General features: G+C 64.2%; 101 protein-coding genes and 1 tRNA gene (1 of these 102 cut by a window edge). 42 read left to right on the forward strand and 60 right to left on the reverse strand.

The features are described from left to right. Positions 1–30: 30 nt before the first annotated feature. The 17 genes from C8C94_RS13480 to C8C94_RS13565 form a co-directional block, all read right to left on the reverse strand. The gene (locus C8C94_RS13480) at positions 31–732 is read right to left on the reverse strand and encodes a hypothetical protein (RefSeq protein ID WP_121421071.1); all 702 of its coding nucleotides are present in this window, start codon (positions 730–732) and stop codon (positions 31–33) included. Between the two features lie 411 nt (positions 733–1143). After that, positions 1144–1944, reverse strand: a complete 801-nt coding sequence (gene sctT / locus C8C94_RS13490; protein ID WP_121421073.1) for a type III secretion system export apparatus subunit SctT — start codon at positions 1942–1944, stop codon at positions 1144–1146. 12 nt (positions 1945–1956) lie between these two features. Further along, positions 1957–2229: a type III secretion system export apparatus subunit SctS gene (sctS, locus tag C8C94_RS13495; RefSeq protein WP_121421074.1), complete on the reverse strand. Its 273-nt coding sequence runs from the start codon at positions 2227–2229 to the stop codon at positions 1957–1959. Between the two features lie 50 nt (positions 2230–2279). Further along, on the reverse strand, positions 2280–2933 hold the full coding sequence (gene sctR, locus C8C94_RS13500) for a type III secretion system export apparatus subunit SctR (protein ID WP_121421075.1): 654 nt from the start codon (positions 2931–2933) through the stop codon (positions 2280–2282). Beyond that, a complete protein-coding gene (locus C8C94_RS13505) occupies positions 2924–3790 on the reverse strand; it encodes a hypothetical protein (RefSeq protein ID WP_121421076.1) in 867 nt (288 codons plus the stop codon). Before C8C94_RS13505 ends, sctR begins: the two co-directional genes overlap by 10 nt. Before the next feature lie 274 nt (positions 3791–4064). Next, positions 4065–4664, reverse strand: a complete 600-nt coding sequence (locus C8C94_RS25465) for a hypothetical protein (RefSeq protein ID WP_147433261.1) — start codon at positions 4662–4664, stop codon at positions 4065–4067. Positions 4665–4674: 10 nt separating this feature from the next. Next, on the reverse strand, positions 4675–5157 hold the full coding sequence (locus tag C8C94_RS13515) for a hypothetical protein (RefSeq protein WP_121421078.1): 483 nt from the start codon (positions 5155–5157) through the stop codon (positions 4675–4677). Positions 5158–5194: 37 nt separating this feature from the next. Continuing rightward, on the reverse strand, positions 5195–6532 hold the full coding sequence (locus tag C8C94_RS13520) for a FliI/YscN family ATPase (RefSeq protein WP_199731260.1): 1338 nt from the start codon (positions 6530–6532) through the stop codon (positions 5195–5197). A gap of 20 nt (positions 6533–6552) precedes the next feature. Beyond that, positions 6553–7212 carry a FliH/SctL family protein gene (locus C8C94_RS13525; protein WP_121421079.1) on the reverse strand — a complete coding sequence of 220 codons (660 nt, stop codon included), beginning with the start codon at positions 7210–7212 and terminating at the stop codon, positions 6553–6555. After that, entirely contained in the window at positions 7209–7805 is a 597-nt protein-coding gene (locus C8C94_RS13530) for a hypothetical protein (protein WP_121421080.1), read from the reverse strand. The genes C8C94_RS13525 and C8C94_RS13530 overlap by 4 nt, the downstream gene beginning before the upstream one ends. Before the next feature lies 1 nt (position 7806). Then, positions 7807–8727, reverse strand: a complete 921-nt coding sequence (sctJ, locus tag C8C94_RS13535) for a type III secretion system inner membrane ring lipoprotein SctJ (RefSeq protein WP_121421081.1) — start codon at positions 8725–8727, stop codon at positions 7807–7809. A 25-nt stretch (positions 8728–8752) separates the two neighbouring features. Continuing rightward, on the reverse strand, positions 8753–9172 hold the full coding sequence (locus C8C94_RS13540) for a hypothetical protein (RefSeq protein ID WP_233573465.1): 420 nt from the start codon (positions 9170–9172) through the stop codon (positions 8753–8755). 15 nt (positions 9173–9187) lie between these two features. Continuing rightward, positions 9188–9490: a hypothetical protein gene (locus tag C8C94_RS13545; RefSeq protein WP_121421082.1), complete on the reverse strand. Its 303-nt coding sequence runs from the start codon at positions 9488–9490 to the stop codon at positions 9188–9190. Positions 9491–9668: 178 nt separating this feature from the next. Next, positions 9669–10874 carry a hypothetical protein gene (locus C8C94_RS13550; protein ID WP_121421083.1) on the reverse strand — a complete coding sequence of 402 codons (1206 nt, stop codon included), beginning with the start codon at positions 10872–10874 and terminating at the stop codon, positions 9669–9671. A gap of 50 nt (positions 10875–10924) precedes the next feature. Continuing rightward, on the reverse strand, positions 10925–12691 hold the full coding sequence (gene sctC, locus C8C94_RS13555; protein WP_158603824.1) for a type III secretion system outer membrane ring subunit SctC: 1767 nt from the start codon (positions 12689–12691) through the stop codon (positions 10925–10927). A gap of 266 nt (positions 12692–12957) precedes the next feature. Continuing rightward, positions 12958–15000 carry an FHIPEP family type III secretion protein gene (locus C8C94_RS13560; RefSeq protein WP_121421085.1) on the reverse strand — a complete coding sequence of 681 codons (2043 nt, stop codon included), beginning with the start codon at positions 14998–15000 and terminating at the stop codon, positions 12958–12960. Next, the gene (locus C8C94_RS13565; RefSeq protein WP_121422850.1) at positions 14997–15518 is read right to left on the reverse strand and encodes a lytic transglycosylase domain-containing protein; all 522 of its coding nucleotides are present in this window, start codon (positions 15516–15518) and stop codon (positions 14997–14999) included. Before C8C94_RS13565 ends, C8C94_RS13560 begins: the two co-directional genes overlap by 4 nt. Positions 15519–16203: 685 nt before the next feature. Here C8C94_RS13565 and sctU point away from each other — a divergent pair. Further along, a complete protein-coding gene (gene sctU, locus C8C94_RS13570; protein ID WP_121421086.1) occupies positions 16204–17484 on the forward strand; it encodes a type III secretion system export apparatus subunit SctU in 1281 nt (426 codons plus the stop codon). Further along, on the forward strand, positions 17481–17906 hold the full coding sequence (gene fliO, locus C8C94_RS13575; protein WP_121421087.1) for a flagellar biosynthetic protein FliO: 426 nt from the start codon (positions 17481–17483) through the stop codon (positions 17904–17906). Before sctU ends, fliO begins: the two co-directional genes overlap by 4 nt. A 209-nt stretch (positions 17907–18115) precedes the next feature. On the opposite strand, the gene C8C94_RS13580 is transcribed toward fliO, so the two are convergent. Then, a complete protein-coding gene (locus C8C94_RS13580; RefSeq protein WP_121421088.1) occupies positions 18116–19744 on the reverse strand; it encodes an iron ABC transporter permease in 1629 nt (542 codons plus the stop codon). A gap of 118 nt (positions 19745–19862) precedes the next feature. Between C8C94_RS13580 and C8C94_RS13585 the strand changes: the two genes are divergently transcribed. Beyond that, entirely contained in the window at positions 19863–20942 is a 1080-nt protein-coding gene (locus tag C8C94_RS13585; RefSeq protein ID WP_055402047.1) for an ABC transporter ATP-binding protein, read from the forward strand. An 85-nt stretch (positions 20943–21027) separates the two neighbouring features. Here C8C94_RS13585 and C8C94_RS13590 read toward each other — a convergent pair whose 3' ends face one another. From C8C94_RS13590 to C8C94_RS13620, 7 genes are all read right to left on the reverse strand, one after another. Further along, positions 21028–22260: a Yip1 family protein gene (locus C8C94_RS13590; RefSeq protein ID WP_121421089.1), complete on the reverse strand. Its 1233-nt coding sequence runs from the start codon at positions 22258–22260 to the stop codon at positions 21028–21030. 182 nt (positions 22261–22442) lie between these two features. Further along, positions 22443–23180, reverse strand: coding sequence for a 1-acyl-sn-glycerol-3-phosphate acyltransferase (locus C8C94_RS13595; RefSeq protein ID WP_121421090.1), 738 nt, complete (start codon positions 23178–23180; stop codon positions 22443–22445). Positions 23181–23207: 27 nt separating this feature from the next. Beyond that, positions 23208–24503 carry a dihydroorotase gene (locus C8C94_RS13600; protein ID WP_121421091.1) on the reverse strand — a complete coding sequence of 432 codons (1296 nt, stop codon included), beginning with the start codon at positions 24501–24503 and terminating at the stop codon, positions 23208–23210. Positions 24504–24702: 199 nt separating this feature from the next. Next, positions 24703–25665, reverse strand: coding sequence for an aspartate carbamoyltransferase catalytic subunit (locus C8C94_RS13605; RefSeq protein ID WP_008903259.1), 963 nt, complete (start codon positions 25663–25665; stop codon positions 24703–24705). Positions 25666–25667: 2 nt separating this feature from the next. Continuing rightward, positions 25668–26189: a bifunctional pyr operon transcriptional regulator/uracil phosphoribosyltransferase PyrR gene (gene pyrR / locus C8C94_RS13610; protein ID WP_055393349.1), complete on the reverse strand. Its 522-nt coding sequence runs from the start codon at positions 26187–26189 to the stop codon at positions 25668–25670. Continuing rightward, positions 26186–26605, reverse strand: coding sequence for a Holliday junction resolvase RuvX (ruvX, locus tag C8C94_RS13615; protein WP_121421092.1), 420 nt, complete (start codon positions 26603–26605; stop codon positions 26186–26188). The genes pyrR and ruvX overlap by 4 nt, the downstream gene beginning before the upstream one ends. Then, complete coding sequence (locus tag C8C94_RS13620) at positions 26602–27201, reverse strand: YqgE/AlgH family protein (protein ID WP_055393353.1); 600 nt, start codon at positions 27199–27201, stop codon at positions 26602–26604. Before C8C94_RS13620 ends, ruvX begins: the two co-directional genes overlap by 4 nt. Before the next feature lie 21 nt (positions 27202–27222). Between C8C94_RS13620 and C8C94_RS13625 the strand changes: the two genes are divergently transcribed. Then, positions 27223–28707, forward strand: coding sequence for a deoxyribodipyrimidine photo-lyase (locus C8C94_RS13625; protein ID WP_199731262.1), 1485 nt, complete (start codon positions 27223–27225; stop codon positions 28705–28707). Between the two features lie 9 nt (positions 28708–28716). Here the strand turns inward: C8C94_RS13625 and C8C94_RS13630 are convergent, their stop codons facing one another. The 7 genes from C8C94_RS13630 to C8C94_RS13660 form a co-directional block, all read right to left on the reverse strand. Next, on the reverse strand, positions 28717–29895 hold the full coding sequence (locus C8C94_RS13630) for a PilT/PilU family type 4a pilus ATPase (protein WP_121422851.1): 1179 nt from the start codon (positions 29893–29895) through the stop codon (positions 28717–28719). Positions 29896–30007: 112 nt separating this feature from the next. Next, positions 30008–36184 carry an Hpt domain-containing protein gene (locus C8C94_RS13635; RefSeq protein WP_121421094.1) on the reverse strand — a complete coding sequence of 2059 codons (6177 nt, stop codon included), beginning with the start codon at positions 36182–36184 and terminating at the stop codon, positions 30008–30010. A 47-nt stretch (positions 36185–36231) separates the two neighbouring features. Continuing rightward, the gene (locus tag C8C94_RS13640; RefSeq protein WP_055393361.1) at positions 36232–38520 is read right to left on the reverse strand and encodes a methyl-accepting chemotaxis protein; all 2289 of its coding nucleotides are present in this window, start codon (positions 38518–38520) and stop codon (positions 36232–36234) included. A 21-nt stretch (positions 38521–38541) separates the two neighbouring features. Next, complete coding sequence (locus tag C8C94_RS13645) at positions 38542–39069, reverse strand: chemotaxis protein CheW (RefSeq protein ID WP_055393363.1); 528 nt, start codon at positions 39067–39069, stop codon at positions 38542–38544. A gap of 15 nt (positions 39070–39084) precedes the next feature. Then, positions 39085–39450, reverse strand: coding sequence for a PleD family two-component system response regulator (locus C8C94_RS13650; protein WP_010459520.1), 366 nt, complete (start codon positions 39448–39450; stop codon positions 39085–39087). After that, complete coding sequence (locus tag C8C94_RS13655; protein WP_034692846.1) at positions 39450–39848, reverse strand: PleD family two-component system response regulator; 399 nt, start codon at positions 39846–39848, stop codon at positions 39450–39452. The genes C8C94_RS13650 and C8C94_RS13655 overlap by 1 nt, the downstream gene beginning before the upstream one ends. Before the next feature lie 58 nt (positions 39849–39906). Then, positions 39907–40080, reverse strand: coding sequence for a rubredoxin (locus C8C94_RS13660; RefSeq protein WP_008903269.1), 174 nt, complete (start codon positions 40078–40080; stop codon positions 39907–39909). A 108-nt stretch (positions 40081–40188) separates the two neighbouring features. On the opposite strand from C8C94_RS13660, the gene C8C94_RS13665 reads away from it, so the two are divergent. From C8C94_RS13665 to C8C94_RS13675, 3 genes are all read left to right on the forward strand, one after another. Next, a complete protein-coding gene (locus tag C8C94_RS13665; RefSeq protein WP_121422852.1) occupies positions 40189–41133 on the forward strand; it encodes a bifunctional hydroxymethylpyrimidine kinase/phosphomethylpyrimidine kinase in 945 nt (314 codons plus the stop codon). After that, positions 41117–42427 carry a glutamate-1-semialdehyde 2,1-aminomutase gene (hemL, locus tag C8C94_RS13670; RefSeq protein WP_121421095.1) on the forward strand — a complete coding sequence of 437 codons (1311 nt, stop codon included), beginning with the start codon at positions 41117–41119 and terminating at the stop codon, positions 42425–42427. The genes C8C94_RS13665 and hemL overlap by 17 nt, the downstream gene beginning before the upstream one ends. 141 nt (positions 42428–42568) lie before the next feature. Further along, the gene (locus tag C8C94_RS13675) at positions 42569–44320 is read left to right on the forward strand and encodes an alkaline phosphatase (protein WP_121421096.1); all 1752 of its coding nucleotides are present in this window, start codon (positions 42569–42571) and stop codon (positions 44318–44320) included. Between the two features lie 8 nt (positions 44321–44328). Here the strand turns inward: C8C94_RS13675 and C8C94_RS13680 are convergent, their stop codons facing one another. Beyond that, positions 44329–45108 carry an IclR family transcriptional regulator C-terminal domain-containing protein gene (locus tag C8C94_RS13680; RefSeq protein ID WP_121421097.1) on the reverse strand — a complete coding sequence of 260 codons (780 nt, stop codon included), beginning with the start codon at positions 45106–45108 and terminating at the stop codon, positions 44329–44331. Positions 45109–45309: 201 nt separating this feature from the next. Between C8C94_RS13680 and pobA the strand changes: the two genes are divergently transcribed. Then, positions 45310–46494 (forward strand): 4-hydroxybenzoate 3-monooxygenase, encoded by a 1185-nt coding sequence (gene pobA, locus C8C94_RS13685; protein WP_121421098.1) that lies wholly within the window; start codon positions 45310–45312, stop codon positions 46492–46494. A gap of 82 nt (positions 46495–46576) precedes the next feature. On the opposite strand, the gene purH is transcribed toward pobA, so the two are convergent. The 4 genes from purH to C8C94_RS13705 all read right to left on the reverse strand — a co-directional run bounded on the left by purH (position 46577) and on the right by C8C94_RS13705 (position 50290). After that, a complete protein-coding gene (purH, locus tag C8C94_RS13690) occupies positions 46577–48193 on the reverse strand; it encodes a bifunctional phosphoribosylaminoimidazolecarboxamide formyltransferase/IMP cyclohydrolase (RefSeq protein ID WP_121421099.1) in 1617 nt (538 codons plus the stop codon). Between the two features lie 95 nt (positions 48194–48288). After that, complete coding sequence (locus C8C94_RS13695) at positions 48289–48522, reverse strand: Fis family transcriptional regulator (RefSeq protein WP_015015597.1); 234 nt, start codon at positions 48520–48522, stop codon at positions 48289–48291. Next, positions 48519–49565 (reverse strand): tRNA dihydrouridine synthase DusB, encoded by a 1047-nt coding sequence (dusB, locus tag C8C94_RS13700; RefSeq protein WP_121421100.1) that lies wholly within the window; start codon positions 49563–49565, stop codon positions 48519–48521. Before dusB ends, C8C94_RS13695 begins: the two co-directional genes overlap by 4 nt. A gap of 161 nt (positions 49566–49726) precedes the next feature. Next, positions 49727–50290, reverse strand: coding sequence for a M15 family metallopeptidase (locus C8C94_RS13705; RefSeq protein ID WP_121421101.1), 564 nt, complete (start codon positions 50288–50290; stop codon positions 49727–49729). A gap of 153 nt (positions 50291–50443) precedes the next feature. Between C8C94_RS13705 and C8C94_RS13710 the strand changes: the two genes are divergently transcribed. Then, positions 50444–50926, forward strand: a complete 483-nt coding sequence (locus tag C8C94_RS13710; protein WP_055393381.1) for a YqaA family protein — start codon at positions 50444–50446, stop codon at positions 50924–50926. A gap of 22 nt (positions 50927–50948) precedes the next feature. Here C8C94_RS13710 and C8C94_RS13715 read toward each other — a convergent pair whose 3' ends face one another. The 5 genes from C8C94_RS13715 to C8C94_RS13735 all read right to left on the reverse strand — a co-directional run bounded on the left by C8C94_RS13715 (position 50949) and on the right by C8C94_RS13735 (position 57269). Further along, positions 50949–52586 carry a bifunctional aminoglycoside phosphotransferase/ATP-binding protein gene (locus C8C94_RS13715; RefSeq protein WP_121421102.1) on the reverse strand — a complete coding sequence of 546 codons (1638 nt, stop codon included), beginning with the start codon at positions 52584–52586 and terminating at the stop codon, positions 50949–50951. 140 nt (positions 52587–52726) lie between these two features. Continuing rightward, positions 52727–53968, reverse strand: coding sequence for a diguanylate cyclase (locus tag C8C94_RS13720; protein ID WP_121421103.1), 1242 nt, complete (start codon positions 53966–53968; stop codon positions 52727–52729). Between the two features lie 245 nt (positions 53969–54213). Beyond that, positions 54214–55092, reverse strand: a complete 879-nt coding sequence (rarD, locus tag C8C94_RS13725) for an EamA family transporter RarD (RefSeq protein WP_121421104.1) — start codon at positions 55090–55092, stop codon at positions 54214–54216. Between the two features lie 129 nt (positions 55093–55221). Continuing rightward, positions 55222–56316, reverse strand: a complete 1095-nt coding sequence (gene ychF / locus C8C94_RS13730; protein ID WP_121421105.1) for a redox-regulated ATPase YchF — start codon at positions 56314–56316, stop codon at positions 55222–55224. An 83-nt stretch (positions 56317–56399) separates the two neighbouring features. Next, on the reverse strand, positions 56400–57269 hold the full coding sequence (locus C8C94_RS13735) for an MOSC domain-containing protein (protein ID WP_121421106.1): 870 nt from the start codon (positions 57267–57269) through the stop codon (positions 56400–56402). A 90-nt stretch (positions 57270–57359) separates the two neighbouring features. Between C8C94_RS13735 and C8C94_RS13740 the strand changes: the two genes are divergently transcribed. The 13 genes from C8C94_RS13740 to C8C94_RS13805 all read left to right on the forward strand — a co-directional run bounded on the left by C8C94_RS13740 (position 57360) and on the right by C8C94_RS13805 (position 72722). Beyond that, positions 57360–58493 (forward strand): FAD-dependent monooxygenase, encoded by a 1134-nt coding sequence (locus tag C8C94_RS13740; protein WP_121422853.1) that lies wholly within the window; start codon positions 57360–57362, stop codon positions 58491–58493. Between the two features lie 53 nt (positions 58494–58546). Then, complete coding sequence (locus tag C8C94_RS13745) at positions 58547–59275, forward strand: DsbC family protein (protein WP_121421107.1); 729 nt, start codon at positions 58547–58549, stop codon at positions 59273–59275. Between the two features lie 78 nt (positions 59276–59353). Beyond that, positions 59354–61159: a M61 family metallopeptidase gene (locus tag C8C94_RS13750; RefSeq protein ID WP_121421108.1), complete on the forward strand. Its 1806-nt coding sequence runs from the start codon at positions 59354–59356 to the stop codon at positions 61157–61159. Positions 61160–61274: 115 nt separating this feature from the next. Beyond that, positions 61275–62054, forward strand: a complete 780-nt coding sequence (locus tag C8C94_RS13755) for an enoyl-CoA hydratase (RefSeq protein WP_121421109.1) — start codon at positions 61275–61277, stop codon at positions 62052–62054. A 25-nt stretch (positions 62055–62079) separates the two neighbouring features. Then, a tRNA-Met gene (locus tag C8C94_RS13760) sits at positions 62080–62156 on the forward strand. 207 nt (positions 62157–62363) lie between these two features. Then, the gene (locus C8C94_RS13765; protein ID WP_233573467.1) at positions 62364–62816 is read left to right on the forward strand and encodes a hypothetical protein; all 453 of its coding nucleotides are present in this window, start codon (positions 62364–62366) and stop codon (positions 62814–62816) included. A 106-nt stretch (positions 62817–62922) separates the two neighbouring features. Further along, a complete protein-coding gene (miaB, locus tag C8C94_RS13770; RefSeq protein WP_121422855.1) occupies positions 62923–64266 on the forward strand; it encodes a tRNA (N6-isopentenyl adenosine(37)-C2)-methylthiotransferase MiaB in 1344 nt (447 codons plus the stop codon). A gap of 22 nt (positions 64267–64288) precedes the next feature. Beyond that, a complete protein-coding gene (locus C8C94_RS13775) occupies positions 64289–65752 on the forward strand; it encodes an ATP-binding protein (RefSeq protein WP_121421110.1) in 1464 nt (487 codons plus the stop codon). 55 nt (positions 65753–65807) lie between these two features. Further along, positions 65808–66428, forward strand: a complete 621-nt coding sequence (locus C8C94_RS13780; protein WP_121422856.1) for a hypothetical protein — start codon at positions 65808–65810, stop codon at positions 66426–66428. Positions 66429–66458: 30 nt separating this feature from the next. Then, positions 66459–67874 carry a sigma 54-interacting transcriptional regulator gene (locus tag C8C94_RS13785; protein ID WP_055395011.1) on the forward strand — a complete coding sequence of 472 codons (1416 nt, stop codon included), beginning with the start codon at positions 66459–66461 and terminating at the stop codon, positions 67872–67874. A gap of 181 nt (positions 67875–68055) precedes the next feature. Next, complete coding sequence (locus C8C94_RS13790) at positions 68056–69627, forward strand: glucan biosynthesis protein G (protein WP_233573468.1); 1572 nt, start codon at positions 68056–68058, stop codon at positions 69625–69627. Next, on the forward strand, positions 69600–71609 hold the full coding sequence (mdoH, locus tag C8C94_RS13795) for a glucans biosynthesis glucosyltransferase MdoH (RefSeq protein WP_121421111.1): 2010 nt from the start codon (positions 69600–69602) through the stop codon (positions 71607–71609). Before C8C94_RS13790 ends, mdoH begins: the two co-directional genes overlap by 28 nt. Positions 71610–72059: 450 nt before the next feature. After that, positions 72060–72722: a C13 family peptidase gene (locus C8C94_RS13805; protein WP_121421113.1), complete on the forward strand. Its 663-nt coding sequence runs from the start codon at positions 72060–72062 to the stop codon at positions 72720–72722. A 90-nt stretch (positions 72723–72812) separates the two neighbouring features. Here the strand turns inward: C8C94_RS13805 and ffh are convergent, their stop codons facing one another. Further along, positions 72813–74192 carry a signal recognition particle protein gene (gene ffh, locus C8C94_RS13810; protein WP_121421114.1) on the reverse strand — a complete coding sequence of 460 codons (1380 nt, stop codon included), beginning with the start codon at positions 74190–74192 and terminating at the stop codon, positions 72813–72815. A gap of 69 nt (positions 74193–74261) precedes the next feature. Between ffh and C8C94_RS13815 the strand changes: the two genes are divergently transcribed. The 9 genes from C8C94_RS13815 (at position 74262) to C8C94_RS25885 (ending at position 84552) form a co-directional block, all read left to right on the forward strand. Continuing rightward, positions 74262–75059, forward strand: coding sequence for an inner membrane protein YpjD (locus C8C94_RS13815; protein WP_121421115.1), 798 nt, complete (start codon positions 74262–74264; stop codon positions 75057–75059). Further along, complete coding sequence (locus tag C8C94_RS13820) at positions 75056–75283, forward strand: PP0621 family protein (protein WP_121421116.1); 228 nt, start codon at positions 75056–75058, stop codon at positions 75281–75283. The genes C8C94_RS13815 and C8C94_RS13820 overlap by 4 nt, the downstream gene beginning before the upstream one ends. A gap of 8 nt (positions 75284–75291) precedes the next feature. Further along, complete coding sequence (locus C8C94_RS13825) at positions 75292–76995, forward strand: nitrogen regulation protein NR(II) (protein WP_121422858.1); 1704 nt, start codon at positions 75292–75294, stop codon at positions 76993–76995. An 11-nt stretch (positions 76996–77006) separates the two neighbouring features. Beyond that, positions 77007–78524, forward strand: coding sequence for a sigma-54 dependent transcriptional regulator (locus C8C94_RS13830; protein ID WP_121421117.1), 1518 nt, complete (start codon positions 77007–77009; stop codon positions 78522–78524). Further along, a complete protein-coding gene (gene ampD, locus C8C94_RS13835; RefSeq protein ID WP_121421118.1) occupies positions 78508–79137 on the forward strand; it encodes a 1,6-anhydro-N-acetylmuramyl-L-alanine amidase AmpD in 630 nt (209 codons plus the stop codon). The genes C8C94_RS13830 and ampD overlap by 17 nt, the downstream gene beginning before the upstream one ends. A 369-nt stretch (positions 79138–79506) precedes the next feature. After that, entirely contained in the window at positions 79507–82446 is a 2940-nt protein-coding gene (locus tag C8C94_RS13840; protein ID WP_121421119.1) for a ribonucleoside-diphosphate reductase subunit alpha, read from the forward strand. 135 nt (positions 82447–82581) lie between these two features. Then, positions 82582–83778, forward strand: a complete 1197-nt coding sequence (locus tag C8C94_RS13845; protein WP_121421120.1) for a ribonucleotide-diphosphate reductase subunit beta — start codon at positions 82582–82584, stop codon at positions 83776–83778. A gap of 22 nt (positions 83779–83800) precedes the next feature. Beyond that, a complete protein-coding gene (locus C8C94_RS25880; protein ID WP_158603296.1) occupies positions 83801–83965 on the forward strand; it encodes a hypothetical protein in 165 nt (54 codons plus the stop codon). Further along, positions 83965–84552, forward strand: coding sequence for a hypothetical protein (locus C8C94_RS25885; protein WP_055395059.1), 588 nt, complete (start codon positions 83965–83967; stop codon positions 84550–84552). The genes C8C94_RS25880 and C8C94_RS25885 overlap by 1 nt, the downstream gene beginning before the upstream one ends. Before the next feature lie 139 nt (positions 84553–84691). Here the strand turns inward: C8C94_RS25885 and C8C94_RS13855 are convergent, their stop codons facing one another. The 8 genes from C8C94_RS13855 to C8C94_RS13890 all read right to left on the reverse strand — a co-directional run bounded on the left by C8C94_RS13855 (position 84692) and on the right by C8C94_RS13890 (position 92855). After that, positions 84692–85588, reverse strand: a complete 897-nt coding sequence (locus C8C94_RS13855) for a carbohydrate kinase family protein (RefSeq protein ID WP_121421121.1) — start codon at positions 85586–85588, stop codon at positions 84692–84694. A 25-nt stretch (positions 85589–85613) separates the two neighbouring features. Then, positions 85614–87152, reverse strand: a complete 1539-nt coding sequence (locus tag C8C94_RS13860; protein ID WP_121421122.1) for a zinc-ribbon and DUF3426 domain-containing protein — start codon at positions 87150–87152, stop codon at positions 85614–85616. A 56-nt stretch (positions 87153–87208) separates the two neighbouring features. Next, positions 87209–88111: a 50S ribosomal protein L11 methyltransferase gene (gene prmA / locus C8C94_RS13865; RefSeq protein ID WP_121421123.1), complete on the reverse strand. Its 903-nt coding sequence runs from the start codon at positions 88109–88111 to the stop codon at positions 87209–87211. 76 nt (positions 88112–88187) lie between these two features. Further along, a complete protein-coding gene (gene accC, locus C8C94_RS13870) occupies positions 88188–89537 on the reverse strand; it encodes an acetyl-CoA carboxylase biotin carboxylase subunit (RefSeq protein ID WP_055395037.1) in 1350 nt (449 codons plus the stop codon). A gap of 7 nt (positions 89538–89544) precedes the next feature. Then, on the reverse strand, positions 89545–90000 hold the full coding sequence (gene accB / locus C8C94_RS13875) for an acetyl-CoA carboxylase biotin carboxyl carrier protein (RefSeq protein WP_121421124.1): 456 nt from the start codon (positions 89998–90000) through the stop codon (positions 89545–89547). A gap of 234 nt (positions 90001–90234) precedes the next feature. Then, entirely contained in the window at positions 90235–90816 is a 582-nt protein-coding gene (locus tag C8C94_RS13880; RefSeq protein ID WP_121421125.1) for a TlpA disulfide reductase family protein, read from the reverse strand. Next, positions 90813–91412, reverse strand: coding sequence for a hypothetical protein (locus C8C94_RS13885; RefSeq protein ID WP_121421126.1), 600 nt, complete (start codon positions 91410–91412; stop codon positions 90813–90815). The genes C8C94_RS13880 and C8C94_RS13885 overlap by 4 nt, the downstream gene beginning before the upstream one ends. Before the next feature lie 201 nt (positions 91413–91613). After that, entirely contained in the window at positions 91614–92855 is a 1242-nt protein-coding gene (locus C8C94_RS13890) for an ISL3 family transposase (RefSeq protein WP_121419550.1), read from the reverse strand. A gap of 106 nt (positions 92856–92961) precedes the next feature. On the opposite strand from C8C94_RS13890, the gene mpl reads away from it, so the two are divergent. Continuing rightward, positions 92962–94386: a UDP-N-acetylmuramate:L-alanyl-gamma-D-glutamyl-meso-diaminopimelate ligase gene (mpl, locus tag C8C94_RS13895; protein ID WP_121421127.1), complete on the forward strand. Its 1425-nt coding sequence runs from the start codon at positions 92962–92964 to the stop codon at positions 94384–94386. Between the two features lie 48 nt (positions 94387–94434). On the opposite strand, the gene C8C94_RS13900 is transcribed toward mpl, so the two are convergent. From C8C94_RS13900 to C8C94_RS13930, 7 genes are all read right to left on the reverse strand, one after another. Then, a complete protein-coding gene (locus C8C94_RS13900) occupies positions 94435–94746 on the reverse strand; it encodes a hypothetical protein (RefSeq protein WP_055395047.1) in 312 nt (103 codons plus the stop codon). A 105-nt stretch (positions 94747–94851) separates the two neighbouring features. Then, positions 94852–95973, reverse strand: coding sequence for a 3-deoxy-7-phosphoheptulonate synthase (locus C8C94_RS13905; protein ID WP_121421128.1), 1122 nt, complete (start codon positions 95971–95973; stop codon positions 94852–94854). Positions 95974–96271: 298 nt separating this feature from the next. After that, on the reverse strand, positions 96272–96811 hold the full coding sequence (locus C8C94_RS13910) for a hypothetical protein (protein ID WP_121421129.1): 540 nt from the start codon (positions 96809–96811) through the stop codon (positions 96272–96274). Positions 96812–96931: 120 nt separating this feature from the next. Continuing rightward, a complete protein-coding gene (gene tldD, locus C8C94_RS13915; RefSeq protein WP_121421130.1) occupies positions 96932–98416 on the reverse strand; it encodes a metalloprotease TldD in 1485 nt (494 codons plus the stop codon). A gap of 81 nt (positions 98417–98497) precedes the next feature. After that, positions 98498–98836, reverse strand: a complete 339-nt coding sequence (locus tag C8C94_RS13920) for a YegP family protein (protein ID WP_055394907.1) — start codon at positions 98834–98836, stop codon at positions 98498–98500. Between the two features lie 129 nt (positions 98837–98965). Continuing rightward, positions 98966–100138, reverse strand: a complete 1173-nt coding sequence (gene rodA, locus C8C94_RS13925) for a rod shape-determining protein RodA (RefSeq protein ID WP_055394909.1) — start codon at positions 100136–100138, stop codon at positions 98966–98968. A gap of 36 nt (positions 100139–100174) precedes the next feature. Next, positions 100175–102613: a serine/threonine protein kinase gene (locus tag C8C94_RS13930; RefSeq protein WP_199731266.1), complete on the reverse strand. Its 2439-nt coding sequence runs from the start codon at positions 102611–102613 to the stop codon at positions 100175–100177. Positions 102614–102723: 110 nt separating this feature from the next. On the opposite strand from C8C94_RS13930, the gene C8C94_RS13935 reads away from it, so the two are divergent. Next, a complete protein-coding gene (locus tag C8C94_RS13935) occupies positions 102724–103308 on the forward strand; it encodes a YqiA/YcfP family alpha/beta fold hydrolase (RefSeq protein ID WP_121421132.1) in 585 nt (194 codons plus the stop codon). A 41-nt stretch (positions 103309–103349) separates the two neighbouring features. On the opposite strand, the gene C8C94_RS13940 is transcribed toward C8C94_RS13935, so the two are convergent. Continuing rightward, positions 103350–104927, reverse strand: a complete 1578-nt coding sequence (locus tag C8C94_RS13940; protein ID WP_121422859.1) for a Wzy polymerase domain-containing protein — start codon at positions 104925–104927, stop codon at positions 103350–103352. A 94-nt stretch (positions 104928–105021) separates the two neighbouring features. Here C8C94_RS13940 and C8C94_RS13945 point away from each other — a divergent pair, with 94 nt between their 5' ends. From C8C94_RS13945 to C8C94_RS13965, 5 genes are all read left to right on the forward strand, one after another. After that, positions 105022–107097, forward strand: coding sequence for a ribonuclease catalytic domain-containing protein (locus C8C94_RS13945; protein ID WP_121421133.1), 2076 nt, complete (start codon positions 105022–105024; stop codon positions 107095–107097). Positions 107098–107129: 32 nt separating this feature from the next. After that, on the forward strand, positions 107130–107990 hold the full coding sequence (locus tag C8C94_RS13950) for an energy transducer TonB (RefSeq protein WP_055394913.1): 861 nt from the start codon (positions 107130–107132) through the stop codon (positions 107988–107990). A 69-nt stretch (positions 107991–108059) separates the two neighbouring features. After that, complete coding sequence (gene aroE / locus C8C94_RS13955; RefSeq protein WP_121421134.1) at positions 108060–108908, forward strand: shikimate dehydrogenase; 849 nt, start codon at positions 108060–108062, stop codon at positions 108906–108908. 29 nt (positions 108909–108937) lie between these two features. Continuing rightward, on the forward strand, positions 108938–109672 hold the full coding sequence (gene mtgA, locus C8C94_RS13960) for a monofunctional biosynthetic peptidoglycan transglycosylase (RefSeq protein ID WP_055394917.1): 735 nt from the start codon (positions 108938–108940) through the stop codon (positions 109670–109672). A gap of 67 nt (positions 109673–109739) precedes the next feature. Beyond that, positions 109740–110693: an MBOAT family O-acyltransferase gene (locus C8C94_RS13965; RefSeq protein WP_121421135.1), complete on the forward strand. Its 954-nt coding sequence runs from the start codon at positions 109740–109742 to the stop codon at positions 110691–110693. A 4-nt stretch (positions 110694–110697) separates the two neighbouring features. Here the strand turns inward: C8C94_RS13965 and C8C94_RS13970 are convergent, their stop codons facing one another. Next, positions 110698–112194 (reverse strand): cytochrome P450, encoded by a 1497-nt coding sequence (locus C8C94_RS13970; protein ID WP_233573469.1) that lies wholly within the window; start codon positions 112192–112194, stop codon positions 110698–110700. A 25-nt stretch (positions 112195–112219) separates the two neighbouring features. Between C8C94_RS13970 and C8C94_RS13975 the strand changes: the two genes are divergently transcribed. The 4 genes from C8C94_RS13975 to ruvC form a co-directional block, all read left to right on the forward strand. Then, positions 112220–113131 (forward strand): helix-turn-helix domain-containing protein, encoded by a 912-nt coding sequence (locus C8C94_RS13975; RefSeq protein ID WP_233573470.1) that lies wholly within the window; start codon positions 112220–112222, stop codon positions 113129–113131. Between the two features lie 84 nt (positions 113132–113215). Then, positions 113216–113989 carry a 1-acyl-sn-glycerol-3-phosphate acyltransferase gene (locus C8C94_RS13980; RefSeq protein ID WP_121421136.1) on the forward strand — a complete coding sequence of 258 codons (774 nt, stop codon included), beginning with the start codon at positions 113216–113218 and terminating at the stop codon, positions 113987–113989. Positions 113990–113991: 2 nt separating this feature from the next. Beyond that, complete coding sequence (locus C8C94_RS13985) at positions 113992–114984, forward strand: phosphatidate cytidylyltransferase (RefSeq protein WP_055395967.1); 993 nt, start codon at positions 113992–113994, stop codon at positions 114982–114984. Positions 114985–115066: 82 nt separating this feature from the next. After that, positions 115067–115343, forward strand: the 5' portion of a protein-coding gene (gene ruvC, locus C8C94_RS13990; RefSeq protein WP_055395965.1) for a crossover junction endodeoxyribonuclease RuvC. The gene runs 272 nt beyond the window's last position; only the first 277 of its 549 coding nucleotides appear in the window; its start codon is at positions 115067–115069; its stop codon lies beyond the right edge, outside the window.

Here is a 115343-nt window from a genome sequence, read left to right on the forward strand (position 1 = left end):
CGGGCCGCACGGGAGCGGCGTATCGGTGCCTCAACGCCAGGAGGCCGGAGGAATCCAGCCCTGCGCCAGCGCGCCAACCGTTGCAGCCGGCGCGGATTGTTCACCGTGGCGGGACGCAGCCATGAAGGCTTCTACCGCCTGGGTGGCCGCACGGTAGGGTTCGGGGTCCGCCTGAGACCAACTCAGGGCCATGGCTTGCAGTGCGTGGCGGCTGCTGCGGGTCCAAGCCCCGTCGAGGGGGTCGTCGGCCACGCTGTGGAGCTTGGCGCAATAGAGGCGCCGGGCCGCTTCACTGTGCGATACCAAGCCCACCAGTGCGCGTGCGGCCTGGTCAAAAGCCACGGCCCCGAGGGTGCCGCGCCCGTCGGGCTGCGCGAACCAGGCGCACAGGTACTCAATGGGGCCCATGGTGCGGGTGGCGCGCACGGACGCGTCCCACTGCGCCCCCCATGCGGCGTGCCGCCCCGAGGGCAAGCGGCCGCTTTGCAGAGCAAGCACCAGGGTATCGGCGACCGCAGCCTGGGCCTGGGGGTTGCCATGCTCGCCAATGCGGCAAAGCACCTGCAGGAAGGCGGGGTACAGCGCATCGCCGAGCGAGTGGCACAGGCGCTCCATCCAGCGCACGCGGTCTTCACGTGAGGGCAGATGGGCGCAGCCTTCGATGAGGACCTCTGCTGCACCGGCCCAGTCGGGCTGATCGCGCAGGGTCAGATCGGGGATGGGTTGGGCCATGGGTGCTGTCGCAAAGGAGCGGCGCGCGGGGGGCGGGGGGCGGAGATCAACCCCGGGTAAAGAGACAGTCAATGAACCGGGATTGCAGCTGGGCCGGGGTGTCGCCGCTGAAGGGGGGGACGGACAAGGTGCGGGCGACGGCGTCGCTGCCGGTATAGCCAAACAGGCGCGCGGTGTCGCCGTTGTCCAAGGCTGGCCGGAGCGCGTCAGTCCGGGGCGCTAGGCCAGCGAGGCCTGTCAGCGACGAGAGAGAGGACGAGGTCACCATGTGTGGACGCGGATGAAAGATGGGATGTCTCCATCGTAAAAACTTGCGCCCGCTCGCGCTATTGGGAAGCCTCCTAGTGGAGGGGGTGCATTTGCAACAAAACGCTTCAAACCCCAAGCCCGAGGCCGGCGCTCGCTGGGTGTTCAGGTGGGCAGCAGGGTCTGCATCTTGTGCAGCAGTGTCGGGAAAAGGGCAGCCAGGTAGTTCAGCAGTGTCTTGGCCAAGGTGGTGAGCATGACCAACCACAGCAGGATGGCAGCCACGCTTTTGAGGGAGCTGGACAACGAGTACAGATTGAGTTGGGGCGCGAAACGATTCATGAGGCCCAGCGCCAGGTCAATGGCGTACATGACTACCAGGGTGGGCGCAGCGAGCAGGAAGCTCAGGCCCGCAAACTGCGCGAAGGCGCTCTCAAACAAGGTGACACCGGCTGGGCGCGGAGCAAGGCCGGGCTGGGCCAGGGGCCACAGCACAAAGCTTTCCATGAGGACGCCGATCCAGAGCATGAGGCCACCCGAGGCCATAAAAAGGTACACAGCCAAGCGCCCCAGGAAGGCCCCTGATAGCGAGGTCTGACGCCCGGAGAGAGGGTCTGTGACCTGCGCCTGCGACAGTCCGATCGCGCCGTCAATGATCTCGCCGGCGGCGTCGAACGCCCAGAGTACAGCGGCCAGCAGCATGCCCAGAGCCAGGCCGATGAAGGCTTCTTTGGAGAACAACCCGATCCATTGGGAAACGCTCCAGCCGGTGACGTTGACCGCAGGCTGAAGGGCCAGTGTGATGACTCCGAACGCAAGAAAAATGGCGCCCCGCACGAGCTGGGACACGGTTTCCTGGGCCAGCAGGGGCAACAGCACGAAGGCGGTAGCAAAGCGCACGCTGGCAAGCGCGGCCAGCAACGCCAGTTCGCTGACGTTATTCACCGCAGCAAAAGTTTCTCCCATGGGTGGGTGGCCTCAGCGTTTGACCAAGGCGGGGAAGTCGGTCATGACTCGGTCGGTATAGCGGAACAGCGTGCCGCCCAGCAGCGATGCGGTGATGAAGATGGTGAGCACGATGGCGAAGAACTTGAGCGCGTACTGCAGGGTCTGCTCCTGAATCTGGGTGGCGGCCTGCACCAGGGCAACCAGTAGCCCGACCAGCGCGGCCACGATGACCGGTGGCGCGGACAGGAGCAACACCAGCCACAGGGCTTGGTACAGCAGTTGGATGGTCTGGCTTTCAAACATGGCGTACGGAGGGCATGGACAGAGTGGGAAGGCGATGCACGGCGGCAAGGTCAGTGGCCGTAGGAGAGCACCAGGCCGTGGGTGAGCTTGACCCACCCATCGACCAGCACGAAAAGCAGCAGCTTGAACGGCAGCGAGATGGTGGTGGGCGAGAGCATCATCATGCCCATGGCAGTGAGGATATTGGCGATGACCAGGTCGATGATGAGAAAGGGCAGGAAGATAAGGAACCCGATCTGGAACGCTGCAGACAGCTCGCTAACGGTGAAGGCGGGCACAACCACCACAAAGTCGCGTTCGCTGATCTGGGAAGCACGTTCGGGACTGAGGGTTTTCTGGGCGGTCTTGAGGAAGAAAGCGCGCTCGTGGGCGGATGAGTGGCGAACCAGAAAGTCGCGCAGGGGCTCTTTGGCCGCATCGGCCACCGCCAGCATGCCAGAGGTGCTGCCGACGTTGGAGACGCTGCGGGCACGTTCGGCCATATCCAACCCCACGGGCAGCATGACGTAGATGGTGAGTACCAGGGCCATGCCGTTGAGCACCACGTTTGGTGGCACCTGCTGCAGGCCCAGGGCGTTGCGCAGCAGGCTGAGCACCACAATGATCTTGGTGAAGGAAGTGACCATGACGCCCACAAACGGCGCCAGGGAGACAACGATCACGGTGACCAGTGCCGAGGAAGGGGTAAATTGATTCAGGTCCATGGTGTCTGCGAATGGGCTGCGCCGCACGCGCGCCCGGTGGATGATTCAGCGGAAAACAAGGGGGCTTCAGGCCCAACGGCTGGTGTGGCACCGAGGGCGCTGCGGATTCGAAGGGCGTAGCCACCGGCCAGAGGAACCAGATCACCGTGGGCGCGCAACGCACCACCCTGCTGCAAGTGCAGCTCCCCCGGCAGCATGGGTGGTAGCCGAAGGCGAAGCGGTGCTGTCGATGCGGGAGGTGCGGCCGGCACCGATAGCACCGCTGGGCGAGCCTGCCAGCACAGCCATTGCTCCAGCCCCATGGCAGGTATGCCGTGCCAGACGATCTCGGCATCGGCATCCGTGTTGGCATGGGTGTCTGTGGCGAGCGGCTCGGTGGCCGTGGGCTGCGGCGCGTGCAGGTCCAGCCCCAGGGGCTCGGCCATGGGCGGGGCACCAGTGCGAACAGCGGGGCTGCGTACCAGCACACCCGCGCGCACCGGAAGGTGGCCGCCGATGGGCCGCACGGTGACGGGCCACTCGCCCCCCAGAGAGGGTGTGAGCCAGACCAGGGAGCCTTCAGCGAGGTCTGCGACTGCGGCGGCAGGCGCTGTATCCAGGCACAGTTCCGTGCGTACGCTGGGCCAGGCGACATGCGGGGATTGCAGCCAGTCGGCCGGCGGACCCGACAATGCCGCCCAAGGCAGGCGCAGGCGCGTGCCCACAGGGGCCAGTGCAGCGGTCTGCACCACGGCTTCGCACGTGCCGGATTCCAGGGCGACTGCTGGCGCGGCTTCATCGGGCTGCAACAGCCAGGGGTAGCGCAGCCATTGCTCGACAGCACTGATGAGCGGTTCTGCCTTGGCCAGCTGCAGCATCAGGCGCGGTCCGGTCCACTCCTTTGCGGTATCCCCAGAGGTGCGCGCAGGCGGGGTGGCATCCCGACCAGTGGTGCCTGAGGAGGCTGTTGGTGCATCCGGGTTTAGGGCTGGGGGCTGAGGTTCACACAGGCAAGGGGCTGGCTCTGGCAGCAGCGGCAGCCAGAGCTCGGCCCGGTGTGCGCCCACCGGACCACAAAAAACGAGCCACGCCGGCCCAGGCACTGGTGGAGCGTGCGGGGCAGGTGCCGCCACTGCGGCGGGGTTGGCGGTATCAGGCCACGGTGTCATCGTCAAATCCGAGGTCATCCATTCGACCGTGGCTGTGTTCGCGCAGGCGGTCGCGCAGTCGCTCCAGGTGCGGGGTCAGTTGCTGGCGGGTGGTGGCATTGGTGCCCATGCGCAGCTGCCACTGGCCGTTGCCGCTTTGGGCTAAGCGCAGGGCCAGGGTGGCGGCCTCGGCACCGCCCAGCGGCACTTGCAAGCGCAACGGGGTACCCACCCCGGGCGCGGCCGCATGTGGGGCCATGGGCAGAGAATCTGGCAGGAGGCCAGTGGGTTGGGCGGGTGCGGTGAGGGCTGCACTGCCCCCCATAAGGGCACTGCCCTCCCCTGCCGACCCGGTGTGCCCGGTCAGTGGCGGCAGCTGCCCCCAAAGGCCTGGGGGCGGAGCCTCGGTGTGAAAGAGGTCGTTGGGTTCGGGGTCGTCGTGGTCCTTGAGCCGACTGTCACTGCGTTCGCCGGCCCGCCGGATGGCGGCATCAAAGTCCCGCCGCGCCTGCGGGGGCACCCAGCCGCCGGCCTGTGAGGCCCGGGCGGTAGTGTCGGAGGTATGGGTTTTTCGTTCAGGGGTCGATGGACTGATGTCACTCACGGGGCATTCCTCAGGGGGCTGACCGGAGCGGGGGGTCTTCCCGCTCCAGCGTGGTTTCACGTTCGCGCCGCAGGCTCTGGCGGGCGTCATCGCGTAGCGTGGAGCTGGCCTGGTGCTGGGCCACGGCCTGGAGCCATGTGGTGCGGGCTGAGGCGGCGCGGGTGCGCGCGTTGATCAGCTCTTCTTCCTCATCGATCAGTGCGTATTCAGCGCGTTCGAGCTGGTCGTCCAGCGCCTCCTGTGCAGCACTGGCGTAGCTGGCCACGACCCCTATGCGGGCGGCGTAGGGGCCGATCAGGCTGTGCTGCAGCTCCAGCCTGCGGGCCTGCAGCTTGCGAATTTGGGCTTCGCGGTCGCGCACCACTTGCTGGGCAGCTTGCAACTCGCGCTCGGCCTGCTGGCTGGCTTGCAAGGCTTTGCGTTCGCGCAACGCACGCAGTCGCTGCAGCTGACTGGCAGCGGCCAGTTGCTGGGCCATGGCGGAGGCGGTCATGGGGGAGCCCCCCAAGGTGTATGCAGGCTGGTCACAGTCACCGCTGGAACTGCTGCAGCGCAGCAAGGGTTTGTTCGAAGGGTGTCCCCTCGTCGGGCCGCTGTCGCAACAGTGCCTGCAACGCAGATTGGGCGGCGATGGCGTCGTCGGCCAGGGCGTCGCTGCCTGGCGCATATTCACCAACCTGAAGCAGGAAGCGGATTTCGTCGTGTTTGGCCATCAGGGCGCGCACGCGCAGGGCTGCGTCTTGGTGGGCGCGGTCGGTGACGCGGTTGAACACACGGCTGGCACTGGCCAGTACGTCAATGGCCGGGTAGTGCCCCGCTTGCCCAAGCTGGCGCGAAAGCACGATGTGACCGTCCAGGATGGAGCGGGTCTCCTCGGCCACAGGATCGGAGCCGTCTTCATCTTCAGCCAGAACCGTGTAGAAAGCGGTGATGGAGCCGGACGCATCGTTACCCGCCCGCTCGAACAGGCGCGGCAGCTCTGCAAACACACTGGGGGGGAAGCCACGGCGCACGGCCGGCTCCCCCACCGACAGGCCGATCTCGCGCAACGCACGGGCGTATCGGGTCACGGAGTCCATCATCAGCAGCACGCGCCGCCCTTGCGCGCGGAAGTGTTCGGCAATGGCGGTGGCGGTCTGGGCGGCACGCAGCCGCTCCATGGCGGGCCGGTCGGAGGTGGAGACAACGATCACCGAGCGGGCCAGGCCCTGGGGGCCAAGGCTGTCCTCCAGAAACTCGCTGACCTCACGCCCCCGTTCGCCAATCAGGGCAATGACATTGACATCGCTGTGTGCGAGCTTGGCAAGCATGCCCAACAAGGTGGACTTGCCACCCCCGGCCATGGCGAACACGCCCAGTCGCTGACCTTCACCGATGGTGAGCAATCCGTCGAGCGCACGCACCCCGGTGATGAATGGGGTATCAATGGGCCGCCGGGTCAGCGGGTTGGGTGGCTCGGCGTGGAAGGCGCGGAGCGGCAAGTGGGCCGGGAGGGCGTGACCATCCAGGGGTGTGCCGAAGGCATCGAGCACGCGGCCCAGCAGGGCGTCGCCCACGGGAATGAGCTCTCCGCCATCCAGAGGCTCCACCTCGGCACCCATCGAGACGCCGTGCAGGTGCCCCAGTGGCACAAGAATGGCGTCATGCTCGCGAAGCCCGACGACTTCTGCGCGCAGCACGTTGCCATGCGGTTGCGCGGGGTCACGAATCAGGCATTGCTGGCCGATGACGGCACGCAATCCACTCACGCGCAATGTGGTGCCAAAGGCTTGCACAACCCGCCCCCGGGCAGCCACCGGCTGCATGGAGCGCAGCGAGGCCAGGATGGCAGGATCGAGCAGAGGGCGGGGGGAAGCGTCGGCGTGCATGTCGCAAATCGGTGGCGCGCTCAGGCGGCCCTGGCTTCGGGGGCCGCCATCTGGCGCTGAGAGGTTTCAATCCGCTGCGCAGCACTTGCCAGGACGGTGTCGAGCCCGGCCAGCAACGCACCAGCCTGAGACTCCACCACGCAGTCCAGCCCATGGATTTCTGTGTCGGCCAGACATTGCACGGGCATGGGCAATTCACGCGTGGCAAGTTGTGCGCGCACGGGCTCGACCAGCTCTGCGGGCAGGCGCAGGCGCACGGGCTGAGGAGGCACTACCTGCTCAAAAGCCTGCAACGCCAGGGCGGTCACCACTTGATCGGGCGCCAGGGCCGAAGCCATGCAACGCACCATGGCAGTGGCCAGCGTGACGAGGGCGCTGCGCAGTTCTTCGCGCTGGTGCTGGTGCTGTTGCGCCAGCGATTGCAGCGCTGCTGCAATCTGTCCCGCCGCTTCCTGGTGGGCCTGTGCCAGCCCAACGGCAAAACCGTCGCGGTGACCTTGCTCGCAGGCCGCCTGCTGCGCCTGCGCAGCCGCGTCACGGGCACTGCTGGTAAGCGTTTGCAGCGCAGCGGCCAGGTCCAGAGCGGTCTCCAGCGCCTGAACGTGCTGCGCCGGCACGGTACGTTCCGTGGTGGCCAGGGTCAGGGTGGCGTCTTGGTGCAGGGTGAGCAGGTAACTCATGACGGTGTGGACAACGGGGTTACGGGCTCGGTCTGCGGGGTAACACTGGCGGGTGCTGCCAGCGCTGGGGCGGCCGCATGTGCCTGCGCTAACGCGGACTGGGCCCAGGCCGGGTTAGAGCCCACCGTGGGCAGCAAAGCCAGCGAGGCGCTCCAGCCAAGGTGGTGGGCAAGGCGCGCCTGGAGTTCGTGCACGCAACCCCACAGCAGCATCGCCTGACCCCAGGCACGAACGTACGACACGATCGTGTGGGCAGGCGGCAGCAGGGGCCGAGGTGCCCGCGCCAGCAGTTCCGGGGTGTCCGGAGCGTCAAGGGCAGCACGGAAGGGCCCGACCCCAACGCTGCGCGACAGGGGTGCGAGTTGCCGCCCGTCGATGCAGGCACGCAGCGACGCCTTGAGCCAGTAGATGCCAGACAAGGCGCTGAGTGCATCGCGGGCCGGCGCGGGATCGGCCACCCACAGAGGACACAACATGAGCTGCTGCCAGCTCAATGGCTCGGCCTGCAACTGCCGCGCAAGCGCTGCCCGCGCGCGCCGCTGCGCGGCCACATGGGTCAACGCCGAGTCTTCACCCAGGTCCACGGGCTGCATCTCAGGACTCGCTGCCGACACGGGGCTGCGCGGGGGATGCGACCGCAACGGCGGCGCCCCGGCGTAGCGGTGCCACTGCGGCGCCGACCATGGATGCCAGCCCGGTCTCGGCCAAGGCTGCCGCGGCTGCAGGGCGGCGCTGCCACCAGGCCATGGCCGCCACGGCGGCCGCTATGAGGCTAAGCAGCCCCGCCACCAGCATGACCATGCCGCCATACTGCGCCCACAAACCGCCCAGGAATGACGGCGGGGCCGCCGGTGGAATAGGTTCGGCGGGGAACATGGCAACAGTGACGTTGTCGTAGGGCAGCCCCTCCATGGCGTTGACTACGAGGGCTTTGATCTTGCCCGTCTGCTGGCTCAGGTCGACCCCGGGGCGGTGTTTGATGAACACCGAGGCCGTCGAGTGCTGGGGCTTGTCGGACAGGGGATTCTTCTCGGGCACAGAGACATGCACCCGTGCCTGCACCACGCCATCAATGCTGGAAAGCGTGGCCGAGAGCTCTTGCGACAGGGCATGGGTGAAGCGGGCCCGCTCTTCGAGTGCCGATGACACGAAGCCCTCTTTCTTGAATACCTGGCCCAGGGTGTCGAAGGAGTCCCGTGGGAACCCTCCGGCGTGCAAGATCTCTACAGCGCGAGAAAAGTCGTCAGGCCGGGTGCTGACGACAAAGGCCTTGCCGTCGCGCGAGGCCGCTTTTTCTGCATGCAGGCCCGCATTGCGCAACACGGCCACCATCTCGTTGGCTTGGCGCTCGGTCAACTGGCCATACAGCTCCTGCTGAGAGCATGCGGCCAGGAGTGCCAGCGTGACCGTGACGAGGACCCGCGCGGGCCAGGAGGGTGTCCTGGCCTTGCGGGCGTTGGCCCCGGGAATGGGGCAAGTGCGCAGAAGCGTTCTGGCAGTAAGTAGCGGTCTCATGCGATATAGCGGTCAAGGCGGGCGGTCAGGCCTGCTGGCGGAACAGTTGCTGCAGCCCGTCGGAGGTGCGGTTGGCGATATTGGCGGTGAGCTGGCTGTGGAACAGGAACTCGTGCGCCCGGACGGTCAGCATGACCATCTCACCCGGTGTCATGTCGTTGCCCGCAGCCATGGCCGCTTGCGCATGCTCCTCCAGCGAGACCGCCTCGGCGTTGATGTGTTCGAGCGGCTTGAATAGAGCCTGCATCCCCTCGCCCATTGCCTGCACAGGCTGGGCCTGCAGCGTGCTGCCCGCGCCCGCTTCTGCACGCGCAATAGCCTCGTGAAAGCCGGACATGTCGGTCAATGAGATGCCATAGCCGGCTTGGACGGGGCTCTGCCCCGCCGAGACGCCGACACTGTCTGCGCCCGAAAGCGAAAGGCCCATGGTGGTAGTGGCGTTCATGGTGTCAGCGCCACATCACTGTTTGCGGGCCATGGTTTCCAGTGCCGTGCCCACCGATTGCAAGGAGGTGTGGGCACTGTTGGACATGAAGCCCATTTGTTGGGCCAGCATGGTCATGTGGGTGATGTGGGCAGGCTTGTCATTGCCGTCGGCCAGGGCATCCCCTGCGGCCTCGATTTCACTCGCTTTGGCGTCCAGGGTCTTGCCCCAGGCATCGGCCATGACCTCGAACCAGCTAGCGCCTTTGCCGCTGCGGCTTTGGGAGCTGCTCAGTCCAGTGGTGGCGACCATGGCCAGCGGATTGATGGAATTGCTCATGCTCTGACTCCTACTTTGCAGGTGGTGCTGGCGGTAATTGCCAGCGGGGTGGTTGAACAAGGGGTCGGTCCGAGGACCGATGTGGCACGGTGACGTTTCAAGGTTTGAGGTAAACGTGGTGCGGTGGGCTCACCTGGGTGCCCAGATGCACTGGTGGTGAAGCGGTTCATGCAGGGCTTCAGAACGACAGGACGCTGGCCACGCCCTCGCGTTCCATCTGCACCTTGTCGGACAGAATGGCCACAATGCGGTGCCCACTGGGCAACATGGCCCCCTCGAAGTAACGGGTGCCGTCCACGGTGACGAGGTAGGCAGGCTCTCCGGGCACGATGGCAGCGACACGCTTGCCAGGATCGTGGATGGCCGATGCAGCTGGGGGCGGCGTAGGGGGAGCCTCGTTGACAGCGGCCAGCTGCTGCAAGCCCGGCACATCACGGCGAGCCAACGCCTGAACATGCTCAAGCTGCCGCGTATCAGACACCGCCGTGCGCACCCGCACCACCCCCGCACCAGCAGCTTCCACTTGCGCAGCGATGCCGTTGAGTCGATAGACCTCGGCCACACTGGCTGCCACCTGCTCATTGACCCATACCGAGAGCCGGGCGGGCGAACGGTCTGCAAGCGCCTTTTCCAGTCGGGTCTTTTCAGCCTGGGACTCCAGGTGCCCGGTCACGTACAGCTGCCCGCTGCGGGACTCGACATTCAGTGTGGGCATGCCCAGGTGCGACAGGGTCTGGCGGATGTTCGCGGCGTGCTCTTGCGGACTCAGGGTGGAAGGCCCCATGGCCCAGGCCAGGGTGAGGGTGCACACAGAAACGCCCACCAACGCGGTGCCGCCCAGCATCAGGCGCGAGCGCCAGCGCTGCAAAGGGGACGTCTGGCCTGCCGCCATGGCTGCAGGGTCCTTTGCTGGCGTAGCTGCGGCAGAGGAGGCCTGCGAAGCAGACGCACCCATACCAGCATGCGAACGCGCCTCCGAGGCTGCTTCTGAAGCAGGAGCAGACTCTTGCGCATGCGGTGTAGCCGACGTGGCACCTCCGTCTGGTGCCGCGTCGGTGAACAGCGGCGCCCATTGCTGCGCACCGAGCTGACCCACTGCAAGCCGGATCCCTCCGACAGTGAACGGCTCGTACAAGCCCAGCTCTGCGCGCGCGCCTGCCTCCAGCGTCCTGTGGGCTACGGCACCGCCGCCCTGCTGCACCTGCAAAACCAAGATGCCTGTGGGCGAAAACGACAACACAGCAACGCCTTCAGCCTTCTGAAGCACGACTTCATTGATCCAGTCCTGTCCGATGCGCAGCGTCTGCCCAGGCTGAATGACAGAAGATGCGCCACGCTGCTCGCCGCTGAGAACGCGCAGTTCGTACAAAGTTTCTGTGCTCATTCCACGGTACTCCTCGGCCCGGACATGCGGGCCTCGTTCGCTCGATTCGTTCACGGCGCCTGCTCACCCAACCCCTGGGCTACGCCAGGTCTGGGATCGCCCGTCGCGGGGTTGCGGGTAGACGTTGTGGTCTCTTCCAGTACAGGCATGGGTGGGGCAGCCACGGCGCCACCGGGCCGCAGTGGCCCCGTGGGTGCTGATGCATTGGTCGCGCGCCGTGCAGGGATGAGGCGGGGCGAAATGAGGAAGAGGCGTTCCACCCGCTCTTGCTGGTCGTTGTTCGAGCGGAACAGCGCGCCCGCCAGGGGGATATCGCCCAGGAATGGAACCTTGGAAACCCCTTCGCTGCTGGACTCCTTGACCATGCCGCCAATCAGCAGGCTCTCGCCCGCGCCGATCAGCGCCTGGGTATTGATGGAGGAACGCTCGACGATGGGGATCGAATCAACCTGGCTGGCTCCATTGATGCCGCCGTCTTCGATCTGGACGAGCAGCTTGATGCGCACGTCTGAGCCTTCCTGGAACACATGGGGCGTGACACGCAAGGAGGTCCCTGCCGACACCTTGTAAAGATCGACTTGCTCTCGACCTGCCACGCGCACGTAGAAACTCTTGTTGGTGTCAAAGAGCGCCTCGACGTTGGACAGCGTCATGACCTGGGGGCTCGAAACAATGCGGGCTACGCCCTTGTTCTGCAATGCATTGATTCGCGCCACAAAGTTGTTGCGCCCGCCCAGCACCAGGGACATGAATCCGCCCTCGCCTGCTGGCGTAATGCTCTGAACCGGCGTGCTGCCCAGCAGACTGGTGTCGCTGGCGGTGCCATTGCCAAACAGGAAGGAATAGCGGTCGCCACTCAGGCGCCAGTTGATACCCATCTCACGCAACTTGTCGGTGCTCAGGTCGATGATGGTGGCTTCGATCTCCAGGGCCTGGGGCTCAATGTCCAGCGACTTGATGAGCTCGTCGTAGTAAGGCAGACGCTCCGGGAGGTCTCGCACGATCACTGCATTGAGACGGGTATCGGCCTCCACACGGGCCTGGTTCGCGACCGAAGCCGCGCCCAGGCCTTCCAGCAACGCCGCGTCCACGGTGGCCACCTGCACACCTCCGACGGCTCCAGGTCGGCCGCCCCAGGCTTGCTGCACGGTTTCGGCAGAGGCCTGCATGGGGTTGGCACCAGCGGCTCCCAGCGTGCCTTGTCGAGCCAGCCCCTGGCCGCGCAGACCCGGCTCAGAGGCGCCCCGATACTGCGTCAGCGCCGGTGACGGGTTACCTCGCTGGGCTGTCAGCAAAGAACGCAGGATGCTTGCCACACCAGGGATGACCGTGACGGTGCCGCCGTACTGGGCACTCACATCCTGGGCCCATGCGTATTTCAGGTAGTACACCTTGAAACCCACGGGAGCCAGCGTGGTGGACTGGCTTTGCTGACCTGAAGCCAGTTCGCCGACCAAGTCTACAAACCGTCGGTTTCCGCTGGCGATGAGCCCACCACTCTGGCTCACACGCAGGGTGTTGCGCGAGTCCATGATGTTCATGTCACGCGCGGTATTGATGACCTGGCGAGCGTCTCCCTGGCGCATGGCAAAGGTGCGTGTCGTGACCTCTGCCGGTGTGTACACGTGCACGACGGCGCCGTCGTAGTAGGCCATGAGCCCAAATGAGCGCTGGATGCTGGAAAACACTTTTTCGGCCGTACCTCGGAACACGCCGTTGACCGCGCCCTTGACACCAGAACTTACCGACACGGGTACATCCATGGTCCCGAAGAAGTCCTGCAAGAACGCCGCAATCGGCTGCTCTCGCACGGTCATATCGACCTGTCTCTCCCCGAAAGGAATGGGCGAGGCCTGCACCGCCGTGGCGCACAACGCCCAACCCAACGCACAGCCTGCCGCCCAGGCGCGCCACGTGCCCGCCTTTGGCCCCGACAGCAACGGACTCCAATTCCCCTTAGCTACTACTCCCATTCTCACTCCCTTGTTTGAACTCATTGTTGGTATCAGCGCATACGCTCATCGGCGAGGCTGTTGAAGAACAGACTCCGCCTGAAAACAGTCGGCGACTGCCGACCGACTTACTACGACGCCCCCTGCAACATGGGGGCGTCGTCTTTTCCGACATGGGCCAGTACGCCCAGGTGCAGCGTCGGAACCAATTCGTGGTAACTGAGCACTGGAGTGTCAAAACACTCGATCTCGATCAACTTGCGTACGTGGCGGCGAATGTCCACCGCCGTCACGATGGCTGCTGGCCGGTGATGTGCGATGGCCTGCGTGAATTTCTGAATCAACTGCGTGGTTTGCGCAGGATCGAGCGCCAGCTGCTGCACCCCGCCGTTGACCCGCACAGCGGATCGCAGCAGCTCCTCGACGGAGGGATCGATAAGCAGCGCGCCCAGGCGGCCGGTCGGCGCGTAGCGATAGCACAGCTGGCGCTTGAGTCCGATCCGGACCAGTTCCGTCAGAGCGAACACATCTTTCTCCCGCTGGGCCGCATCGGCGAGGGTCTCCAAGATGTCGCGGAGGTTGCGGATGGCCACCTCTTCTTCCACAAGGCGACGCAGGATTTCAGCCACCCGTGCCAGAGGCAGAGCACGAAGGGTTTCCTTGACCACATCGGGCAGGTCGGCGCTGGCACGGGTCAGCAAGAGGTTGGTTTCCTGCGTGCCCAAGAACAGCGCGGCGTTGCGACGGAGAGCTTCCCGCACGGCCGTGGCCAGTGCCGCCGCAACACCGTCGACCACCATGTCGCCCTGGGCAACCGGCACCTCGTGCACCATCAGGCGCCAAGCAGGCGCTGGCGCGGCTGGTTCGAGGGCCAGTGCGCTGGACCCCGGCACCGCTGGCGCCGGCGTCTGAGCAGGTGGCGCGGGCACCATGTGCACATCGATGCGCGGCAAACGCAGGCCCAGGTGCAGCTGAAAATGGTCGAGCACGCCTTCAAGGCCGTGCAGCAGGTCACGGCTGTCTTCGCCGCGCAGGTGCCCGGCAGGCAACTCAAGTAGGAGGGGCACGTTGGGACGCACCGGGATGGCATCGGTGAACATCAACTCGGGGGCGTGCGCGGGCTTGCGGCGCACAGCCACCAGCTTCGGCCCGATCCAGCGTTCCCAGCGCTCCCGCCACGCGGGCGTCAGCATGGCCCCAACCCCAAAGAACACAAGACCCAGCAGACCAAAGACCACGGCGGGAAAGCCAGGCACGGCCGCGAAAAGAAAACTCAGGCCACCGGCCACCAGCAACACGCGGGGCTTGGCCGTCAGTTGTCTACCAATGGCGTCGCCCAGATGTTTGTCATGCTCATCGTCTGTAGTGCGCGTCACCAGCAGACCTGCGGACATGGCCCCCAGCAATGCGGGGATCTGCGTCACCATGCCATCACCAATGGCAAGGATGCAGTACTTGATGGCCGCTGCCGACATGGGCATTCCCTGCTGGAGCACCCCCACGGCCAGCCCTCCCAGCAGATTAATGATGATGATGATGATGCCCGCGATGGCATCGCCTTTGACAAACTTCATGGCGCCGTCAAGGCTGCCGTTGAGCTTGCTTTCGCTTTCCAGTTGGCGACGGCGACGCCGGGCCTCGTCCTTGTCGATCAGGCCGGAGCGAAGGTCCGAGTCGATGGACATCTGTTTGCCAGGCATGGCATCCAGCGAGAAACGCGCGGCGACTTCAGCCACGCGCTCCGAGCCTTTGGCAATGACGATGAACTGCACCACGGTAATGATGAGAAACACCACCAGGCCCACCACGAGATTGCCGCCCGCCACCATGTTCCCAAACGTGTCAATGATGTGGCCAGCTTCGCCGTGCAGAAGAATCATGCGGGTTGTCGCGATCGACAGCGCAAGCCGAAAAAGCGTGCTGATCAGCAGCACGCTGGGGAACACGGAAAATTCGAGCGGATTGGCCACATAGATGGCCAGCAGCAGCAGCAAAACCCCGCCCGAGATGTTGACGGCCACGAGGGTGTCAAGGGCCCAGGTCGGCAGCGGCACGATCATGAGCGCGATGATGGCCACGATGCCAGCCACCAAGGCGATGTCGGTGTACCGCGCGAGCCCGCCACCACTGCGGTCGGCACGCGCGGCCGACCGGAAATAGCTAGCCAAATTCACAGCGAGTCTTTCCCTGTGAAGGCATGGCCCGCTTGACTGGCGCTGACCCCGCGCAGCAGCACGTATTCGGCAAGCACTTTGCGGACGTAGTCCTGAGTCTCGCGGTAGGGTGGGATTTTGCGTCCGTGCTTTTCTACGGCGCCCTCACCGGCGTTGTAGGCGGCAAGCACCAACTCCAGGTCATTGCCAAATCGCTGCTGCAAGGTTTTGAGGTACCGGGCGCTCACCCGCAGGTTCGTCTGCGGGTCGTGCAGTTGCTCTGCGCCCTCCACGCCAAAACGGCGCGCGGTCGGGGGGATCACCTGCATCAAGCCTCGGGCTCCTGCATGCGAGATGGCATCGGGCTGGTGACGGGACTCCACGCGAGCGATGGAGTGCAGCAGCAACGGGTCGATGTCGTGCTCCTGCGCCGTGCGGTCTACCAAAGGTGCCAGCCCGACGGGGCTGCTGGTTCGCAAGGGCTGGGCGTCGGGGCTGCGCGATGGCATGGCTGTGCGGGGCTGGAGCTTGCCGATCATGGCTGGCTGCGCTGTGCGGGCGCCTGCACCGACAGGCAACAGACGCGACGAGGTGTGGCGATACAACCCCATCTGCGCAGCCAGAACTGGTTTGCTGGATTTGGCGGCAGACACTTGGCAACCGCGCACAAGCGCTTCGGCGTCCCGTTGCGCGGGTGTCAACAACTGATCCCACCCGACGGCACATGCGGCTGTCGGCGCTGGCGCCAAGACCGCAGGTCCAGGTGCAGCGTGGGTCAGGCCCCCAAGGCCCAGTCCGCAAGTCCCCATGAGGAACCACATCCCAGGGAGCCTCGCCAAGGGCCGAACCAACAAACGCCGGGCAAGCAGATGAACACGATGAGACGATGGGGAACGCACAAACAGACTTTCGCTTTTAGAAGCAGACTCAGACACGAACGCAACAAGGTAGAGCTAGTGTTTCCGCTCAGCCTTTCGAATTTGTGGCAAAAAGTGCTGCTTCACGTATCCATTTGTCAGCAACGAAACACAGATGCAACGCACGCCCATTACGAGCACGTGCTTTCACTTGCATCCTGTTTCAACATTCATGTGACCGTTGGCACACTGCCCGACACTTCAGTTTGCGCACCGCTGCCAAGCCTCCCCGTGATGCTGCAGCGCCTTGAGCCCAGGGCCAGCACGGCCTGCGGCCCCACCCGATTTCCAACAGGACTATCCGCCCATGGCCGGTCAAGACGACAGTGGCGACAAGACAGAAAAGCCGACACCCAAGAAGCTTCAGGACGCCCGAAAAAAGGGCGAGGTTTCCAAGAGCAAGGACCTGACAGCGACAGCAACATTGCTGACCGTGCTGCTGCTAGCCACTGTGGCCTTGCCGATGGTGGGGCAGCAGATGACGTCACTGATTGAACTGAGCTTGTGGGGATTGCAGATCCCTTTTCCTGAGGCACTCGCCCAACTCGGGTGGCAAGCGCTGCGCACTTTGCTGTTGCTGGTGGGGCTGGTGGTGGTACCCGTTGCGGTGGTCGGCGTCCTGGTGGAGTTTCTGCAGACCGGCCCTGTGCTGACGATGGAGAAAATCTGGCCCAAGGCAGAACACCTGAACCCCGCCAGCGGCCTCAAACGCATGTTCTCGCTGGACAACCTGGTCGAGCTGCTCAAGTCACTGCTCAAGACCGTGCTCGTGGCCGTCATTGCCTGGATTGCGCTGAAGGACTTGCTGCCTGATCTGCCACTGCTTGCGCGCGCGAAGCCAGAGGCCGTGGGGTCGGCTCTCTGGCACGCCAGCTGGACGCTGCTGGCGTGGGTCACGGGCGCGTTTCTCCTGGTGTCGGCGCTGGACCTGGCATGGCAACGCTACAGCTTCATGAAGAAGATGCGCATGAGCATGCGCGACATACGCCAGGAAATGAAGGACGCCGAAGGCGACCCGCATCTCAAGGGCCATCGCAAGCAGCTGCAGCAGGAGTGGGCTCAGCAAGGCGCCAACAAGGCGGCAGCTAGCGCCCATGTGCTGGTGGTCAATCCCACCCATGTCGCGATTGCCATCGACTACCACCGCGACCGATGCCCGGTGCCCACGGTCATTGCCAAGGCACAGGACGATGATGCTCTGGCCATGAGAACCGCCGCGCAGGAGGCCGGTGTTCCCGTGCTGCGCAACATCGAAATCGCCCGTCAATTGCTGGCCGACACAGAGCCCGGCGACGTCGTTCCTGCGGAGCTGTTCGACATCATCGCGACCGTGATCCTGTGGGCGCAAGATGTGCGCTATGAACTCGAACGTGCCTCGCGGACCTCGCATGCGAAGTCTTCCACAGAGTCAGAACCGCGCCGTCCTCGACGCCCCGCTCCTGGTGAAGACCTGACCCGGTACCCGCCATCTACGGCCCATGACGCAGCGGGCGCAGCCGCCACCCCCGGGGGCTGGAGAACCAACCGCTTTGCCCGCTATGTTCCCAGACGGTGGCGATCCAGAGCGGCCACTGACACAGCATCATGAACAAGCATTCACATACAGACACCGCACAGCCTTATGTAGGCACTGCCCCTGCCCAACTGGTCGAGATGACGAGCCCCCAGACCACTGCCAGCGTGGTGCTCCCGAATACTGCGCCATATGGCGTAGCGGACGGGCCCGCAGCCCCACTGACCGGAGTGCTGGGTACCGTATTGGCACTGGCATTCGTGCTGGCCCTGGCCTGGATACTTCTGAAGGTGCTGCAGCGCACCGGCATCGCGCGGAATCGAAGTGGTAAAGCCGTGCTCCAGGTCGTGCAGCAAATATCTCTTGGCGGGCGAGAGAGAGTGGCCCTGGTCCGGCACGGGGACCGAGAATATCTGCTGGGGGTGACACCGCACCAGGTACATCTGCTGGCTGAATCCGCTCCTGAAGGCAGAGAGAAATCGCCGACTGTTCCTTGAGGCGTTCATGCAGGCATTGCGGCAACTGCGTGCGCTCCCATGGTGGCTGTACAGAAGACTGCGGGGCACCCTCGGTAGGGTGTCAGAGGTGCCTGCCGCTGCGCCTTCTCCTTGGGCTGTAAACAAGCTGCCACATGGCAGCTTGTTTTCTACGCTGGAGGACCATGCCCTTGGGCGGGCACGCCCATTCAGTACCGCAACTCAGCCGCTCACCCTTTGCTGCGCAGCGTCCGGCTAAGCAGGATCACGGGCACCAACCCCACGGCCACCAGCGCCAGGGAAGGCAACGCCGCCTCACCCAGCCGCTCATCGCGCGCCAGCTGGTAGGCCACCACGGCCAGGGTGTCGCTGTTGAAGGGGCGCAGCACCATGGTGGCGGGCAGCTCCTTCATCACGTCCACAAACACCAGCAGCGCGGCAGCAGCAGTAGACCGCTTGAGCAGCGGCCCATGCACGCGCGCCATCAGGCCCACGCTGCCCATGCCCAGCATGCGGGCAGAATCATCCAGGCTGGGGGGAATTCGCGCGTAACCGCTTTGAATGGACTGCAGCGCCACCGCGCAGAACCGCACCAGGTACGCCCATACGATGCCCAACGCCGTGGCCGTGACCAGCGCACCCACCCCCCACTGCGGCATGGCCGCCTGCAGCCAGCCCACGGGCAGCAGCAGGCCCACCACGATGACGGCACCTGGCACGGCGTAGCCCACGCTGACCAGTTGCACCACGCCGCGCGTGATCGCATCAGGCTGGCGGCGCACGGCAAACGCCAGGGCCAGGGCGATGACCACGGCCAGCACGGCGGTGATGCCCCCCAGGCGCACGCTGTGCCAGGCCCATTCCATGAATCGCTCCCACGGCAGCACCGACCAGTCGGCCGCCAGCGGGCGCAGCATGAAGAGAACTGGCGCCACAAAACCCATCACCACCGGTACCGCGCATACCACCCAGGCGGCCCAGCGGCGTGCGCCGCGCAGCGCCAGGGGCTGTGCCTCGGCCGAGCCTGCGCGCCCGCCGCCCGTGGCGAAACGCATGCGCTTTTGCGCGCGATGTTCCAGGTGCAGCAGCGCCATCACCACCACCAGCAGCATGGTGGCCAGCTGCGCGGCGGCCAGGCGGTTGTCCATCGACAGCCAGGCCTTGTAGATGCCGGTGGTGAAGGTCTGGATGCCGAAGTAGCTGGCCACGCCAAAGTCAGCCAGCGTTTCCATCAGCACCAGCGCAACGCCTGCAGCGACTGCCGGCCGTGCCAGAGGCAGCGCCACGGCGCGGATGCGGCGCGACAGCGGAGCGCCCAGCAGGCGCGCGGCCTCCATGAGGTGCGCGGCACGCTCGCCCAGCGCTGTGCGCGCCAGCAGGTACACATACGGGTACAGCGAAAAGATGAACACCCACACCGCGCCGCCCAGGCTGCGCACCTCGGGCAGCAGACGGCCTTCCAGGCCAAAGGTGTTGCGCAGGCCCACCTGCAGCGGGCCGCTGAACTGCAGAAAGTCGGTGTAGGCATATGCAGTGACATACGCGGGCATGGCCAGGGGCAGCAGCAGCAGCCACTCGAAGGTGCGGCGGCCCGGGAAATCAAACAGCGTCACCGCTGCTGCCGTGCCTGTGCCCACAATGGCCGCGCCCAGGGCCACCAGCACGCTCAGCCACAAGGTGGTCCACACATAGCCAGGCAACACGGTGGCCGCCATCTCGCGCAGGATGGCGCCTGCCTGCGCATCGCCCTGCCCCACGGGCAACCACGATGCGAGCACGGCCAGCACGGGCAGCGCCAGAAACCCCGCGAACAGGATCAAAGGGATGGTGCGAAGGGCAGAAAAAGGCGTGCGGCGCAAGGCGAGTGGCTCGGCAAAGTAAGAAAGCGCACACCCGCTGGCAGGCTCAGGCCGGGCAACGATCAGGAATGCAAATGCGAATTTTAAGCATTCGTCCCTGCCCGCCTAGAATCAAGCGATGTTTCTAGAGGTCTCCCAACTCGAAGTGCGCTACGCAGGCCGCCCCAACGCGGCGGTGGAAGGCGTCACGCTGGGCCTGCATGCAGGCGATATCGGTGTGCTGATCGGCCCCTCTGGCTGCGGCAAAACGACACTGCTGCGCGCTGTGGCAGGGCTGGAGCCCGTGACGGGCGGCGAGATCCGCCTGACCAAAAGTGTGGTCAGCAGCGCCACGCTCAGCGTGCCGCCTGAGCTGCGGCGCATTGGCATGGTGTTCCAGGACTACGCGCTGTTCCCGCACCTGTCGGTAGGCCGCAACGTGGCGTTTGGCATCCACCAGTTGCCCCGTGCCGAGCAGGCCGCGCGCGTGGCCGAGGTGCTGCAGCTGGTGGGGCTGGAGGGCAGCGAGAACCGCTTTCCGCACGAGCTTTCTGGCGGGCAGCAGCAGCGCGTGGCCCTGGCTCGGGCTTTGGCACCACGCCCGCAGCTCATGCTGCTGGACGAGCCTTTTTCGAACCTGGACGTGGACCTGCGCGAGCGCCTGGCCCACGAGGTGCGCGGCATTCTGAAAGCCGCTGGCGCCACGGCCCTGTTTGTGACGCACGACCAGTTCGAGGCCTTTGCCATTGGCGACGTGATCGGCGTGATGCACGAAGGCCATCTGCACCAGTGGGACGATGCGTACACGCTGTACCACCGCCCCGCCACACGGTTTGTGGCCGACTTCATTGGCCACGGCGTGTTCGCCCCTGCCACGCTGCTGCAGCGCGGCAACAACGTGGTGGCGCAGACGCCGCTGGGCGAGCTGACCGACCTGGAAGAATGCCCCCTGCCCAGCAGCTACCCCGGTGGCGAATGTGATGTGCTGCTGCGTGCGGATGACATCGTGCACGACGACCATGCCCCCGTACAGGCGCAGATCGTGCGCAAGTCGTTCCGGGGTTCGGAGTTTCTGTACACGCTGCGCCTGGCCAGCGGCCACACGGTGCTGGCGCATGTGCCCAGCCACCATGACCACGCCTTGGGCGAGTGGATAGGCATCCGCGCCCAGGTGGACCATGTGGTGACGTTCCCCCGCGAACAGGGAACCACCATCTAAGCCCAAATAGGCTCTAGCGCTTATCCATAAAGCGCTGGTTGCTATTACTTTTGATGACTCATTGCGCCACGGCGCACTTCAGCCTTCAGGATTTGCCCTTGCGCTGCAGGCTTTCCAGGGCATTGAGATCCACCTGCGACATGAAGCCCCGCAGATCCTTCACGCCCATGTTGTCGCCCTCAATGCTGACCACCAGGCCGTTTTTCAGGATGGTCTTGAACTCGGCATGGCTGCCGTCCTTTTCATAGCGCTGGTGCAGGGTGCGGCCACCCTCCTGCCAAGTCTTCTCGGCGCTCGTTGGGTCTTCTTTTTCGCCCTGGGCCATGCCCATGGCCATGACCGCCATCTGCCCCAGGCCGCCGATATCCACGATCTCCAGGCGCACCTGCTTGTCATCGCTGCCGTACTGCGCACTGGCCTGGCTGGTGGGCAGGCCCAGGGCGGCACCGTCCTGCACATCAAAGCCCGTGCGCGGCAGGCCGGCGAGCTTCTCGGGCAGTGCCGCCTTGAGCGATTGCGCCGCAATGGCCTGGCCACCCCCCAGCGCACCTGCGGCGGCCTTGGCTGCATCACCAGCAGCCGCGGCAATGGCGGCGGGGTCCTGGCTCTTTTGCGCTTCTTCCATCTTGCGGGCGGCCTCTTCCATCTTCTTGCCTGCGGCCTCCAGGCCGGCGGTGTCGATGGACACCTTGCCGCCCGGCGTATTCATCGTGATGGCGGGCGCATCGGCCCCGCCAAACATCGCTCCGCCACGGGGCAGGAAGAGCGCACTGACGGCGCCGATGACCACCCCCATCACAATGGCCGCGATGATGACCACCACGGTGTAGACCACCGACTTGTCGGGGGCGTTTTTCATGAGCACCGGCAGGCCGGTGTAGAGCAGGTAGATGGAGTACAAAGCCGCCAGCAGGCCCAGCATGGATAGTGCAGGCAGCAGGCTGAACACCCCGCCCAGCATGGCCGCCGTGCTGGCATACACCGCCACCTTCAAGGCCTGGATGGAGTTTTTCTGGCCGCCAAAGGTGGAGGCCAGCGCATCGATGATGAGCCCGAGCACGAAGATGCCCACGAGGCTGAGCACATACGACACCACCATGTTCACCAGCCCCGAGACAAAGGGCACGCGGATGGTGACGCCAAAGCCCCCGAAACCGATCAGCGACATGCCAATGAAACCGCAGACTGCCGGAATGGCGGCCAAAATCATGGCGTAGCGGGTGTACAGGGTGGCGGCGTCGGTGCTCTCGGCCTCAATGGTGACCCAGGTGTCCTTGGGTTGCAGAAGAATGCTCTTGGCGCGCTCAATCAGGTTCATGGTGCCCTCCCGGCAGCGTGGGTGAGCCTGCCCACGCATTTGCAAGCGCTTGCAGGCGAAAGACGCGGACGATACGGGAAATTGCGTGCAATAGAGATCGGATGTGCAGACCGCGCGGCTGCAAACGTGGAATATGCACGCTTTTGCCCACGGAAACCACCCCCTGCCCCCAGAGCGCCAGCTCAGGCTTTGCGCAACTGATCGACCGTATCGTGCAGGTGCTGCGTCCAGGTACGGCGGTCGCGCTCGCCCGCCAGCTCGGGGGGGCCGTAATGCACCACAGCCTCGATGGGCGGGGCGCACAGCGTGCGCCAGATGGAGCCCACCAGGGTTTCGTCGCCGATGTAGCTGGGCGCAAAACTGGTGGCACCCGTGGCCTTGTCGGCAAAACGCAGGCCCACGGGCTGCACCGGAGCCTGCGCCACCACAGCGGCTTGCAGCAAATTGGCGTGAAAAGGCAGCATCTCGCGCCCATCGCCCGTGGTGCCCTCAGGGAACACGGCCAGCACCTCGCCCCGCACCAGCGCCTCCTGCATCGACCGGACCATGCGCAGCGCATCACGGCGCGAGCTGCGCTCGATGTAGAGCGTGCCTGCGGCAGTTGCCAGGGTACCGATCAGCGGCCAGCCCTGTACGTCGGACTTGGAGACAAAGCGGCAATGCCGCGCCGCGTGCATCACCGGGATATCAAGCCACGAGATGTGGTTGGCCACCAGCATCACCGGGCCGGTGAGCGGGGGCTGACCCAAGATGCGCAGGCTGATGCCAAGGTGCGCCAGCAGCTGCAGCGACCACACCTGCACCCGGGCATGCTGCTGGTCCGGCGAGAGCGCTGGAAAACGCAACGCCACGATGGCGAGCCCTTTGACAATGTGGCCCAGCAGACGCAGCAGGCGCCAGCAGGCACGCAAAGACTTCACCGCAGGGCCTCGCAGCGTCGCACTACCTCAACCCCGGTCAAAAGCCACTTGGCCACCGACGAGGGTCACGCGCACACAGCCAGGCAGTTCGTAGCCCGAGAACGGGGTGTGTTTGCCCTGGCTGCGCAATGCGTCGTCCTGCACCGTCCACGCCGCCTGCGGGTCAAAGATGCACAGGTCGCCCACGCCACCTTCCACGATCTGGCCGACGCTGGCCTGCAGTGTGCCCAGGGCGCTGCCGAGCACGCGCGCGGGTTCGGACGTGACGGTGGCGAGCGCACGCTGCAGGGGCACACCGCTGTCCTGCGACCACTTGAGCGCGAGCGACAGCAGCAGCTCCAGCCCCGTGGCGCCGGGCTCGGCCTCGGCAAACGGCAGGGTCTTGGCATCTTCATCCACCGGCGTGTGGTCAGACACCAGGGCGTCGATGGTGCCGTCGGCCAGCGCGGCGTTCAGCGCATCGCGGTCGCGCTGCTGGCGCAGCGGGGGCGACAGGCGGGCGCGGCTGTCGAAGAAGCCGATGTCCACGTCGGTGAGGTGCAGCGAGTTGATGCTGACGTCGGCCGTCACCTTCAGGCCCTCGGCCTTGGCGCGGCGGATCAGCTCCACCCCCGCAGCGCTGCTGATGCGGCACAGGTGCACACGGGCGCCGGTGGTCTTGAGTAGTTCAAAAATGGTGTGCAGCGCAATGGTCTCGGCCGCCACGGGCACGCCCGACAGGCCCAGGCGCGTGGCCAGCGGGCCGCTGGCAGCCACGCCCTTGCCCAGGTGCATCTCTTGCGGGCGCAACCACACCGTGTAGCCAAAGGTGGCGGCGTACTGCAGCGCACGCTGCAGCACCTGGGTGCTGGCCAGCGGCACCTCGGCCTGGCCAAAGCCCACGCAGCCGGATTCGGTCAGCTCGGCCATCTCGGTCAGCACCTCGCCTGCAAGGTTGCGCGTGAGGGCCCCCAGAGGGAACAGGCGCGCCTGGTGCAGCTTCTCGGCGCGGAACTTGAGCATCTCGACCAGGCCGGGCTCGTCGAGCACGGGGTCGGTGTCGGGCGGGCAGACCAGGCTGGTCACGCCACCGGCCACGGCGGCGGCCATTTCGGATTCGAGCATGCCTTCATGCTCGTGGCCGGGCTCGCGCAGGCGTGCGGCCAGGTCCACCAGGCCAGGCAGCACGATGCAGCCAGCTGCATTGATGGTGCGGTTGGGCGCAAAGTCGGGGGGCACGCGGTTGACGCTCACGATGCGGCCTGCCGCCAGCGCGATGTCGCAGGTCTGGTCAAGCCCCGAAGCGGGGTCGATCACACGGCCGTTCTGGATCAGTATCTTCATGATTTCAAGCCAAATGGGCCGCTAGCGCTTGATAGATAAGCGCAAACAGCTATCAAATAAATAGCACTCACACCACGCGACATTTCTCGGGTCGTTCGCACCACAGCCGACCGAATGCCAGTGCCACCGTGGAACCGGCTTTGCCGGGCCAGGGGTGGCGTCCCCCCTTGGGGGGATGACGCGAAGCGGCTCAGGGGGGTCATGCCTCGTTACCAGCAACGATGGACATGACAGCCATACGGACCGCAATACCGAAAGTCACCTGCGGCAGGATCACGCTCTGCTTGCCATCGACCACGGCGGAGTCGATTTCCACGCCGCGGTTGATGGGGCCGGGGTGCATGACGATGGCGTCGGGCTTGGCCAGTTGCAGCTTCTCCTGCGTGAGGCCGAAGCTCTTGAAATACTCCTGGCTCGACGGCAGCAGCGCACCGCTCATGCGCTCGTTCTGCAGCCGCAGCATGATGACCACGTCGGCATCCTTGATGCCCTCTTCGAGCGTGTGGCACACGCGCACGCCCATCTGCGCCATGTCCGACGGCACCAGGGTGCGCGGGCCCACCACACGCACTTCGGCGCAGCCCAGCGTGGTCAGGCCGTGGATGTCGGACCGCGCCACGCGCGAGTGCAGCACGTCGCCCACGATGGCCACGGTGAGGTTGCTGAAGTCCTTCTTGTAGTGGCGGATGGTGTACATGTCCAGCAGCCCCTGCGTGGGGTGGGCATGCCGGCCATCGCCCGCATTGATCACATGCACATGGGGCGCCACATGCTGCGCAATCAGGTAGGGCGCACCGGATTCGCTGTGCCGCACCACGAACAGGTCGGCCGCCATGGCCGAGAGGTTGGCGATGGTGTCGAGCAGCGACTCGCCCTTGCTGGCCGAGCTGCGCGCGATGTCGAGGTTGAGCACGTCGGCCGACAGGCGCTTGGCCGCGATCTCGAACGTGGTGCGGGTGCGCGTGCTGTTCTCGAAGAACAGGTTGAACACGCTCTTGCCACGCAGGAGGGGCACCTTCTTCACTTCGCGGTCGTTCACGCTCACGAAGTTGGCCGCCGTGTCGAGGATGTGCGTGACGATGTCGCGCGGCAGGCCTTCGATGGACAGCAGGTGGATGAGTTCGCCATTGCCGTTGAGTTGGGGATTGCGCTTGTGCAGCACGGTCAGGCCTCTTTGACTTGGAATTGGAAGATGCCGCTGTCGTCGCGCGCCAGGGCCAGCGACTGGGCGGCAGGCAGGGCCACGCGGGCGGCGGCAAAGTCGGCCTGCACGGGCAGCTCGCGCCCGCCCCGGTCCACCAGCACAGCCAGACGCACGCTGGCAGGACGGCCGTAGTCGAACAGCTCGTTGAGCACGGCACGGATGGTGCGGCCGGTGTAAAGCACATCGTCGAGCACCAGCACATCGGCACCGTTCACATCAAACGGCAGCGCCGTCTGCGCGCTGGCCGACAGGCCGCGCTGGGCGAAGTCGTCGCGGTGCATCACCGACGAGAGCACACCGGCGGGCCCTTCGAGGCCCAGGTCTTTTTGCAGGCGCTCGGCCAGCCAGGCACCGCCCGAGGCAATGCCCGCCAGGCGCGTGGTGGGGGTCAGCATGCTGCGCACGCCGCGCAGTAGTTCGCGGTACAGCGCCTCGGCATCAAGCACCAGGCTGCCGGACACTCCGGGGGAGGGGGTGGTCATGGGAGATTCCTCAAAAACTGTTCCAGGATGATGCAGGCCGAAGCGGCGTCGGCATCCTTGGCGCCACCTGCAATGGCTTCGGTGGTGCTGTAACGCTCGTCCACCTCGAACACCTGCAAACCAAAGCGGCCGCGCAGCTGGCGGCCGAACTTGAGCGCGCGTTCAGTGTTCTCATGGCTCGCGCCATCAGGGTGGTAGGGCACGCCGATCACGAGGGCGTCGGGCTGCCACTCCTTGATGCGCTGCGCCACCTGCACAAAACGGGCGTCGCCCTCGGCCATGATGGTGGCCTGCGGCGTGGCGCTGCGCAACATGCGGTTGCCCGTGGCGACCCCCGTGCGCTTGAGGCCAAAATCGAAAGCAAGAAAGGTCTGGAAATGCGCAGGAACGGCGGGCTGAACGGGCAGGCCGGTCATGCGTGCCCCGCCTCGGGCGACAACATCCAGGCCTTGAGACCCAGCAGCGAAAGGGCCCGGTCGTAGCGCTCGGGCACAGGGGTGTCGAAGATCACGGACAGATCGGCCGCCACCGTCAGCCAGGCGTTCTCGGCCAGCTCCGATTCAAGCTGGCCCTCACCCCAGGACGAATACCCCAGCGTGATGAGCACGCGGCGCGGGCCTGCGCCCGTGGACAGCGCTTCGAGCACGTCCTTGGAGGTGGTCATCTCCAGCCCGCCGGGGATGGTCATGGTGGAGGCATATGCCGATTCATCGGTTTCTGCCTTGTCCATGAGCATGGGCTCATGCAACACAAAACCGCGCTCGGTCTGCACCGGGCCGCCTTGGAAAACAGGTTCCTGGGTGAGATCTTCGCGCCGCAGGGACAGGTCCACCTTGTCAAAAAGGCCTTTGAGGGTGATGTCAGAAGGCTTGTTGATGATGAGGCCGAGTGCACCGCGTTCGCTGTGCTCGCACAGGTAAACGACGCTGCGCGAGAAAGACTCATCTTCCAGACCGGGCATCGCAATCAGGAAGTGATGCGTCAGGTTGATGGGCGCAGAATCGAAAGACATTCGGCAATTTTAACGGTGAACATGGCACCCTCCTCCGAGGCCTCTTACCCCAGCGGTCTGGTCTGGTTCCGCCGCGACCTGCGCGCGAACGATCAGGCCGCTCTTTACCGCGCACTGACTCAATGCCAGGAGGTGCACTGCGCCTTTGTTTTTGACCGCGAGATCATCGACGCCCTGCCCCGGGCTGACCGGCGGGTGGAGTTCATCCGCGAGTCGCTGGTGGAGCTGGATGAAACGCTGCGCACGCTTTCCAGGCATGAACAGGGTGGCCTCATCGTGCTGCATGCAGTGGCCAGTGATGCCATTCCAGAACTGGCCAACGCCCTGGGCGTGCAGGCCGTGTTTGCCAACCACGATGACGAGCCCCAGGCCCTGGAACGCGACCGCCTGGTGCGCACACGGTTGGCCGCTGCCGGAAGGGCATTTCACACGTTCAAGGACCACACCATTCTGGAACGCAGCGAGGTGCTGACGCAGACCGGCAATCCATACAGCGTGTTCACACCGTACAAGAACGCCTGGCTCAAGAAGGTGGATGCGTTTCAACTCACCGGCTACCCCGTGGAGCGCCATGCACACCGGTTGGCACCGCGCCCGCAGGCGCACTGCCAGGCGGTGCCCACCCTGGCACGCCTGGGTTTTGAGGCCACGGCCCTATCGCAGCTCAATCTGCCCACGGGCGCCAGCGGCGCGCAGCGACTGTTCAACGACTTCCTGGGCCGCATCGAGCGGTACGAGGACACGCGCAACTTTCCAGCTGTCAAAGGGCCCAGCTACCTCAGCGTGCACCTGCGTTTTGGCACCATCTCGCCACGCCTGCTGGCCCGCACCGCGCACGGGCTGATGCTGCAAGGCAACCCGGGCGCCGCCACCTGGCTCAGCGAGCTGATCTGGCGGGACTTCTACTTTCAGATCCTGCACCACCATCCCCATGTGGTGGGCCACAGTTTCAAGCCCGCGTATGACGCGATCCAGTGGGAATCAGGCCCCGAGGCCAACACCCTGTTTGCCGCCTGGTGTGAGGGGCGCACGGGCTACCCGCTGGTGGATGCGGCCATGGCGCAGATCAACCAGACGGGCTACATGCACAACCGCTTGCGCATGGTGGTGGCGAGCTTCCTGGTCAAGGATCTGGGCATCGACTGGCGCTGGGGCGAAGCCTATTTCGCCACACACCTCAATGACTTCGATCTGGCCGCCAACAACGGTGGCTGGCAGTGGGCCAGCTCCAGCGGGTGCGATGCCCAGCCCTATTTCCGCATCTTCAACCCCGTGAGCCAGAGTGAAAAGTTCGACCCCGAGGGCAAGTTCATCCGCCGCTATCTGCCGCAGCTGGCGAGTTTGCCTACCAAGGCGTTGCACGCGCCCTGGCTGGCGCGCCCACTGGAGTTGCAGGATGCGGGAGTGCGGCTGGGGGATACCTACCCGCTGCCGGTGGTGGAGCACGACGCAGCGCGGCACCGCACCCTGGAGCGGTATGCGGTCGTAAAGTCTGCTGCGGCCTGATCCCCGCACTCACCGGCGGGTGGCAGGCGGTGGAACGCTGTCGGGCCCAGCGGGCTCATCCGGGCTCATCTGCATGCCCTCACCACCCAGCGGCGCCCCCGCCGCCAGCCGAAGGCGCAGCCGCACATCGGTGCGGTTATCGGCATTGGCAATCGCTTCTTCGGGCGATATGGCACCGGACTCGACCATGGCCAGCAAGGATTGGTCGAAGCTCCACATGCCTTGCTCTGCGCTGCGGGTAATGGCGGTCTTGAGTTCGTCGATCTGCCCCTTCTGGATCAGCTCGGCCACATAGGGCGTGAGCAGCATGATCTCGGTGGCAGGCACCAGGCCACCCGCCAGCCCCGCCACCAGGCGCTGCGCTACGACAGCGCGCAGGTTGAGGGACAGGTCCATGAGCAATTGGCGGTGGGCGTCTTCGGGGAAGAAATTCACAATGCGCTGCACCGCCTGGTTCGCATTGTTGGCATGCAGTGTGGAAACACACAGGTGGCCGGACTCGGCATAGTGCAGCGCGTGCTGCATGGTGACCCGGTCGCGGATTTCACCAATCATGATCACGTTCGGCGCTTCCCGCATCGCGCGACGCAGGGCCTCGTCATAGGACAGCGTATCGAGCCCCACCTCGCGCTGTGTCACGAGTGACTTCTTGTGGGTATGAAGGTATTCGATGGGGTCTTCCACCGTCAGGATATGCCCGCCCGTGTGGGCATTGCGGTGGTCCAGCAGCGCGGCCAATGTGGTGGTCTTGCCAGAACCCGCCGACCCTACCGTGAGTACCAGCCCCCCTTTGAGAAACGCCAGCTGCTGGAGCACGGGCGGAAGGCCGAGCGCCGCCAGGCTGGGTATCTGGGCAATAACATGGCGGATCACCATGCCTACCTGCCCACGCTGCCGGTGCACATTCACACGAAACCGCTCGCCCTCCGGGGTCTGCAAGGACAGGTCGCACTCCATGGTGGCATCGAACTCCTGCCGCTGCGTTTCGCGGAGGATGGAATACGCCATCTGCTTGACATCGTCGGCGGACAGCTGCTGCTGCCCCATGGCCACAAACACGCCCTGCCGCTTGAGCGTGGGTGGTGCACCCGCCATGATGAATAGATCAGACGCCCTTTCCCGCACCACCACAGCCAGACAAGCCAGGAGGCGAGGGTCCGGAGAAGGAACAGTTGCCGTCGGCTCCATCAGGACAGCCTCCGAAGGGAAGCTGCCGTGGTCAAGGCCCGCACCAACAGGCATATTGGCAGGCCACAGGCCCGCCGGTTCAAGGCAGACCTGTGGTGCACATGCATGCTGTCTAGGCCTCTGCGGTTGCCGCGATGCGGGCGTAGTGCTGAATGAGGCTCAGCAGCTCTTCGTCGGAGTAAGGCTTGCCCAGGTAATGGTTAACGCCCAGCTCCATCGCATGCTCGCGGTGCTTCTCAGCGATGCGCGACGTGATCATGATGATGGGCAGGTCACGCAGCGCACCGTCTGCACGGATGTTCCGCGCCAGGTCGAACCCGTCCATGCGAGGCATTTCGATGTCGGACAGCACAACGGTGGGGCGCTCTTCCTGCAGACGCTCCAGCGCTTGCAAGCCATCGGCCGCGAGCGCCACACGATAGCCTTCGCGCTGCAGCAAACGCTGCGTAACCCGACGCACCGTGATCGAATCGTCCACCACCAGAACCAGGGGCACCTGGCTGGGGCCCGCCAATTGGGGCGAGACGACCGACTTGCCCGCACCCGAAGAGCCATCGGCCTCCAGCACTGAAGGCAGACCGGCACTGGCGGCACGCACCTGGTCGCCATACACCGTCGCCAGCGCCACGGGGTTGTAGATCAGCACCACAGCACCCGATGCCAGCACCGACATGCCGGCCAAGCCAGGCAAACGGGACAGCTGCGGACCCAGGTTCTTCACCACAACTTCCTGGTTGCCCAGAACTTCGTCCACGTGCATGGCGATGCGCTGCGATGCGCTGCGGAAGATCACCACAGGGCGCGTCTTTCCAGCAGGCTCGTTGCTGCGGGAAGAAGCCTGCAGGAGCGCTCCAGCCCAGAAGAAAGGCAGTTGCTCCATGCCGTCATCAAAATGGCCCGTGCGGTATGCAACCTCCAGGTCTGCCGCAGACGTGCGCCGAACGATCTCGACCACGTTGGCCGGCACGCCGATCGCGAGGTCACCCGCGCGCAGCATCACCACCTGCGTCACCGCCGTGGTCAAGGGAAGGACCATGCGGAAGGCCGCGCCCTTGCCAGCTTCTGTCGAGGTCTCGATCCGACCGCCCAGCGCATTGATCTCGGCACGCACCACGTCCATGCCAATACCACGCCCTGCCAAGCCGGTCACCTCGGAAGCCGTGGAGAACCCGGGCATGAAAATCAGGTTGGCAGCTTCGGCATCGCTCAACTCGGTATCGGGCGCCACAATGCCCTGCGCCAACGCCTTTTCACGGATACGGGGCAGGTTCAGTCCGGCACCGTCATCTCGGAACTCCACCGACACGTCGTTGCCTTCGTGGTGCAACTCCACAGTGATCGTGCCCGATGCAGGCTTGCCTGCGGCCGTGCGCACCTGCGGATCTTCGATCCCATGGGCCACGCAGTTGCGCAACAGATGCTCGAACGCGGGGGTCATGCGGTCCAGCACACCACGGTCCATCTCGATGGAGCCGCCGGTGATGTCGAGCTTGATCTGCTTGTTGGTTTCCTTGGAGGCCTGGCGCACCACGGCATACAGACGTTCAGCAATGCCTTCGAACTCCACCATGCGGGTGCGCAGCAAGTCGCGCTGCAGCTCCCGCGCCTGGCGGCCTTGGGCAATCAGGTCGTCTTCTGCACCTTCCATGGCACGCTGCAGGTTGCGCTGCACGGTGGCCACGTCGTTCACCGACTCGGCCATCATGCGTGTGAGCTCCTGCACACGGGTAAAGCGGTCAAACTCCAGCGGATCAAAGCCCGCCGCCGAGTCCTTCGACAGGGCCAGGCGCGACTGCATCTGCGACTCAGCTTGCAGCTCGATGTCCCGCAATTGCTGGCGCAGACGGTCCAAATTGCCCGACAGGTCAGTCAGCGAGCTGCGGAACTGACCCAGCCGCACATCCAGGCGCGAGCGGCTGATCATCACCTCACCCGCCTGATTGACCAACCGGTCCAGCAACTGGGCACGCACCCGCACCGACTGGTTAGCAGCAACACGCAAAGGCGCGAGCTGCGAAGGACCAGGCAGGCGCACCGCCGGAGCAGAGGACACGGCAGACGCGGGTGCTGCTGCTGGCACTGGAGCTGATGGGGCCTCGGAGGCTTCAGGCTGGCTGCGCGGTGTTTCAACGGGCAGAGAAACCACCGTATCGGCGGGCCCCTGGCCAATCGCACGCAACGCATCAAAGTTCGCCTGGATGCCGTCAAAACTACCCTGCAAAGGCTCGATTTGATCGGATGTCACCGTCTCAGCGTCAAGCTGCTCGATGGCGGATTCCAGCCGGTGGGCCATCTCACCCAGGCGCATGGCACCTGCCAAGCGCGAACTTCCCTTGAGGGTGTGCAACGCACGCAGCACTTCACTGCGGGCACCAAGGTTGTCGGGACGCGAGGCCCATTGGCGCAGCGCACCACCAAGCTGTGGCAACAGCTCGGCAGCCTCTTCCTCAAAGATCGGGAACAGATCCGGGTCGATAACGTCAATCGCATCGATATCGTCGTCCACATCCGAGCCAAGCGCCACAGCATGGGCGATCGCATCATCAATACGCTGATCGTGGTCGTGGATGACGGCCGACAAAGCAGGGGCCACATGCCCTTTGGGGCCCACAACAGCCGCAGGCTCAGGCATGGCTTGCAGGTCCGGCTCGGGTTCGGCAGGTGGCAGTGGCTGCACCACTTCTGCTTCCACCGGAGCAGTCTGGTCCTGCACCGACAACAACTCGTCTGCAGCCTCCTCTTCAGGCGGTGACAAGGTGTTGTCCACCTCGGTTTGCAGGATCTGGCGCAGCTGCTCCAGCACCTCCTGACTTGGTTCCTTGAGGAAACCTGCCGCAAACTGGTGCAGCAAACGACGGATGTCTTCCGCCGCTGCCATGAAGGCCTGGGCCTGCTCCTGTGTGCCGCCAGACTGCAGCGTCACGTGTTGAAGCGCGTGTTCGAGCACCCTGGCCATCTCTGACAGGGCATTGAACCCCACCGTGGCCGAGCTGCCCGCCAACGAGTGCGCCAATGCCACGGCCATATCGGGCAGAGGTTCGTGCAGCTCCAGCGACCATTCCTGCAGGCAGGTCACCAATCGGCGCGACCACTCGTCGGCCTCGTTCAGATAAACGTTATAGAGCGGGATGCCAATGCGCAGGGTGTCAATGACCTTCACCGCTTCATCGCTGGCGCTGTCTTCCGGCTCCTGCGGCACGGCTTCGATGGCCTGCGGCACTTCAGAGGCAGCCTCAAAGGCCACAGCCTCTGCGGCTTCTATGACTTCGGCGGGTACATCCTGACCCACAGATTCCGACCCATCGGCACCCGACAGCTGATGCTCGGGCTCTGTCTCGCTCGGCACTTCATGGGATTCGATGTCATCGAGCGACTCGACAGGCAGTACAAAGGCCTCATCCACTGCAGGTTCGTCGGGCACCACGGGTGCCTGCGAAAGAGCCTCCACCTCGGGAGCGGTCGCGACAGGTTCCAGGTCTGGGAGTTCGAGATCCAGAACAAAGTCGACACTGGAGGGGGCGATAGCTTCAGGAGCAGCAGGCGCTTCATTGAGCGCAGCGGCGAACACGGAGAAATCGATCTCCTCGGCCACCTCGGGGGCTGGAGCGATTGCCTCTGCCGGCAGTTCGGGCACATGGTCGAAAATTTCGGTGGCTTCGAAGTCCGGCATCGCCAGCTCTTCTTCCACGACCTTCGGAACTTCTGCAACCGTTGGCGCGGGCACCTCAGGAGGCAGGTCATCCAGCACAGCCACCTCAGGCTCAAGTGCCACTTCAGCCAGGACCGGGGCTTCTCCGTCGGCAGACGGCAACACCAGCGGCAACAGGGTTCCATCCAGGCGCATGGCATCGGCAGATTGCCGGAACGCGTCCGGTTGCCAGCCAGAGGCTTGGCCCGCCGCAATGTCGTCCGCCCAGCGGCTGAAGGCCCGCAACGCGTCGGAAGAAAGCTGCAGCAAACCAGGGTGCATGGGCTTTTGCTCAGCCAGCCAGGCATTGAGCAACTGCTCCATCGACCAGGCGGCCTCACCAAAATCGTTCAGCCCCACCATCCGCGAACTGCCCTTGAGCGTGTGAAAGGCACGCCGCAGCGTGGTCTGCTCACTCAGGTTGCCCGGATCGTCCTTCAGCACCTCGATCGCAGCCAGACCATTGACTACCACCTCGCGCGCCTCTTCCAGGAAGACCTCCAGCAATTCGTCCTCGACTTCAGGCACCTGCGCAGGGGCTGGTGCGGGCGCTGCCACAGCCAGGGGCAAGGGCGCCGGCTCGCTGCCCGCCACAGCGGGCAGCTCGAACGAAATATCAGGGGCCAGCGAATCCGCCTCTACGGGAGCCAATGGCTCAGCGGCGGTCGCTGCGGGCATGTCCGGCAACGAAGGCAGCGAACCGAAATCGGTCGGCTCGCTGAGCGGCTCCTGCACAGGAAAACGCGGCACCACGTCAGGCAGGGGAACGGCCGACCGCTCCTCCAGCTTGGCAGGCGTCTCTTCCAAAGCGTCCGAGGCACGCGGCCGACTCTTGCCCGTGAGAATGCGCAACTCGCCCAGTTCCTCGTCATACACAAACAGCTTGCGCGCCATCGTGCGCTGGTAGCTGAGCATGTCGATCAGGAAGCCCAGGGCGCCCAAGCTGTTGCCCAGTTTCTCGAACACGCCCTGGCGGTCTGATTCGGGGACTTCATTGATGAGCAAACGCTCCACCATGTCGCGCATGCGAACCACGGCGAGCGATGCCTGGTCCAGACCCAGCACCGACAGCACGCCGCGCATTTGGGCAAGATGCCCCGGTACTGTTGCCAAGACTGCAGTGTCCTGCGGGCTGCGGAAGAATTGGTCCAGCGCCTTTTCCGCCTCGCCGAGCGTGGAGCGCAATTCGTCCACCACACTGCCCATGGTCTGGTTGTCGCTGACCCTGCGGTACAGCTCCTCCATCCACTGCTCCAGAGGTTCTGGCTCAGCGCCCGCCCCCACCGCATCCAGGCGCTCTGCCAGTCGGCCCGCGCGGATTTCCATCTGATTGCCGTCCGCATCCAGCTCTTCAAAGGCTGCTTGCAGATACAAGACCGAGGTGGCTACTTCCATGGCCAGCGCGGCCGAAGGAGGTTCACCCGAGCGGGTGGTGGATTCCAGCGCGCGGGTCAGCGCCTGAGCAAGGCTTTCGCTACCGGGGTGCAGCTTGCGCAGCGAGTCGCAGACCAGACTGAATTGGTCCGCCGCTGGCTTGAGTTTGTTGCGGTCGCCGCCCGCCAGGGCAGACCAGGTTTCCGTGGCAGCAGCTATTCGCTTGCGTGCCTGCGCCAGCATGGCAGGATCAAACCTGCCAAAACGGGCGGCTTCATAGTCCACCGGCTTGAACCGATCAAGGGCAAAAGCCTGCCGGACCGCCTGCAAAGACGGAGCCGCACTGTCATTGGATTCGGCTGGCTTGGCCTGCGAACAGAAGAACAGCAGATCCTGAACCAAGCGGTCTGCAATCGTCGTGTCACCCTTGGCAAGGGTGGAGTACTGCATCAGCACGCGGGATGCCACACGCTTGACGTAGACGTCTGCAGGCAAAAGGCCGGAGCCGAAAGCCTCAAAAAAGCCTGCGCATATCTTCCAGAAAGCGCGGGACTGGCGGTCTTGCTGGGCTGCCACAAATCCCAGACAGGTATCCCGCAAACTCAACGAAGCCCTGAGATCGCCGGATTTGACGATTCTTAGAACTGCCGCATCCAGGCGAGCACGCGCCTCAGGCCCATAGGGCAGCGGCGTGGCTACAACAGCCCCCTCGGGCTCGCGAAACCGGCGTTCCACGGGCCACAGATCGGCCGGATGGACACGGTCTGCACCTGCCAGGGCCTGGGCATCGCGATACTGGGGAAACAACGCGACAGGCGACGCTGCCTTGCCAGCCAGAACGGTTTCCAGATATTCGATGAGCGCAAAGCTCGCACGCTCAATCACTGCGGCAGCATCGTCGCTGCAGGTCTCAGGCCGTTGAACGAACTTCTGGACTGCCGACTCCATGGCGCGCAGGACCAAAGCTGGAGGGCCCATGCCCACCATTTCCAGCGCACCACACGCTTGGTGCAACTGCTGGCGAGCGATGCGCAGCGGGCCTGCGTCCAGCGCTGCAAGATCCGACTCGCGTGCCGCTTCTGCATCTCGCACAAAACGGCGCATGGCCTTGACAGCGCCATCCAGAGATTTGCGCAGTTCGTCAAGCACCCAGGCCAAAGGACCCAGGTCCTGATCCCCCTGGGTCCCATCCGCGGCCGGTGCATTGTTGACATCAATAGATGACATGGATTCGTCCCCGGCTGCTATGAGCCAGCTGGTTGATGACTACAGCGTCAGGCAATCTTGAACCGTGCCACCGATTGGCGCAGTTCCTCAGCCATGTGCGACAGCTCGCGCACCTGCTGCGCCGTGGTACGAGTACCTTCACCCGTCTGCTCGGTCACTGCAAAAATGTGCTGGATGTTGTCGGCCACTTCGTTGGCCAAAACGGCTTCCCGCGAAGTTGAAGACGAAATCTGCTCAATCAGTTCGGCGAGGCGACGCGACACGCGGTCAATCTCGGTCAGTGCGGTACCGGCGCTGTCAGACAGGCGGGCCCCTTCCACCACCCCCTGCGTGGAACGCTCCATAGCGGCCACGGCATCCTGGGTGTCGGTCTGAATCGCCTTCACCAGCGCAGAAATCTGGCGCGTCGCATCAGCGGAACGTTCGGCCAGTCGCTGCACTTCTTCCGCCACCACCGAGAAGCCGCGACCGGCTTCACCAGCGGATGCGGCCTGAATGGCTGCGTTCAGGGCCAGAACGTTCGTCTGTTCGGTAATGTCAGAGATCAGCTCCGTGATTTCACCGATCTCCTGCGACGATTCGCCCAGTCGCTTGATGCGCTTGGAGGTGTCCTGGATCTGGTCACGGATGGAGTTCATACCGCCGATGGCGTTTTGCACGGCCTGCAGACCGGAGTCAGCCGCTTGCAGCGACTGGCGGGCCACCGTGGCGGATTCTTGCGCCTGTGTAGACACCTCGTTAATGCGGGTCGCCATGTCAAGCACCGAGCGGCCGGTTTCGCGAATTTCGCGCAGTTGCTCGGTCGATGCTGCCAGCAGTTCGGTGGAGGTGTTGTCCACCTGAGCCGTCGTTTGTGCCACGCGGGTCGCCGTGTTCTGCACGCTGCCCACCAGTTGGCGCAGCTCTTCCACCGTGTAGTTCACCGAGTCGGCAATGGCGCCCGTGATGTCTTCCGTCACCGTGGCTTCTTGCGTCAAGTCACCCTCAGCGACCGATTGCAGTTCGTTCATCAAACGCAAAATGGCAGCCTGGTTGGCGTCGTTGACGCGCTTGGCTTCTTGCTCTTGGCGCTTGGCGTCCTTCTGCTGCATTTCAGCAGCCGCTTGGCGACCACGGCTGTCAAGCAGCTGAACACGAGAAATGCCCACACCGCAAAAGATCACAAACAAACCAGCAAGCGCAAGAGCTGCCAGTTGGCCGCCACCCACACCCGTCTGGGCCGACAGTTTGGTTTGCAGTCCTTCGAGCTGACGGCGCAGAGGCTCACTGTCAGCAATGATGGCGGACTGCGCTTCACGGGCCGACACCAGCCCTTGCAGGTTGCCCAGAATGGCGCTGGCCTGGGTGCGGGTCTGCTCATAGAGCTTCACCAGAGCTTCCAGCTGTTCGCGGGTCTGGGCATCCTTGGTGGCAGCCAGGCGCAGTTCCGGGCTGCCGTCCAGCAGGCCCTGGGCAATTTCCTTGAACGAATTCAAGTCCTTGCCCAGCAGGAACACGGCCTCAGGGCTCACACCTTCCATGGTCTGGAATTCGTTGGCGGACTTGCCGATACGCTGGGTCAACATCACCAGCTGGCCAGCAGCAGAAATTTCAGCGGCCGGGGCGTTCTGCTGGAGTTTCAGCGAAGACACCGTTTCGGCGATTTCCAGCAGGTCAGACGACTGGCGGTTGATGGTGCGCAGAGCGTCACCCACCTGGGTCAGGATCTTCTGCTGACCCATCACCACGCTGGCATTGCGCTCGGCACGTTCCATGAGCGGGTTCACGGCGTCCAGATCGGGCTTGTAGGGCTCGCCCAGGGATTCCACGCCAAGTTCGCCATCACCCGCGTTGAGGGCACGCACATTGCGCGCCAGCACGCCGGAGCTTTCCACCACGTCCGGGAAGGCCTGGGGACTACCCACCAGGGCCTGAGATACGGACTTGGCGAGACGCTGTGATTGCATCAGGGATTGGCCGGTAGCCGCAAGCTGCTGAGCTGATCGGTCTGCCTGCTGCAGCACCCAGAAGGCAATCAACGCGAGAACCGCCACACCGATACCAAGCAGCGCGAGCAATCGACGCTGGTGAGCGGCGGCCGTGGCACGCCCCAGCACCGGCAGCGCGATCAGGTCTTCCTCTGCGTCCGATGCGGCCAGTTCCGGCGAATAACCATCTGGATCGCCCTGCACGCTGTTCATCGCTTCAGCCTGGTAGGTGTCGCGCAGCTGCGCACCATCCAGCGAACCCGTGGCAAGAAGATCCTGCCCGTCGTCGGCGGCGCCGGCAGTCGCGCCGGTTTCCGGCGTGGCAGGTTTCCGGTTGAACAGTTTTCCAAATTGATTGACGACGGACATGGTGCAGCCTTACAGAAAAACTCAAGCACTGATGCTCAGGAAAGCGGGATGTTGGGACAGGATCTGCAAGTTCAGCTCCTGCCAGCGTGTGCCGCTGGAATCGATATAGGTGGTGCCAAAGAACGCGGGCGAATCCTCGGCGGGCGGCTCAGAAGACACAAATGCATCGGTCCCACGCAGGCCTGCAAGGCGATCCACCAGCAACGCTGCATTGACCTCCAGGGCGGCATTGAAGGCCAGCAGGCTGGCTTCGGACAAGGCCTGCTCCGTGCGCGGAGCGGCTGAGCCCAGAAGGCCTGCCAGATCCACCACGCCGACCAGCCCGCCGCGCAGGTTGGCCACACCCAGAAACCACCGCTGGGTGTAGGGCACCGCCTGGATCGAGACCCAGGGAAAGATCTCCCCCGACTGACCCAGTGGCAGCAAGTAAAAACTCCCGGCCGACTCGACAGCCAGCCAGGATGAAACAGAGGACCCTTCGGTTCTTGCAGCCTGAAGGCGGCTGGCAAGTCGGGTCTGGAGCTCTCGCAGGGCTTCGCGGTTGGCCATGAACGCGCCGCAGCCTTAGTTCAGAGCGTCAATTTTGGCCTGCAGTTCAGCGGGATCCACGGGCTTGGTGATATAGCCGCGCGCACCCTGCCGCATCCCCCAGACGCGATCCGTTTCCTGGTTCTTGCTGGTGCACATGATGATGGGCACATCGGCGTACAGCGGGTCGCGGGTGATGGCACGTGTGAGCTGGAAGCCGTTTTGGCCGGGCATGACAACGTCCATGAGGATCAGGTCGGGCTTTTCCTCCGCCAGACGGCGGAAAGCCTCATCGGCATTTTCTGCGGTGCGTACCTGCATGCCTTTTTTCTGAAGCAGGTCGGTCAAAAACATCAACTCGGTCTTCGAGTCGTCGACGACCAATACTTTCTGGATGGGCATTACATCGCTCCTTGTTGGGCATTGCCAAATTGCTGCACGGCTTGCAGCAACTGGTCTTTGGTAAACGGTTTGGTGAGATATTCCTGGCAGCCGACCATGCGCCCGCGCGCTTTGTCGAATACACCATCCTTGGAGGACAGCATCACCACCGGAGTATCTGCAAAACGGGCATTGCGCTTGATGATGGCGCAGGTCTGGTACCCGTCGAGCTTGGGCATGAGGATGTCGCAGAAAATCAGCTGAGGCTGGTAATCATTGACTTTGGCCAAAGCATCAAAGCCGTCGTCGGCCAACAAGACTTCGTGCCCCCCCTGCTTGAGAAAAATCTCGGCGCTTCGACGGATGGTGTTGCTGTCATCCACCACGAGCACTTTGAAAGATGCGCCTGTTGTAGTCAATTGTTACTGCTCCTGATGGAGAAAAAAACAACGCAGCAGCACATGATGCTGGTGCGCCTCAAATCTGAACCATCTCGAAGTCTTCCTTGCGGGCCCCACACTCGGGGCAGGTCCAGTTCATCGGAACCTGATCCCATGGTGTATTGGGTGCAATGCCGTGCTCAGGTGAACCCTCTGCTTCGTCATAAATCCAACCGCAAATCAAACACATCCAAGTTTTAGAGTCGATCACAGCTTAAAGGGCCTTCACATAGAATGCAACGATTGTATCTAGTCATCTCCGTGGGCTGCGGCTTCGGTGCCACCCCTCAAGCAGGATCTGGTCCATGACCATCAAAGCATCCCCCCCCCCCCCGAAAGCATAGATATTGAAGATGACGGTTTGGAGGACGCAAGCCCTGCATGCGTGCTCGTCTTCAATGCCAGCGACCCCAGCGGCGCTGGCGGACTGACAGCCGACATCACCACCATTGCCTCCGTGGGCGGGCATCCGATTGCCGTGGTCACAGGCGCCTATGCCCGCGACACGGCGCAGATTTTCGACCACTTCAGCTTTGACGACGAGGCGGTGGCCGAGCAGGCCCGGGCCGTGCTGGAAGACCTGCCGGTCCAGGCCATCAAGGTCGGTTTCGTGGGCAGTCCGGAGAACATCAGCACCATCGCCGAGATAACCACAGACTATGATGAAGTCCCGGTGATAGCGTACATGCCCAACCTGTCCTGGTGGCGCGATGAGCTGATCGACGAGTACCTGGATGCCTTCCGCGAATTGTTGTTACCGCAGACCTCGGTGTTGGTTGGAAACCACAGCACCCTGTGGCGCTGGCTGTTGCCCGACTGGACCAGCGACCGCAGCCCCACAGCCCGCGACATTGCCCGGGCCGCCTCCGAAATGGGCGTGCCCTATACCCTGGTCACCGGCATTCCCCTGCCCGAGCAGTTTGTCGAGAACGTGCTGGCCTCCCCCCAGACCGTGCTGGGCAGTGGCAAGTTCGAACTGTTCGACGCCACCTTCTCCGGCGCCGGCGATACCTTGTCGGCGGCCCTCACGGCCCTGGTGGCCAGCGGCAACGACCTGGGCGAAGCCACCAGCGAAGCTCTGGGCTACCTCGACCGCTGCCTGGATGCCGGCTTTCGCCCAGGCATGGGGCACATCGTGCCCGACCGCATGTTCTGGGCCCAGCCCGACGATGACGAGGCCGAGGGTGACGAAGAAGAACCCCCGATTGACGAAGCACAGGCCCTCGAAGGCTTTGTGATGCCCCCCCATGACACCAAGCACTGATCTCAATATCCCCCTGTTCGAACGCGCCAAGGCGCTGATCCCCGGCGGCGTGAATTCGCCCGTGCGGGCCTTCAAGGCCGTGGGCGGCACGCCGCGTTTTGTGAAGCGCGCCAAAGGCGCCTACTTCTGGGACGCCAACGACCAGCGTTTCATCGACTACATCGGCTCCTGGGGCCCGATGATCCTGGGCCACGGCCACCCCGCTGTGCTCGAAGCCGTGCAGAGCGCAGCGCTCGAAGGCTTCAGCTTTGGCGCACCGACCGAACGCGAGGTGGAGCTGGCCGAGGAAATCCTGAGCCTCGTGCCATCGATGGAAATGATCCGCCTCGTCAGCTCGGGTACCGAAGCGGGCATGAGCGCGATCCGCCTGGCCCGTGGCGCCACAGGCCGCAGCAAGTTCATCAAGTTCGAAGGCTGCTACCACGGCCATGCCGATTCGCTGCTGGTCAAGGCCGGATCGGGCCTGGCCACGTTTGGCAACGCCACCAGCGCGGGCGTGCCGCCCGAGGTGGTGCAGCACACCCTGGTGCTCGAGTACAACAATGTCGCTCAGCTCGAAGAGGCCTTTGCCCTGCACGGCAAGGAACTGGCCTGCGTGATGATCGAGCCCATCGCGGGCAACATGAACCTGGTGCGCGCCAGTGTGCCCTTCATGCGCCGCTGCCGCGAGCTGTGCACCGAATACGGCGCGCTGCTGGTGCTGGATGAGGTGATGACGGGCTTCCGTGTGGCCCTGGGCAGCGCGCAAAGCGTCTATGCCAAGAGCATCCCCGGCTTCAAACCCGACATCACGGTGCTGGGCAAGGTCATTGGCGGTGGTATGCCGCTGGCAGCCTTTGGTGGCCCGCGCGCCATCATGGAAAACCTCGCACCGTTGGGCGCCGTGTACCAGGCAGGCACGCTGTCGGGCAACCCTGTGGCCACGGCCTGCGGGCTGGCCACGCTGCGCGAGATCAAGAAGCCGGGCTTCTTCGACGCACTGTCGGCCACCACACGCTCCCTGGTTGATGGCCTCGCCGCTGCGGCGGCGGCTGAAGGCGTGCCCTTCAGCACCGACAGCGAAGGCGGCATGTTCGGCTTCTTCCTGATGCCCGAGCTACCCCAGAACTACGCCCAGGTGCTCAAGACCGACAGCGCGCGCTTCAACCAGCTGTTCCACGGCCTGCTTGATCGCGGCATCTATATTGCACCTGCGCTGTACGAGGCCGGTTTTGTCAGCGCCGCCCACACACCCGAAGACATTGCCGCCACCGTGGCTGCCGCGCGCGAAGTGTTCAAAGGACTATCAAAATAATAGCTGCCAGCGCTTTACTACCAAGCGCTAGAGGCTTTTTTATTGATATTTTTTTGTAGCAGAGGGCGCAGCGCCCTCGCTTCACGCGGCCGTCATGCAATGCGGGCAGGCTCGGGTGTTTTACCCCACACCACCCGCGCCATGGCACACAAACCCCTCGTCTCTACCTCCCACCCTTTCCGCGACGCTGCGCAGGCCGATGCCGGGCGGCGGCGCTTCGTGCGCCAGCTCGGCATGGCTGCAGCCGCGCTGGGCACCCTGCCGCTGGCGGCCTGCGGCGGCGGCGATGACGATGCGCCTGCCGTGCAGTTTGCACACGGCATCGCCAGCGGCGACCCGCTGGCCGACCGCGTGATGCTGTGGACACGGGTGACCCCACCTGCTGGCCACACCAGCGATATCCCTGTCGAATGGGAACTTGCCACAGACAGCAACTTCACCTCCATCGCTGCCCAAGGCAAGACCACGGCGCTGGCCAGCAAGGACTTCACCGTCAAGGTCGATGCCACCGGGCTCAAGGCGGCCACTGCGTACTACTACCGCTTTCGTGCGTACGCTGCCCACACCGCCACCGGCCGCACGCGCACCCTGCCCACCGGCAGCGTGGCGCAGGTCAAGCTGGCCGTGTTTTCGTGCGCCAACTACCCCGCCGGCTACTTCAATGTGTATGCCGACGCGGCCCGCCGCAATGACCTGGATGCCACCGTCCACCTGGGCGACTACGTCTATGAATATGCCCGGGGTGGATATGCGTCAGCCAACGCAGGCGCGTTGGGGCGCCTGTCGCAGCCTGCCCACGAGATCCTGAGCCTTGCCGACTACCGCCAGCGCCACGCCCAATACAAAACCGACTCCGACCTGCAGGACCTGCACGCAGCCGCCCCCATGATCGCCGTGTGGGACGACCACGAGATCACCAACGACACCTGGAGCAACGGCGCAGAAAACCACCAGAGCGCCACCGAAGGCAGTTTCAGCGCGCGCAAAGCCGCGGCCATGCAGGCGTACCACGAGTGGATGCCCACCCGCAACGCGCAGACCGAGCTGATCTACCGCAGCTTTGCTTTTGGCAACCTGGTGGCGCTGCACATGCTCGACACCCGCGTGGTGGCACGTGATGAGCAGCTCGACTACGGCCAGTTTTTCACTGCCACCGGCTTTGACGCTGCCGCATTCACCGCCGCCGTGGGCAGCACCAGTCGCCAGCTGCTGGGCACCACGCAGACACAGTGGCTTCAGCAGCAGATGGCCACATCCAGCGCTACCTGGCAGGTGCTGGGGCAGCAGGTGTTGATGGGTCACATGAACATTCCAGCGCCCATCCTGATGGAAACGCTGCAACCCGGCGCAGGCGTCACCGTCAGCCAGTACGCGGCCCTGGTGGGACGCGCGCAGACAGCGCCCGCCAGTCTCACACCGGCCGAGCAGGCCATCCTGGCGCAGCCCTCCATTCCCTACAACCTGGACGCCTGGGACGGCTACCAGGTGGCACGCGAGACGGTGCTGGCCACCTCGCGCAGCTTGGGCAAGAACCTGGTGGTGCTGTCGGGCGACACCCACAACGCCTGGGCCAACGAGCTGCGGGACATGAGCGGCAATGCCGTGGGTGTGGAATTTGCCACCTCGTCCGTCACCTCGCCGGGGTTTGAGGAATACCTGCCGAACGAAAACCCCGCCACACTGGCCGGTGCGCTGCAGCAGCTCATCGCGCCGCTGAAGTACTGCGATACCTCGCGCCGTGGCTACATGGTGCTGACTGCCACCGCCACTGAGTGCCGCGCCGACTGGGTGTACGTGAGCACCATCACCAGTCGCAACTACACGGCCAGCACCGACAAATCTCTGAAGGTGCTAGCGGGCGCGGCGGGCACGGGGCGCATTGTCGCGGCATAAGCTCAGGCTTACAGCAGCCCCCGCAATTCGCGGGCTGCCTCCTGCAGCAGCGGGAGCAGGTCGCGCTGCAGGCTGCCCTCGTCGACCTGCTTGGGTGACGCCACCACATTGAGCGCCGCCACCGTGTCGCCCTGCAGATTGCGCAGGGGCACGGCCAGCGCGTGCACGCCCAGTTCGTGCTCTTCCACCGCCAGGCAATAGTCATCGCGCCGCACCTTGGCAACCACCTGCCGCAGCGGGCCGACCTGGGTGATGGTGTGGGGCGTGAGGCGGTGCAGTGAGCAGGCCTTGAGCCACGCAGTGAGTTGCGCAGGAGGCAATGCCGCCAGCAGCACGCGCCCCGTGGACGTGGGGTGCGCCGGCAGCCGCGCCCCCAGGTGCAGGCCATAGGCCAGCACGCGCGACGGCGCGCCGTACACCCCGCTGCGCGCCACGATCACCACCTCGCTGCCATCCAGCACCACGGCCGAAAACGACTGCTGCGTCTGGGCCGCCAGCCGGTTCAGCGTGGGCTGCAGCACCCGCGGCAGCCGGGCTGAGGCCAGGTAGCTGCCTGAAAACCGCAGCACCTTGGGCGCCAGCCAGAAGTAGCTGCCATCCGTCTCCAGATAGCCCAGGTGCGCTAGCGTCAGCAGGTGCCGCCGCGCTGCCGCGCGCGTGAGACCCGTGCGCTGCGCGGCCAGTGTGGCATTGAGCCGCTGGCGCTCCGTGTCAAAACTCTCCAACACCGCCATGCCCTTGGCCATGCCTTCGATCAAATCTGCCTTGGCGATGGGTACGGTGGTCATGGTTTGCCTGGGGCGCCTGGGGTCGGACGCCCGGTCGAAGACTGGAGGTGAGCCGAGGCTATGGAAGATTGCGCGATGATCGCACATCAGATCCATCAATCGCACGATAGCGGCGTGGGCCGGGCTTCAATTGACATGGATCAACCTACGCTTGGCCCTGTTCCTTTACCGCTTTCTAACGCCTTTGTGAGGTTGTCCACCATGCGTACCCAGGTTGCCATCATCGGCGCAGGCCCCGCCGGTCTGCTGCTCGGCCAGTTGCTCTACAAATCCGGCATTGACGCCGTCATCATCGAACAGCGCAGCCCCGACTACGTGCTGGGCCGTATCCGCGCAGGTGTGCTAGAGCAGGTCAGCATGGACCTGCTGGACAAGGCTGGCGTTGGTGCCCGCGCCCATGCCGAAGGGCTGCCCCACGATGGTATCGAGCTGCTGTTCAAGGGCCAGCGCCACCGCATCGACCTGCACGACCTGACCGGCGGCAGCCGCGTGACGGTGTACGGCCAGACCGAAGTGACGCGCGACCTGATGGACGCCCGCGCAGCGGAAGGCCTGACCACGGTGTACGACGCCAACAACGTGAGCGTGCACGACTTTGACGGCCAAAGCCCCCGCGTGACCTACGAGAAGGACGGCCAGACGCACGAGGTGCTCTGCGACTTCATCGCAGGCTGCGACGGCTACCACGGCGTGTGCCGCGCCAGCGCGCCGGCCAACCTGCTCAAGACCTACGAACGTGTCTACCCCTTCGGCTGGCTGGGTGTGCTGGCCGATGTGCCGCCCGTCTCGCACGAACTGATTTACGCCAACACCGAGCGCGGCTTTGCGCTGTGCAGCATGCGCAGTGCCACCCGCAGCCGCTACTACGTGCAGGTGCCCAACACCGACAAGATCGACAACTGGACCATCGACCAGTTCTGGACCGAGCTGGGCAACCGCCTGGACCCTGAGGCACGTGCCAATCTGGTCACAGGCCCGGCGCTGGAGATGAGCATTGCCCCGCTGCGCAGCTTTGTGGCCGAGCCCATGCGGTTTGGCCGCATGTTCCTGGCGGGCGACGCGGCCCACATCGTGCCGCCCACGGGCGCCAAGGGCCTGAACCTGGCGGCAAGCGACGTGGGTTACCTGTGGACCGCGCTCACCGAGTTCTACACAGAGAAATCCGCCGTGGGCATCGACACCTACTCCGACCGCTGCCTGCGCCGCGTGTGGCGCGCCGAGCGCTTCTCGTGGTGGTTCACCTCGCTGATGCACCGCTTTCCCGAGACGGGCGAGTTTGGCCAGAAAATTCAGGAGGCCGAGCTGGACTACCTGGTGAATTCGCGCGCGGCCTCAGTCTCGCTGGCGGAGAACTATGTGGGGCTGCCGATGAACTTCGGCACCTGAACCTCACCTTCATCCTGACAACGGACATAAAAAAAAGCGGCTTCCTTGGAAGCCGCTTTTTGTTGGGTGCCCGCCGGTCGAATCAATGGCGGAAGTGGCGCACGCCACTGAACACCATGGCTACGCCACGCTCGTTGGCGGCGTCAATGACTTCGTTGTCGCGCATGGAGCCACCGGGCTGGATCACGCAGGTGGCGCCCGCATCCACCACCACATCGAGGCCGTCGCGGAAGGGGAAGAAGGCGTCGCTGGCCACCACGGTGCCCTGCAGCGTCAGGCCTGCGTGACCCGCCTTGATGCTGGCGATGCGGGCCGAATCCAGGCGGCTCATTTGCCCAGCGCCCACGCCCATGGTCATGCCGCCCTTGCAGAAGACGATGGCGTTGCTCTTGACGTACTTGGCCACCTTCCAGGCAAACAGCAGGTCTTCCATTTCTTCCAGCGTGGGCTGCTTCTTCGTCACGACCTTGAGGTCGATGAGCGACAGCTCGTGGTTGTCGGCGGTCTGCAGCAGCAAGCCCGAGCCGATGCGCTTGGCGTCCATGGCGTTGCGGCCGCGTTCCCAGTCCGTCTTGCCCCCGTGTGTTGGCAACGCGATCTTGAGCAGGCGCACATTGGCCTTGGCTTTGAAGATCTCCAGCGCTTCGGCAGTGAAGTCAGGCGCCATCAGCACTTCGACAAACTGCTTGCTCACCTGCTGGGCGGCAGGGCCGTCCACCACGCGGTTGAACGCGATGATGCCGCCGAAAGCGCTGGTGGGGTCGGTCTGGAAGGCCTTGCTGTAGGCGCTCAGCGCGTCCAGGCCCACGGCCACGCCACAGGGGTTGGCGTGCTTGACGATCACGCAGGCCGCGGCGTCAAAGCTCTTCACGCATTCCCACGCCGCATCAGCGTCAGCGATGTTGTTGTAACTCAGCTCCTTGCCCTGCAATTGCACGCCGGTGACCAGCGAGCCAGGCGCGGGGTACAGGTCGCGGTACAGCGCGGCTTGCTGGTGGCTGTTTTCGCCGTAGCGCAGGTCTTGCACCTTGGTGAAGATGCCATTGCTCTGGCCGGGGAACTGGGTGCGCGTGGGCACGTAGGTTTCCGACAGTTTTTCTTCTTCGAACGTGACGGACGAGAGGTAGTCGCTGATGGCGCCGTCGTACTGCGCAATACGGTTGAACGCAGCCACCGACAGCGAAAAACGCAGCTTGTCGCTGAGCTTGCAAGAACCTTGTCCATGGGTTGCCTTGAGTTCAGCCAGCACGGCGTCGTACTGGTCGGCCGAGGTGATCACGCCAACGTCCTTCCAGTTCTTGGCGGCACTGCGCACCATGGCGGGGCCGCCGATGTCGATGTTCTCGATGGCGTCGGCCAGCGTGCAGCCGGCCTTGGCCACGGTGGCTTCAAAGGGGTAGAGGTTGACCACCAGCAGGTCGATGGTGTCAATGCCGTGTTCCTTCAACGCTGCCATGTGTTCGGGCAGCTCGCGGCGCGCCAGCAGGCCGCCGTGCACCTTGGGGTGCAGCGTCTTCACGCGGCCGTCCAGCATCTCGGGGAACTGGGTGACCTCAGCCACTTCGGTCACGGGCAGGCCCTTGTCGGCCAGCAGCTTGGCGGTGCCACCGGTGGACAGGAGCTTGATGCCTAGCGCGTGCAGCGCTTGGGCGAATTCGACGATGCCGGTCTTGTCGGAGACGGAGAGAAGTGCGTTCATGGTGTGGGAGGGGAGAGTTTGAATAAAAACAGGCTCTAGCGCTTATCTATCAAGCGCAAGCAGCTACAAATTAGATAGCAAACAACACAATGACGTCAGAGCAGCTTGTGCTCGACGAGCTTTTTGCGCAGCGTGTTGCGGTTCAGGCCCAGCCATTCGGCCGCGCGGGACTGGTTGTTGTCGGCTTGCTGCATCACGACTTCCAGCAGCGGCCTTTCGACCACACGCACCAGCATGTCGTACATGCCATCGGGCGTCTCGCCGCCCAGGTCGCGAAAGTAGCCCTGCAGGCTCTCGCGCACGCATTCTTCTATGTGTTTCTTGCTCATGCAGCCAATCCCTCTTGTTCTTCTGGTTCTGCGTCTACGTCGGTGGCAGCAGGCAGCCGGTCCATCTGTTGCCCGAGGGCGTCCAGGTGGTCGGCCACGGCCTGCCACTGCGTGGTGCAGTCTTCGATCGTGTTGATGTGTTGCCTGAAGGCCTCGCCGCCCGGCAGCGCGCGCAGGTACCAGGCAATGTGCTTGCGCGCACTGCGCACCCCGGTCAGCTCGCCATACAGGCTGTAGTGGTCTTGCAGGTGGTCCAGCAGCAGGCGGCGCACCTCGGCCACCAGCGGCGGCGCCAGGTGTTCGCCCGTGGCCAGAAAGTGGCCGATCTCGCGGAAGATCCATGGTCGGCCCTGTGCGGCGCGGCCGATCATGATCGCGTCGGCGCCAGTGGCGGCCAGCACGTCGCGCGCCTTTTCGGGCGAGGTGATGTCGCCGTTGGCCACCACGGGCACCTTCACCGCCGCCTTGACGGCTGCGATGGTGTCGTACTCCGCGTGGCCCTTGTAGCCCTGCTCGCGCGTGCGGCCGTGCACGGTGAGCATCTGGATGCCCACGCTTTCAAACTGCCGCGCCAATGCCACGGCGTTCTTGTGCTCCTGGCACCAGCCGGTGCGCATCTTCAGCGTGACAGGCACGTTGAAAGGCGCGCAGGCCTCGACCACCGCAGCGGCGATCTCCACCGCCAGCGCCTCGTTTTGCATCAGGGCGGAGCCCGCCCATTTGTTGCACACCTTCTTGGCCGGACAACCCATGTTGATGTCGATGATCTGCGCGCCGCGTTCCACGTTGTAGACCGCAGCCTCAGCCATCATCGGCGCATCGGTGCCGGCGATCTGCACGGCAATGGGCCCCGGCTCCCCTTCATGGTTGGCCCGGCGCGAGGTCTTGAGACTGTTCCACAAGTCCTTGCGCGAGGTCACCATCTCGCTCACCGCATAGCCCGCACCCAGCGCCTTGCACAGCTGGCGGAACGGCCGGTCGGTGACGCCCGCCATCGGGGCGACGAACAACCGGTTCGCCAAAGGAATGTGGCCGATGTGCATGGGCGGGGTGGGATAGGGAGGCAGCAGCAGATGCTGAAAAAGGAGGCAGGATTGTACCTGCTCAAAATTTCAGCAAATGAAATATCTCGACCGCTGAAAATCGGACGGCTTTGTCACCCTCACGCGCAGCCGGGGCGAGTACCACCCCGCAGGGAGCAAGGTCATCGCGCGGCGAGGTCAGCGTCCGCCGTGTGCACCGTTGCAGCGCCGCGCAGCGCATAGTGCCACCAGGCATCGGGGGTGTTTTCAAACTGGTGGCGGGCCATCGTCGCACGCAGCCAGGCGCGGTTGTGCAGCACATCGGGCGAGAAGCCCTGGGCGGCCGACTCTGCACCTGCCAGCGCCGCACCCGCAGGCGTTCCCATGTCCACATCGTGCCCATCGGCCAGTGGCCCGCGCACCACCTTGCTGGCCTTCATGCCGTCCACCACACGCACCTGCACCACCCAGCCGCCGCCAGTGGCCGGGCAGGTAGCCTGCAACACCATGCCCTGCGCCTGCAATTCCTGGCCCACCCGCTGCAAGGCGGCGCGCGCAGAAGGTGTTTCGCGGCAAGGGCTGGCGACATGCACCTCAGCGGGTTGGAGTTCAGGCACCGCTGCCTGTGGGCTGTGCACACAGGCAGCCATCAGCAGCGCCAGGGCCAGCGGCAGCCAGCGCAGGCCAACAGGCGCGCCAGCCAGAGCGGTGCTGCTGGGGAAGACGTGGGGTTCAAAGCGTTGCATGCTGCCTCCTCCTTGGGAATTTTTCGGGGGACGGTGTGGTTACCACGATAAGAAAGGAGCCCCTTGCAAGCCATGCGCAGATGGCGCAGCCCGGCGTAGGACAGCGCCCCATGGCACCAAAGCACCGGCTGCGCCGCCCTACACTTGGCCCCTATGGAAATCTGGATGCACCAGCTGCTGGAATGGCTTGCGCTGCCGCAGTTCGGCCTGAGCACGGTCTTTGTGGTGGCGTTCATCTCCGCCACGCTGCTGCCTTTGGGCTCGGAGCCTGCGGTGTTCGGCCTGATCAAGATCAACCCTGAACTCTTCTGGCCCGCCATCCTGGTGGCCACGGTTGGCAACACGCTGGGCGGTGGTGTGAGCTGGTGGATGGGCCTGGGCGCTCACAAGGTGGTGGACAAGGCCCGTGGCAATGCCACTGAAGTTCGCGCGCTGAACTGGCTTCGGCGCTTTGGCGCCCCCGCCTGCCTAATGAGCTGGCTGCCCGTGGTGGGCGACCCGCTGTGTGCTGTGGCAGGCTGGCTCAAGCTGCCGTTCTGGCCTTGCCTGGCCTATATGGCTGTGGGCAAATTCTTCCGCTACCTGGTTATGACGAGCGTGTTGCTGTACTTCATGCCAGGGCATCTGGCGATGTAGTGGCCCGCCGAAGGCACCGGGATCAGGGCGGCAATAGACGGTCCCAGTAGACGGGCACCGTGGTGTCCACGTGCAGCGTGATCGCCTCTTCGTGGGACTGCAGCGGGTGGGCGCGGGCCCACTGGGCGTCCAGCACCGCCACATCCGCCTCTGACGCACCGGCTCCGGCCAGCGCGCGCTGGCGCACACGCTCCCGCAGCACCGGCAAGGGGGCCTCGAACGACAGGATGTGGCAGGGCACTTGCACAGAATCGGCCAGGGCCAGGAAAAGCGCGCGGGCATCGCGGTCCAGCAAGGTGGCATCCACGATCGCGGAGTAGCCTGCCGCCAGCACCTCGCGCGCCACTTGCGCCAACCGCTGGTGCGTGCGGAATGTAGCCTCGGCGGTGTAGATGCCGCCAGGTACGCCGTCGCTGGAAGCATTAGGCGCCAGGCCGAACAGGCGCTTGCGCTCCACATCCGCCTGCACGCGCACCCATCCACGCTGGCACGCCAGGGTCAGCGCATGGGTGCTCTTGCCCGCCCCCGAAAAGCCATGGGCCAGCCACAACGCAGCAGGGCGCGCCACCGGCCAGCGCGCAGGCCGTTGCCCCGCAAAACCCGCCGCCAGTTCCAGATATTCCTCCAGGGCTTGCACAGCCTGCGCACTGCCATCACCGCAGGTTGGATTCAGCCGCAGGGCAGCAACCCGCGCCCGCACCAACGCGCGGTAGGCGCCGTAGTACCGCAAAACGGACAGGCCCGCGTAGTCTCCCGTGTGCTCCAGCCACCGGTTCAAGAACCGCCAGGCCAGATCGGCCCGGCCATGGGCCGCGAGGTCCATCACCACAAAGGCGATATCGGCCACACAGTCGATCCAGCGCAAGGCGGGGTTGAACTCGATGGCATCGAACAGCTGGGCCTTGCCATCGATGAGTGCAATGTTGGCCAGATGCAAATCGCCATGGCATTCGCGCACCCGACCGGCTGCCCGCCGTGCCTCGAACGCGGTGGCCAGGGCCCGCCCCTGGTGCCGGCACCAGCCGACCACCTGCGCCAGCAGGGGGCCCTGACCGGGCAGCGCGCTTGCCACGGGTGCGCGCAGAGCCGCCACACAGTCATCCACTGGCGCTTGCACCGCTGCCGCCGTGCCCCAGCTGTCGGTGCTTGCAGCGATGGCGGCTGCGTCGTGGAACTGCGCCACATGGCACGCCAGCTGGTCGATCTGCACAGGCGACACGCGACGCGCATCCAGTGCAGCGGCGAGCAGTGCGTCCTGGGCAAAACGTCGCATCCACACGACGGGCTCTGCGCCTGGCAGAGCGTCTTTCCACGGCACCACCTGAAGCGCGGTGGGGGCGCCATCCGCCCCAGCATTCACCTGACCCACCAAACCGACAAGGCCCAAGTACAGGCCCGGCGCCGTGCGGCGATTGATGCGCAGCTCCTCCTCGCAGGCGGCGTGCCGCAGGGCATGGGTACTGAAGTCGAGAAAATCCAGCTGCAAGGGCTTCTTGAGCTTGTAGGCAAAGTCACCAGCAAGCAGCACCCAGGAGATGTGGGTCTCGATACATTCCACGCGCTCTACAGGGTGGGGAAAAGCCTGCGGTTGTTGCTGCAGCAGACGCACACGCTGCTGGGCGGTGGCGAATTCGGCCGACAGGTCGGTGGGTAAGGGCATGGAACGGACGCGGGGGAAAGGCACCAACGCGCAAGCGCGAAAGGCAGCCATGCCACCCAACGCGGGGGATGGGAACAGGCGTTCAGTGTGAACACCGAAGGCCGCTTGTCAACCCGGCCAGCGCAAACAACGGCCAGCAGCTACAGGAAAGCGTTGCTGCTGGAGATCGACAAGTCCGACAGCTGCGAATCGCCTTTGGCAACTGGCTCCTCGACCACCACCTGGTTGCGCCCGCCTTCCTTGGCCATGTACATGGCGGTATCGGCCCGCGAGAAGAACTCCAGCACCGACTCGCCCAACACATACTGCGTCACCCCGACCGATACCGTCACCCGGCCCTTGAGCAATCCGGTCCAGGCATGGGTTTCCACCTGCGCGCGAATGCGCTCACAGGTATTGAGCGCAGGCAGCAACGAAGTGCCAGGGAAGATGAGCAGAAACTCTTCACCCCCATACCGGCCAAACACATCGCCCCCGCGCACGCCCTGCTGCGCGATGCGCGCAAAGGTGCGCAGCACCTCGTCGCCCCCCAGATGTCCCAGCTCATCGTTGATGCGCTTGAAGTGGTCAATGTCCAGCACGGCCAGGCACAACGGGATGCCACTTTCGTCGGCCAGCTGTTTTTGCTCTTCCAGCGCGGCCAACACGTAGCGGCGGTTGAAGCATCCCACCAGCGGATCGCGCTGGGCGTCTTCCTGGATGTTCTTGATCTTGCGGCTTGCATGGTAGAGGCTGCGGTACAGGCGCTGCACCCGGCCCATGAGGGCAATGAAGGCGGGCAAAGAGACCGCCAGAGCCACCCAATGCAATGCCTCCAGGCGCAGCAGGGCATTGTTCTGCTGCTCCAGGTAGTGCAGCCCCACCACCCCGGCATAGAGGGACAACATGCAGGCCGCCAGTGCCAGCAGGGTGGGCCGTGGCACAGTGAAAATGCCATAGGCCACGGCCACAAAGGTGAATGGCGCCAACAGGATTTGCGTGACGGGCGCCAGGTAGACAATGCCGAGCATGCACGCGAGCGCTGTAGCCACCATGGCCAGCTTCAGGTGCCGATGCCGCACATTCTTGTGCAAGCCCGTGTTGAAAATGCCCCAGAAGGTCGCGCAGACCACCGCCACCAGCACGCCCAACACGGCGAGCACCTGGAGGTCCACCATGCCCAGTGCACAAAACCCCAGCATCGCCAGCGCATAGAGCCCCATCAGCCCTGCGGCCAGCAACCATTTTTCGCGCGCACTGCGCCCGCTGCGCGGCCCCATTCCATCCAGCGCGCGGCGGGCCGGGCGCACCATGGCTGAAGACGAGTCATCGAACTCCATGACAGCGTCGGACAGGGGAAAGGCGTCCGTCGCCGAAAACGGATTCTTGCGACCAAAAAACATGTGGAGGCAGGCCTGAGCCCGGGTTCGTTCGGGTGATGCTTCACCGAAATGCGCAGGCTGCAGGCACCAACACCCGGCAGACGAGCCCGCGCATCTTACGCAGAACTGACACCCTCGCGCTCCGTGTTTTCCAGTAGCGCCACCAGCGGCGCAGCAAATCTGTGCAATGAATGCGACGCGAGCCCATCGAAAAGACTCCCAGCCCCGGTTCCACGCATGCGGTGCGGGGAGAACACGGCCCTTCTTCAGACCACTACAACCCGCCGGCGCGTCCACCAGCCTTCCATGCTGTAGACCAGCAGCGCCGCCCAGATCAAGACAAACCCCACCAGGCGCGCTGGCTCGAACGGTTCATGGAACAACCACACGCCCAGCGCAAACTGCAGGCTGGGCGAGATGTACTGCAGGATGCCCAAGGTGGACATGGGGATCAGGCGCGCACCCGCCGCAAACAGCAGCAGCGGAACTGCCGTCATGGGGCCCGCAAGCAGCAGCCAGCCGACGGTGGCGGGCGTGCCCTGCACCAGCGCACCCTGGCCTTGCCACGCCCACCAGCCCAGCACAACGGCGGCCACCGGCGCGAGCACCAGCGTCTCCAGCGCGAGACCCTCCAGTGCGCCCAGCACAGCAACCTTGCGCAACAACCCATAGAAGCCAAAACTCAAGGCCAGCACCAGTGCAATCCAAGGCAGGCGCCCAGCCTGCACCGCCAGCCACAGCACGCCAGCGGCAGCCACGGCCACCGCCATCCATTGGCCCGGTCGAGGCCGCTCACGCAGAAATACAAAGCCCAGCGCGACGTTGACCAGCGGAAGGATGAAATAGCCCAGGCTAGCGTCTACCACGTGCTGGTTTTGCACCGCCCACACATAGGTAAGCCAGTTGCCCGACAGCAGCATCGCAGACAGACCAAATGCCGCCAGCACCTTGGGCTGGCGCAGCACGGCCCCCATCCACGACCATTGCCTGCGCACCATCAATACGCCAAATACAAACACCAGCGACCACAGTGTGCGGTGCATCACCACCTCCAGCGAGGGCACGTCTGCCACCTGCTTGAAATACAGGGGGAACAGACCCCAGGCGATGTAAGCCAGGGCGGCGTAGAGGATTCCAGTGTTCATATAAATCGATGCTCAGGAGAATGCGTGGACAACACCCCTGCCAAACGGTCGTAAAAAATCCCTGCATGCCAGGGGCCCTGCAGGGATGCGGGTCACCGGGCCATGACCCGATGGTGTTTTCAGTGATTTTTAGACGTTGAACAGGAAGTTCAACACGTCGCCGTCCTTGACCACGTATTCCTTGCCTTCGGCGCGCATCTTGCCAGCATCCTTGGCACCCTGCTCACCCTTGTAGGCGATGAAATCGTCAAAGGCAATCGTCTGCGCACGGATGAAGCCGCGCTCGAAGTCACCGTGGATCACGCCGGCCGCCTGGGGTGCCGTGTCACCAATGTGGATGGTCCACGCGCGCACCTCCTTCACACCCGCAGTGAAATAGGTCTGCAGGCCCAGCAGCTTGAAGGCGCCGCGGATCAGGCGTGCGAGGCCGGGCTCGGTCTGGCCCATTTCGGCCAGGAACATGTCTCGGTCTTCGTCGCTCATTTCAGCCATCTCGGCTTCCATCTTGGCGCAGATGGCCACCACGGGGGCGTTCTGGCTGGCAGCGTAGTCCTTGAGGCGGTCGAGGAAAGGGTTGTTCTCAAAGCCGTCTTCGCTCACGTTGCCCACGAACATCGCGGGCTTGGCTGTGATCAGGCACAAGGACTTGAGCAGCGGCTGCTCTTCCTTGGTGATCTCGACCGAGCGGGCGGGCTTGCCTTCATTGAGCGCAGCCTGGATGCGCGTGAGCAGCGCCACCAGCTTGGCGGCATCCTTGTCGTTGCCCGACTTGGCAGCCTTGGTGTAGCGATTGAGCGCCTTTTCGACGGTGCCCATGTCGGCCAGGCACAGCTCGGTCTGGATCACCTCGATGTCCGAGATCGGGTCCACACGGCCAGCCACGTGGATCACGTTGTCGTCTTCAAAGCAGCGCACCACGTTCACGATGGCGTCGGTTTCTCGGATGTGGGCCAGGAACTGGTTGCCCAGGCCTTCACCCTGACTGGCACCGGCCACCAAACCAGCGATGTCCACAAACTCGACAATGGCGGGCACGATGCGCTCGGGCGAGATGATCTGGGCGAGCTGCTGCAGGCGGGGGTCAGGCACTTCCACCACGCCCACGTTGGGCTCAATGGTGCAGAACGGATAGTTTTCGGCGGCGATGCCGGCCTTGGTCAGCGCGTTGAAAAGGGTGGACTTGCCGACGTTGGGCAAGCCCACGATGCCGCATTGGAGGCTCATGGCAGGGCTTTCTGGATTTCGGAGACAAACCGCCGATTTTACGGGCCAGCCAGCTATCACCCTTTCACGCCATGTTCACACCGTCAGTCGAAGCGCAGATTGGCCGCCACCCGCTGACCCACGCGCAGCATCTGGCCCGCCCCCTGGCGCACGATGGCATTCATTCCGAACGTGATGGCGCCATCGAGCCGTTGGTCCTTCCGATAGGTCCGCAGGGTGTCCCCCACCGATGGGTTGCTTTCGGCTGTCGCGGGGTCGATGTCAGGAATGGGGCACCGCGAACAGGGTTTGACGGGCTGCAGGTGGATTTCACCCTCTTGCGCATCCACACGCACCAGATCCACTCGGTCCTCGTCGTGTGCGTCCACCCCGGCCAGGACCACATTGGGCCGAAACCGCTCGATCCCAGCGGCGGCATGGCCTGCAGCCTGAAGTCGCAGGTTCAGCTCATCCATCGATGCCTGGCTGGCGAGCAACAAGGGAAAACCATCGGCAAACTGGTTCGGCGCCTCGACACCGCCCGTCCATTCCATGCTGGACAAGCGGCGGTATTCAGGATCAAAACGGACAAGGCGGCAGGGCTGACCGAGGAAGTCCGTAAACCACTGCGCCGCCACGGCACCCATGTCCCATGCGGGCACCGTGTCGCGCCACACGGTCACTGTGGCGGGCGCCTCGACCGCATCGATGGCCACATGCAAGGCCAGCATGCCAGGCGCACGCAGCACCATCTCATCGCCTTTGAGCTGCGGGCGAATCAGCGCCATGCGCGGCAGCGTGCGCTGGGTTACAAACATGCCCTCAGCGTCTACCACCATCCAGGCACGGTCCAGATCGAGCCCCGTATCGGTGAGCAAGGCCTGCTGCACTTCAATGCCGGCACACGACTTGACGGGATAGACAAACAGGCGCGCGATGGTGCCCGACAGATCGGAATCAGGGTGGAAACTCACGCGAAGGTGCTCCTCAAAAATGACCAGTTGGACAGCGAGCCCGATTTTGCACCGCGCCCAAGGGCCCAGGCCCGCTCCTACAATGCCGCCATGGCCCAAACCTTTGATATCTGTATTCGCGGCACCGGCATTGTGGGCAAGACGCTGGCACTGCTGCTGGCCCGCGAACGGCTGAAAGTGGCCCTGCTACCTGCACCCGGCCCGAAGGCCCCCGCAACCGCCGATGTGCGGGCCTATGCGCTGAACGCAGCATCGCGCAAACTGCTGGAATCGCTTCGCAGCTGGCCCGATGCAGAGCACGCCACAGCCGTGCGATCCATGCAGGTACAGGGAGACCGGGATGGCGCCGTGCATTTTGATGCGGCCACCCAAGGGGTGGAAGCCCTGGCCTGGATCGTTGACGTGCCCGCCCTGGAGGCCCGCCTCGCCGAAGCTCTGCGCTACCAGCCCCAGGTGGAAATGGTCGATGCCCCCGTGCCGGCGGCCCTGATCGTGGTGTGCGAGGGCCGCGCCAGCAGCACGCGCGAAGAGTTTGGTGTGGGTTTTCAGGTGACGCCGTATGGGCAACACGCCATCGCCACCCGATTGCAGTGTGAACGCGCCCACGAACAGGTGGCACGGCAATGGTTTTTGCCCGACGGCATTCTGGCTTTTTTGCCTTTGGGCGGGCCGCAGGGGAACTCCGTGGCGGTTGTCTGGTCCGTCTTGCAGGAACAGGTCGCGCCGCTGATGGCCTTGTCCCCTGAAGAATTCGCGCAGAAGCTCCAGATGGCCAGCCAGGAATCCCTGGGGTCGCTGACGCTCAGTGCGGAACGAGCAGCCTGGCCCCTGCAGCTTGCAAAAGCAGACCGCTGGTGTGGCAGCTTGCCATCCACCGGAAAAAACCCGCGCAGTTGGGTGCTGGCTGGTGACGCGGCGCACAACGTGCATCCGCTCGCAGGCCAGGGGTTGAACCTGGGACTGGCAGACGCCCAAGCCCTGGCCAGCGCACTGCATGGGCGCGACTACTGGCGCAGTGTGGCTGATGTACGTTTGCTGCGGGGCTACGAGCGCGAGCGCAAGGCAGCCCTGCTGCCGATGGGATTGGCGACGGATGGCCTGCAACAACTCTTCTCCCGCCAGGAAGGGCCGCTGCAGGCGCTGCGCAACTGGGGAATGAAGGGCTTTGAACTGAGCGGCCCGCTGAAGCACTTCGTGGCCCGCCAGGCCATGGGAAATTACTGACCACACCGGTGGCCGCCCTCTGGAAGCCACCAGACCGTTTTAACGAGAACACCATGAAACTGATTCCCACCCTGCTCGCTGCCGCCGCGCTGGCCTCCGGCTTTGCCGCCACCGCACAAGAAGCGGACATCCGCAAGGCGCTCGCCGAACGCATTCCCCAAATGGACAAGATTGACGAGGTGCGCCCCACCCCCATGAAAGGCCTTTACGAAGTACGCATCGGGACGGACCTTTTCTACACGGACGCCAAGGGCAACTATGTGATCCAGGGTGAACTGATCGATACGAAAGTGCGCCGAAATCTGACCGAAGACCGCATTGCAAAGCTCACAGCCGTCGAGTTCTCGGCACTGCCCCTCAAAGACGCCTTCACCATTGTGCGCGGCGACGGGAAACGCAAGTTGGCCGTTTTTGAGGACCCCAACTGCGGCTACTGCAAGCGTTTTGAACGCGACCTGCAGAACGTGGACAACGTGACGGTGTACCTGTTCCTGTACCCCATCCTCAGCCCCGACTCTGCGGAAAAATCGCGCAACATCTGGTGCTCCAAAGACCAGGTGACGGCCTGGCAGGATCTCATGGTGCGCGACAAGCCTGTGCCTGCTGCGAGCTGCGATACCAGCGCCTTGCAGCGCAACCTGGCATTTGGCCGCAAGCACAAGATCACAGGAACGCCTACGCTGATTTTTGCCAACGGCGCCCGCGTGCCGGGAGCCGTCGGCGCCAAGGAAGTGGAAAAGCGCCTGGCCGAGGCCAGCAGCGAAAACCCTGCCGCCAACTAATACGCGTTTTGCATGCGCGCAGGCCCCGCTCCCACGGGCCGCGCCATCTGACCACAAGGCCCGAACCTGCAGTTGCCCATGCCCTCAACCCGCAAGCCAGAATCCGCCGCCATTCACTACCACGTTGAGCCAGCGGACCTGCACGGTCATCTGTTTCGCATTGCACTGACGATTCCCCACCCTTCGGCGCAGCAAGAGGTCTCGCTGCCGATCTGGATTCCGGGGAGCTATCTGGTGCGGGAGTTCTCCAAAAATCTGCAAGAGCTCAAAGCCCATCAGGGCACGCGGGAAGTGAAGCTCACGCAACTGGACAAGCATCGGTGGCAAGCTGAATGCAGCCCCAACAAGCCCCTTGTGCTGTCCTACGCCGTCTGCGCCTACGACACCTCGGTGCGCACGGCCTGGCTGGACGCATCGCGCGGGTTTTTCAACGGCACCAGCCTGTGCCTGCGCGTGCAGGGCCAGGAAACGCAGCGCCACACGCTCGATATTGCCAGCACGCCTGCTACGGCCACCTGGTCAGTGGCCACCGGCTTGTCCCCCGTCAAGACAGACAAGAAGGGTTTTGGTCTCTACGCTGCGGCGAACTACGACGAGCTGGTTGACTGCCCGGTGGAAATGGGCCTCTTCTGGACAGGCCGCTTCACGGCCTGCGGCGTTCCGCACCGCTTTGTGGTGGCTGGTGCAGCGCCCTCTTTTGACGGCAAGCGCCTACTGGCAGATACCCAGAAGATTTGCGAGACCGCAATCCGTTTCTGGCATGGCGAAGGCAAGGCGCCTTTCAAGAGCTACCTGTTCATGCTCAACGCCGTGGGCGACGGCTACGGAGGGTTGGAGCACCGCAACTCCACCGCGCTCATCTGTGGCCGGCGCGACCTGCCACGGGTCGATGAGGCCCGCACTGGTGATGGATACACCACACTGCTGGGCCTGATCAGCCACGAGTACTTCCACGCGTGGAACGTCAAGCGGCTGCGCCCCGCCGATTTTGCCCAATACGACTACACCCGCGAAAACTACACGGAGCTGCTGTGGTTTTTCGAGGGCTTTACCAGTTACTACGACGATTTGCTGCTGCGCCGAGCAGGGTTGATTGACGATGCTGCGTACCTGAAGCTCATCACCAAAACCATCAACCAGGTGCTTCAGACACCAGGCAGGGCCGTGCAGACCGTAGCGCAAGCCAGCTTTGACGCCTGGGTCAAGTACTACCGCCAGGACGAAAACACCCCCAACGCGACGGTCAGCTACTACACCAAGGGCTCGCTGGTGGCCATGTGCCTGGACCTGGCCCTGCGCCGCGAAGGCAAGACCAGCCTGGATGAGGTCATGCGCACGCTGTGGCTGCGGTGCCAGGGCGGCCCGATGTCGCAAGACGATTTGCTGGCAGTATTGAAAGAACTGTCCGATCGGCCCTTCGACACAGAAGTGGCGCGGTGGGTGCACAGCACCGCAGAACTGCCGCTGGCAGAGTTGCTGGAAGCCAACGGCGTTTTGCTCAAGGCGGAGACCCCCCAATGGGCGCAGCGGCTGGGGCTGCGGGTGGGAGAAAACCACAGCGTGCAAATCAAGACCGTGCTGCGAGGCGGCCCTGCGGAAAAGGCGGGCATGGCGGCTGGCGATGAGTGGCTGGGCATCGATGTGAAAGGCCAGGGGTGGCGCATCAGCAAGCTGGAAGATGTGGCGTTCTATGCTGGCACCGAGACATCCTTGACGGCCCTGGTGGCGCGGGACGGCCGACTGCTGCGATTGCCGCTCGAACTGTCGGCCCGCAGTGCGTCCACGCCCCCCAAGAAGACATCCCGCACCACCGCCGCCACGGTGCCAGATACGGTGAGCCTGTCGATTGCCAACGCTGGCACCCTGGGGCGCTGGTTGAACTGAGCCAGGGACATGACACCGGATTGGTACGGTGTTCTACCTACCAGCGCATAGGTTCGGGCATGCTTGGGTATATTCGTTCGTGCTTTCATAACTACCTATAAACCCAGGAGATTTCATGTCTTACGAAACTATCGAGGTTCGCATTGAGGCGGACAAGGTTGGTATCGTCACGCTCAACCGGCCCAAGCAGCTCAACGCGCTGAACGACCAGCTCATGGATGAGCTGGGCTCGGCACTGAAGGCCTTTGATGCAGACGAAAAAATCGGCTGCATCATCGTCACAGGCAGTGAAAAGGCGTTTGCCGCAGGCGCCGACATTGGCGCCATGGCGAAATACAGTTTCGCAGACACTTACAAGGGCGACTACATCACCCGCAACTGGGAAGCGATCCGCTCCATCCGCAAGCCCGTCATTGCCGCTGTCAGCGGTTTTGCGCTGGGCGGTGGCTGCGAGTTGGCCATGATGTGCGATTTCATCATCGCCGCTGAAAACGCCAAATTCGGCCAACCCGAAATCAAACTGGGCGTGATCCCCGGCGCAGGCGGTACGCAGCGTCTGCCGCGTGCCGTGGGCAAATCCAAGGCGATGGACATGGCCCTGACCGGCCGCATGATGGACGCGGTGGAAGCCGAGCGCTCCGGCCTGGTCAGCCGCGTGGTGCCCTACGACAAGCTCATGGACGAAGCACTGGGTGCCGCCATCATCATTGCAGGCTTCTCCCAGATCGCCGTGATGGCGGCCAAGGAGTCGGTCAACCGCGCCTTCGAAGGCAGCCTGTCGGACGGTGTGATGTTCGAGCGCCGCCTCTTCCACGCCCTGTTCTCCACCCAGGACCAGAAGGAAGGCATGGACGCTTTCATGAACAAGCGCGCAGCGAACTTCACACACCAATAATTTTTGTTCTATAATCTTGGACTGCGGTCGTATAGCTCAGTTGGTTAGAGCGCAGCATTCATAATGCTGATGTCGGTGGTTCAAGTCCACCTACGACCACCAAATCCAACCCACAGTGCCTGCGCACTGTGGGTTTTTTATTGGTCAGCCGCGCCGCAAAAATCATAGCTGCCGACGCTTGGCACCATTGGTTTTCAAGTGAAAACTGCTGGAAGTCCTTTAAAGACAAGCGCGAGCAGCTATTATTTTTGAGAACTGCGGGATTGGCCCCGCTTTTAGAATCGCTGTTTCAGCCCCTGGATGTAAACCATGAACCGCTGCACCACGACTTCCTCGCCTGCTTCCTCCCTCACTTCGCCGACGGCACCCGCGCGAAAGCTCATCGCGGCTGTGGCCTGCGCCCTGCTCTGCGGCACCCTGCCGGTGTCCGCCCAGGTACAGCCCGGGCTTGGCGGCATGCGGACCTTTCCCGATGCGGCCCAGCACGGCACCCTGACCCTCAACACGGCATCGGAGGCCACGCTCAATGGCCGCACCATCCGCCTGGCGCCTGGCATGCGCCTGCTGAGCCCTCAGAACACGCTGGTCATGATGCACACGGTGCTGGGGCAGAGCTACAAGGTGAACTACGTGATCGAAAACAGCACCGGCATGCTGATCACCGCCTGGATCCTGACCCAGGGCGAAGCCGAGCAGCCCCGCAAGGGCAGCGATACGGTCGAGCACAACTACCGCTCCGAGTACGACGCCATCCGCAAGTGATGCGTTGACCCATCAGCCGCGCCCTGTGTCCCGGCGCGGTCCTTGAATGTTTGCGGTGTGCTGCGGTGCTCCGCCCTTTTTCTTTCTGATTGCAAGAGAGCCTGCCATGGCCAAAAAAGTCTTCATCAAAACCTTCGGCTGCCAGATGAACGAGTACGACTCGGACAAGATGGCCGACGTGCTCAATGCCGCCCAGGGCTACGAGCCCACGCAGAACGTGGACGAAGCCGACCTCATCCTCTTCAACACCTGCTCCGTGCGCGAGAAAGCGCAGGAGAAAGTCTTCAGCGACCTGGGCCGCATCAAGCACCTGAAGGCACGCGGCGTGAAGATTGGCGTGGGTGGCTGCGTGGCCAGCCAAGAGGGCGCCGAGATCATCAAGCGCGCGCCCTACGTGGACGTGGTGTTTGGACCCCAAACCCTGCACCGCCTGCCCGAGATGCTGAACCAGCGCGAGCGCCTGGACAAGCCGCAGGTGGACATCAGTTTTCCTGAGATCGAGAAGTTCGACCACTTGCCGCCCGCGCGCGTGGAGGGCGCCTCGGCCTTTGTGTCGATCATGGAAGGCTGCAGCAAATACTGCAGCTACTGCGTGGTTCCGTACACCCGGGGCGAAGAGGTGAGCCGCCCGTTTGACGACGTGCTGGTGGAAGTGGCAGGGCTGGCCGACCAGGGCGTGAAGGAAATTACCCTGCTGGGCCAGAACGTGAACGCCTACCTGGGCAAGATGGGTGGCACGGCCGAGATTGCCGACTTTGCCCTGCTGCTCGAATACGTGTCCGACATCCCGGGCATCGAGCGCATCCGCTACACCACCAGCCACCCCAATGAGTTCACCCCTCGGCTGATCGAGGCCTATGCCAAGCTGCCCAAGCTGGCCAGCCACTTGCACCTGCCTGTGCAGCACGGCAGCGACCGCATCCTGATGGCCATGAAGCGCGGCTACACCGCCATGGAATACAAGAGCACGGTGCGCAAGCTGCGCGCCATCCGACCTGACCTGGCCATGAGCAGCGACTTCATCGTGGGCTTCCCCGGCGAGACCGAAGACGACTTCAACAAGATGATGAAGTTGATTGACGACATCCACTTTGACAACAGCTTCAGCTTCATCTTCAGCCCCCGCCCCGGCACCCCAGCGGCTGGCCTGCACGACGACACGCCGCACGACGTAAAGCTGCGCCGCCTGCAGCACCTGCAAGGCGTCATCAACGCCAACATCAAGTCCATCAGCGAAAGCCGCGTGGGCACGGTACAGCGCATCCTGGTAGAAGGCGCTTCCAAGCGCGATACCACCGAGCTGATGGGCCGTACCGAATGCAACCGCGTGGTGAACTTTGTGGGTCAGTCACGCCTGGTAGGCCAGATGGTGGATGTCACCATCACCGAAGCCAAGGCCTACACGCTGCGCGGCGAAGTGCTCACCCGCGAGGCGGCAGTCGCAGCCTGACGCGCACCCGGCGCCCGTGGCAATGACGGCAGACACCCCGCCAAGCGCGGATCTTCGCAAGGCCGACGGCCCGCTGCACGGCCTCTCGTTCCAGCAGCTTTTGCTGCTGGCCTTCCTGCTCATAGCGGGACTGCTGGGGGTCAGCTCGTTGCGGGCGCTGTACACCCTGGAACAGCTCATGGTGCAAAGTCGGCTTGGTGCCGCCGAGGCCACCACGCTGAGCACAGCGGCCCAGGCATTGAACCAGCGCGGGCAGGCCCTGGAACGCGCGGCACGCCAGTCCCTGGTGCTGCGGGATGCGCCGCTGCGGCGCAGCTTCAACGAAATGTCCGTAGAGGCACAAGCCGTTCTCGACCAGTTGCACCAGGGCGGCCTTCCCGAAGACCAGGCCAGCCAGTGGCGTGCGCATCTTGACGCCGTGAAGGCACTGCTGGATGCACCGCCGGAACGGGCCCTGGAAAACGAGCAACGGGTAGCGGAAGAATTTGTCACGCTTGAAGCGCTGCATACCACCATCGTGCAATCGGTCCAGGAGATCAATGCACAACGTAACCGCGCGCTGCAGGACCGGGTGGAAGCGAGCCGCCGCAACGTGACGCACCAGGTGGTAGGGGTGATCGTCCTGGCTCTCGTCCTGGCCCTGGCGCTGGGCATCTGGCTTGCCCGTCCTTTCAAGCGGCTGGAAGGCACGATCCGGCGGTTGGGCGAGAACCAGCTTGAAGCGCCCGTGGTGATCTCCGGCCCCGACGACGTACGCCGCGTGGGGCAGCAGCTGGAATGGCTGCGCCTGAGGCTGCTGGAACTGGATTCGGACAAGGCCCGCTTCCTGCGCCATGTCTCGCACGAACTCAAGACGCCGCTGGCCGCGATGCGCGAGGGCGTGGCGCTGCTGCAGGACGGTGTGACCGGTGAACTCAATACCGACCAGCGCGAAGTTACACAGATCCTTCACCACAACACATTGGTTTTGCAAGGTGAGATTGAAGCCTTGCTGCGCTTTAATGCTGCAGCCTTCGAGGCACGCCAGCTGCAGCGGCGCGACACCGATCTGCTCGCGCTGCTGGAAGCCCAGGTGGAAGCCCAGCGGCTGCAATGGCAGGCCCGGGGCCTGCGGGTGCTGGTGGAAGGATCCGCAATCTCTCTGCCCATTGACGCCGACAAAATCGCCTCGGCAATCAGCAACCTGCTGTCCAACGCCATTCGATTTTCGCCCAAAGGGGGAACGGTGCGGCTATCCCTCTCGCGCCATGCGGGTTGCGTGCGCGTGGACGTTTCGGACCAGGGCCCCGGTGTGGCCCAGGCAGACCGTGACCGCGTGTTCGAACCTTTTTACCGTGGCATCCGCCAGCCGGACGACGCAGTGCGCGGCACCGGCATCGGGCTTTCCATCGTCCAAGAGTACATCGTCGCCCACGGCGGCCAGGTGCGGTTGGTGGAAGATGGCGTCCACACCTTTTTTCGCATGGAACTACCGCATGCTGCCTAGTTGTCTTCCCGTCCACCCCACCAACATGCGCGCCCTGGACTTTCCGGTATGGGTGATGTTGCTGGCTGCAGCCATCACGTTGGCCGGATGCAATGCGACGGCGCCCCAAGCGGTTGCGGCACCTGTTCCGCCCATGACCGCCCCCACGCCAACCCCGGTCGCTACGGAATCCCCCAGCCCCAACCCGGCCGCCGCCACCAGCGCTCCTTCGGATGCCGCCCCGGTCCTGCAGGTGCTGGCTCAAACGGACCGTACCCTGCGCATGGCCCCTGCAGAGCTGGCCAAGGAGATTGCCCGCCTGGGCGAGGCGGAAGATGCCTCGGTGGAGACCCCCCTACTTCTGGCAACAGCATTGGCCCAGACGCGCCAGCCCGTCGATACGGCCCGTGCCCTGGGCTTGGTGCAGCGGGTGATGAGCAACACCACGGCAGCGGCACAAGCCCTCCACCCCCTGGCGCGGCTGATGGAGTCGCGGCTTCTGCAGCAACGCAGGCTGGAAGACCAGCTGGAGCGGCAGGGCCAGCAACTGCGCGAGGCGCAGCGCCGCAACGACCAGCTCAACGAACGGCTGGAGGCCGTGCGCGCCATCGAACGCAGCCTGACCACGCGCCCGGCCCCGCTTCCTGGCGCCCCCACCTCGCCCCCGGGCAGTAGCCCCCAGCGCCCCACGCCCTGATCGCTCATGAAGGTGTCAAAGGAAACCGCCATGGCAGCTGCCCCCACCCCATCCCGCACAACGCCCCGCGCCCGCGTCCTTGTGGTGGACGACGATGCCGACATGCTGCGGCTGCTGTCGCTGCGCTTGCAGGCCGCCGGATACGACGTGGTCGCCGTGGGCTCGGCCGAGGCGGCCTTGGCGCAGCTGGACATGGCACGCCCACAGCTCGTGCTGAGCGATGTGCGCCTACCTGGGCGTGATGGCCTCGCGCTGTTCGACGAAGTGCGTGCGCGACACCCTTCGCTGCCGGTCATCCTGCTCACAGCCCACGGCACCATTCCCGACGCGGTGGAAGCCACTTCGCGCGGGGTGTTCACCTACCTCACCAAGCCCTACGACGGCAAAGAACTGCTGGAAAAGATTGCCCAGGCACTTGCCCTGAGCGCCCCCGCCGTCACACATGCCCACGCCCATGAAGCATGGCGTGCCGACATCGTGAGCCGTTCCAACCGCATGACCGACCTGCTGGCCGAGGCCTACATGGTGGCCCAGTCGGACGCCAGTGTGCTGCTGCTGGGCGATAGCGGCTCGGGCAAGGAGCTGCTGGCCCAGGCCATCCACCGCGCCAGCCCGCGCGCGCGCCACCCCTTTGTGGCGGTCAACTGCGGCGCCATCCCCGAAGCCCTTCTCGAATCCGAACTGTTCGGCCACGTCAAAGGGGCCTTTACCGACGCAGTGAGCAACCACAAGGGGCTGTTCCAGGCGGCGGAAGGCGGCACCTTGTTGCTCGACGAGATTGGCGACATGCCGCCCGCCCTGCAGGTCAAGCTGCTGCGGGTGCTGCAGGAACGCGCGGTGCGCCCCGTGGGTGCCAGCCAGTCGATTCCCATCGACGTGCGCATCATCTCGGCCACGCACCGCGACCTGGAAGCCGCCATGGCCACGGCCCAGTTCCGCGAAGACCTGTACTACCGGCTCAATGTGGTCACGCTGGCGCTGCCCACCCTGGGAGATCGGCGCGAAGACATCGCGCTGCTGGCCAACCACTTTCTCGACAAGCTGGCGCGCAAGTACGACAAGCGCCTGTCAGGTTTTGCACCCGAGGCGCTCAAGGCACTGACCCTGGCAGCCTGGCCTGGCAACGTGCGCCAGCTCTACAACGTCGTCGAACAGGTGTGTGCCCTGTCCACCACGCCCCTGGTGCCCCTGACGCTGGTGCAGCGCGCGCTGCGCACGCCATCTACCCAGGTGCTGAGCTTTGCCGAGGCCCGGCAAAGGTTTGAGCGCGAGTACCTGGTGGGCCTGCTCAAGATGACGGATGGCAATGTAGCCGACGCGGCGCGCCTGGCACAGCGCAACCGCACGGAGTTCTACCGGCTGCTGCAAAAGCACGCATTGACCCCCGGAAACTTCAAGAACGACGCTGTGGACAACGAAGACGTCGCTGATGAGCGACACGACTAGGTCGTTGATTTGATTCAGTTTTTCTCTAGCGCCTTGCCACACTGTCGCCATTCGGCGACAAAAACACTGGATTTCCCCCCCAATCCACGAGTCGCACAACTGCTTACATGCAATTGATGACTTAACCCATTGATTTAAAACAGTTTTTTGAAGCTGGCACAGGGTTTGCCCTAGTCTCAGCATGCAAGCTGTTTTTTCTCACTGTTCACGCTTCACCGGCCGCCTCCAACAGGCCGCGATAGCGCTGGCCGCCACCCTGTTGGCAGGCGCCGCACAGGCCCAGAGCTTCGATTTCGACAGCGTCACCCGCATCGCCCGGGAACGGGCGGAGAAGCCCTATCGCGCATCCAGCGACAAGCTCCCCGCCGACCTCGCCAAACTCAACTACGACCAGGTGCGCGACATCCGCTGGCGCCCCGATCGTGCCCTGTGGCGCGCCGAAAAGCTGCCGTTCGAGGCCATGTTCTTCCACCTGGGCCTGTACCAGAAGGAGCCGGTGCTGATCAACGAGGTGACACCGCAGGGCGCGCGCCACATCGGCTACAGCCGCGCGGACTTCGACTACGGCAAGAACCAGGTGCGGCCTGAGGCCTGGGGCGACCTCGGCTTTGCGGGCTTTCGCCTGCACAACCACCTCAACTCCAGCGCCTACAAGGATGAGCTGGTGGTCTTCCAGGGCGCCAGCTACTTCCGCGCACTGGGCAAGGGTCAGCAATACGGCCTGTCAGCGCGCGGGCTGGCCATCGACACCGTGGGTGGCAGTGGCGAAGAGTTCCCACGCTTCACCGAGTTCTGGCTGGTGCGGCCCGATCCCTTGTCCACACAGGTCACCGTGTATGCGCTGCTGGATTCGCCCCGTGCCACCGGCGCCTACCGCTTCGACATCCAGCCGGGGACGCAGACCACCACCACCGTGCGCAGCCGCATTTTTGTGCGGCCCAGCACGGGCAGCAAGCCCATCGCCACGCTGGGCATTGCGCCCTTGACCAGCATGTTTTTCTTTGGCGAGAACCAGCCCCGCAAAGAAGACTTCCGGCCCGAGGTCCATGACTCCGACGGGCTGATGATTGCCACGGGCGAGGGCGAATGGCTCTGGCGTCCGCTGCAAAACCCCAAGCAGACGCTGGTCACATCGTTTGCCACCAAAAATCCCAAAGGCTTTGGCCTGATGCAGCGCGACCGCCAATGGTCGAACTATGAGGACGTGGAAGCCCGCTATGAGCGCCGCCCAAGTGCCTGGGTGCGCCCCCTGCACGACTGGGGCGCTGGCCGCGTCGAACTGGTGCAGCTCAACACCCCCGACGAAACGCACGACAACATCGTGGCGTATTGGGTACCCGCCCAGATGCCCGCCCCCGGCCAGCCCCTGGAATTTGCCTACGAGCTGAGCTGGCAAGGCGATGAACAGCAGCGGCCGCCCGGGGCCTGGGCCATGCAATCGCGCCGGGGCGTGGGCTACACCAAAGAGACCGCTGCCGCCTTGCGCCAGCAGGCGCAGTATGTGGTCGATTTCGACGGCCCCGCCCTCAAGGCTTTGCCCGCTGACGCCACCGTGAAAGCCGTGGTGACCAGCGATGCCAACGGCAAGGTGCTGGAAAACATCGTCTACCGCAATCCCGCCACCGAGCAGTGGCGCATGACCGTTCGCGTACAGCGCCAAAAGGCCGATCGACCGATCGAGCTGCGCGCTTTTCTTCAACACGACAACAACGCTGTGAGTGAAACATGGACGCACATCATTCTTCCCGAGTAAGCCCCCCGGTGCCCCATCACCCCCAACGCAGCACGCTGCGCGAGGAACGGCATCCCAATGCCGTCACCGCGCCGCCCGTCCACCGGGGTTCCATGGCACCCGTGCCCTGGCGCGGCTTCTGGAACAGCATGGGCACAGCCCTGCTTCTCAAGCTGACCGGTCGCACCGAAACCAGCCCTCCCGCATCGCCCGAAAACCGGCCAGCCCAGGAATGGGAGGGTGCTGCGCAGCGCCGCCGCTGGACCTTTGCGGTGCTGACGGTGCTGACCACGGCCCTGGCGAGTTTCCTGTTTGCCGGCGTGCAGCCTGAGTATGAGAACCCGTGGCTGGGCTATGGGCAGATCGCGCTGTTTGCCCTGCTGTCGGCCTGGGTGGTCACCGGCTTTCTCACCGGCTTGATGGGCTTTTGGGTCATGCTGCGCGGCGACAGGCATGCGCTGTCCGTGCGCAGTGTGGTGGAGCATGAACTGGCACCCGACGCGCGCACGGCCATCATCATGCCGATCTGCAACGAGGACGTGGCCACCGTGTTTGCGGGGTTGCGGGCAACGTGCGAGTCGGTGGCATCGACCGGCCACGGGGCCACCTTCGACGTGTTTGTGCTGTCCGACAGCTATGACCCCGCCATCGCCCAGGCTGAACGCGCCGCCTGGGAGGAACTGCGCAGCGCCCTGGCGCAGCACAGCCAGCAACCCCAGGTGCAGGTGTACTACCGCCTGCGCGCCCGCCGCACGCACCGCAAGGCCGGCAATGTGGCCGACTTCTGCCGCCGCTGGGGCAAGGACTACCGCTACATGGTGGTGCTGGACGCCGACAGCGTGATGAGCGGTGACTGCATCGTCTCGATGGCCAAGCTCATGGAAGCCAACCCCACGGCGGGCATCATCCAGACGGCAACCCAGGCCATCGGCCACGTCACGCTGCACGCCCGCGCGCAGCAGTTCGCCTCACGCGTCACCGGTCGCCTGTTTACGCTGGGCATGCAGTACTGGCAGCTGGGTGAATCCCACTACTGGGGCCACAACGCGATCATTCGCGTGGCACCCTTCATGGAACACTGCGCCCTCGCGCCCATCAAGGGCAATGGTGGCCTGGCGGGCGGCATCATGTCGCACGACTTTGTCGAAGCCGCGCTGATGCGCCGCGCTGGCTACCACGTGTGGCTGGTGTCGGACCTGATTGGCAGCTATGAACAGCAACCCCCCGACCTGCTGGCCGAACTGCAGCGCGACCGTCGCTGGTGCCAGGGCAACCTGCAAAACGCACGCTTGATGGCCGAGCCCGGCATCCACGCGGTGCACCGCTCGATGTTCATCACGGGTGCCATGGCCTACCTGTCGGCGCCGCTGTGGCTCGCCTTCCTGACACTGGGCACGGCGCTGTGGCTGTCGGGCGCCAAGCTCGTGGCCGACTGGCACATCCTGCCAGCCGAATTGCTGTCGCTGTGGGCCTGGACACTGTGCATGCTGTTCCTGCCCCGCATCCTGGGTGTGGCCGCCGTGTTCATGCGCCGCGAGCAAAAGGAATACGGCGGTGCCGTCAGCCTGCTCAAGAGCGCCGCGCTGGAGAGCGTGCTGGCCATCCTGCAGGCCCCCATCCGCATGCTGGCGCATTCGCTGTTCGTGCTGATTGCGCTCACCGGCCTGAAGCTGGAATGGAAATCGCCTCCGCGCGAAGCCCATGCCGTGCCCTGGCGCCACGCCGTGCGCCAGCTGGCACCCATGAGCCTGGTGATTGCCCTGCTGGCAGTGGGTGTCGCCGTGATCGATAGCAGCGCCCTGCTGTGGCTCATGCCTGTGGGCCTGCCCCTGGCGCTGGCCATACCGCTGGCCGTGTTCACCAGCCAGATCGCGTTGGGCAAGGCCATGCGCGCACAACGCCTGTTGCTGATCCCCGAGGAGTCCTGGTCACCGCCGGTGCTGCGCCGAGCCTGGCTGCATGCAAGCCGGCTGGCACGGCCAGCGCCGCTGGCAGCGTTGTAGGCATGTGACAATTGCCCCACAAGCCACAAGCCACAAGCCGGTGCATGCACCGGCTTTTTTGCGATTGCTATTTTATTTATAGCAATAAAATGCTTACCAATAAGCGCTAGCACCGAAAAACAGCAAATTAACCAGCAGCGGGGTGGCGCCCCCCCGTTGTTGGGGCACCGTTACGATACGCATCCCTTCCAACCGGCCCCTGTGCGTGAAACCGATTCATCGCGGTTCCTGCGGTGAGCGGCCCTGTCATCGATGCAATCGTCTCTGTTTTTCACTGCCGCCCGTCGGCGGTTGCGCCATGCCAGCGCACTCGCCCTGGCCCTTGTCATCACTGGCTGCGCCGTACCCACGGCACAGGCTCCTGTGGCAGCACCGGCCCCGGTCGTTGCACCAGCGCCACCGGCTCCACCACCCGAGCCCCCTGGGCGCATCATTTTTGCGGGATTTGCGATGCATTCGCAATCCAAGGTTTTCCGCAACGACGTGCTTCTGGCCGAAAAGCTGGTCAAAGACATCGATCCGAATGCGCTGATGCTCAAGCTGGCCAACCCGGCACGCGATCAGAGCGCCGACTGGCCGCAGGCCACCCCCGAGAACTTCGCGCTGGTGATGTCCAAAATGGCCGAAGTGGCGCGCCCGCGAGACCGCGTTCTGCTGCTCATTTCGACCCACAGCAACCCCGGTCTGCTCAACATCAACGCGGGCGGCAAACACCTGCCGCCGCTCACCCCCCAAATCCTTAGCAATGCGCTGGCCCCGCTCAACGATGTGCCAACGCTGGTGGTGCTTTCCGCCTGCTACAGCGGCGCGTTCATCGAGCCCCTGAAAGCTCCGAATCGCGTGCTGCTCACTGCCACGGACGCCCGCCGCACCACTTTCAATTGCCAATACAAAGGCGACCACACACCGTTTGCCGAAGCGCTGTTTGGCCAGGCGGGCGCACAAAACCGTTCGGTGACCGACTGGATGGGCGAGGCGCAGAAATCCATCGCAGCGCAGGAAAAGCGCCGCAAGGTCCCCGCATCCCAGCCGCGCATCTTTGTCGGTGACGAGGCCAAGGCCTGGGCGAATCAACCTCTCAAGAACTGGTTGCAAGCACCGAAAGCGCCATAAGCCGGCCGCCACAAGCCCGTCTCCCCCGAATGCAAAAAACCCTGAAGAAGCCGTGCCTCTTCAGGGTTTTTGCATTTCAGCGCCGGGGGCTCAGAAAGGCATCTTGGGCATGCCGCCCCCGCCCATACCCTTCATCCCGCCCATCTTCTTCATCATCTTCATCAGGCCGCCGCCCTTCATCTTCTTCATCATGCCCTGCATCTGCTCAAACTCCTTGAGCAAGCGGTTGACCTCTTGCACCTGCACACCCGCCCCGTTGGCGATGCGCTTCTTGCGCGTAGCCTTGATGAGTTCGGGCTTGCGGCGCTCCAGCGGCGTCATGCTCTGGATGATGCCCTCCTTGCGTTTGATGTCCTTCTCGGCCTTGTCCATGTCCAGTGCGCCTGCCTTGGCAGTCAACTGAGACGGCAGCTTGTCCATCAGGCTGGAGAGCCCGCCCATCTGCTTCATCTGCTGGATCTGCGACAGGAAGTCGTTCAGATCGAACCCGTCGCCACTCTTGACCTTGGCCGCCAGCTTTTGCGCGGCCTCCATGTCCACCCCGGCGGTGACCTGCTCCACCAGGGCCACGATGTCGCCCATGCCCAGAATGCGGCCCGCGTGGCGCTCGGCATCGAACACCTCCAGGCCATCGAGCTTTTCAGACACACCCGCAAACTTGATGGGCGCGCCCGTGATCTGGCGCACGGACAGCGCAGCGCCGCCGCGCGAATCGCCGTCGAGCTTGGTGAGCACGATGCCAGTGAGCGGCAGCGCTTCCTTGAAGGCCTTGGCCGTGTTGATCGCGTCCTGGCCCTGCATGGCATCAACCACGAACAAGGTTTCGACCGGGTTCAGCGCGGCGTGCAGGTCCTTGATTTCCTTCATCAGGGCTTCATCGATGGCCAGGCGACCCGCCGTATCGACCAGCAGCACGTCAAAGTAGTGCTTCTTGGCGTAGTCCAGTGCGGCGTGGGCGATGTCGAGCGGCTTCTGGTCGGGCGTGCTGGGAAACCATTCGGCACCGGCCTGCTTGGTCACCGTCTTGAGCTGCTCGATAGCGGCCGGGCGGTACACGTCGCCCGACACGGTCAGCACCTTCTTCTTGCGCTTTTCGATCAGGTGCTTGGCCAGCTTGGCCGTGGTGGTGGTCTTGCCCGCGCCTTGCAGACCCGCCATCAGGATCACGGCGGGCGGCTGGGCGGCCAGGTTGATGTCAGCCACGCCCTCGCCCATGGTGGCGGCCAGTTCACGATTGACGATGCTGACCAGCGTCTGCCCCGGCTTGAGCGAGCCCAGCACTTCCTGGCCCAGGGCCTTCTCTTTGACACGGGCGATGAAATCGCGCACCACCGGCAGGGCCACATCGGCTTCGAGCAGGGCCATGCGCACCTCGCGCAGCATGTCCTGCACGTTGGTTTCGGTGATACGGGCCTGGCCACGCATCTCCTTGACGAGGCGCGTGAGTTTGTCGGTAAGGGCGGAGGCCATAGGGGAGATGTCCGGTGTTGCCTGCGCGCCAGGGTGCTGGCGGTGGGGCGAAAGGCTAAACTGCGATCCATGATTTTACCCAGTGCTTCCCCTGCCAGCTGGCTCCTGGCCCTGGCCGCTGCCGTGGCATACGCCGTTCCGGCTGCCGCAGCCTCGCGGCTGGGCGCTACAGCGGCGCGCAATGCACTGCTGGTGGCCTGGTTGCTGCATGGCGCCGTGCTGGTATGGGGCCTGTGGGGCGATTCCCCCCGATTTGGTTTTGCACCCGCCTTGTCGATGACCGCCTGGCTGGTGCTGACGGTGTACGCGGTAGAGCGGCAGCTGTTTCCGCAGATGCAGTCACGCTGGATACTGGCAGCGCTGGGGGCGGTTGCCATTGTGCTGGCGATGCTCTTTCCGGGCCAGCCGCTGCATGTGACGGCTTCCGCCTGGCTGCCGCTGCACCTGGCGCTGGGCATTGCCTGCTATGGCTTGTTTGCCGCCGCCGTGGTGCACGCCTGGCTGATGACACGCGCAGAGCAACGCATCCGGCAGGCCGAAGACCCCCACAGCGGCATCCCCCTGCTCACGCTGGAGCGCCTGACCTTCCGGTTTGTGACGGCGGGCTTCATCCTGCTGACTGCCACGCTGCTGGCGGGCTGGCTGTTTGGTGACACGCTGTACGGCAGGGCCTGGCGGTGGGACCACAAGGCCGTGTTCTCGCTGCTGTCCTGGATCACGTTTGCCACGTTGCTGGTGGGCAGAGCACGCTTCGGGTGGCGGGGACGCAATGCCGTGCGCGTGCTCTACGCCGGATCAGCGCTGCTGTTGCTGGCCTATGTGGGCTCCCGCTTTGTCATGGAAGTCGTCCTGGGCCGCAGCGCATGAAATACCTGGTCTTGCTGGTGGTTCTGGCCATCGCCATCGGTATCTGGCGCAGCCGACGCGCGCCAGAGGCAAACGCTTCCAAAACGCCTGCACCTCCGCTGGCCCTCCCGCAGAACATGCTGGCCTGCGCCCACTGCGGCGTTCACATTCCGCAGGCAGACGCACTGATGGTGGGCGAACAAGCCTACTGCTGCACAGAACACCGGCGCCTGGGCCCGGTGTGAAGCCGACCATGCCACCGCTGTCCGCAAGTACCTTTGCGTCCACCATGGATGCGCCATTTGTGCGCCTGTGGCGCGGTTTTCTGACAGGCCGCGTCATGGTCGCACTGGCCCTGCTGGTACTGCAAGGGGCCGGGCAGGCCATCAACCAGACCACCGAACCCGCCGTGCTGGCAGTGTGTGTGGCCTATCTGGTGGCCGCCGTCATGCTGCGCGTGCTCGGCAGGCACAGACCGCCTTCACCCAAGACCGGCCCCCAGTGGCTCCCCTCCATTGGTGTTGACCTTGCTGCGATTGCTGCCCTGCAACTGCTCAACGCAGGCGCCATGAACTACACCCCCCTGTTTGGCTTGCCTATCCTGATGGCAGCCGTGCTGGGAACGCTGACCTTGGCACTGGGCACCACAGCAGGCGTCACGCTGCTGCTGCTGGGCTGGGCCTGGTGGCTCGGCTCGGGCACTGCGGGCGACGACGCACCGCGCTACCTGCAAAGCGCGCTGACTGGCACAGGCTATTTCATCGTGAGCTATCTTGTGCACCAACTGGCAACACGCCTGGCGCGCGAGCAGGAAGTGGCGCAGCAAAGCCAGGTTGCTGCCCGCGTGCAGACGCAGGTCAGCGCACTGGTCATCCAGAACCTGACCGATGGGGTGTTGGTCGTGGACGAAAGCGATGTTGTGCGCATTGCAAACCCCGCAGGGCTGCAGTTGCTCGGGGGCACCTCGCTGCCCGAGCTGCCATTCATCCTGGCATCCGAGACACCCTGGAATCCGCTCGTGATCCTGGCTCGGCGCACATTCCGCCAGGAACAGCCCCAGACCGCCGACGTAGACCTCCTGCACCCGGGACAAAGCCCTACCGGGCTGCATGTACGCACGTGGTTGACTTCGACGCGCGAGGCAGCGCGGCAGACGCAGACCGAGCGCCTGTGCGTGATGTTTCTGCACGACCTGCGCGAGATGGAAGCCCGCCTGCGCACGGAAAAGCTGGCGGCCATGGGCCGCATGTCCGCCGCCGTGGCCCATGAGATCCGCAACCCGCTGGCCGCCATCGTGCAGGCCAATGCCTTGCTCGAAGAAGACCTGCACGACCCGGCACACAAGCGCCTGGCCCACATGGTGCAGCAGAACGCCGACCGCCTCGCGCGCATTGCCGAGGAGGTACTGGACATCGCCCGCGTGCAGCACCAGATCAGCCATGCGCCCGCGTCCACCTTGCCCCTGGACGAAACGGTGTCGCAAATATGGAATGACTGGCAGGCCCAGGACCCCGTGCAGCGCCGGGCAGTAGTGATGCTGGAAGCGGGCAATCCGCAGGTGGAATTCGACACCGAACACCTGCGCCGCGTGCTCGTGAACCTGCTAGACAATGCCCTGCGCTATGTGGGACAGGAGCCTGACTCCCTCACGGTGACCACCCGCACCTTGCCCTCCGGCCAGACCAGCCTGCAAGTCTGGAGCGACGGGGCCCCCATGGACAAGTCCGTGGAGCGCCACCTGTTCGAACCGTTTTTTTCCTCAGAAAGCCGCTCCAGCGGCCTGGGCCTCTATATTTGCCGCGAGTTGTGCCAGCGCCATGGAGCGTCCATCAGCTACCAGCGGCTGACCCGTACCACCTTGCGGGGCGAGGTGGGCGGCAACGCCTTTACCGTCGGCTTTCGCCGCACCACACGCCCTGCCGATGCTGCCACGCTGTTTGACACCATCGTGGTCTGAAACGCCCTGCCATGAACGCACCTACCGCTTCCATCCTCGTCGTGGACGACGAACCCGACCTGCGCACCTTGTACGAACTGACCTTGCTGCGCGAAGGCTATCGGGTGGAGACCGCATCCAGCGTCCAGGAGGCGCGCGAACAGCTCAAGGCCCACCGCTTTGACGCCGTCATCACCGACATGCGCCTGCCCGATGGTTTCGGCATGGAACTGCTGCAGGATCTGCGCGACCAGCAGCGCCGCGAGCGCTGCGTGGTCATGACAGCGTATGGCTCCGCCGAGAACGCCGTGGAAGCCCTGCGCTCTGGTGCCTTCGACTATCTGACCAAACCCGTGGATCTGAAACAGTTCCGCTCGGTCGTCGCATCGGCCGTACAAGGCACCGGGGGTGTCCCCGCGCCCCGGGCCGCACGCACCGGCGGCGTACAGGGTCGGCAGGGGGCGTTCAGCGCAGACCCCTTGGCAGCGGGCACCGCACTGGACAGGCTGGTGGGCACCTCAGAGGCCATTCGCAACGTCAAGCAGCGCGTGGCCAAAGTGGCACGGGGCATGGCGCCCGTGCTGATTCATGGGGAATCCGGCACGGGCAAGGAACTGGTTGCGCAAGCGCTGCATGCCAGCAGCCAGCGTGCCGATGGTCCCCTGGTTGCCGTGAACTGCGGCGCCATCCCAGAAAACCTGCTGGAGGCAGAATTTTTTGGTGCCCGTAAAGGCTCTTACACCGGTGCCACCCAGGATCGGGACGGCTACTTTCAGGCAGCCCGTGGCGGCACGCTTTTTCTGGACGAAATCGGTGACCTTCCCTTGGCCATGCAGTCCAAATTGCTGCGCGCCATCCAGGAGCGCAGCGTACGACCTCTTGGCTCCACCCAGGAGGAGACGGTGGATGTGCGCATCGTGAGCGCCACACACCGCGACCTGGCCGCCGACGTGCAATCGGGCCGCTTCCGCCAGGATCTCTATTACCGGCTCAACGTGATCGAAATCGTGATCCCCCCGTTGCGCGAGCGGCGTGAAGATCTGCCTGTGCTGTGTGCCGCACTTCTGGCGCGCATCGCCCAGGAATCCGGCATGCCTGTGCCTTCTCTGACAGAGCATGCGCTCCAAGCCATTGCCGCACATCCCCTGACCGGCAACGTCCGCGAACTGGAAAACCTGTTGCACCGGGCCGTGGCACTCAGCGACGGAGACGAGTTGCATGTGGACTGGCCCTCTGGCACCCCCATCCCATTGGGGGCGCGGACGCTACCAACCCCTACCCTCCCCAACCACACCGAGGCGCAGCCTGCCCATCAACCACCACAGCCTGCCGCCAGCACGGGCTGCTCGGTCCCTCTGCCCAATGACCTTCAGGCCTGGCTGGACCAGCAGGAGCGGGACATTCTGATACGAGCCTTGCGCGAAGCGGGTTTCAACAGAACCGCCACCGCAGCCCGGCTGGGCATCAGCCTGCGCCAGATACGCTACCGCATCGCCCGGCTGAACATCGCCGTCCCCAATGACCAGGACCCGCATGACGAGATCGGCTGACGCGGCACCAGGCAGATCAACGCATTGGGACGGTGGATGGCACCGTGCAGCGATCAGGCTGGAATCCCCCAACCATGGTGTGCGCCCTGCCCCGGCAAGTTCCTCCATCGACCTGATCGTGGTGCATTCCATCAGTTTGCCGCCAGGCACATATGGCGGGAATGCGGTGCAACAGCTATTCACCAACTCGCTGGACTGGGACGCACACCCCTACTACCAGAGCATCCGTGGTTTGGCCGTTTCGTCGCATTTCTTCATTGACCGCACCGGCGCCCTTTGGCAGTTTGTGGACTGTGATCTTCGGGCCTGGCATGCTGGCCAGTCGGCCTACCGTGGCCGCAGCCAGTGCAACGATGACTCGATTGGCATTGAACTTGAAGGCCTTGAAGGGCTTACGTTCGAACCCGCGCAGTACCAGACCCTGACAACGCTCTGCCAGGACATCGAACAGCGCTACCCCATTGAACACATCGCAGGGCATGAGCACATCGCGCCCGGGCGCAAGCAGGACCCAGGCTCCGGCTTCGATTGGGCGCAGGTACAAAAAGCACTGAACTGGCCCGTACAACGTTTTCCGGCAGCCACCTGGCCTGACATTCAAGCCGCCCGCTGAGGGCGCTGTGGCAGCGCCACATTCAGCGACTTTTTTCTATGTGCACTTGCACATCGTCGCGTCCCCAGACACCACGCGGCCTCGCGCAGAAAATCCGCTCGAAACGCTTGTCTTTGCGAGGTTTTCGTCCTGCTTTTCCGCAGGGGCAACGGGTTCCGGCGGGGTCAGCAGAAGGCCCTGCGGCGCCGCTGACATGCTGTTTCGTTTTTCTGAGGACAATACGACGGTACACTACCGGTAGTGTCTTGAATGCATGTGACACACCATATATAGTGTGCGCCAGACAGTAGTCCGCCGCACCACTCACACGCTGCGACGGCATCCAGGCCGCGCACCACACCCCAGACAGCCCACAGAAGAGGACCCCCCATGCAAGCTGCTTTGAACACGCCTTCCACGCCCCATGCCGCCTCCCCCGAGGCCCCAAACACCCAGTCCGCACCAGCAGCGGCGGGTAACTCGCTGGCGCACTATCAGATCATTCGCCGCAACGGAGCAGTCGTGCCCTTTGAGCCGCAAAAAATTGCGGTGGCGATGATGAAGGCATTTCTGGCAGTGCACGGCACGCAGGGCGCCGCCTCCGCCAGCGTGCGCGAGGTGGTGGACACGCTCACCCAGAATGTGGTCCGCGCCCTCATGCGCTCGCGTCCCGGTGGCGGCACCTTCCATATTGAAGACGTGCAGGATCAGGTTGAACTGGGCCTGATGCGCGGCGAACACCACGAAGTCGCCCGGGCCTATGTTCTGTACCGCGAGCGCCGCACGCAAGAGCGTGTCCACCACCAGGAACAGCTCGCGCCCGCAACCCCCATTTTGAACGTGATCGACAACGGCCAACGCGTGCAGCTGGACATCCTGCGCCTGCACGGGCTCATCGAATCGGCCTGCGCCAACCTCGGCGCCGACATCCAGGCCGCGCCCATCGTCGCCGAGACCATGCGCAACCTGTATGACGGCGTTCCCATGGACGAGGTCTACAAGGCGTCCATCCTCGCCGCCCGCACCCTGATCGAAAAAGACCCTGACTACACCTATGCCACGGCCCGCCTGCTGCTGCATACCATCGTGCGCGAAGTGCTGGGACGCGAGGTCGCCCAGAGCGACATGGGCCAAGCCTATAGGGACTATTTCCCCGCCTTCATCCAGAAGGGGGTGGACAACGAGCTGTTGGACGAGCGCCTGCTCAAGCAATATGACCTGAACCGCCTGGGCGCCGCGCTCAAGGCCGAGCGCGACCTGCAGTTCGACTACCTCGGCCTGCAGACCCTGTATGACCGCTACTTCCTGCACGTCAAGAAAACCCGCATCGAACTGCCCCAGGCGTTCTTCATGCGCGTGGCCATGGGCCTGGCACTCAATGAAACCGACCGCGAGGCCCGCGCCATCGAGTTCTACGAAGTGCTGTCGTCCTTCGACTTCATGTCGTCCACCCCCACGCTGTTCAACAGCGGCACCCTGCGCTCGCAGCTGTCCAGCTGCTACCTGACCACGGTGCCCGACGACCTGGATGGTATCTACGAATCGATCAAGGAAAACGCCCTGCTGTCCAAGTTTGCTGGCGGCCTGGGCAATGACTGGACCCGCGTGCGCGCTCTGGGCTCCCACATCAAGGGCACGAACGGCGAATCGCAAGGCGTGGTGCCCTTCCTCAAGGTGGTCAACGACACCGCTGTGGCGGTGAACCAGGGCGGCAAGCGCAAAGGCGCCGTCTGCACCTACCTGGAAACCTGGCACCTGGATATCGAAGAGTTCCTGGAACTGCGCAAGAACACTGGCGACGACCGCCGCCGCACGCACGACATGAACACGGCCAACTGGATCCCTGACCTGTTCATGCGCCGCGTGATGGAAAAGGGCACCTGGACATTGTTCTCGCCCTCCAACGTGCCCGACCTGCACGATCTGTTCGGCGCCGACTTCGAGAAGGCCTATGTGGCCTACGAAGAGAAGGCCGCGCGCGGCGAGATCAAACCCGCCAAGACGGTGCAGGCCACCGACATGTGGCGCAAGATGCTGACCATGCTGTTCGAGACCGGCCATCCTTGGATCACCTTCAAGGATGCCTGCAACGTGCGTTCGCCCCAGCAGCACGCTGGTGTGGTGCACTCGTCCAACCTGTGCACTGAGATCACACTCAACACCAGCGACACCGAAACCGCCGTCTGCAATCTTGGTTCGGTCAACCTGCTGCAGCACATCAAGGACGGCCAGATCGACCACGAGAAGCTCAAGAAGACCATCACGGTTGCCATGCGCATGCTCGACAACGTGATCGACATCAACTATTACGCCGTCAAGAAGGCCCGCGACTCCAATCTGCGCCACCGCCCCGTGGGCCTGGGCGTCATGGCGTTCCAAGACAGCCTGTACGAACTGCGCATTCCCTACGCCTCGCAGGAGGCCGTGGAATTCGCCGACAAGTCGATGGAGGCCATCTGCTACTACGCCTACTGGGCCTCCACCGAATTGGCCCGGGAACGCGGCCAGTACTCCAGCTACAAGGGCTCACTGTGGGATCGCGGCATCCTGCCTTTCGACACGCTGGACATGCTCTCGCAGGCCCGTGGCGGATATGTGGAAGTGGATCGCTCGTCCACCCTGGACTGGGATGCCCTGCGCAAGAAGATTGCACAGGACGGCATGCGCAACTCCAACTGCGTCGCCATTGCCCCCACGGCCACCATCTCCAACATCATCGGCGTTGATGCCTCGATCGAGCCTTCGTTCGGCAACCTGTCGGTCAAGTCCAACCTGTCGGGTGAATTCACGGTCATCAACGGTGGGCTGGTGCGCGACCTCAAGCGCCTGGGACTGTGGGATGACGTGATGATCATGGACCTCAAGCACTTCAAGGGTTCGCTGCACCCCATCGATCGGGTGCCACAGGACATCAAGGCGCTGTACTCCACAGCGTTTGAAGTCGAGCCGCAGTGGCTGGTGGAAGCCGCATCGCGTCGCCAGAAATGGATTGATCAGGCGCAGAGCCTGAACATCTACATGGCCGGCGCATCGGGCAAGAAGCTCGACGACACCTACAAGCTGGCCTGGATCCGTGGCCTCAAGACCACGTATTACCTGCGCACACAAAGCGCCACACACGTCGAGATGAGCACCGTGAATACACGCCAGCTCAATGCCGTTTCATCGGGCAATGACAGTGGCGCATCGGCAGCGTCGGTGCCCGTTGCAGCGAAACCCAGCGCACTCGATGCGGCAGTTGCTGAAGCCACCCATCAAGCATCAGCAGTGCCTGCTACGGACGTCAAGTTCTGCGCTATCGATGATCCCGGCTGCGAAGCCTGCCAATAAGAACTTCGCACGCGACACCTTGGGCTCTTCCGAGGTGTCGCGCATGTGCTGTGAAGCAACAAATCCTTGCTGCACAACGCTTCAGTGCTTTTCTTTTCGCAGCACTGCTTTCATAATCCGAACACTGGAAAATCTATGTTGACCTGGGACGAAGAAGTCAAGCCCTCATCGCAAAATCAACTGGACGGTGGACTGAACCAAAGCCACCCGGCGGGACAGCCGCCTTTGCCTTTCCAAACCCCCTCACTGCAGGAAGTGCACGCATCGATGACTGCCTCTGCAGCACCGCACGCAACACCTGCCGCAGCCACGCAACGCCGCGTGAACGCTGCCGACAAACGCATCATCAACGGGCAGACGGATGTCAATCAGCTGGTCCCGTTCAAATACAAGTGGGCCTGGGAAAAATACCTGGCCACCTGCGCCAACCATTGGATGCCTCAGGAAGTGAACATGACGCGCGACATCGCGTTGTGGAAGGACCCCAATGGCCTGACCGATGACGAACGCCGCATCATCAAGCGCAACCTGGGCTTCTTTGTCACGGCAGACTCGCTGGCTGCCAACAACATCGTACTGGGCACCTATCGCCACATCACGGCGCCAGAGTGCCGCCAGTTTCTGCTGCGCCAGGCCTTTGAAGAAGCTATCCACACGCACGCCTATCAGTACATCGTGGAATCGCTGGGGCTGGATGAGAGCGAGATTTTCAACGCGTACAACGAAGTCCAGTCCATCCGCGACAAGGACCAGTTCCTGATCCCCTTCATCGAGGCGATCATGGATCCGAACTTCCAAACTGGCACGCCCGAAACCGACCAGACGCTCCTCAAGTCGCTGATCGTGTTTGCCTGCCTGATGGAAGGCCTGTTCTTCTACGTCGGCTTCACACAGATCCTTGCACTGGGCCGCCAGAACAAGATGACTGGCGCCGCCGAGCAGTACCAGTACATCTTGCGCGACGAGTCGATGCACTGCAACTTTGGCATTGACCTGATCAACCAGCTCAAGCTGGAAAATCCCCATCTGTGGACCGCTGAATTCAAGGCCGAGATCAAGGCGCTGTTCCTCAAGGCGGTTGAACTCGAGTACCGCTACGCGGAAGACACCATGCCGCGCGGCGTGCTGGGCATGAATGCATCGATGTTCAAGGGATACCTGCGTTACATCGCCAACCGCCGTGCCACACAAATCGGGCTGGAGACGCTGTTTCCCAATGAAGAAAACCCGTTCCCGTGGATGAGCGAGATGATCGACCTCAAGAAGGAACGCAACTTCTTCGAGACCCGGGTTATTGAATACCAGTCCGGTGGTGCGCTGTCCTGGGACTAGCGCCTTTTCGCAACACACCACCATGGATTTTTACACCACGCCCACCACCACAAGCAGCGCTGCAGTGCGTTGCGGTGCAGGGCGTTCCCGTGTTCATGGCGATGGGGATTTCTCCATCGCCATGGATCGCTTCGTGTCCACTGCAGACAGGAAGTGCTCTTTGCAAATTGACCCAAGGAGAACATGATGGCAACTGCGAAAAAACCAGCCGCTAAGAAGGCGACCCCAGCGAAAAAAGCTGCACCTGCAAAACCAGTAGCAGCGAAGAAGGCTGCACCTGCCAAGAAGGCAGCAGCACCGGCAAAGAAAGCCGCTCCCGCCAAGAAGGCAGTAGCAGCGAAGAAGGCTGCACCAGCCAAGAAGGCAGCAGCACCGGCAAAGAAAGCCGCTCCCGCCAAAAAGGCAGTAGCAGCGAAGAAGGCCGCACCCGCCAAGAAGGCAGCAGCACCGGCAAAGAAAGCCGCTCCCGCCAAGAAGGCAGTAGCAGCGAAGAAGGCCGCACCCGCCAAGAAGGCAGCAGCACCGGCAAAGAAAGCCGCTCCCGCCAAAAAGGCAGTAGCAGCGAAGAAGCCTGCCGCCCCAGCCAAGAAGGCGGCTCCCGCCAAGAAGGCAACGGCTGCCAAGAAGGCCGCTCCCGCCAAGGCTCCTGCAAAAAAAGCTGCACCGGCCAAGAAGGCCCCCAAGGCGCCTGCCCCTGCGGCAGCAGCTCCAGCAGCACAGACCACCCTGAATCCTCAGGCAGCCTGGCCCTTCCCTACGGGCAACAAGCCTTAATCCTGGCGTATCACACGCTCAACCCGGTGCCTGCGCACCGGGTTTTTTTATGCCTGTTCGTGTTGCACACCACACGCCGTGCAACACAAGAAGCCGGCAGCAATGGGGCGCCCCGTGACTTCATGGAAAGCTGGCCCAATTACGCGGGGATGAAATCCAGTGTGTAGTTTTGCGGGCCCCGCTGCGCAATCTTAAGGGCTCCCACCCGGTTGCCCAGCTCGGCGCAACGCACCAGCGGCCAGCCCTTTTCCAGGCCGAACAACAACGCGCCCCGCCAAGCATCACCACACCCCGTAGGATCCACCACTTGGGCAGGCACCACGGCGGGTACATGGGTTTTCTGACCATTCACCCAGACCTCGCAACCCTCCGCACCCAGCGTCACCACAAGCCCCTTTACCTTGTTCGAAATCTCTGCAAGCGTCCAGCCCGTGCGGTCGCAAAGCATTTTCCCCTCGTAGTCATTGACCGTCACCCAGGAAGCCTGGTCCACGAACCGCGCCAGCTCTTCGCCATTGAACATGGGCAAGCCCTGGCCCGGGTCAAACACAAAAGGAATACCGGCCGCCACAAACTGTGCCGCGTGTTCAAGCATGGCGTCACGACCATCCGGCGCGATGATCCCCACGCTCACCCCCACATCTGCCTCGATGCGGTTCACATGTGCCTGCATCATCGCCCCGGGGTGGAAGGCGGTGATCTGGTTGTTGTCACGGTCCGTCATGATCATGGCTTGTGCGGTGTAGGTGTCCTGGACCTGCCCCACATGGCGCGCACTGATACCCAGCAATTCCAGGCGCTGCAGATAGTCTGCGCCATCGCTGCCCAGCATGGCCATTGGCAATGGCTCACCGCCCAGCAACTTGAGGCTATACGCAATGTTGCCCGCACAACCACCAAAGTCGCGCCGCAACGAAGGCACCAGGAAAGAGACGTTCAGGATGTGCAGCTGGTCGGGCAGTATCTGCTCGGCAAAACGGCCCTCGAAGGTCATGATGGTGTCGAACGCCAGAGAACCACAAATGAGGGCAGCCATATCAAAGAAGTAGGTTGGTAAAAAATCAGGGATAAAACGCCAGCAACCGATAGCCAGCAACACGCGCTCCGCCGGTGGTCACAATCACTGACACGGACGCACTCCACTCGCCCCCTGCAGACAACTCCATGGGAGCCCCCATGTCAGTGGGCAAAAGCACACGCCGAAGCACTGGCTGGTCCTGCGCATCGGTCAACGTCAACTCGACGGCGGGCATGGCCAGAGGTATCGAGGCCTTGCTCTTCATGGTCAGCGCGAGTTGATAGCTATCACCTCGGGCCTTGTTGAACGAAGAACTGTCGATGACCACATCCGCAATCTGGCGCGGCGGCGCGATCTCGCAGTGCAAGGGAGCGCACAACGCCATCAACCATGGCCTGGCACGCGCATCCATCGCGGCAAGGCGGTCACGCTCCTGAACAGCGACCTGCAGCGCAAGCCCCGCCACAGACATCAAAAGCAGCACTCCAAGCACCGTGCGCACCATCGGCCTGCGCCAGAACGCCTTGCGCCGCGCAGCGACTACAAAGCTGACTTCCTGTCCGGCCTCAGGGTCATCGTCCTCGTCAACGGCATCCGACGCCTTTCGGACCGAGGATCGCTTGCGAGTCGATGCCTGCAACACGGCTGCGGGCGAATGGTCTTCCACCAGCGCAAGTGCCTCCGGCGCGGGTTCCGGCGTCACAGGCTGCGCAAAACCCACCGGCGGCACGGGCACTTCAGCCCGCTCTTCAAGCTCCGCATCTTCCACCGGCAACGCCGTCTTGGTAGGCAACTCCAGTGCAGGATATCCCATCGGGGTCAACGCCACGGCTGCAGCTGGATCGGCAACCACCTCTTCGCCATCTCGAAGAGCAGCAGCAGGTAACTCATACCCTGCAGGGAGTGATGTTCCATCGCCTGCACCGGGCAACGCGGCTGACAACGAGGCAGTGGGGTGATCCCCCTTGGGCAAAGAAGATGACCCATCAGCAGCCACCTCGGGAAAGGCCAAAGGAGGTAAGGCGACAGCATCGCTCCGCATCCCTGCAACATCCCCGCCCGTTGTTGGCACATTGCGCACGGAGTCCGGGCGCCAGGCAAATGGAGTGAAGGGGCCGATTCCCGCATCGGCACCAGGTGCCACCGCCCCGGCTGCCGCAGACAGAAACGCGGGCACCGCAGGCTGTGGAACCTCCAGAACCGGAGCCACCACCTGGGCCTGTGCATCCGGCAACCCCGCCATTACGTCGGAAGTACCTGCGGGAAACAGCGAAAACGCTGGTTTTTCGGAGGTTGCCGACAGCGCCCCCGCAGATGGGGCAACCGGTGGTGGCGAAGAAGTCGGCTCACCCCATGACCGCCCCGTCCCTGCCTTGCGCGCCACCGGCATGGATGGCGGACGTATGTCGGTCAACGAGACATCGGGCAACAACGCTGGTGGAGCCGCTGGAAGCAGGTGCGCCGAAGCATCAAACACCTCTTTGCATTGACCACAACGCACCCACCCTTGCGAGATGCGCAATTGGTCCGCCACCACCTTGAATGAGGTAGAGCAGGACGGGCAGCGAGTGATCTGGCTCATCAGCGATGGATTGTAGAGGCGCGTGCGACCCCGGCGAAGCGGGCTTCGGCCCCGTCTTAGCGTCGGGCGGTCATCAAGATCCAGCCATCTTCTGTATCCGCCACATCGAGCTGAAGCCAGGGAGCATATGCCTCTTTCAACTCCTCAGCCTGACGTTCCAAAATGCCTGCCAGCACCAGATTCCCGCCGGGCGCGACGTGGCTGCACAAGAGGGGCGCCAGCACGCGCAAGGGGGTGGCAAGAATGTTTGCCAGCACCGTCTGGTATTCACCCCGTGCCTTGTCGGGCAGTCCCGCGTGGAGCCGCACGTCATTGGCCTGTGCATTCAGCGCGGTGGACTCGACCGCCGCAGGATCAATATCGACCGCATCGATGTCCGTGGCACCAAACTTGGCCGCACCAATGGCGAGGATGCCAGAGCCACAGCCATAGTCCAGAACCCGGCCCAGCGGATTGCCCATGGACGACTCGGTGGCACCGTTACGGGCAATCCAGCGCAGACACATGCGCGTCGTGGGGTGGGTGCCGGTGCCAAACGCCAGGCCCGGATCCAGCCGGATGCTGCGCTTTGCCTCGGCGGGAAGTTCGTGCCAGGTAGGAACTATCCAAAAATCCGGCGTGATATCCACAGGCGCAAATTGCGATTGCGTGAGCCGCACCCAGTCCTGCTCGGGCACGTGGGCAACCCCCAGCACCTGGCAGCCCGCAAAAAAATCCTGCACCACCAGCAGTTGCTGGGCCTCCCGGGCAGCCACCTCCGAAGGAAAGAGCGCCACCACCCTGCTGCGCTGCCAGCCGTCCTTGGGCGGCGGCATGCCAGGCTCACCAAACAAGGCCTGCTCGGCGTCGGTCTGGGCATCAGCATCCTCCACCGAAACGCTCAGCGCATCCAGCGCATCCAGCGCATCGCTGACCGCCTCGATCCGATCCTCGGGACACATCAGACTCAGCTCAAACATAGAAGCCTCTCAGAAAAAGTGAAATGCTGGCACCCGTTGCCAGGAGCCAGCATGTGAAAGACTGCGCAATACGATGTCAGCGCTTGTGCTGCGACAGCCACTCTTCCAGGTAATGGATGTTGGTGCCACCGGCCATGAACTTGGCGTCCACCATCAGCTCGCGGTGCAGCGGCACGTTGGTGTTGATGCCTTCGATCACCGTCTCGGACAGCGCCGTGCGCATGCGGGCCAGGGCCTGCTCGCGCGTGTCGCCGTGCACGATGATCTTGCCGATCATCGAGTCGTAGTTGGGCGGCACAAAGTAATTGGTGTACGCATGCGAATCCACACGCACGCCGGGACCGCCTGGTGGATGCCACGTGGTGATACGCCCGGGCGACGGAATGAACTTGTAAGGGTCTTCCGCATTGATCCGGCACTCGATGGCATGGCCCCGGATCTCGATCTGGCGCTGGGTGAACGGCAGCTTCTCGCCCGCCGCGACCATGATCTGCGTCTTCACGATGTCCACGCCGGTGATCCACTCGGTGACGGGGTGTTCCACCTGCACACGGGTGTTCATCTCGATGAAGTAGAACTCGCCGTTTTCGTACAGGAACTCGAACGTGCCCGCACCACGGTAGCCGATCTTCTTGCACGCGGCCACGCAGCGCTCGCCGATCTTCTCGATCAGTTTGCGGGGGATGCCGGGGGCTGGAGCCTCTTCGATGACCTTCTGGTGGCGGCGTTGCATGGAACAGTCGCGCTCGCCCAAATACACCGCATTGCGGTGCTTGTCGGCCAGGATCTGGATTTCGATGTGGCGCGGGTTCTGGAGGAACTTCTCCATGTACACCGCAGGATTGCCAAACGCAGCGCCCGCCTCGGCCTTGGTCATCTGCACCGCATTGACCAAGGCAGCCTCGGTGTGCACCACGCGCATGCCACGGCCACCACCGCCGCCTGCGGCCTTGATGATCACCGGGTAGCCCACGGCCTTGGCGATGCGGCGGATCTGCACCGGGTCATCGGGCAGTTCGCCCTCGGAGCCGGGCACGCAGGGCACACCTGCGCGGATCATGGCCTGCTTGGCCGACACCTTGTCGCCCATGATGCGGATCGACTCGGGCGTGGGGCCGATGAACTGGAAGCCACTCTTTTCCACGCGCTCGGCAAAGTCGGCGTTCTCCGACAGAAAACCATAGCCAGGGTGAATGGCTTCGGCGTCGGTCACTTCGGCGGCCGAGATGATGGCCGGCATGTTGAGGTAGGACAGCGGCGAGGGCGCGGGGCCGATGCAAACGGCCTCTTCGGCCAGCTTGACGTACTTGGCGTCGCGGTCGGCCTCGGAATAGACCATGACGGCCTTCACGCCCAGCTCATGGCACGCGCGCTGGATACGGAGAGCGATCTCTCCGCGATTCGCAACAAGAATCTTCTTGAACATGAGCGCCTTATTCGATAACGAACAGCGGCTGTCCGTATTCCACGGCTTGGCCGTTCTCACCCAGGATGCGGGTGACGGTGCCAGACTTGTCAGCCTCGATTTCGTTGAGGATCTTCATCGCTTCGATGATGCAGATGGTTTCGCCTTCCTTGACCTGGCTGCCGACTTCAACAAAAGCCTTGGCGCCCGGGCTGGACGAACGGTAGAACGTACCCACCATGGGTGACTTGACGATGTGGCCAGCAGGGACTGCAGGTGCCGAGGGCGCAGGCAGCTCGGCGACTTGGGCGGCGGCAGATGCAGGGGGCGCAGGTGCCTGCATCGGGGCGGGGACGTACTGCTGAACGACACCACCCACGCTCTTGACGATGCGGACTTTGCCCTCGGCTTCCGTGATTTCGAGTTCAGATACGTTCGACTCGGACACGAGATCGATGAGGGTTTTGAGTTTTCGCAGATCCATGGGAGCTCCAACGGCTATAAAACTAATAGGACTCGCGCCAATCGGGACGCAACAGCCGCCTCGCGTTGGGCGAGCCGCTTGCCTGAGCCCTGCTTTGCGCAAGTCATGACTGAATAGGGCGCGAATTTACTCCAATTTCAGCCTATTTCCGTCTTCCACAGGTATTTTTGATGAACTACATCATGCCGATACCCAGCTCGGACCCACAAAATGCCGAGCAGAAGGCTTGGTTGATCAGCGCAGAGGCGCCCACAGCTGGAGGTCTTGCGGGGTGATTTGCCCCATTTTACGGTGCAGGACACGCCCGTTGCCCCCGAGCACCACGGTAAACGGCAGGCCACCGGTAAGGTTGCCCAGTGATCGCCCCAGGTCGGTACCGCCCAATCCGGCAAGGCCCACGGGGAACTCCAGCGGAATACGCTGCAGAAACTTGCGCACGGCAGAGGGCTGGTCGATGGCCAATCCCAGAACTTGCCATCCGTTCGGCGCCTGTTGGCGATAGAAAGCATTGAGCATGGGCAGCTCTTCCACACAGGGCGGGCACCAGGTGGCCCAGAAGTTCAGCAGCAGCGGCTTGCCAGCCAGAGACTTCAGCGCCACCACGCCCCCTTCAGGCTTTTCAAACTCCATCGCCCAGAGCGCTTCTTCCACCCCATGCTCCATGGCATGGGGCTGGAACTTCCACCATGCCAGGCCGGCACCACCCAACGCTGCAACGCCTGCCACCCCGGCGTACAGCAGTCGCCTACGTGCGGCCGACGGTTGCGCATCGCTGGTGGCGGGGATGGACTCAGGGCGATCGGAAGGGCTTGTCATGGGGCAGGGGTTTCCTGGAGCAGGCGCCGAACGGCGGTCATGTCACCGCGCGGCACACGCCCTTGGGCATCCGGGCGCAATGCGCCGCGCAGGTCATCGAGGTCATAGATCATCAAGTGCACCCCGATCATCTCATTGAGTTCGGGCGACTTGCTGCCCAGGCTCAGCGCTTCGACCGACTCACCATGAAAACCGGTGACCGTGCGTGGCTCGTAGTCCACATGGTGATCGATGAGCGCTATTTCTGCAGATTTGGAGTCATCGCAGAACAACTGCAGGTAAATGTCGGACAGCCGCGTGGCTGTACCATGCCATACAGCCCCCGCCAGATGGGGACGGAAGGCCGCCATGCGCTCCATCCACACGAGGGCCAGCTGGCGCAGCGCCCGCAGCTCGTGCGGCTGCGTATCGGCACAAAAGAGCTGGATGTACTCCCGCACGGCGGCCTCGACCTGGTCGTTGCTCGGCAGGGGTGTGCGGGCAGGCAGGCCCATCTGGCGCAGCGCACGACGCTTGGCCGGGCCCCATTCCAGGCCCTCTTCCACCACCAGCCGGGCCGTGGTGTGGGCGATTTCGTCGCTCAAAGGTGTGTGCATGGCGGTAGGGGATGGTGGTGGCAGGGAAAGAAACCGCATTGTGGCCCGAAGCACCTGCCTGGACTACGGGTTACCCCTAGATATGCCCAGGGTCACTATATTTTTCATAGCTTCTCGCGCTTATCCACCAAGCGCTGGGGGCCTGTTTTTTGGCTCTCTTCCATTTCGGGTGGAACGCCACATTCCCCACCAGAGCCATGGTCAGGCCCTTGCTTTTCGCAAAGGACTGCCTGGCAGGTGAGTGAGCTTGCCAGCAATCAAGAACGCCATGGCGATGAAGTGATCGGTGGTGCCATAGCCACGCGCCTTGGCCTTAGCTGCTTGCAACAGTGAGTTCACCGCCTCCACATAGCCGGTGTGCAGATGAGAAGCATCAAACGCCTGGAGTATTCCCGCCCAGTGTTGCTGGATGGTCTTGGCCAAGTCCTTGAAGGGCTGCAAGCGGCTGCGTTGCGCCCAGTGCAGCCATTTCTTGAGTGCCTGTGCACTGCTGGCGGCATCCGCGTCTGAGTTCCTGTAAACATCGCGCAGCGCCTCCTTCATCCGCCACGCCCTGGCGGTCTTCAATCGGGTGCGAGGCAGCCAATCCATCTTTGCCTGCTCTTTGTCCGTCCACTTGGCTTTGTCCTTGAGCCAGCACCAACGGGTCTTCTTGAGCCAGCGCTCGCCCCGGGCCTCTTCCCGCCGCACTGCGTCCACTGCCCGGTTGGCCATCTGCACCACATGAAAGCCATCAAAGGCAATGGCCGCCTGGGGCAAGTGCTGGCCTGCTCCTGCGATAAAGGCCTTGGACATGTCCATGCACACCACCTGGATGGCTTCGGGCCTGCCTTGGTGGCTCTTGAGGTCCGCCGCAAAGCGCTGCACGGTGCTGGCATCCTTGCCGGGTGTGGCGTAGATCAGTCGCGCCCGCTCAAGATCGTGCACCAGGGTGATGTAGCTGTGGCCTTTGGCGCAGCTGGTCTCATCGATACCGATGACCGCCACACCCGCGTAGCTCTCCTTGGCGCGCGCCAAGCTGACATGGGCATCGATCTGGCGCCACAAGGCGTTGTCCGCACAGCGCAGGATGCGTGCACACGCGGCCACCGGCATCTCACGGGCCAGCGTCAGAGCCAGAGCCTCGAACATGAGCGTGAAGCGGCTGCCCTCTCGCGCCCAGGGAACACTCAGCTGGGTCGTAGAGCTGCAGGCGCTGCATGACACGCGAGGCAGCGCGCAGTGCACGTAGGCTTCGAACTGAAAGAAATCAAGATGCCGCCAGCTGCGCTGGCGGTGGTCATGCAGTTTCTGCTCAGCTGCGGCGCAAACGGGGCAGGCGGCACTGCCCGATTGCCAGACCACGTACAGGTCGATGCGGCTGCGCTCGACATCCAGTGCAACACGCTCCACAGCCCAGGGCGCGGCCAGCCCCAACGCTTGGCAGAACAACGCTTCTTGCATCGGGAGGGCTCCTGTTCAGGGGGTGTCAATGGATTTATTTGAACTGTAGTGTTCCACCCGAAACGGAAGAGAGCCTGTTTTTTATTGAACCTTAGAATCTGCGCCCATGCATATACACATACTGGGCATCTGCGGCACGTTCATGGGCGGCCTGGCCGCGCTCGCGCGCGAGGCAGGCCACAAGGTGACGGGTTGCGACGCTGGCGTTTACCCGCCGATGAGCGACCAATTGCGGGCCCTGGGCATCGATCTGATCGAAGGTTTTGGCGCCGACCAACTGGCCCTGCAGCCCGACATGTTTGTCATCGGCAACGTGGTCAGCCGCGTCCGCCTGCCGGACGGTTCGCCCAAATTTCCGTTGATGGAAGCCATCCTGGACGCAGGCCTGCCCTACACCAGCGGCCCGCAGTGGCTGGCCGAGCATGTACTACAAGGCCGCCATGTGCTGGCGGTTGCTGGCACCCATGGCAAGACGACCACCACCTCAATGCTGGCCTGGATTCTGGAAAGTGCCGGTCAGCAGCCGGGTTTTCTGATTGGCGGAGTACCGCTGAATTTCGGCGTGTCCGCCCGCCTGGGGGCGCCCCGGCGACCATCACCCGGAAGTGCGCCGCTGGGGGATGCGCCGCTGTTCGTGATCGAGGCTGACGAATACGACACCGCCTTCTTCGACAAGCGCAGCAAGTTTGTGCACTACCGCCCCCGCACTGCCGTGCTGAACAATCTGGAGTTCGACCACGCAGACATCTTTGACAACCTGGCCGCCATCGAGCGGCAGTTTCACCACCTCGTGCGCACGGTGCCGCCGTCGGGCCGCGTGGTGGTCAACGGTCTCGAAGAAAGCCTCACCCGCGTACTGCACACGGGCTGCTGGAGCGAAGTGTCCAGCTTTGGTGAAGCCGTCAGCGACTTTTCCGCCGAAGGCGATCCCCAGGCGTTCGACGTGCTGTACCAGGGGCGCAAGGCCGCCCGGGTGGAATGGACGCTGACCGGCGTGCACAACCAGCTCAACGCACTGGCGGCCATTGCCGCCGCCCACCATGTGGGCGTGAGCCCCGAGCAGGCCGCTACGGCACTGGCCACCTTTCAGAACGTAAAGCGGCGCATGGAACTGCGCGGCACCGTAAAGGGCGTTGCGGTGTATGACGACTTTGCCCACCACCCCACCGCCCTGAGAACCACGCTGGACGGCCTGCGCCGCAGCCTGGGCCAGGGTGCGCGCATCCTGGCGGTGTTCGAGCCCCGCAGCAACACCATGAAACTGGGCGCCATGAAGGCCCAACTGCCGTGGGCGCTGGAGCCTGCCGACCTCGCGTTCTGCCACACGGCCGGGCTGGACTGGGACGCAGCGCAGGCCCTCGCCCCCCTGGGCGTGGGCCCAGGCCTGCGGGCGCAAACCGCTGCCGACATCAACACCCTGGTACAACAGGTCACAGCGGCAGCCCGCCCGGGGGATCACATCGTATGCATGAGCAACGGGGGATTTGGCGGCATCCACGCCAAACTGCTGGAATCGCTACAAAATAAATAGCTGCTAACACTTACCAGGCAAGCGCCAGGGCCTAATTTTCTTCAAAAATCAGAACGATACCGCCATGCCCGGGACGTCCACGCGCACCACGGGCTTGGCGAGTGCCGCGCTGGCAGCGCGCGCAAAGTCACGGGACCATGCCGGGTCGGCCAGCAACGAAGCCCCCGCAGCGCGGGCCACGGTGAGCACCTTGTCCGCCAGCAGCACCTTGCCGCTGGCGCGCAGGGGCTCGCAATCGAGCGCGGTGAACTGATCATCCAGCCAGCGCCTGCCAGCCTCGTGGCCCATGGGCTCGGCGCCCTCCAGATCAAAACGGAATTCCTGGTTTCCGGCCAGACGGACCGACACTTCGCTGTGCATGATGGTTTGCCTTTCTATCTACTGAAACCGTGGCAGCGACTGCCGTGCTCCCTTGCACGGCCCGCCACGGGTTTCCAGTTTAGGGCCTTCGGCCGGCGGCGCAGATCACCGCGCGCGGCGCGCCTTCACGGCGTCAGACAGCTCAGCCAGCGCCGTCAACGAATCGTCCCAGCCCAAGCAGGCGTCCGTGATGCTCTTGCCATACTCCAGCGCGCCGGGCTGGTCCTTGCCCGGTGAGAACTTCTGGGCACCGGCGGTGAGGTGGCTCTCGATCATGAGGCCGAACACACTGCGCGAGCCACCGGCGAGCTGAGCGGCGATGTCGCGCGCCACGTCGAGCTGCTTTTCATGTTGCTTGCTGCTGTTGGCATGGCTGCAGTCCACCATCAGGGTGGCGGGCAGCTTGGCGGCTTCGAGGTCCTTGCAGGCGGCGGCCACGCTGGCAGCGTCGTAGTTGGGCGTCTTGCCGCCGCGCAGGATCACGTGGCAATCCTTGTTGCCCTTGGTGTTGACGATGGCCACCTGGCCGTTTTTATGCACCGAGAGGAAGTGGTGGCCCCGGCTGGCCGACTGGATGGCATCGGTGGCAATGCGGATGTTGCCGTCGGTGCCGTTCTTGAAGCCGATGGGTGCCGAGATGCCGGAGGCCAGCTCGCGGTGCACTTGGCTTTCTGTGGTGCGGGCGCCGATGGCGCCCCAGCTGATGAGATCGCCGATGTACTGGGGCGAAATCACATCCAGGAACTCGCTGCCGGCGGGCATGCCCAGGCGGTTAATTTCGATCAGCAGCTGGCGCGCAATGCGCAGGCCTTCGTCGATGCGGTAGCTTTCGTCGAGGTACGGGTCGTTGATGAGGCCCTTCCAGCCCACCGTGGTGCGTGGCTTCTCAAAGTACACCCGCATCACGATTTCCAGGGTGTCGGCGTACTGCGTGCGCGCAGCCATGAGGCGGCGCGCGTAATCAACAGCAGCGGCCGGATCGTGGATGGAGCATGGGCCGATCACCACCAGCAGGCGATCATCCTTGCCGGCCATGATGTTGTGGATGTTCTTGCGGGTCTGGGTGATCAGCGTCTCGACCGGCGTTCCACGGATCGGGAAAAAGCGGATCAGATGCTCGGGAGGAGGCAACACGGTAATGTCCTTGATACGTTCGTCGTCGGTCTGGCTGGTTTTCTCGACGCTGCGGTACCAGGCATCGCTGGTCGGGGTGGTGGTGGCCGTCATGGTTGCTTCCTCGTGGAGTAAAAGTAGTGGGAGGGATGAAAAAACGGGAGGGCAGAAAAACAAAAACCGCCGGGCTTTGCAGCGTCGGCGGTTGGTATGGGAAGGTTGTGTTTGCTTGCGCGTTTTCCTCTCATCCGCCGGGGACCGAGATAAAAAACCAAAAATAAAACGCGCTGCGAACTTGCATGGCAGCCAATGTAGCACAGGAGTGCGGCAGTGCAGCACCCCCAGATTGTTGCGATTGCGCGACAGAGCTGGCAATCCGGATGCCTGCCAGGCCCACTTCCAACACCCTGATTCAACGCCGCCAGCGACGAAACCAGGCGCTCGCACGTTGCAGCACTGACAGCTTGCGCGGAGGCGCGCGATCCTGCAGGTCACTGGGTGGATCACTCTGGTGCTCATACATGTCGATGAGCAGCAACGCCTCGCCCAGCGTGCGCCAGGCCAGAAGCTCGAATTGGTCGAAGCTCGCACTTTCCTTCGGGCTGCGCCGCTCCAGCATCTGCTGCCAGTCCGCGATCGCATTGCGCAACTCCCTCAGCGCACGCTCATAGGCCCCGAACTCGTACAACGCGTGCCAGGCCGATCCCAGGCCCGTCAGGAACAGCTGGTGCTCGCGGGCGCAATGCGACAAAGTCAACACACGCCGGGTGATGGCTGTGGTATCGGTGCTGGTGCGGCGGATCCGCACCGCCTCGTCGATCTGCGTTGAGAGCGCGCTCAAGCTATCGCGCAGTTGGCGAGATTCCTCATCGGCCACGCCTTCACGCAGAAAGCGGCTGATGTCGCCAAATGACTGAAGGGTCAGTAGCTGACTGGGGCGCGTCGCGGGCATGCGCCATTTTGCGCTGCCAGGGCATGCACCATGCGCTTTGTGCACCGCACAAGGCCAAAGATGGTGGAAGCGAGCAACAGTCAGCGTGTCGAGCCGAAGCAGGAACGCTGTCGCCGATCGTCAGGCCGTGCCACCCACTGTCAACCCCTCGATACGCAGCGTAGGCTGGCCCACGCCCACGGGTACGCTCTGGCCTTCCTTGCCGCAGGTGCCTACGCCGCTGTCAAGGCGCATGTCGTTGCCGATCATGGTGACCTTCTTGAGCGACTCGGGGCCGCTGCCGATGATGGTCGCGCCTTTCACGGGGTATTGGATCTTGCCGTTTTCCACCCAGTAGGCTTCGCTGGCCGAGAACACGAATTTTCCCGAGGTAATGTCCACCTGTCCGCCGCCGAAGTTGCTGGCGTACAGGCCCTTCTTGATGCTGGCGATGATTTCCTGCGGGTCCTTGTCGCCGCCCAGCATGTACGTGTTGGTCATGCGCGGCATGGGAATGTGGGCATAGCTCTCACGCCGACCGTTGCCGGTGGGTGCCACACCCATCAGGCGCGCGTTGAGCGAATCCTGGATGTAGCCCTTCAAGATGCCGTCCTCGATCAGCACATTGCGCTGGCTGGCGTGGCCCTCGTCGTCCACGTTGAGCGATCCACGGCGGTCGGCGATGGTGCCGTCGTCCAGCACCGTCACGCCCTTGGCCGCCACGCGCTGGCCGATGCGGCCACTGAATGCGCTCGAGCCCTTGCGGTTGAAGTCGCCTTCCAGCCCGTGGCCAATGGCTTCGTGCAGCAGGATGCCGGGCCAGCCCGACCCCAGCACCACCGTCATCTCGCCCGCAGGGGCGGGGCGCGATTCGAGGTTGACCAGGGCCGCATTCACGGCCTCGTCCACGTACTTGCCCATCTGCTCGTCATCAAAATAGGCCAGGCCGAAACGACCACCGCCGCCCGCCGAACCCATTTCGCGGCGGCCATTCTGCTCGGCAATCACCGTGACCGACAGGCGCACCAGCGGGCGCACATCGGCCGCCAGGGTGCCGTCGGCACGGGCCACCAGCACCACGTCGTATTCGCTCGCCAGCCCGGCCATGACCTGCGCCACGCGCGGGTCCTTGGCGCGGGCGCGCTGCTCCAGCTTTTCCAGCAAGGCCACCTTGGCGGTGCTGTCGAGCGAGGCAATGGGGTCCACGCCGGGGTACAGGCTGCGGCCTGCCGCTACTTTTTTAGGAGCTACTCGCGCTTTACCCGCCTGCGCTGCGGCCGAAATAGACCTTACAGTTCGGGCTGCGTCCAACAAGGACGCCTCGGAGATGTCGTCCGAATAGGCAAACGCCGTCTTCTCGCCGCTCACCGCGCGCACACCCACACCCTGGTCGATGCTGAAGGAACCAGTCTTGACGATGCCCTCTTCGAGGCTCCAGCCCTCGCTGCGGGTGTACTGGAAGTACAGGTCGGCATCGTCCACCTTGTGGGTGCGGATCTCGGCCAGTGCCCGTGCCAGATGGCTTTCGTCAAGCCCGAAAGGGGTCAGCAACAATTCGCGAGCGACATCGATGCGCTGGCTGGTGGCCGCACGCTGGGGCGCGGCAGTGGTGGAGCGGAAAGTCATCGGGGCATTTTAGGCGCGCAGCCCCACCCTGCCGGACAAGGGGGCACATGCCCCTATGCCTCAAAGCGCCCACGCAAAGCGTCAGGCCGTCGTCTGGTCGTCCAGCGCGGCCTGGGGTGCATGGGTCTGCACCGACTCGATACCGGCATCGCGCGCCTTGGCACCGGAATACATCTGGCTTTGGCCGATCACCTGGCCATTACCCGCCTTGAGCGTGAAATAGGGCGATCCATCCTTGGCGCTCAGGCGACCGAAGCGGCCATCATCGGGAGCGTTCTTGCGCACGGATTCGATGCCGTTCAGTGCACTGGCCCGTGATTCGTACATCTCGCTGGTGAGGATGATCTGGCCATTGGAGGCCAACAGGTTGAAGACAAATTTATCGTTCTTCGACTTCTTCAGCTCGAACTTCGCCGCCATAGGGAATCCCTCCGGTTGCATGGGCCAAGGCACAGTTGGCCTGCCGGTTTGTACCCTCTTGCCGCTATGCACGCAACGCCTGGGTAAAGACCCTGGAAGGTGTTCCTGATCTCCCAGCGAAGCCAATGGCTATAGAGCAGGCCGAGCGTCCTTGGGGTCCTGCTTCTGGGCCCGGGCCACCGACATCAGGATGCCCAGCGCCAGGCCCAGGGTGACCATGGCGGTGCCGCCATAGCTGATGAAAGGCAGCGGCACGCCCACCACGGGCAGGATGCCGCTGACCATACCCATGTTCACAAAGGCATAGGTGAAAAAGATCATCGAGACCGCCCCGGCCATCAGGCGTCCGAACAGGCTGGTGGCCCCTGCGGCGATGGCCAGGCCGCGCCAGACCAGCATCAAAAAGCAGACCAGCAGAAACAGGTTGCCTGCCAGCCCGAACTCCTCGGAAAACGCGGCAAAGATGAAGTCGGTGGTGCGCTCGGGGATGAACTCCAGATGCGTCTGCGTACCCGCCATGAAACCCTTGCCCCACATGCCCCCCGAGCCGATGGCGATCATGCCCTGGATGATGTGGAACCCCTTGCCCAACGGGTCGCGTGTGGGGTCGAGCAGGGTGCAGATGCGCTGCTGCTGGTAGTCGTGCAGCACCGACCAGCGCACGCCGTCCGCGCACAACTGGTCCCCCAGCAACACCAGGGCCAGGATGCCCACGCCCCCCAGCACCACCGGCGGCAGCACCAGTTTCCAGGAGAGCCCGGCAAAGAAGATCACGGACAGGCCAGCTGCCAGAACCAGTAGCGAAGTACCCAGATCGGGCTGCTTCATGATCAGCCCCACCGGAACGGCCAGCAGCAGCCCTGCCGCCGCAAAGTCGAGCGGGCGCAAGGTGCCCTCGCGTTTCTGGAACCACCAGGCCAGCATCAGGGGCATGGCAATTTTCAGGATCTCGCTGGGCTGGATGACGATGCCCACATTGATCCAGCGCGTCGCCCCTTTTTTGGTGATGCCAAACAGCGCCACCGCCAAGAGCAGCGCCACGCCGGCCGCATACAGCGGCACAGCGAACAGCATGATTTTCTGGGGCGGCACCTGGGCCACCATGAACAAAATGGCACCCGCAATGAGCATGTTGCGCCCATGGTCCGAAAACCGTGTGCCGTGGTCGTAGCCCGATGAATACATGGCCACCAGCCCGGCGCAGGCGAGCAACGCCACCACCAGCATGAGCGGCAGGTCAAACCCGCGAAACAGGGGAAGAAAACGCTGGGCGAGCGAGGGCTTTTCAAAAACAACGGCCATCGCGGGATTATCGCGGCCCTTGGGGCCGCGCCACCGTCACCCCGCCTGGCGGAAGGCCATCACCGCCTGGTTGCGCAGGGTGCGCAGCAGGCCCAGGGCCTTGTCGTCCACCACGATGCCCCCTGCCGTGGACTGGTCGGCATAGATAAGCGCAAACGTCTGCCCCTTGATCTGCAGCGGAAGCAGCAGGAACGAGGGGGCATTGAGCCCCGCGCGGTACCACTCGGGCAGGCGGGCCTGCATCTTGGGCTCCGTCGCGTCGTTGATGAGCGTATCGGCACCGCGCAGGCAGACGGCTGCAAACAGGTCGCCCGGCGCCTTGAGCGGGACTTTCATGGCGCGCACGGCGGCATCGCTGCCCTCGCCCAGGCCAAAGCGGCCGGTCAGCAAATCGGTGCGTGCCTCACGCAGGCAAAACACCATGCGCCGAAACCCCAGCGCGCGGAACATGGTCTCCAGGATCATGCGCAACACGTCGTTGAGCTGAAAACTTTCGACCATGGCATTGGTGATGTCCTGGATGCCCGCTGCCAGCACTTCGTTGACCTGCGCGACCGACACGGCGCCGCTGGCCTGCGACTCCAGCACCGCTGGCAGGGGCTGGGTTTCGCTGGCCCGCAGCTCGTGCGAGCCCAGGGCGTCATCCTGCGCGGGCCCGGCACCGGCCGCAGGGGGCAGCTGCAGCAGCCGCGCCGCAGGCGTGCCGGGGGCTACGCGCAGGTCCAGCGCCTCGGCCAGCGCCACCAGCTTGTGGCGGGCGCGCAAAGTGCCCTCCGAAATCACTGCGGCAGACAGCGCCAGGGTGCGGGAATAGCGGGTGCCGATCTGGCCCAGGCGGGCTTCCAGCGACCCGGCATCGCTCGCCAGCAGGGTGCTGGCCACCTCATTGGCAGCCATCGCCACCCAGCGCAGGCGCTCCACCCCCTGCTCCGGCGCGCGTTGCGTGGGCGAGCCCAGGGGCTTGCGCATGCAGCGCTGCAGGCTCTCGGGCAGCCCCCAGACGCGGGCCACGCCCACCCCCAGGTCCTCGAAGCCCAGGCCCAGCACCTGCAGCGCGGCCGACTCTTCGCCCCCCTCCACGCGGCCAGTCTCCATCAGGGCGCGCACCTGGCGCGCCTCTTCCGGAAAGTAGAACTCGCACAACATGCGGCCCAGGTTCTGGAACATCGCGCCAATGAAGGCCTCTTCAGCCGCCTGGCCGGGCTCGCACAGCTCCGCCGCCACCGAGCCAGCCATCATGGCGCGCAAAAACTCCTCGCGCATCTGGCTTGCATGGGCCTTGTCCTGCATGTGGTCCAGCAGCACCAGGCTGAGTGCCATGTTGCGCACGGCGTTGAAGCCCACCAGGCTCACGGCCCGCGACACGGTACTGATGGTGCCCCGGCCCGCATGCGCGAAATGCACGCTGTTGACCAGGCGCAGCAACTTGTTGGTGAGCGCCACATCCTTGAGGATCTCGTGTGTGAGATCGCTGATGCTGTCGTCCTCGGAGTTGGCCACGCGCTGGATGCGCGCCACCGAGTCCGACAGCGCCGGAAAGTCGCTCTTGTGGCGCATGCGCCGCAGCAGGAAGTCGAGCGTGGCATTGCTGGCGGCCGTGGGCGCGCTGGCCGGAGCTGCCCAGGCACGCAAGGCATCGCGAAACTCCGCCGCCGACGGATAGCGCTGGCCCGGCTCGCGCGCCATCGCACGTTGCAAAATGGCCCGCAGGGCGTCGTCCACGCCCGGCCCCAGGTCTTCCGGCAGCACCAGGGTTTCGTTGGCAACGCGGTACAGCGCCTGCCAGGCGTCCTTCTGGTGGATCAGTGGCCGGCCCGTGAGAAGCTCCACCAGCACCAGGGCGGCCGAATACACATCCATGGCCGGTGCAGGGGCCGCCCCGGCCGCCGCCTCGGGCGCGAGGTACGCCGGGGTACCACTGGCCAGCTGCGAATCCGGCACAGCCTGCACCGGCGCCGCCATGCCAAAGTCCATCACCCGCGCGTGGCGCTGGGTGTCGATCATGATGTTGGAAGGCTTGAGGTCGCGGTGCACGATGCCGGCCTGGTGTGCGGCCTGCAGGCCATCCAGCACATCCACCATCAGCGCCACTGCGTCGTGCGGCGTGCAGCGCCCCTGCTGCGCCAGATGCTCGGCCAGCGTCTTGCCTGGAACGTACTCGAACACGATGTAGGGCTGGCGGCCCTGCACATCGGCCTCAAACACCGGAACGATGAAGGGGTGCGCCAGGCGCCCCACATGCCGGGCTTCGCGCAGCCAGTGCTCCAGCACCGACGGGTCCTGGTCCTCCACGGGGCGCATGAGCTTGATGGCCACCTCGCGCTGCAGGCGCGGGTCCAGCGCCAGCCACACGGTGGCCTGGGCGCCCCGGCCCAGCAGCTTTTTCAGTTCAAAGCGGCCCAGCGACGTGGGACGCTTGTCGGTGGATCCCAAAGCCCAGCGTTTGGCGGTGGAAAGCGGGGCAAAATCAGTCATGGTGGGGATCAAGGCAGCGGGCCCACCGCGTGGTGCCCATGCCATGCATCTTATGTCTCGGCCACCCCTTTCGCAGCAGTGATTCCCCTGCCCTGTCGTTTTCCCCCTCCATGACCACCACCCACCTTCTGTACCTTCACGGCTTTCGCTCTTCGCCCCAGTCTGCCAAGGCGCGGCAGATGGCCGCGCATGTGGCGCAGCACCACCCGGGTGTCACCTTCTGGTGCCCCCAGCTGCCGCCCTCCCCCAAAGCGGCGATGGAACTGGTCGCGCAGGGCATTGCCCTGTGGCCCGGAGCAGCAATGGCGGTGATCGGCTCCTCGCTCGGTGGCTTTTACGCCAGCTGGGTGGCGCAGCACAAGGGCTGCCCCAGCGTGATGCTCAATCCGGCCGTGCACCCGGCGCGCGACCTTGCGCGGTCCATCGGCGAGCAGACCACCTGGCACGACCCAGCGGAGCGGTTTTACTTCCAGCCTGAATACATTGACGAGCTGCGCGCGCTGGACACCGCAGGCCAGCCGCCCGCAGCGCCCGAGATGGCCATCATTGCCAAGGGCGATGAGGTGCTGGACTGGCGTGAAATGGTGGCGCGCTACCCGCAGGCACGGTTGGTGGTGCAGGAGGGGGGAGAACACGCCCTCGCCAGTTTCAGCGACTACCTGCCGCAGGTGACGGAGTTCCTGGCTCTGGCCTGACATCACCCGGGCGCCGGGGGCACCAGCGCATCAGAACCTCTTCAACGTGCCTGGGATGCCCGGGTGCCACCCGCCCCCATCCAGCGGGCATAGTCGTCCGGGTAGGCTGCACGGTAGCGCTTCATGTGGAAAGCCGCTTCGTCGTCCTTGCCCAGCATCACGGCGCTTTCAACCAGCACTTCAATGACGCGGGGCTCGGGGGAGTAATGCAGCAGTTCCTGGGCCAGGGCGTTCATGCGCGCTGCGTTGTCGCGGGTCAGCCCCGTGGTGGTCAGGCGCGCAAAGTCCAGCGGGCCCGAAAACAGCAGCGAATGGGACACCTTGGCCTGCGTGTCCTCACGGTACGCGGCAGCCCGCTGCGCCCCCGGCTTGTAAAGCTGGCTCACGCGGTGGTAGTCCCAGGCGGCAAGGCCGCAGGCACCCAGGATCGCCAGGGCGGCCACCAGCGCTGCAGCCCCCGCAGGCCACGCGCGCCCATCCGATGCTTCGTCGCGCCAGGGCCAGACCAGGATCGCCACCGAGAGCAAGGCCACCACCTGGAACGGCCCGTACCACAGCGGGTATTCCAGCATGCTGTGCAGTCCGATGATCGCCAGCACCCCCCAGGCCAGCTGGCGCACGGGTTCGGTTTCGCGCCAAGGCCGGGCCCACAGGCACCCTGCCACGACGACCCCGCACAACGCCACGGCAGCGGGCAGGCCCAGCTCTACGGCCAGGTGCAGGGGCAGGTTGTGCGCGTTGTCCAGCAGCACACAAAAGCGCTCGCCCGGGAACAGCGTGATGTAGTGTGCGTAGTCCAGTTCGCCCCAGCCCCAGCCCAGCCACGGTTTCTGCGCAATCAGGGTGAGCACGTTGGACCACAGCACCCGCCGACTGGTGCAGGTGTGCGACCCGTCCGTAAAACGGTGGAACAAGGCATCTGCGCGCACGCCCTGGAACTTCCAGAGCGCCTCGGGCAGCACCCAGGCGGCCACCAGAAAAACCGCAAACCCTGCGATACCCAGGCGCAGCGCCTCCCCACGGCCCGCGCCACGCCACATGGCCAGAAGCACCAGGACAAGCAGCCACTGCACCACCACGGTCCGCGACGCTGTGGCGGCCCCGCCCACGGCGATCCACATCAGCGCCACGGCGGTCAGCACGCCCCACACGCCGGAGGAAGGTGCGCGGCCTGGGCTGGCCGCCCCGGCCAAGTCCGCGTTGCCTTGTGGCCGGGCATGCAGCGTCCACCACAGCCAGGCCCACGCGCCCAGGCTGAGCAGGGTGGCCTGCTGGTTGCGCTGGCGCAGGTTGCCCACCGCCTGGCCCGGCACCGAAGCGTGAATCCAGGGCCCCAGGCCGACATCGCCAGCAAGGTACTGCACCAGCCCGATGACGCTGGCCACCAGCGCGGCCAGCCCCAGCCCACCCGCCAGCAGCCAACCCCAGCCCGCAGGCCCCCTGCGCTGCGCGACCCCGACACGTGCCCACCCGGCTGCCAGCAGCAAAAGCACCGCCCCACACACCCAGGACGCGATCAGCGGCCAGAAGTTGGCGATTGGGGAGTCAGTGACGGCAAACAGAAACGGCAAAGCCACTGCGAGCATGGCCAGCGGAACGGCAATGGCATCAAAAAACATGTCGAAAGAACCGGGCCATCGTGCAAAGCCCTGGATCATAGGGGCAGGCCCGGGGCCGTCGGACCGGCTCGGCACCCATGGGACAATGCCGCCCATGCACGCATTGTTTGAAGAAGCCGGCAAGTTCATGGCCGGTCGTATCCTGTCCGAAGCCGATACATCCGCCCAGGTTGAGCTCGACTCGGGCAAGCGGGTCAAGGTCAAGGCCGCCAACATCCTCCTGAAATTCGAGAAACCCTCGCCTGCCGACTTGATCGCCCAGGCCCAGGCCGTGGCCGAAACCATTGAGCTGGACCTGGCCTGGGAGTTCGCGCCCGAAGACGAGTTCGGCTTTGCCGACCTGGCGCGGGACTATTTCTCTGAAAACGCCACCCTGGCCCAGCAGGCCGGTGCACTGTTCCGCCTGTACGACGCCCCGCACTACTTCCGCCGTGCGGGTAAGGGCCGGTTCAAGAAGGCATCGGCCGAGATCCTGCAGCAGGCGTTGGCCGCCATCGAGAAGAAAAAGGCCATCCTCGCGCAGATCGACGAATGGGCCGCCGCGCTGGGACGGGGCGAATGCCCGCAGCCCATCCGCGACCAGCTTTACAAGATCCTGTTCAAGCCCGACAAGAACGCGCCCGAGTACAAGGCCGTGGTGGACGCCAGCCGCGCCACGCACACCGCGCCGCTCGACCTGCTGCAAAAGGCGGGCGCCATCGATTCGGCCTACCAGTTCCACTGGAAGCGCTTCTTGTTCGAGAACTTCCCCAAGGGCACGGGCTTTCCCGCCGTCACCGCACCCGCCATTGCGGACGAGCTGCCGCTGTCCACCGCGCAGGCGTATTCCATCGACGATTCGCAGACCACCGAAATCGACGATGCGCTGTCGTTGCAGGGCCTGGGCACGGGCACCGTGGTGCTGGGCATCCACATCGCCGCGCCGGGTCTGGCCATCCAGCCGGGCAGCGCCATCGACCAGCTCGGTCGCGCGCGCCTGTCCACGGTGTACATGCCGGGCTACAAGATCACCATGCTGCCGGATGACGTGGTGCGGACCTACACGCTGGACGAAGGCCGCGCCAACCCGGCCGTGTCGCTGTACGTCACCATCGACGAAGCCACGCTGGAATTCAAAAGCTCTGAAACCAGGCTGGAGCGCGTGCACGTGGTCGCCAACCTGCGCCACGACCAGCTCGACAGCGTGGTGACCGAAGAATGGCTCTCCAACCCGGCGTTCGAGCATCAAAACGACCCCCAGCGCTTGTCTGACCTGCGCCCCCAGCTATCATTTTTGCACCGCCTTGCCAAGGACCTCAAAGCCCGCCGCGAAGTGGTGCGTGGCAAGCCCGAGAACTTCAACCGGCCGGACTACAACTTCCGCCTGGTCGGCAACAACGGTGCCGAGCCCACGGGCGATGAACAAGTGCAGATCAGCGTGCGCCAGCGCGGCGCGCCGCTCGACCTGATCGTGGCCGAGGCCATGATCGTGGCCAACAGCACCTGGGGCAGCTGGATGGCCGAGCTGGGAGTGCCCGGCATCTACCGCAGCCAGGCCAGCATGGCGCCCGGCGTGAAGGTGCGGATGGGCACCAAGGCGCTGCCGCATGCGGGCATCGGCGTCAAAGCGTATTCGTGGGCCACGTCGCCCCTGCGCCGCTACACCGACCTGGTCAACCAGTGGCAAATCATTGCCTGCGCCCGCCACGGCAAGACCGCTGCGCTGGCCGCGCCTTTCAAGCCCAAGGATGCCGACCTGTTCTCCATCATCAGCAGCTTTGACGGCGCCTACAGCGCCTACAACGGCTACCAGGCGGGCATGGAACGGTTCTGGACGCTCAAATATGTAGAGCAGAACGGCATCACCGAGCTCAACGCCACCGTCTTCAAGGAAGGCCCGGGCGGCAGCTTCCTCGTTCGTGCAGACGATATTCCGCTGGTCTTCCCCGTGCTGGGCGCGCAGAACCTGCCGCGCGGCGCGCGCCTGAAGGTCAAGCTGGGCGAGGTGGACGAGATCACCCTCGATATCCATGGCACCGTGATCGAGCGCCTAGATGACCCGGCCGACACCAGCGACGACGGCCCGGTGGACGATGCCGAGGACGACGATACCGTGGCCGGACCGATTGCCATTGCAGTGGACGTGAACGAGGCACCCGCCGAAGCCGCTGCGGCAGCACCAGCCGCCTGATTCCCCCTGACAGCCCCTGATAATTGCTGGCGATGAAACTCCCTGCCTTCCTCCGCACCTTCAGCACGCTGCAGCTCGCGTTGGGCATCTCGGTGGCCGTGCATGCCGCGCTCATCTCGGTGCGTTTCATCGACCCCGAGGGCTTCAACCGCGTGTTCCAGGACACGCCGCTCGAAGTCATCCTGGTCAACGCCAAGTCCAACGAGCGCCCCGACAAGGCCCAGGCGATTGCCCAGGCCAACCTGGCCGGCGGCGGCGATGCCGAGAAGGGCCGCGCCACCAGCCCCCTGCCCTACACCGCGCTGACCACGGTGGGCGACGACTACGAAGAAGCCCAGCGCAAGATGGACGCGATGCAGGAGCAGCAGGCGCAATTGCTGGCCCAGTTGCGCAAGCAGCTGGCCACCATGCCCGAGCCCGATCCGCGCCAGGCCAGCCAGAGCGCCGAGCAGGCCAACGAGCAGGAAAAGCGCCGCCAGCTCGTCAAGCTGCTCGCCGAGATCGAAAAGCGCATCAATGAAGAAAACTCGCGCCCCAAGAAGCGCTACATCAGCCCCGCCACGCGCGAAGAGGCCTACGCCATCTATTACGACGGCCTGCGCCGCAAGGTGGAAGACAAGGGCACCGAAAACTTCCCCGAACAGGGCGGCAAGAAGCTGTATGGCGAGCTGACCATGATCGTCACCGTCAACCACGACGGCCGCGTGCTCGACACCGAGGTGGTGCAAGGCTCGGGCAACCCCACGCTGGACCGGCGCGCCGAGGCGATTGCCCGGGCTGCCGGCCCGTTTGGCGCGTTTGGCGCCGACATGCGCAAGAAGGCCGACCAGATCGCCATGGTGGCGCGCTTCAAGTTCACGCGCGATCAGACGCTGGAGACCAGCGTCCGCTAGTCGCCACCAGGCCCTGCCCGCGGCGGCCCTGCCAACCCGCCTTTTTTCATACCGCACGATTTTTTACCCATGAGCCAAGCCGCCGACCTGTACTGCGTGATGGGCAATCCGGTGGCGCACAGCCGCTCCCCCGCCATCCACGCCCGCTTTGCCGAACTGACGGGTGAGCACATCGCCTACGAACGCCGCCTGGTGCCCATGGATGGTTTTGCCCAGGGCGTGCGCGACTTTGTGGCCCAGGGTGGGCGCGGTTGCAACGTGACGGTGCCGTTCAAAACCGACGCACCACTTCTCGCCACCCAATGCAGCGAGCGCGTGCAGCTGGCCGGTGCGGCCAACACCCTCACCTTCCGCGCCGACGGCAGCATCTATGCCGACAACACCGACGGCCTGGGCCTGGTGGCCGACATCACGCGCAACGCGGGTGTGTCGCTGGTGGGGCGCGATGTGCTGCTGGTGGGCGCCGGTGGCGCCGCTGCGGGCGTGCTGGGCCCGTTGTTGCTGGCAGGAGCCCGCCACATCACGGTGGCCAACCGCACGCTGGCCAAGGCGCAGGCCCTGGTGCAGTCGCACAGTGCGCTTGCACTGCTGCAAAAATCAGAGCTTATTGCGCTTACTCCACAAGCGCTAGGGGCCAATTTTGATGTGATTATCAATGCCACGGCCAGCAGCCTGGCCGGTGCCGAGGTGCCGGTGTCCGCCAGCGTGCTGCGCCCCGGCTGCCTGGCCTACGACATGATGTATGGCCCCGCCGCGCAGGGTTTTCTGGATTGGGCCCGCCAACACGGCGCCGTTCCGCGTGACGGCCTGGGCATGCTGGTCGAGCAAGCCGCCGAAGCCTTCTTGCTGTGGCGCGGCGTGCGCCCGCCGTCGGCCCAGGTGCTGCAGGAAATGCAGCAGGCCAACTCATCCAAATAACAACACCCCACACGAGGAGACACACCGCGATGAAAGCCGTGCTGCGCTGGCTGGGACTGGTGGTGCTCGCCTTCGTGGCGCTGCAGCTGTTCTTTGTGGTCCGTATCGCGGCCATGGTGGTCATCGACCCCGAATCCACCAGCTTTCAGCGCTCCGAGGCCTGGACGCTGCTCACCACCAAAGGCAACGTCCCCTGGCGCCAGCAGTGGATGCCCTACGCCAGCATCTCCGACCAGCTCAAGCGCGCCGTGATCGCCTCGGAAGACGATGGCTTTGTGAGCCACGACGGCGTGGACTGGAATGCCATCGAAAAAGCCTGGGAGCGCAACGCCAAGGCCGAGGCCCTGGCCAACAAAGCCCAGGCCCGTGCCCCCGACCGCCCCGTGCGCGCCCCCAAGATCCGGGGTGGCTCCACCATCACGCAGCAACTGGCCAAGAACCTGCTGCTATCCGGTGAACGCACGCTGCTGCGCAAGGGGCAGGAATTTGTACTCACGCTGCTGCTGGAGCAGCTGCTGAGCAAGCAGCGCATCCTGGAGATTTATCTGAACAGCGTGGAATGGGGCGAAGGCGTGTTCGGTGCCGAGGCGGCCGCGCAGCACTACTTCCGCAAAAGCGCCTCGCGCCTGAGCGCCACGGAAGCCGCGCGGCTGGCGGTGATGCTGCCTGCACCCAAGCGGTTTGAGAAGACGCCGGGGTCGGCTTATCTGGCGGGACGGACGCGGACGATTCTCGGGCGGATGGGTAGTGCGGAGCTGCCGTGAGCGCAAGCGCCACGGCACATGTCACTGCGATTGAAGTGACAACACACAACGAAGCAAGCAAGACACCATGCTGCCCCTATTCGCCGGATTTTTTGTCCCTTACCTCTTGGCGATAGCCTGCTTCCCGTTGCTGTCGCAGCGAGGTGGGGCCAACCACGCGCAGTCCGGCGCCCTGCTGGGCGGTTGCCTGCTGATCGCCCTATCGCCGTGGCTGATCCCTGCCAACCAACCGCTTCCACGGTTCCTCGCTGCCATGTCAGCAACCCTCATAGCCATCAAGGTGATCGACGCCTGGCTGGAGCTGCGAATGAGATCGCCACTGGTGTGGAAAGATTTTTTGGCTTTTCTCGCCCACCCTTTCGTTCTGGTTCGGCGGTGTCTACCGCGCGAGCGCCCAGTGCCCAGGAACGCAAACCTGTCCCGTCTGGTGCTGGGAACGATGGGCGGCGCTATCGGCATCGCACTCCTGAATGTTCTGTTCAGTGTGGATTGGCAAGGCTGGCCCTTTCTTCTTGAACACACAAGTAAAGTGACCGCCCTGATGGTGGCGATCGTTTCCGGGCTTTCCGCCTCCGCCGCGCTGTGGAGATTGTCTGGTGGGGCGGCGCGCGAATACATGGACCATCCTTTTGCGGCGCGCACCCCAGCAGACTTCTGGCGGCGGTACAACCGCAACATGCAGCAATTCTTTTGGGAGGACATCTTCAAACCCCTTGGCGGCTCTCGCACGCCGGTGCGAACAACGCTCCTGGTCTTTGGCTTGTCTGCACTGATCCACGAATTCATCTTCTACGCTGCGATTGGGCGCGTGCAAGGCTATCAGTCGGTCTTCTTCGCCATGCACGGGATCGCTGCGGCGATGACCCTGCGCGTCAGGACCAAGAAGGGCTGGGCTGCCATCCCGTGGATAGCCGGAACCCTCGCGTTCAACCTGGCCTCGTCCGTGTTCTTCTTTGCAAGCATCCACGAAGTGACTCCTTTCTACGCCCGTGGTCTGCCGGACTGGCTGCAAGGCTGGTAGCCGCCTACCGCTTCTGTAACCACAGCATCACCCTCTCCTGCGGCCGCAAGGTCACCTGCAGCTTCGGCACACACACCGCCACCCCCTCCGGCAACCGCAGCCGGTACCGCTGCAGCAACATAGCCGCCAGCAGCGTCATCTCCAGCATCGCAAAGTGCTGCCCGATGCAGACGCGTGGCCCCACCCCAAACGGTATCCATGCGCCTTTGGGGATGGCCGGGGCGTCATCCAGAAAACGCTCCGGCACAAAGCGGTCGGCCTGGGAAAACCAGCGTTCATCCCGGTGCAGCACCCAGGGCGTGATGCGCAGCATGGCGCCCTGGGGCACCTCCACGCCGCCCAGCGTGATGGGTGCGGTGGTGCGCCGGGTCATCAGCGCGGCAATGGGTGGGTACAGGCGCAGCGCCTCCTTGAGCGTGGCGGACAGAAAGGGTAGCTGCGCCAAGTGCTCGGGGCCGGGCGTCTGGCCTGGGGGGAGCACGCTGTCTACCTCGGCCTGTGCGCGTTGCGCGGCCTCGGGGTGTTCGGCCATCAGGCGGCTCCACCACAGCAGCGTGGTGGCGCTGGTCTCGTGCCCGGCCTGGAAGCTGACCATGCACTGGTCGAACACTTCCTGCGGCGACAGCGGCTCGCCGGTGGATTCGTCGCGCAGCGCCAGCAGCATGTGCAGCAGGTCAGTGCGTGGCGGGGCGCCTGCTGAATCTGCCGCATCCCGGCTGCGCGCACCGATGTGGCGCTGCACCAGCCCCTTGAGTGCCTTGAGCGCGCGCCGCTTGGCGGCCTTGCCGGGCAGGGGCAGCCAGTCGGGCAGCGTGAAGGGCATGAACATTTCGCGGAAGGCTGTCTCCGACAGCGTCTGCGTGGCCCAGGCGGCATCGCGCGCGTCGGCCTGGGCCGATTCGCTGAACAGCGTGCGCAGGATCACGTCCATGGCCACATCGGTCCAGAGCGTGTCCATGGCCACCAGCGCTTCGGACTGGCCTGCGGGCACGGCAGCATCGAGCGCGCTGCGGGCGGCATCGGTCATGAGCTGCGCGTAGCCCGCCACGCGTTTGGGGGTAAAAGCAGGCATCAACATGCGGCGCTGGCGCTGCCAGGTGTCGCCCTCGGTCACCAGCACGCTCTGGCCGAACACCTGCTCGAACACGGCGATGCCGCGCTCCCAGCGGATCAGGTGGTCTGCGTGGGTAACCAGCGCCTCGCGCACGAGGTCGGGCGACAGGAGGTCCCAGGCATCTTCATTAACCAGGCGCATGCGGGTGAGGTCGCCATGGTCGCGCTGCAAGCGGGTGACGAAGCCCAGGTAATCGGCACGCATCTCCTGCAACAAGGGCAGGCCCCACCAGCGGCTGGGCGGGCCACCGAGCTCGGGGTGCCGGGCTGGCGCAAGCTGCGCAGAGGGCGAAGGTGTTGCGGGCTTCGATGGGGCAGTGGTGGTTGCGTGGTTCATGGTGCGGATGGTGCGGCGCAGCAGCGGGCAGGTATTGAACGAATTCGACATCGCCCCTGGCCTACACTCGCGCCCCATGGCAACCCTGATCCCACCTTCCGCACGGCATCCGCAGGGGCTGATCCCCTCGGGCCAGCTGTGGCTGCCGCGCGCCAGCCTGTCGGCCTGCCTGCGCGGCACCATGGTGCGCAGCACGGTGGGCCACACGCTGCGGGATGAGCAACGCATCAACCGCTTTCCGGCCACGCCCCTTTGCAGCCTGAGCTGGTGGTTTGAAGGCCGCAGCGAAGCCCTGGTGGCAGACCGCCCCGACACCCAGCCCGGCCTGCACAGCCCGCGCGAGGCGTATCCCGGCCGCTGGGTGCTGGCGGGCCCCCAGACCCGGCCCAGCGCCAGCTATTGCGCAGCGCCCACCCACGCCATGATGGTGATGTTCATGCCCGACGCGCTGCACCAGCTCACCGGCCTGGAGCCTGAGGCGCTGACTGACCGTTTCGTGGATGCGCAAACCGTGCTGCCACCCGACTGGATTGCGATGTGCGAAGCCGTGCAGCACCAGCCGAGCGATGCCGCCCGCATGGACTGCCTGGAGGAGTTTCTGGAACCCCGCTGGCAAGCCTGCCGTCCCGCGCAGGCGCTGCAGGTGCAGCGCTACGGTGACTGGGCCATGCACCTCGCGCAGCGCGCCGCTGTATCGGCTCCAGGCCGCAGCCTGCGCCAGCTGGAGCGCCGCATCAAGCGCTGGGCCGGGCTGCCGCTGCGCGAGCTGCGCGGCTTTGGCAAGGCCGAGCAGGCGTTTTTCGACACCATCGCTTCGGACGCAGCGAAGGGCACCGTGAAATGGGCCGATGTGGCGGCAGGCGCGGGCTTCTCGGACCAGTCGCACCTGTGCCGCGTGACGCGGCGCATCACCGGCTATGCCCCACAGGCGCTGTACGACGGCATCTACGGCGACGAGGCGTTCTGGGCATATCGCATCTGGGTGTAGTGGCCAGGGTAGCTGCAGCCGCCCGGCTGCGGCCCGCCACAGTACACGCCCGACCGGGCACACCCGCCACGTATCATCCCCGCCATGCTTGCCAAGTTGATGAGTTTCCTTCTGCTGGGGATCGTGCGGTTTCTGACCGGTTCCCAGGCCCGCTGGTACGGCTGCCCGCCCAAGGCCGAGCAGCGCATTTATTTCGCCAACCACCAGAGCCACGCCGACATGGTGCTGATCTGGGCGGCGCTGCCCGAGGAGCTGCGCAGCATCACGCGGCCCATTGCCGCCAAGGACTACTGGACCAAGACGCCGTTCCGCCAGTGGATCACCACCGCCGTATTCAACGCCGTGTATGTAGACCGTCAGGCCACGCCTGCGCGGCCACCGGCTCCCCTGGCGGTGGAGCCGGTGGGCGTGCTGGAGGCCCTTGCCACCGCCGCCAGCGACGCGGACACCGCCATGGCGGGCGGCCCCGATCCGTCGCCCGAAGCCCCGCCCCGCGCGCCCACCCCCGAGGAGCTGCGCGCAGCCCTGCCCGAGTCCGACCCGCTGGCCCCGCTGGTGCGTGCGCTGGAGAGCGGTGACTCCATCGTGATCTTTCCCGAAGGCACGCGCGGCCATGGCGACGAGCCGCAGCCGTTCAAGTCGGGCCTGTTCAAGCTGGCGCAGATGTTCCCGCAGGTGGTGCTGGTGCCCGCCTGGATCAACAACGTGCAGCGCGTGATGCCCAAGGGCGAAGTGGTGCCAGTGCCCATCCTGTGCTCGGTGACTTTTGGAGAGCCTGTGCAGCTGGAGGCAGGTGAAGAGCGTCGCCCGTTCCTCGACCGGGCACGCCGTGCAGTCATTGCGCTCAGGGAAGTCTGAACATGAACAACTTCCTCCGCAATTTGACTGCCACCCAGCAGGTCGGTGCCCTGTTCCTGGTGATGTTTGGCATCCTGTCCGTCGTCACCATCTGGGCCTTCGTACGCAATCTGCGCGAACACGCCAGCGACGACCCTGAGTCCGAAGCCCGCATTCTCGAAGCCAAGCGTTTCTGGGGGCTGCTCAAAACATCCTGGATGATGGCTTCCGTCTTCTGGATTGGCTGGGTGTTGGGCGACACGGTAGCCACCGTGCTCTTTGCCATCGTGGGTTTTTTTGCGCTGCGCGAGTTCATCACGCTCTCGCCCACGCGGCGTGGCGACCACCGCAGCCTGGTGCTGGCGTTTTTTGTGGTGCTGCCGCTGCAGTTCTGGATCGTGGGCAGCAAGCACTTTGACCTGTTCACGGTGTTCATCCCCGTCTACGTGTTCCTCGCCCTGCCCGTGGTGAGTGCGCTGGCCAACGACCCGCAGCGTTTTCTGGAGCGCAACGCCAAGCTGCAGTGGGGCATCATGGTCTGCGTGTATGGCATGAGCCACGTGCCCGCGCTGCTGCTGCTGGACTTTCCGGGCTACCGCGACAAGGGCGCGTTTCTGGTGTTTTTCCTGGTGTTTGTGGTGCAGACCTGCATGCTGGTGCAGCACCTGCTGGGGCGGCGCTTTCCGCACAAGCCCGTGGCGCCGCAGGTGAGCCAGAGTTTTCAGTGGACGAGCTGGCTGGCCGGTGTGGCGGCCGGGGGGCTGGCCGGAGGGCTGCTCACGTTCATCACCCCGTTCAAGCCCGGCCAGGCGCTGGGCATGGCGCTGCTAGCCTGCGTGGCGGGCAGCCTGGGGCACCTGGTGATGAAGGCCCTGAAGCGCGACCGCGGGATCACCAGCTGGGGCATGCAGGGCATGTCGGTCACCGGTGCGGGTGGCCTGCTCGACCGGGTGGACGCGCTGTGTTTTGCGGCGCCGGTGTTTTTCCATTCGGTGCGCTGGTACTTCGGTCTGTAAATGAACCGACCCAGAAATTTTCAAGAAAATTGGCATCTAGCGCTTTACCAACAAGCGATAGCAGCTATCAAATAGTGAGCAAATGCGCATCTTAGGCATCGACCCCGGCCTGCAGACCACCGGATTTGGCGTGGTAGACATGGACGGCCACAAGCTCAGCTACGTAGCCAGCGGCACCATCCGCACCACCACGCTGGCGCTGGGCGATCTGCCCGGGCGCCTGAAGATCCTGTTCGACGGCATCACCGAAGTGGCGGCCCGCTATGAACCCGATGTGGCCTCGGTCGAGATCGTGTTCGTCAACGTCAATCCCCAGTCCACCCTGCTGCTGGGCCAGGCACGGGGCGCCTGCATCACGG

It is taken from the genome of Acidovorax sp. 94, assembly GCF_003634645.1.
GTDB lineage: Bacteria > Pseudomonadota > Gammaproteobacteria > Burkholderiales > Burkholderiaceae_C > Acidovorax > Acidovorax facilis.

What these genes read in the sequence shown, in the direction of transcription:
- C8C94_RS13480 (WP_121421071.1), bottom strand. Translation starts at nt 732, where the DNA reads ATGGCCCAACCCATCCCCGATCTGACCCTGCGCGATCAGCCCGACTGG.
- sctT (WP_121421073.1), bottom strand. Translation starts at nt 1,944, where the DNA reads ATGGGAGAAACTTTTGCTGCGGTGAATAACGTCAGCGAACTGGCGTTG.
- sctS (WP_121421074.1), bottom strand. Translation starts at nt 2,229, where the DNA reads ATGTTTGAAAGCCAGACCATCCAACTGCTGTACCAAGCCCTGTGGCTG.
- sctR (WP_121421075.1), bottom strand. Translation starts at nt 2,933, where the DNA reads ATGGACCTGAATCAATTTACCCCTTCCTCGGCACTGGTCACCGTGATC.
- C8C94_RS13505 (WP_121421076.1), bottom strand. Translation starts at nt 3,790, where the DNA reads ATGCTGCAGCTGGCCAAGGCAGAACCGCTCATCAGTGCTGTCGAGCAA.
- C8C94_RS13515 (WP_121421078.1), bottom strand. Translation starts at nt 5,157, where the DNA reads ATGACCGCCTCCGCCATGGCCCAGCAACTGGCCGCTGCCAGTCAGCTG.
- C8C94_RS13520 (WP_199731260.1), bottom strand. Translation starts at nt 6,532, where the DNA reads ATGCACGCCGACGCTTCCCCCCGCCCTCTGCTCGATCCTGCCATCCTG.
- C8C94_RS13525 (WP_121421079.1), bottom strand. Translation starts at nt 7,212, where the DNA reads ATGAGTTACCTGCTCACCCTGCACCAAGACGCCACCCTGACCCTGGCC.
- C8C94_RS13530 (WP_121421080.1), bottom strand. Translation starts at nt 7,805, where the DNA reads ATGCAGCCCGTGGACCTGGGTGAAGACTCGGCGTTGACCCATGTGGCC.
- sctJ (WP_121421081.1), bottom strand. Translation starts at nt 8,727, where the DNA reads ATGAGACCGCTACTTACTGCCAGAACGCTTCTGCGCACTTGCCCCATT.
- C8C94_RS13540 (WP_233573465.1), bottom strand. Translation starts at nt 9,172, where the DNA reads ATGAACGCCACTACCACCATGGGCCTTTCGCTTTCGGGCGCAGACAGT.
- C8C94_RS13545 (WP_121421082.1), bottom strand. Translation starts at nt 9,490, where the DNA reads ATGAGCAATTCCATCAATCCGCTGGCCATGGTCGCCACCACTGGACTG.
- C8C94_RS13550 (WP_121421083.1), bottom strand. Translation starts at nt 10,874, where the DNA reads ATGAGCACAGAAACTTTGTACGAACTGCGCGTTCTCAGCGGCGAGCAG.
- sctC (WP_158603824.1), bottom strand. Translation starts at nt 12,691, where the DNA reads ATGACCGTGCGAGAGCAGCCGATTGCGGCGTTCTTGCAGGACTTCTTC.
- C8C94_RS13565 (WP_121422850.1), bottom strand. Translation starts at nt 15,518, where the DNA reads ATGATCGGCAAGCTCCAGCCCCGCACAGCCATGCCATCGCGCAGCCCC.
- sctU (WP_121421086.1), top strand. Translation starts at nt 16,204, where the DNA reads ATGGCCGGTCAAGACGACAGTGGCGACAAGACAGAAAAGCCGACACCC.
- fliO (WP_121421087.1), top strand. Translation starts at nt 17,481, where the DNA reads ATGAACAAGCATTCACATACAGACACCGCACAGCCTTATGTAGGCACT.
- C8C94_RS13585 (WP_055402047.1), top strand. Translation starts at nt 19,863, where the DNA reads ATGTTTCTAGAGGTCTCCCAACTCGAAGTGCGCTACGCAGGCCGCCCC.
- C8C94_RS13590 (WP_121421089.1), bottom strand. Translation starts at nt 22,260, where the DNA reads ATGAACCTGATTGAGCGCGCCAAGAGCATTCTTCTGCAACCCAAGGAC.
- C8C94_RS13600 (WP_121421091.1), bottom strand. Translation starts at nt 24,503, where the DNA reads ATGAAGATACTGATCCAGAACGGCCGTGTGATCGACCCCGCTTCGGGG.
- pyrR (WP_055393349.1), bottom strand. Translation starts at nt 26,189, where the DNA reads ATGACCACCCCCTCCCCCGGAGTGTCCGGCAGCCTGGTGCTTGATGCC.
- ruvX (WP_121421092.1), bottom strand. Translation starts at nt 26,605, where the DNA reads ATGACCGGCCTGCCCGTTCAGCCCGCCGTTCCTGCGCATTTCCAGACC.
- C8C94_RS13620 (WP_055393353.1), bottom strand. Translation starts at nt 27,201, where the DNA reads ATGTCTTTCGATTCTGCGCCCATCAACCTGACGCATCACTTCCTGATT.
- C8C94_RS13625 (WP_199731262.1), top strand. Translation starts at nt 27,223, where the DNA reads ATGGCACCCTCCTCCGAGGCCTCTTACCCCAGCGGTCTGGTCTGGTTC.
- C8C94_RS13630 (WP_121422851.1), bottom strand. Translation starts at nt 29,895, where the DNA reads ATGGAGCCGACGGCAACTGTTCCTTCTCCGGACCCTCGCCTCCTGGCT.
- C8C94_RS13635 (WP_121421094.1), bottom strand. Translation starts at nt 36,184, where the DNA reads ATGTCATCTATTGATGTCAACAATGCACCGGCCGCGGATGGGACCCAG.
- C8C94_RS13640 (WP_055393361.1), bottom strand. Translation starts at nt 38,520, where the DNA reads ATGTCCGTCGTCAATCAATTTGGAAAACTGTTCAACCGGAAACCTGCC.
- C8C94_RS13645 (WP_055393363.1), bottom strand. Translation starts at nt 39,069, where the DNA reads ATGGCCAACCGCGAAGCCCTGCGAGAGCTCCAGACCCGACTTGCCAGC.
- C8C94_RS13650 (WP_010459520.1), bottom strand. Translation starts at nt 39,450, where the DNA reads ATGCCCATCCAGAAAGTATTGGTCGTCGACGACTCGAAGACCGAGTTG.
- hemL (WP_121421095.1), top strand. Translation starts at nt 41,117, where the DNA reads ATGACACCAAGCACTGATCTCAATATCCCCCTGTTCGAACGCGCCAAG.
- C8C94_RS13675 (WP_121421096.1), top strand. Translation starts at nt 42,569, where the DNA reads ATGGCACACAAACCCCTCGTCTCTACCTCCCACCCTTTCCGCGACGCT.
- C8C94_RS13680 (WP_121421097.1), bottom strand. Translation starts at nt 45,108, where the DNA reads ATGACCACCGTACCCATCGCCAAGGCAGATTTGATCGAAGGCATGGCC.
- pobA (WP_121421098.1), top strand. Translation starts at nt 45,310, where the DNA reads ATGCGTACCCAGGTTGCCATCATCGGCGCAGGCCCCGCCGGTCTGCTG.
- purH (WP_121421099.1), bottom strand. Translation starts at nt 48,193, where the DNA reads ATGAACGCACTTCTCTCCGTCTCCGACAAGACCGGCATCGTCGAATTC.
- C8C94_RS13695 (WP_015015597.1), bottom strand. Translation starts at nt 48,522, where the DNA reads ATGAGCAAGAAACACATAGAAGAATGCGTGCGCGAGAGCCTGCAGGGC.
- dusB (WP_121421100.1), bottom strand. Translation starts at nt 49,565, where the DNA reads ATGCACATCGGCCACATTCCTTTGGCGAACCGGTTGTTCGTCGCCCCG.
- C8C94_RS13705 (WP_121421101.1), bottom strand. Translation starts at nt 50,290, where the DNA reads ATGCAACGCTTTGAACCCCACGTCTTCCCCAGCAGCACCGCTCTGGCT.
- C8C94_RS13710 (WP_055393381.1), top strand. Translation starts at nt 50,444, where the DNA reads ATGGAAATCTGGATGCACCAGCTGCTGGAATGGCTTGCGCTGCCGCAG.
- C8C94_RS13715 (WP_121421102.1), bottom strand. Translation starts at nt 52,586, where the DNA reads ATGCCCTTACCCACCGACCTGTCGGCCGAATTCGCCACCGCCCAGCAG.
- C8C94_RS13720 (WP_121421103.1), bottom strand. Translation starts at nt 53,968, where the DNA reads ATGTTTTTTGGTCGCAAGAATCCGTTTTCGGCGACGGACGCCTTTCCC.
- rarD (WP_121421104.1), bottom strand. Translation starts at nt 55,092, where the DNA reads ATGAACACTGGAATCCTCTACGCCGCCCTGGCTTACATCGCCTGGGGT.
- ychF (WP_121421105.1), bottom strand. Translation starts at nt 56,316, where the DNA reads ATGAGCCTCCAATGCGGCATCGTGGGCTTGCCCAACGTCGGCAAGTCC.
- C8C94_RS13740 (WP_121422853.1), top strand. Translation starts at nt 57,360, where the DNA reads ATGGCCCAAACCTTTGATATCTGTATTCGCGGCACCGGCATTGTGGGC.
- C8C94_RS13745 (WP_121421107.1), top strand. Translation starts at nt 58,547, where the DNA reads ATGAAACTGATTCCCACCCTGCTCGCTGCCGCCGCGCTGGCCTCCGGC.
- C8C94_RS13750 (WP_121421108.1), top strand. Translation starts at nt 59,354, where the DNA reads ATGCCCTCAACCCGCAAGCCAGAATCCGCCGCCATTCACTACCACGTT.
- C8C94_RS13755 (WP_121421109.1), top strand. Translation starts at nt 61,275, where the DNA reads ATGTCTTACGAAACTATCGAGGTTCGCATTGAGGCGGACAAGGTTGGT.
- C8C94_RS13765 (WP_233573467.1), top strand. Translation starts at nt 62,364, where the DNA reads ATGAACCGCTGCACCACGACTTCCTCGCCTGCTTCCTCCCTCACTTCG.
- miaB (WP_121422855.1), top strand. Translation starts at nt 62,923, where the DNA reads ATGGCCAAAAAAGTCTTCATCAAAACCTTCGGCTGCCAGATGAACGAG.
- C8C94_RS13775 (WP_121421110.1), top strand. Translation starts at nt 64,289, where the DNA reads ATGACGGCAGACACCCCGCCAAGCGCGGATCTTCGCAAGGCCGACGGC.
- C8C94_RS13780 (WP_121422856.1), top strand. Translation starts at nt 65,808, where the DNA reads ATGTTGCTGGCTGCAGCCATCACGTTGGCCGGATGCAATGCGACGGCG.
- C8C94_RS13785 (WP_055395011.1), top strand. Translation starts at nt 66,459, where the DNA reads ATGGCAGCTGCCCCCACCCCATCCCGCACAACGCCCCGCGCCCGCGTC.
- C8C94_RS13790 (WP_233573468.1), top strand. Translation starts at nt 68,056, where the DNA reads ATGCAAGCTGTTTTTTCTCACTGTTCACGCTTCACCGGCCGCCTCCAA.
- mdoH (WP_121421111.1), top strand. Translation starts at nt 69,600, where the DNA reads ATGGACGCACATCATTCTTCCCGAGTAAGCCCCCCGGTGCCCCATCAC.
- C8C94_RS13805 (WP_121421113.1), top strand. Translation starts at nt 72,060, where the DNA reads ATGCATTCGCAATCCAAGGTTTTCCGCAACGACGTGCTTCTGGCCGAA.
- ffh (WP_121421114.1), bottom strand. Translation starts at nt 74,192, where the DNA reads ATGGCCTCCGCCCTTACCGACAAACTCACGCGCCTCGTCAAGGAGATG.
- C8C94_RS13815 (WP_121421115.1), top strand. Translation starts at nt 74,262, where the DNA reads ATGATTTTACCCAGTGCTTCCCCTGCCAGCTGGCTCCTGGCCCTGGCC.
- C8C94_RS13820 (WP_121421116.1), top strand. Translation starts at nt 75,056, where the DNA reads ATGAAATACCTGGTCTTGCTGGTGGTTCTGGCCATCGCCATCGGTATC.
- C8C94_RS13825 (WP_121422858.1), top strand. Translation starts at nt 75,292, where the DNA reads ATGCCACCGCTGTCCGCAAGTACCTTTGCGTCCACCATGGATGCGCCA.
- C8C94_RS13830 (WP_121421117.1), top strand. Translation starts at nt 77,007, where the DNA reads ATGAACGCACCTACCGCTTCCATCCTCGTCGTGGACGACGAACCCGAC.
- ampD (WP_121421118.1), top strand. Translation starts at nt 78,508, where the DNA reads ATGACGAGATCGGCTGACGCGGCACCAGGCAGATCAACGCATTGGGAC.
- C8C94_RS13840 (WP_121421119.1), top strand. Translation starts at nt 79,507, where the DNA reads ATGCAAGCTGCTTTGAACACGCCTTCCACGCCCCATGCCGCCTCCCCC.
- C8C94_RS13845 (WP_121421120.1), top strand. Translation starts at nt 82,582, where the DNA reads ATGTTGACCTGGGACGAAGAAGTCAAGCCCTCATCGCAAAATCAACTG.
- C8C94_RS25880 (WP_158603296.1), top strand. Translation starts at nt 83,801, where the DNA reads ATGGATTTTTACACCACGCCCACCACCACAAGCAGCGCTGCAGTGCGT.
- C8C94_RS25885 (WP_055395059.1), top strand. Translation starts at nt 83,965, where the DNA reads ATGGCAACTGCGAAAAAACCAGCCGCTAAGAAGGCGACCCCAGCGAAA.
- C8C94_RS13855 (WP_121421121.1), bottom strand. Translation starts at nt 85,588, where the DNA reads ATGGCTGCCCTCATTTGTGGTTCTCTGGCGTTCGACACCATCATGACC.
- C8C94_RS13860 (WP_121421122.1), bottom strand. Translation starts at nt 87,152, where the DNA reads ATGAGCCAGATCACTCGCTGCCCGTCCTGCTCTACCTCATTCAAGGTG.
- prmA (WP_121421123.1), bottom strand. Translation starts at nt 88,111, where the DNA reads ATGTTTGAGCTGAGTCTGATGTGTCCCGAGGATCGGATCGAGGCGGTC.
- accC (WP_055395037.1), bottom strand. Translation starts at nt 89,537, where the DNA reads ATGTTCAAGAAGATTCTTGTTGCGAATCGCGGAGAGATCGCTCTCCGT.
- accB (WP_121421124.1), bottom strand. Translation starts at nt 90,000, where the DNA reads ATGGATCTGCGAAAACTCAAAACCCTCATCGATCTCGTGTCCGAGTCG.
- C8C94_RS13880 (WP_121421125.1), bottom strand. Translation starts at nt 90,816, where the DNA reads ATGACAAGCCCTTCCGATCGCCCTGAGTCCATCCCCGCCACCAGCGAT.
- C8C94_RS13885 (WP_121421126.1), bottom strand. Translation starts at nt 91,412, where the DNA reads ATGCACACACCTTTGAGCGACGAAATCGCCCACACCACGGCCCGGCTG.
- C8C94_RS13890 (WP_121419550.1), bottom strand. Translation starts at nt 92,855, where the DNA reads ATGCAAGAAGCGTTGTTCTGCCAAGCGTTGGGGCTGGCCGCGCCCTGG.
- mpl (WP_121421127.1), top strand. Translation starts at nt 92,962, where the DNA reads ATGCATATACACATACTGGGCATCTGCGGCACGTTCATGGGCGGCCTG.
- C8C94_RS13900 (WP_055395047.1), bottom strand. Translation starts at nt 94,746, where the DNA reads ATGCACAGCGAAGTGTCGGTCCGTCTGGCCGGAAACCAGGAATTCCGT.
- C8C94_RS13905 (WP_121421128.1), bottom strand. Translation starts at nt 95,973, where the DNA reads ATGACGGCCACCACCACCCCGACCAGCGATGCCTGGTACCGCAGCGTC.
- C8C94_RS13910 (WP_121421129.1), bottom strand. Translation starts at nt 96,811, where the DNA reads ATGCCCGCGACGCGCCCCAGTCAGCTACTGACCCTTCAGTCATTTGGC.
- tldD (WP_121421130.1), bottom strand. Translation starts at nt 98,416, where the DNA reads ATGACTTTCCGCTCCACCACTGCCGCGCCCCAGCGTGCGGCCACCAGC.
- C8C94_RS13920 (WP_055394907.1), bottom strand. Translation starts at nt 98,836, where the DNA reads ATGGCGGCGAAGTTCGAGCTGAAGAAGTCGAAGAACGATAAATTTGTC.
- rodA (WP_055394909.1), bottom strand. Translation starts at nt 100,138, where the DNA reads ATGGCCGTTGTTTTTGAAAAGCCCTCGCTCGCCCAGCGTTTTCTTCCC.
- C8C94_RS13930 (WP_199731266.1), bottom strand. Translation starts at nt 102,613, where the DNA reads ATGACTGATTTTGCCCCGCTTTCCACCGCCAAACGCTGGGCTTTGGGA.
- C8C94_RS13935 (WP_121421132.1), top strand. Translation starts at nt 102,724, where the DNA reads ATGACCACCACCCACCTTCTGTACCTTCACGGCTTTCGCTCTTCGCCC.
- C8C94_RS13940 (WP_121422859.1), bottom strand. Translation starts at nt 104,927, where the DNA reads ATGTTTTTTGATGCCATTGCCGTTCCGCTGGCCATGCTCGCAGTGGCT.
- C8C94_RS13945 (WP_121421133.1), top strand. Translation starts at nt 105,022, where the DNA reads ATGCACGCATTGTTTGAAGAAGCCGGCAAGTTCATGGCCGGTCGTATC.
- C8C94_RS13950 (WP_055394913.1), top strand. Translation starts at nt 107,130, where the DNA reads ATGAAACTCCCTGCCTTCCTCCGCACCTTCAGCACGCTGCAGCTCGCG.
- aroE (WP_121421134.1), top strand. Translation starts at nt 108,060, where the DNA reads ATGAGCCAAGCCGCCGACCTGTACTGCGTGATGGGCAATCCGGTGGCG.
- mtgA (WP_055394917.1), top strand. Translation starts at nt 108,938, where the DNA reads ATGAAAGCCGTGCTGCGCTGGCTGGGACTGGTGGTGCTCGCCTTCGTG.
- C8C94_RS13965 (WP_121421135.1), top strand. Translation starts at nt 109,740, where the DNA reads ATGCTGCCCCTATTCGCCGGATTTTTTGTCCCTTACCTCTTGGCGATA.
- C8C94_RS13970 (WP_233573469.1), bottom strand. Translation starts at nt 112,194, where the DNA reads ATGTCGAATTCGTTCAATACCTGCCCGCTGCTGCGCCGCACCATCCGC.
- C8C94_RS13975 (WP_233573470.1), top strand. Translation starts at nt 112,220, where the DNA reads ATGGCAACCCTGATCCCACCTTCCGCACGGCATCCGCAGGGGCTGATC.
- C8C94_RS13980 (WP_121421136.1), top strand. Translation starts at nt 113,216, where the DNA reads ATGCTTGCCAAGTTGATGAGTTTCCTTCTGCTGGGGATCGTGCGGTTT.
- C8C94_RS13985 (WP_055395967.1), top strand. Translation starts at nt 113,992, where the DNA reads ATGAACAACTTCCTCCGCAATTTGACTGCCACCCAGCAGGTCGGTGCC.